Genomic DNA, 114,755 nt, shown 5'->3' with positions numbered 1-114,755 from the left:
AGTCCGTCAAGGGAGTAATCTGCGTTAACGCTGGTGGTGGTATTTATCTTAAGGAAGCATTCGAGCGATTTCGCGCCGTCGGTCAACAGTTAGTCAAATTTCGCCCTAGCTTTCTGCGTTATTTACCTGGAATTGATTTAGTCTTTGCTCGTGATAGTGTAGCGCGTCCAGTCGATCGTTCTTGGGGTCGTCAAAGGGTAATCGATTTTGTTATAGCGCACCCAGAAGCAGCTTTAGGAACTTTACTAGATTCAACCACGGAAGCAGAAGTTAATACTCTGCCAAAAATAGTTTCCCAACTTAAACAACCTGTTTATTTTATCGCTGGTGCCAATGACAAGGTAATGGAACCAAAATATGTGCGCCATTTAGCTAGTTTTCATCACTTATTTGAATGCTCTGGAAATAATGTAATTGAAATTCCTAATTGCGGACATTTGGCTATGTTAGAACAGCCGAATATGGTTGCTAGAGAAATTAGTAGTATTCTGATTCGATATGAAAGCCAATCAGGAAAGCAGAATGAGTGTCGTTGATTTAAAAACTCTTTACGAAACTGACGAATTTGAATGGTTACAGCTAACTATTCAATTACTAAAAAATCGTCAATTAGACTCCCTTGATTTAGAAAATTTAATTGAGGAATTAGAAGAATTGAGTAGAAGAGATAAGAGGGAAGTATCGAGCTTTTTAAAACAGATTATTATACATTTATTATTACTTGAATATTGGAAAAGTGAAAGAGAAGTTAATGTTAATCACTGGAGAAGCGAAATTTATGGCTTCCGGGATCAGTTAGACGAAATTCTCACAACAACCCTGCGAAACTATCTAGAAGAAAATCTAGATTTTATTTACAAACGTGCCCTTGGTCTTGTGCAACAAAAAACAGGAAATACTGTTAAATTTCCTCTTGAATGTCCCTATTCTTTTGAGAAGCTGCTCGACTTAAATTGGTTCCCCGATCGATCATGGGATAGTGATTAAGAAGGGTGATATTATACGAAATTTTATATGAAGTTGCATAGAAGTCGATCCCCCCTAGCCCCCCTTAATAAGGGGGGAACCCGAAAAACATCTATTAAAGTCCCCCTTATTAAGGGGGATTTAGGGGGATCGAGATATGTGCTACTTCGCATTAAGCTGGTATTAGCAAATTAACGAGGCAAAATATCATCAAGTCGAAGTTGTAAGTTCTTCAACAAATGTGAAACGATACGGCTAACGCTACGCTGCGCGAACGCTTCACTCAGACGAAATAGTTGTTGAGTGTAATCTTCTTCAATTAGTTGGCAAACGGTAACAGTTGGTTGTTTCGGTTTACCAATAAAAGCCACGCCTCCCAAACCTAAATAATCAACAATCCAATACTCAGGAATGCCAAAAATAGCATATTCTTCAACTTTTCGAGCGTAATCTGTTTCCCAGTTGGTGCTGACAACTTCTACTACAATTTTGATCGATCGCCCCAAAGTAATCACAGGTTCTCTTTGCCATAAAGGTTCATTGGCAAGCACAGTTTGATCTAATACAACAATATCAGAACGACGGGCAGTAGCAACATCTGTAAAAGGACGAATTAAACAAGTACGAGGAATAAACCAAGGGAGTTTTTCTGCGGTAATGGCAATTCCAATTTGAGTTGCTAGTTTACCACTAACGGTTTCGTGAAGTCCCGTTGGTTCCATATCAACTAACTCTCCGTCAGCAAGTTCGTAGCGAGGGTTATTACCATATTGAGTGAAAAATGTTTCAAAGGTTAAAAGCTTTTGCGTTTGTAAATCATTGTTGATTGTTGATGATGTTGTCTAGATCCCCGACTTCTTCAAGAAGTCGGGGATCTAGCTGTAAAGTTGCATGACTTGAGAGAGAGGGAGGCGCGATCGCACTCCCAAACTCAAACTGGAAACATGGCCCCGATTCAAATGATCCGCCGCCGCACAACCGATCATCGCCGCATTGTCAGTACAAAACTTCATTGGAGGAAACATCACCTGTAAATTATGCAAAGCTGCTGCTTCCTGTAAATGTTTCCGCAGTCCACTATTCGCCGCTACGCCTCCGCCTACAGCAATGGTGTTCAGTCCGTAGTCAAGGGCACAATTAACTGCTCTTTTCGTTAAAGCCTTAGCTACTGTATCCTGAAAACTAGCCGCCAGATCGTTTACTGGTAGTGGATATTGCCCTTCCTGCTCTAATCTTTGGGTTAACCGCAACACAGCAGTTTTTAAACCACTAAAACTAGAATCATAAGGATGAAAACCGCCATTTGGCAAAGAAATCTTCCCCTCCGGTAAAGGAAAAGCGTGAGGATTACCTGATTTTGCCAACTTGTCAATTACTGGCCCACCCGGATAACCTAGTTTCAACAATCGCGCCACTTTATCGAAGGCTTCCCCCGCTGCATCGTCGCGAGTTTCTCCTAAAGTTTCGTAAACTCCACAATCCTTAACATAAATTAAACTTGTGTGACCCCCGGAAACCAGCAAACAAAGAAAAGGGGGCTGTAAATCAGGAGAACTTAAGTAAGAGGCATAAATATGTCCTTCGAGGTGATGTACGCCTAAAAATGGCTTCTGATGCAGAATAGCGAGTGTTTTAGCCGCACTTATCCCTACTAACAAAGCGCCGACTAATCCAGGGGCACAGGTAGCAGCAATGCCGTCAATCTCTGACCAGTTTAAACCTGCTTGTTGAAATGCTTGGGCAATCCCGTGGTTAATTGTTTCGACGTGCTGGCGAGAGGCGACTTCGGGGACAACGCCGCCATATTGTTGGTGGATGGGGATTTGAGAGGCAATGATACTGCTGTAAACTTGTCGATTCTTGACGATCGCCACTGCTGTTTCATCACAACTTGTTTCAATTGCTAAAATTGTCGCCATTGCTCACTCTGGGGAAAATGTTGAGAACTAGTTTGAGAAACTTTAACTTTTGTTCACTTCAACTTTACTAAAAATACCAAGCAAGAGTATTATTGCTTCCTAGTTCAGCGGTTTCGCCTGTACAAATTATCTCAGCTTTTTGTACAACAAACTTATTGTTTTGTAACAAAAGGAAACAATCCGATGCGACGCTTGTTCGCTTTAATTCTCGTAATCAGCCTTTGGTTCAGCTTTGCTCCTGCTGCTTCTGCTGCGGACTCCTCTGTACTCGTACCCTGCAAGGATTCTCCAGCTTTCCAACAACGCTATAAAACTGTCCGTCCGACAACTGCCGATCCCGAATCAGGGAAGAAGCGTCTCGATCGCTATTCTGAAGCACTTTGCGGCCCAGAAGGATTACCCCACTTGATTGTAGATGGCAGTTTAGGCCATGCTGGTGACTTCTTAATCCCCAGCGTTCTGTTTCTCTACATTACAGGTTGGATTGGCTGGGTAGGTCGTGCCTATCTCCAAGCCATTAAGAAAGAAAAATCTCCCGAAGAAAAAGAAATCATCATCGACGTACCACTGGCTGTTTCCAAAATGCTCACCGGCCCATTATGGCCTTTGTTAGCATTGCAAGAATTCGTGAGTGGTCAATTAGTAGCTGACGACAGTAAAATCCCTGTTTCACCTCGCTAGTTTAGTTTTTGACTCTGAAAACCTTGGAGGATTTTTCCATGCAATACTTCCTAAAATATCTTTCCACTGCGCCTGTTATAGCAACAATTTGGATGTTCATCACAGCGGGAATTTTGATTGAGTTTAACCGCTTTTTCCCCGACTTACTATTCCATCCCATGCCATAGAATATATCTTTCGGCATAGTTTCTGGATGGTTTAGTTATACCTGTAGGAGTACGCTAGTTCCGGCTTTTGGCAGTAGCATAAACGCAGAACTGGCAACACGCTCCGACAATTTTATCTGATGTTAAAACTCGCGATTGTTTACGGATGTTGGTGTAGCATTGGTAAACATATCGCGAGTTTATTGTTTCTAACCTTGGGGTGATTTTTAAATATTTAAGTTTTGTAAATTAGTAAGTAATCAGAAGTTCCTCTAGTTAGTCTTCTCTAGTTCTAGTTATTGAGAACTGGAATATGAGGAGTTTGCTGATTAATTAAGTTAACAGGAATCTTAAATGCAGTTGCAGTATTTAGTCAAATACCTTTCTCTTGCGCCTGTTTTGATTATTTTGTGGTTATCAATCCAGGCAGTAATTTTGATTGTGTTTAATTACTTTTTCCCGGATTTACTGTTTCATCCAATGCCATAAAAGAGCTTGATTGATGAAGTTTTGACTGATTTTTGCTTAAAGCAGTTTTGTCAATTTAGGTAAAGTAAAAAGTTTTTGCTGTTGCAGAAAACATCATCTTTGTAGTTTATCGGCTGAGAATAGAAATATGCAAACGATAATTAGATCGATCGAACGTTCCAACGACAATCCCAGAGATCCGAGAAATCAAGAAGTTGTTTATCCAGCTTATGATAATCCCCAAATCGGCAATTTAGAAACCCCAATAAATTCCTCTGGTTTTACTAAAGCATTCATCAACAATTTGCCAGCATACCGTCAAGGATTATCACCAATTCGCCGCGGTTTAGAAGTAGGAATGGCACACGGTTACTGGTTAATTGGTCCCTTTGCCAAGTTAGGGCCATTACGTGATTCAGACATTGCAAATTTAGCGGGGTTAATTTCAACAGTTGGGTTGGTTGTAATTTCGACGATCGCCATTTCCCTATATGCTAGTACCAATCCCCCCAACCCCACCCAAACCGTCACCACACCCAGACCTCCACAAGAATTAAATACCGCAGAAGGTTGGAACGAATATGCTAGCGGTTTTCTCATTGGTGGAATTGGCGGCGCTTTATTTGCCTATTCCCTACTAGCTTTAGACATCCCGCATTTTATCAGCACTTACCTCTTCCAATAAATTAGCAAATAGCTAATTTATTCTGGTTCGTAGTAGCGACTTTAGTCGCTTACCCGACTAAAGTCGCTACTACAAAGTTAATTAAGCAGAAACTATATAATTTAAGCAATTAGAATTTTTACCAAAAATGATATTATGACTTTAGGAATTGACCAAACAGCAATAAATACTGTACTTCCTGACCATACTCAGTTACCAGAGTCAGATGGTACTTTTGTGAAAAATTTTCAGGAGCATCCCCAAAGCGTTCTGTTAACCGATTCGATAGAATCAGTATTGCAAAATCTACATCCTGATGGGCAATATTGTATTGGACAAGATTGTGGAATTTATTGGCGTTTAACTGAACCACCTGAAAGAGGCGCAGAAGCACCAGACTGGTTTTATGTACCCAATGTACCGCCAATGTTAAACGGTCAATTTCGCCGTTCTTATGTGTTGTGGCAAGAATTAATTCCGCCATTTATAGTTTTAGAATTTGTCTCAGGAGATGGGTTTGAAGAACGCGATCGAACTCCGTTATATCGCGTAGGAGAAGCAGAAAAACCTGGGAAATTTTGGATTTATGAACAAATCATCCGTCCAGCATTTTATGGAATTTATGAAGTGAGTCGCGCCAGTGTGGAAGTATATTGTTTGGTAGCAGGAAAGTATCAGTTATTGCCAGCAAATGAAAGAGGTCATTTTCCCATTTCATCTTTAGGCGTTGAGTTAGGAATTTGGCAAGGTAGATATCAAAATACGGAAGCACCTTGGTTACGTTGGTGGGATGAACAAGGGAATTTATTATTAACGGGATGGGAGAGGGCGGAACAAACTCAATTGGAATTACAACAAGAGCAACAAAAAGTTGAAAGGTTAATGGCGCAATTGAGGGCGCAGGGAATTGAGCCGGAAGTGTAGAGCGCACTTTTACCATATAAAAACCCTCTTTCAAGAAACAGAAATATTTCTTGAAAGAGAGAGACAAATCCGGTAACATCGGACTTGCTATTGATTTTTGACCACATCTCAAATCAGAGAGAGGTTGGGGGAAAAGTTTAGACGATCGCCAGACCGAAATAGCCGCTCTTGAATTGATCGAAGGTCATATCGATAAATCCATCATAAGGATCGCCAGAAGCTACTTGACCATTATCTAAACCATGAGGATTTCGCACAACGACGTGCTGAGTACCGCCTGCGCTTGAAGGATCTACATAGGTGTTGGTAACTGAATATCCATGTGGACCAACTAGCAGCGATCCAACTAGCAGATTCGTTTTAACGTTCTGTGGTGTACCCGCTAGGATCGCCTGACCTTCCTGCAATGCCCCAGTAATCAGATCAAAAGTTACATCATTGATGTCATAGTATTCAGGTTTGTTACCCGTAAGTCGCTCAAGTGGCTGGGTGACACCATCGCCGTTACCAATCAAATCATAGCCCCCTTTCCCTTTTCCGGCCTTGTCTGCCTCGCTAGCCGTTTCTTGCCTAAATAGGGCATAAGCTTTCTCTGCCAAAGGCACCCAAATTGAAGTGTCACTTTTCGCAAGAAGCGTTCTGCGATCTTGTGGTAATTCAACGGTCTGTTCAGTCCCACCATTCTCGAACTTGAATGGCAGCTTAATTTCCGTTGCAATACCGCCCCTCTGAGCAAAAGGCATTGCGTAGTAATTAAACTCCTTTCTATCAACTATTGTGTTATTTTGATCTGTCAAATTTATTGTGAAGTTTCTCTTCTCAACTGCCACAGTTTGATCAACCGTAACGTAATATGGCTTACCCGGAGCAGTAAAAAAGCGAAATGTATAAGTGCCATCACTGTTTTCTCGAATGAATTCCTTCATTCTTTCTTCAGATTTAGGGGTCGCAAAAACTGCTCCTAGCCCTGCCATAAACGCACAGTCACCTAAGCCAAGCTGGTTGATGCCACGAATTTTCGGTTCATTATCAGCATAAAGCTTGCCTTCAATAGGCATATGGGTGATAAGCTTTCCTCCCGATGAAGTTTTTTCTCTTGCTGTATCACCCTTTCCACCGTAGGCATCTATTGGATTTCTTATGCCTGTAATCGCACCCGCCGCACTTTGAATTACAGTAGCAGCGACAGAGGTATTTTGATCTGTTTGATCGATCGCATCATTCACCTGAACAAGTTGAGATTTAACTGAATCAGGCATTCTCAAAGCTACCGCTTCGCTAGCCAATTCCTTCAAATCCGCTTGTTCTTCAACCGAAACTGTTCCATCAGCGGTTGCTTGGTTAATAAACGCCAATACATCTTCACGCCCCACGCTTGTTTTATTAGCTAGGAGGCTTTGCATTCCTGGATCGCTGAGAGTAACTGTACTACCTTCACCTGTTAATGGTGTCGTCGTAATAGTGTAATGACCTTCACCAGCGGTATCTTGCTGAGAACGATCAACTTGAATCTGGTAAGTTGTATTAGCCTCAACAGTAAAAGTTAACTCCGAGTCACTCTCGTCATTGGCATCATCGTTGCTGCTAATAAGAACGCCATTGGCAAACAATTGTACGGAATTGTCAAATGTCTCAGATTCAACATTAACCCGAATTTGTTCACCTGGATTAACACCTTCCAAAGTGTAAATATCCCTCTGGTTAGAATCGCTACTAGGAGTAAACGTTCCTGCAACCGTTTCATCTCGACCAATTAGTGGAGTAGCTCCCGCTTCCACCATTGACGTTAAGGTAAAGTTCCCCGTTTCCTGCTCGTCAAAAGAGGTGACGCGAACTGCGTAATTAACTCCTGACTCGACCACAAAACGCAATTGTGAATCGGTAGTTTCGTCATCGATGTCATCATTGAAGTGAATGAACTCTTTTGTATCGGCATCGATCAGTTCTACATAAGTATCGAAGCTGTCAGAATTAAGAGCAATTTTCAATTCTTGCCCTGAATTGACTCCAGTTAAATCTAAACGGTAATCTCGTTTAAATGCGTTGGGTTCATCGGGGTCAGGCAAATCAGTATTAGTTATACTTTCAGAGACATTGCCACCGTTAGCAGCCAGAGTACCCACAATAGTTGAAGAAGCTTGACCAGAAAGGGTGAAAGCACCTACAGCATTCGCATTATCACCACTAACACGCACCAGATATTCTACACCTGGCTCGACGGTAAAATTGATCCGGGAGTTGGAATTTCCAGAGCCAATATTATCGTTTTCTGCAAGTACTTCTCCAGTGATCAAATCCACCAGTTGCAAGTAAGCATCATAATCTGCTGTCAAGTCAAGTTGAACTTGCTGACCAGGATCGAGTCCGTTCAAAAGATACTCTTCTGAATAGCTACCTTTGCGATTCAGATTCGCTCCATCCCCTGCGTTTAAGATGCCGCTAATTGAGTTATTTCCACTTATTAAATCAAATTCTGGCAACACCTCATTTGGTGGTTTAAAGAAGGGAACGGCATTATCACCTTGCTCGATACCGCTAGTAATGTAATAGTTGTAAAGTTGTGCCGGGGTGAGGTTTAAAATATCATCAGCTATGCTTGTCTGACTGTAGTGTTCAGCATCGTAAGAATCAGAAAAAGCTCGCAGTTCGTTGATGCCAAAGGCGCGGAAGTGGTCATACAATTGTTGATTGCTCAAACCTGCTAAATCTGAATTAGCCGTGCGATAGTAATTGACATCAAATTCATCGGAAGAGCGACGACCTTCATTAATTCCAAAGGTGGTGAAATGCCAGAGGAGAAACTGATTATAAGATGATAATTCTGCTGGATTATCTAGCACTGCTTCGGGTTCCAAATTTTTAGTGCCAGCGTAATAAGTTAGCAGATCGGGATTATTTAAATCGTAATAGTTGAGGTCTAAGGGATAAGAAAATTGTCGTCCTTCTCTCACACCAAATATTGCCAAGTGCTGCAATGCTTGGCTATTATCCAAGTTTGTCAGATCCGAGTTGAAATCTCGATACAAGTTGAGGTCAACTAAGGGTGAAAACAGCCGTCCTTCTTTGACTCCATTATTTTTTAGATGTTGGAAAGCTTGTTCTCGATTTCCTTGGAAAAATTGGTTAACATCATTATTGCTTTGTAAGTAATAATTGATGTCCCCAAATTGTGAGAATTTTCGCCCCTCAGCAACACCATTATTTTGTAAATGCGTGAAAAGTTGCTGATTAGTGGTTAATCCGGCTGCTTGCAGATCTGTATTTGCTGCACGGTAGAGGTTGAGATTGACCCAAGGGGAGAATTCTCGTCCTTCGTTTAGCCCAGTTGTTTCAAAGTGTGTACGTAATTGAGTTTCTGTCGTTAAACCAGCTTGAGCTAAATCGGGATTTGCTGCTTGGTAGTAACTGGCATCAAATAAATCAATACTCATCTGTTCACCCTGTCAGAATTTAGTTATGGTTAATCGTGGAAAAAGTGACCCAAATTTGGAGAAAGTCAGGTTTTTGGCAACCCAGGCTATGAGAAATTGGCGGTGCAGTCATGGCAAAGCTGAGCCATTGATTACTCAATGACAGTACGCTGGATGACTTTGACCGATAAGCTGCTGTTATGCAGCAAAGCAACTATCGAGTCAGTAATTGACCAGATTGAAAGCTATTGTTACTGTGGCTGAAGGCGATCGCTACATCCGAGTTTTGCAGCAAATAATATTTTTCATCAAATAAACTGTTGAGTTCTAACATATTTTTCCTACGGTTGGAGTAATTGTAGACGCACTGAAATATCAATAGGAATCAGCAACGTCGAACAGATAAAAACCTAAATTTGAGAAACAACTAGTTGATAGACACTAAATCTAATCAAACCCTTTTTTCAAATTATTTTCTACCGTGCAAAGTCACAATCAAGTCAGGAAAATTAAGTCAGAAAGTCAGGTAAAAAGTCATGATATACTCTGGGAAGAATGGAAAATATGCTTCCAATTCTCAGGGTTAACTAATTTAAGTTACGCATTTACACGGAATGGATATTGAGCAAGCTTTAGAAATTGTTGATGCAGCCTTAAAGCCAGATTCATTAAATAAACTTGATATAATTTTGTTTCGCCAAGCTTGGGATGGAAAAAGTTATGAAGAGATTGCTGCCAGTTCGGGTTATGATGTGGGTCATGTAAAGAATGTTGGCGCTCAGTTGTGGAAAAAGCTTAGTTGTGCATTAGGACAGAGAGTTACTAAAACTAATTTCTGCTGTGTTTTATATCGATATGCAGAAATCCCAAATTTGCAGCAGCAAGCTTCAGCAAAAAGAAATATCAAAAATCTTTTCCTCAAACCTAACTCTGTCCCACAGCAAGACTGGGGAGAATCAATTGATGTTTCTTATTTTTATGGTCGAACAACAGAACTTGCTAAATTAGAACAATGGATAAAAAAAGAAAATTGCCGACTGATTGCATTATTAGGTATGGGGGGAATTGGCAAAACTGTTTTGTCGGTGAAGTTAGCACAACAATTGCAAGGAGAATTTGAGTATGTAATTTGGCGCAGTCTCCGTCACGCACCGCCTGTGGAAGAAAAGTTAGGGAAAATTTTGCAATTTCTCTTTGATAATCAACCTATTGTTAGAAATATCAATGAGGGAATAAGTGAATTAGTTAACTTTTTACAAGAACATCGTTGTTTATTAATTCTGGATAATATAGAATCGATTTTCCAAAGAGGTGAATTAGCGGGAAAATATGGTCAGGCTTTTCAAGGTTATGGTGAGTTATTTAAACGGATGGGAGAAGGGTTATCGAAAAGCTGCTTGGTGTTAACTAGTCGGGAAAAACCGAAAGAAGTTGCTGTTCTTGAAGGGGAAGCTTTGCCTGTTCGCTGTTTGCAATTGTCGGGTTTGCAGTTAGCAGAGATTCCCCATTTATTTAACTTTAAAGGTAATTTTTCTGCCTCGGCATCTGATTGGGAAATAATAGAAAAATATTGTGCTGGTAATCCTTTAATTTTAAAAATGCTAGCTACTCAAATTCAAGAGTTGTTTGATGGTAATGTTTCTTATTTTATTTCTTTATGGCAACAAGGAGAAATCAGATTTGAGAATATTTATGAACTTTTAGAGGAACAGGTAAGTCGGTGTTCTGAGTTAGAGAAAGAGGTGCTGTACTGGTTAGCGGTTAATCGTCGTTCTGTTACTTTGCTGGAATTAAGAAATAAGATTTTAAGTTGGGAAACTCGGCAAAAATTGCCTGTGGTGTTGATGTCTTTGGAGAGGCGATCGCTAATTCTCAAAACTTCTTTCGGTTTTACCCTAATTCCCGTCCTAATGGATTATATTACTAATCTTATAATTCAAGCTATCACCCAAGAAATTAAACACAATAATAAACGACTAATCTATTTAATCCAACTTTTGCAACCTCAAGCAAGTAGGGAAATTCAAGCCGAACAGATTAACTTAATCTTAGAACCAATTGTGGAAAATTTACGTAAAGAATTTAGCTCTTATAAAGAATTAAAAGCTCTTTTAGAAAATATTCTCTCAGAAATGCGATCGCAAGTTTCTAAATTATTGGGATATGGGGAAATTAATATTAGTTACCTCAAAAAAGTGGCGGTAATTACTAATCCTAAAATTCAATTAGTTGCCCATAACCACTACCCAGAACCTATAGCAGATGAAATTGTTTGTTACCCAGTTTCATCTACTATAGGTAGCGGTATAAATTACTTTTAGCAGGGGACAAAAAGTGCTGCTTCCAGATTCTCCAAAGCTTTTTCCAAATCATCATTGACAATTTGAATATCAAACTCATTGGCGGCGTTAATCTCCTCTTGGGCACGTCGCAAACGTTTAGCAATAGCTTCTTCTGTTTCTGTTCCCCGACGACGAATTCTTTGCTCTAACTCCCAAAGGGAAGGAGGTAAAATAAACAGCCGTAAAGCTTTGGGAAAAGTCTGGCGAATTTGTCTTGCGCCTTCTAATTCAATTTCCAAGATTACCCACTTTCCTTGGGAAATCAGTTCTTCTACCTGAAAGCGAGGTGTACCATAATAATTACCAGCAAATTCTGCCCATTCCAACAGTTCTTGATTTGCTACCATTTGCTGGAACTTTTCCAGATTAACGAAATAATAATCTGTCCCGTGAATTTCTCCGGGACGAGGTAAACGAGTAGTTACAGAAGTGGAAAGTACCAATTCGGGATGCTGCGTTAGGAGTTTTCGCAGTAAGGTACCTTTACCCACTCCACTGGGTCCGGTGAAAACAATCAGTTTGCCTGTTTCCATAAGATTGAATTTAGATTTGAGATTTTAGATTTTAAATTGTCGTTCGTCATTTGTCATTTGTCATTTGTCATTCGTTAAGAATTTGGTTAAGAATTGTTTGGTAATTACCAATGATTCTTTACAGACAACTGTTGAGCAATAGGCTTTGACTGATGAGCAACAAAAACCCAAAATTCAAATCTAAAACTGACCAGCTTAGTGTTCTGTAGCCGTAACCTCTTTGCTGACGACAAAGCGATTAGCGACTGTTTCCGGTTGAATGGCGGAAAGAATTACATGGCTGGAATCAGTAATGATTACTGCTCTGGTACGTCGTCCGTAGGTTGCATCAATCAGTTGCCCTCTATCTCTAGCATCTGTGATGATGCGTTTAATAGGGGCGGATTCTGGACTGACAATGGCTACTACTCGAGTTGCAGAGACGATGTTACCAAAACCAATGTTGATCAGCTGAATATCCATGAGAGATTGACGGCCTAGCAGTATGAGGAGCTTTTACGATTCTACTCCCATGATAAATCCAAAAATTGCGAGTTACAAGGCTAAATGCCAAGAAAACAATTGTTTTTAGTTTTTCTTCCGGTTTTTTCACCTTTTTCAGAATTTGACTTCTCTCTAAAGGTATAGAACTGAACAATCAACATTAATTTCTGTGGCAAAAGGATTGCCGAACTGATGCTCAATAATAGAATAGTGAGACTGACAATCTGCGATTAAAGTTTAACAAAGTCGGGGATATATTAAAGATTTAGTAAAAATAGTCACTTTCTCTAGGCACGAAGAGAAGCGGTAGTCTAGTTTAGAGAAGAGGTAAAGGAATTACCGAAAAAGACTGAAAATACAGTATTAATTCTTTTTCCGCCATCCTAACAATTAATTGTAGAAAGTAGGAACTCTTAAAAATGATTAACTTACGTGACGTATTTTTTACTTTAGCAGTAGTTGGTTTAGGAGCCGTTTCTGTTCCTACTGCGGCTAATGCTTTTACGATCGTCGATCGCACAGGCTTTACTGATACCGAATTCAGAGGACTCCTTGATGATGGGCTGTTTGATGAACTATTTGTTGCCGAAGGTCGCATTGGTAACAACAGTGGTACAGGTGGCGAAAGGGAAATCGGGATTAACGACGATGTAAAATTAGGTGGTCTTCCAGTAGAGCAAGGTCAGTTGACTTGGGGAAATGGCAATCTAGTAGATTTTATTCTAGAGTACACTGGAAGCGTAGTTAATTATACTGTTGGCGGTCAACTACTGACTACAAATGCTTTTAGTGGCCCAGTAACAGATATTTTCTTCCGCACCCGTGCCACAGATAATAGCGAAATGACACTCAGCAATTTGTTTTTTGATGGAGTGGCAATTGACGATCCGCTTTCTTCCAAGTCAGGTATTAATAATGTGAACTATCTGCAAATTAGTGATATAACTGCTCCCTTTACTCTGACAGGTAAATCATTGATGAGTTGGACAGGTACTCAACCGATGCGTTCTAATTTGGCATATCAAATTAAGGTTGGTACTACTCCAGTGGAAAGTGTACCTGAACCTGGTACTGTGGGAGCGTTGTTGGCGGCTGGTGTTCTGTCTGTTGGGTTGAAGAAAAAACAAAAAGTTGCTCAATAACTTAGGTTTTAGTAATTTTTAATGGGTAAGGTGGGTTGAAGCTCACCTTAATTTTTTGTAATAATGTCTGGGATCTGAGAAGATGAAAGTAGACCTTTCAAGAAGAATCGGCTGTTTTGCAACCTGTTGACTTTACTACACTGACAGCTGCTTGTGAAGAATTAAAAGCTGGCTGGCTACCATCGCGCTTGGAACAAGTATATCAGCGCGATCGCTTCACCATATCTCTAGCTCTCCGCACTATGAAAGGTCGAGGTTGGCTAGATATTTCTTGGCATCCCCAAGCTGCCAGACTTTGTATTGCTGCACCTCCACCGAAAACACCCGACACATTTACTTTTAGTCAGCAGTTACGGCATCAACTTGGCGGTTTAGCTTTGATCGCAGTTCGGGAAATAGCACCTTGGGAAAGGGTTTTAGATTTCCAGTTTGGCAAACGTCCGGGAGATCCAGCACTTTGGCATCTTTATGTCGAGATCATGAGTAAGTACAGCAATGTCATTTTGACGGATGCTGACAACATGATTATTACTGCGGCGCACCAAGTCAACGAACAACAATCTAGCGTTCGCCCGATTTTAACTGGACAACGTTACGAAGTTCCACCAATACTTTCCGATCCGATTCCTAGTTTGAGCGAATCTCAACAGCGTTGGCAAGAAAGAGTTAGTTTAATTCCGGGAAAGTTGGGGCGATGTTTGCTGAAAAGTTATCGGGGTTTAAGTTCGGCGTTGGTGCAGTCGATGATTGAAGCGGCTGGACTCAATCCGAATCAATCTAGCGATACTTTAACAGAGTCGGATTGGCAGAGTTTGTTTCAAAAGTGGCAGGAATGGTTGCTAGTTTTGGAAAAGAGGAGCGATTCTTTTATTCCTGGGTGGACGGAACAGGGGTATACTGTACTTGGTTGGGGTGTGGTTGAGTCTGCTGAGGATGTTCATAGTTTGCTCGATCGCTACTACACCGATCAATTAAATCAGCAGGAATTTAAACAACTTCGCCATCAACTCAGTCAAAAACTAAATAGTATTCTGGGCAAACTACGGCAAAAGGCGCAAGGTTTTGAGCAAAGGTTACAGCAGTCTGACACAGCGGATCAACATCGTCAACAAGCTGATTTACTAATGGCTCATTTGCATGAGTGGCAACCAGGAATGAAGTCAATTATATTAGCAGATTTTGAGACTGGCGAACCTGTAAAAATTCCCTTAGATCCCGAAAAGAATGCCGTACAAAATGCCCAATCTCTTTACAAAGTTCACCAAAAACTGAAACGGGCTCGCAATGCAGTTGAACCTTTATTAGCTGAAGTAAACGCAGAGATTTATTACCTGGAACAGGTAGAAGCGGCTTTAGCACAAACTGAGTTTTATAGTAGTACAGAAGATCTGCAAACCTTGACAGAAATTCGGGAAGAATTAATTCAACAAAAGTATCTGGAAGATCCAGAATATCGTAGTGCTACTAGGGATGAATCGGAGTCGCATCCTTACCGATTCGAGACTCCTAGCGGTTTTGAACTGTTAGTTGGACGGAACAATCGCCAAAATGATTATCTCACATTTCGGTTAGCTGGAGATTACGATCTTTGGTTTCATACTCAAGAAATTGCGGGGAGTCATGTGCTGATGCGTTTAGCACCGGGAACTGTGGCGGAGGAGGCGGATTTACAGTATGCTGCGGATCTTGCTGCTTACTATAGTCGCTCTCGACAAAGCGATCGAGTTCCGGTAGTATATACCGAACCTAAACATATTTATAAGCCAAAAGGAGCAAAACCGGGCGTAGCGATCTATAAGCAAGAAAGGATTATTTGGGGTCGTCCCCAACTAAAGTAGTGGAAATACGACAAAAATCAGGATAACTACCGAGATCAAACATCTACCTTTTGTAATATTATAGATATTAAGAAAGTTTATCCTCTGCACGCATGGGAACGCGCAGTTGGGATTTCTTCTAATTAACAACAACACATTTTAAATATTAGACCAGCCCTTTATAGTGCTGGTCTTTTACCACTAGAATGTAAAGGTGGTACGGATTGTGCCAATAAATATGTCGCTGTTGCTGCTATTATGATCGGGAGCAGTTAGCCAAATTACTCCGGGGGTAATGGAGATATTATCGGTTAACTGAAATTGGTAAAAGGCTTCAACGTGAAAGGAAACATCGTCATCGTCGCCACCTAAACCAGCGCGAAATAAGTCTGTAGAAAGGCGAGGAGTTGCATCAGCAATTGGTTCTACACCAACTATAATTCCGCCCAAACTTCCTGGTTTTAACAAGTCAGGAAAAGCTAGGGTAACTGCGCCATAATAAATATCTAAACTGCCGCGGTTCAGTTGTCCGTCTAATGTGGAAAGGGTGCGAGTATTAATGTAGCCACCCCAGCCACCAATGACAAATCCGGGATTAATTTGCCAGGAAAATCCGGCACCGTAAGCATTACTAGAAATTGGTAGGTTGTTATCACCTGCAAAGGGTTGGAAGGCTTCTAAAGTCGATCGCAAATTTGCCAACCGACTACCAGTAAGGAGGCTAGTATTGTAGGAATGGGCATAAGTTAAACCAAATTTGAAACGTTCGCTTGGTTGAAATGTTAACTGTGCTAAAGCACCGTAAGGCCCATTAAATAAACCTTCTCCGGGAAATGGAGAAGAGGATGTACCTGAGTCGGCACGATAGCCTAAACTCACTTCTATGCTCTCAGTGAATTTGTGTCTAATTCCAATACCTGTCCCTTCTGTTAGGTAATAAATTGCTGGACGAGTACCAAAGCGAGATAAGGCACCAGTAGCGCCATCACCGTCAAAGTAAGGATTTAGTGTATCGGTAAATCCATCTGTACCGCTGGCATTGGCGGAAATGATTACTTCAGTTTTTTCGCCAATAGGAAAGGTGTAAGATAATTCATCTAAAACTAGATTATTATCTGCGGTTTCAAACGGGCCAGCACCAAAGAATAAATCACCTTCTGGTGTGTTAGTGATACTAGAAAAAGCTGGTAAATTACCTGCTTGAAGCCGAGTTAAAAGTGTATCTTTTCCCGTGAAACTAGTAACAAAATTCAGGCGAGCACGGTAGCCAAAAATGGGGTTTCTGTCTAGTCTGTTTCCAAAAGCATCGTCTCCGGCAAAAATAGAAGCGGGAGCAAAAATGACTTCTCCTTCTAGTTTTGTGGTGGTGGAAAATTGCTGGGATTCTACTTTAGTGACTCTGGCTTCTAAGTTATCTACTCTACCTCGTAAGTTAGCAAGTTCTACAGTAAATTCTTCTTGTAATCTTCGTAGTCGATCTAAATCTTCCTTGCTTATTCCTTGGGGTAATGCAGCAATTAATTCCTGAATTCTATCTAAACAACTGTTCAATCCTGCGGCAAATTCATAACGAGTCATGGCGCGATTGCCACGATAGGTTCTGTCTGGATATCCTTCAATACAACCGTATCTTTCGACTAAGGATTGTAATGCTTGAAATGCCCAATCTGTTGGTTGTACGTCGCGCAGTTGGGATACTGATGTTACTTGTTCTAAGCTGTTTTCTTCTGGTTGATTTTCGTTTGTGTATTGGTTGATTTGTTCTAGGGTTGTTTGGGTAAGATTGGTTTCTAAATTGCTGTTTTCTGGGGTAGTTGGGGGTGTGGTGGCGATCGCACCTGTGGATAAAGCTAGGCTGACACTAAGCACAGCCGATCCCATCACGGCTTTATTGCAAGATATATTCAACATGGATAATTCTTAACCTCACACCGAATTTAGTCAAGATTCAAGTATTATAAGGCTTTTCCGAAAAAAATCAAGTTTTTTTTGAGAATTATTGCAAATAGGTATCAATAATTTCTAAAGCTTGAAAAAGATAGAATGAGATTCATTCTCATGTTAACTATAGTATAATTGGATCGATTCTCAAAAAAACTCTAACTTGATTAAAGGAGAAAAGTTTTGGCTTACCCTAAATTGCACAGGTTGTTTTTAGGTTTGCTGCTGGTTTTGCTACCTGTTGCGGGTTGTAATCAGTCTAATTCGGGTTCTCCGTCTGCTTCTGAGGTAGCGCAAACTACGCCACAAACGCCAAAGCTGAAGGTGGTAACGACATTTTTGCCGATGTATTGGTTTACTAAGGCGGTGACTGGAGATTTAGCCCAGGTGGATATTTTAGTACCTCCGGGTAGTGAAATTCATGATTACCAAACTAAACCAAATGATGTGCAGGCGATCGCCCAAGCTGATGTTTTGGTAAAAAATGGTTTAGGTTTAGAGGAATTTCTCGAAAGTACAGTAAAAAATGCCCAAAATCCTAAGTTAAAACAGATTGAAGCTAGCCAAGGTATTCAACCTTTACAGGAACTTTCACCTGTGGTAAAACCAGTGGAAAAAAAAGGAGAAGGGCACGATCACGATCATGGTGAGGGTAATCCTCATGTGTGGTTAGATCCAGTTTTAGCAATTAAACAAGTGGAAAATATTCGCGATGGTTTAATTGCAGCAGATCCCAAAAATAAGGATATTTACCAAGCGAATGCTGCTGCTTATATTAAACAATTGCAAGCTTTAGATCAACAGTTTCAACAAAGGTTGAAGTTAGTGGGAAACCAATGTACTTTTATTACTTTCCATGATGCTTTTCCTTATTTAGCCCAGCGATATCAACTAAAACAAGTAGCAGTAGTACAAATTCCTGAAGATCAGCTTTCTCCCCAAGATATTCAGAAGACAATTGCGACAGTGAAGAAGTATAATGTTAAGGCTTTATTTGGTGAACCAGGAACGGACAATAAATTGTTAAGCAGTCTTTCTCAAGATTTGAATTTAACTTTGCGAACTTTAGATCCTTTGGAAACTGGAGATCAAGATCCGCAGTATTACATTACAGGTATGAAGTCGAATCTTCAAGGAATTGAAGCTGCTTGTCGCTAATCCCAGTGTTTTTTGTAGTAACCACTTCAGTCGGATACCCAAGATAAATTTAGAGAGTAGAATTGTCAGCAATGAGTTTAGCAGAAGTCCCGGTTTTAAAAGTGGATAATTTGACAGTTTACCGGGGTAATTATTTAGCGGTCAGGGATGTTTCTTTTGAGTTAAAATCAGGAACCGATACAGCAATAATTGGCCCTAATGGTTCCGGTAAAAGTACTTTGGTGCAAGCGATTTTAGAGTTGTTTCCTAAGAGTTCGGGAAATGTAGAAATTTTTGGTCGTCCGCCGAAAAGATTGGGAAGTTTGCGGCATTTGATTGGTTATATTCCGCAGCATTTTATTTTCGATCGCAGTTTCCCCATTTCAGTAAGTGAGTTGGTCGGATTGGGATGGTCAGGAGAGAAAAGATTTAATTTGTCTAGGTTTTGGCAACGAAACTGGGAGAGGGAAAAGGCGATCGCAAATGCTTTACAACGAGTTAATGCTTATCATTTGCGACAACAGGCGATCGGCACTTTAAGCGGGGGAGAATTAAAAAGAGTTTTACTTGCTTATTGTTTGGTTAATCCGCGGAAACTTTTGGTTTTAGATGAAGCTTTTGCGGGAGTAGATATTTCGGGAGAAGCTGATTTTTACTATTTGCTAAATGAACTAAAAAATGAGCAAGGTTGGACGGTTTTACAAGTTTCTCACGACTTAGATATGGTAAATAGTAACTGCGATCAAGTAATTTGTTTGAATCAAACAGTAGTTTGTTCGGGACAACCAGAGGCGATTCTTTCACCACAAAATTTGTTAGCTACTTATGGGCCAACTTTTAGCCGTTATAAACACCATCATTAGGATATGTTGTATTTGTAGAGGCGTTGTATACAACGTCTCTACAAATACAACATATCCAATAGATCTACAAGGATTAGGTTTCGTCTAAGTGTTCTGCAACTGCTTGATAAAGTTCTAAAACATGATGGTCTTGGAGGCGATAAAATACATTACGTCCCCGCTTTCGGTAGCTGACTAGTCTCATCGATCGCAAAACTCGCATTTGATGAGAAACCGCTGATTCAGACATTTCTAATGCTGCTGCTAAGTCGCAAACGCAAAGTTCTTTTACCGCCAACATAGATAGAATTCGCAAGCGGTTGGCATCTCCCAAAAGGCTGAAAAATTCTGCCATTCTTTGAGCTTTTTCTGTGGCGAGAATTTGCCCTTGGAGATAATGAACTTCATCTATATTAATGGGATGTGGGCGATCGCAAGTTATTTTTTCAGAATCAGGTGTCAAATTGCTTTCTATTTTATTAACGGCAGGTTCGACTGGCATTTTAAAATTGTAAGTGCTAATTGGTTTTTTGATGCTTTGTTTAAATTAAAGAGGTCTAAAAGTAGTGCTTTGGCTAAATTTATTTTCTCATTTCAATTTTAACTTATTAGCTGTGACTAATGTCAGCAATTTTTGGGAGTTGTTGCAATTTCCTTTTATGCAAAGGGCGATCGCAGGTGGTATCCTGATGGGATTATTAGGCGGACTACTCGGTAGCTTTGTGACTTTGCGACAGTTATCTTTTTACAGTCACGCTGTTGGACATTCGGCTTTAGTCGGAATTATTTTGGGTGTACTTTTACAATTAAATCCGACTTGGATGTTGTTGCCTTTTACGCTGATTTTTGGAGTAGTTGTCCTTTATTTGATCGATCGAACTGAACTGGCTAGCGATACTATTCTGAATGTGCTTTTATCAGGAACTTTGGCGATCGGCATTATTCTCAGTAGCTTAATTCGTGGCTACCGAGGCGGGTTGATGAATGTGTTATTCGGGGATATTCTGGCGGTTAGTCAAGTTGATTTGATCCTCACCTGTGTTTTGCTTTTTAGTAGTGCGATTTATCTGCTATCTACTTTAAAAGAACAGGTTTTATTAACTTTGAATTTGTCTGTGGCTAAAGTTCAAGGTATCCCAGTTCAGTTACATCGTTATTTGTTTGTGGTGTTGCTTTCTTTAACGGTGGCTTTGGCGACGAAGGCGATCGGGATTTTGCTAGTAAATGCTTTTTTGGTGATTCCAGCCGCTTCCGCCAAATTACTCAGCCAAAAGTTCCGCACTTTTCTTACTTTATCAATAATTTTGGGTGCTCTCAGCAGCATCATGGGCATATTTTTCTCTGGTCTTTTTAATTGGCCCTCTGGCCCCAGCATTGTTTTAGTCCAGTTTTCCCTATTTTTAGTGGTTGCTGGACTAACTCAGCTGCGAATGGCAGTCAAATAATACTGCTGAGATTCTAGATCCAAGCTTAACTAAATTAACAGCCACAGCCTTGATGACCACACCCTTTTCCTTCCGGGTGTCCGTTGGCACAGGCATCGCTGCAATAGTACTTGCCATCTTTTTGAATCGCATCACCAATGGAAACTACACAAAGGCAAGATTCACAGGCGCATTTCATAGTCGTGACAGTGGTCATGGTTGTTTCCTCATCGAATCTAAATTTAACTTTAATATATGAACAGGTATTCAGATATTTTTCTTCATAACTCTTTACAAAAGTGTCGGCAAATTTTTTGCCAAACACCCTTGCTAAAATTTAAATAGGTCTGCTATATTGATAAAGCGGCAAAAAAAAGCCAGCCGGGATAGCTCAGTCGGTAGAGCAGAGGACTGAAAATCCTCGTGTCACCGGTTCAAGTCCGGTTCCTGGCATTAAATTTCAACCCTTGAGATTACTTTTTCTCAAGGGTTTTCAGTTTTTTTATATATTTAGTGTTGGAGTAAATTTTGGATATTTTTGGGTGTAAATCAGGATGTAAAGGATCTAGACTAAAAACATAAAATTGTTTAACACTTTTACGATGAAAGCCACTTACCAAGAGCTAGATTTTCGGAATCTACCTCGGTATTCAATTACTGAGGCAAGTCGCTATTTGCTGATTCCAGTGGGTACACTGCGTTCTTGGATTCATGGGCGTTCTTATCCTACAGTGGGAGGTAAGCGCTACTTTCAACCATTAATTAACCTTCCGGATATGGAACTAAAACAGCTTTCCTTTATAAATTTGGTAGAAGCTCATGTACTACGAGCAATTCGTAAGGAGATTCGCTTAGATCAAGTTCGTACTGCTTTAAATTATATTGAACAGCGATTTAATGTCCCTCACCCCCTTGCGCGGATTGAGTTTCAAACAGATGGAGTTGATTTATTTGTTAATTTAGTGGGATATCTGGTAAATGGATCGCAGCCTGGTCAAGTGGAGATGCAAAAAGTTATCGAAAATCTACGGGATATTCCCCCATCACCTTGGTATCAGAGAAGTAATATTCAACTGAAGATGCAAACAGTTCTTGAAAATCTACTGAGGCGGATTGAATGGGATGAAAACGGTGTAGCAATTAAGCTTTTTCCCTTTATTCGTTCTACTGAAAGTTTGACGGAAGAATCTCCAAAAACTTTGGTTATCGATCCTAGAATTTCTTTTGGTCGCCCAGTTTTAGTAGGAACAGAAATTCCTACGGCTATGTTGGCACAGCGATATAAAGCAGGGGAATCGATCGATAATTTAGCAGAGGATTATGGCTTCGATCGTTTGCAAGTTGAAGAAGCCATTCGATGTGAATTATCCCTATATCAAGCAGCGTGAGTAAAGCGAAAAAGCCAATTTTTTATATTGATAGAGCTTTGGGAAAGAAATATGTTGCAGATGGACTCCGTAATGCAGGCGCAAATGTAGAAATTCACGACGATCACTTCCCACAGGATGCTCTTGATACAGAATGGTTGCCAGAAGTAAGCCGTAGAGGTTGGATAATACTAACTAAGGATGATGCAATTGGTCGTAATATTTTAGAGCAAATTGCTGTTGCTAGTTCAAATGCAAAAGTTTTTGTTTTAACTTTGGGAAATAGTACTGGCGAAGAAATGGCTAATGCCTTTACACAAGCATTAGAAAAAATGGAGAACTTCGCGCAAAGTAATCAACCGCCATTTATTGCCAAGGTAAATAAGCAGGGACAAGTGAGGATGTGGCAGAAGAGCAAAGATTTACTGAAATTACTACCCTAAGAAAGCTAGCAGTATTGCCAAATTTTACTTGCTAGAACCAAGATTTTTTTCTCCTAAAACGCTCCAAGGATGAGGAATATTTAAAATTTCGGGTTGGTTTTGTAATACAGTTAAACTGATGAGAAATGTTGCTCCGGCAAAGGCTAAGGCACCAGAAATAATTCTGATTAATGTAAGTGTTTTTTCGTGGCGTTGTTGGCGATCGCTTTCTACTGATAACATCTGAGTAGGAAGTTGCATTTGAACGCTCAAATCTTCCAAATTCTTTACTTCCAGAGTAACTTCGGTTTTGCTAACTTGAATAAATTGCAGTTCTTTTAACTTTTGAATAGCTTCAAGAATTTCTGTGTAATTATATGGTTTTTCCCGAAATTCGGCTGACCATGCTTGAAAGTCTTGCAAATCAACAGTTAATTTGGGATTAGCAGAAACTCTGGGTAACAGCCATTGGTAAAGTAAAATTGCACAGTTGGTTAATTTTGTGTCTAACATGACTATCTCCTTAAGTTGACTAGGGGCTAATGAAGGAGACTGGATAGGAATAGCTAATTGATTAATTGCTATTCGCAAAACTCTTAGTCCTTACTTTATTATTTTTCTCTATTTCTGCTAGTTTCAGTCACCCTGGTCAATGATTTTTTACACTTCTCATAATAATTGTTACACAAATAACAGTTTCCGATATGCTTTTGTGTATTAACTGCATAAATCTCTACAATTTGATAAAGTGATGACAAAACAACGGCTGGATGTATTGTTGGTAGAACTGAATTTAACTTCTTCTCGACAGTTGGCGCAGAGGTTAATTCAGGCGGGGGAAGTGCTGGTAAATCAACAGGTAGTTGACAAAGTGGGGACGCTGGTGGATACTGCTGCCCAAATTCAGGTGAAACAACGATCGCCTTTTGTCTCCAGAGGTGGCGAAAAACTGGCGAAAGCTTTAAAATGCTTTACAATTCCGATCTCAGGGCGCATTTGCTTAGATGGAGGGATTTCCACAGGCGGTTTTACTGACTGTTTGCTGCAAGCTGGCGCAAAGCTAGTTTACGGTGTAGATGTTGGGTACGGACAGGTTGACTGGAGGATTCGCAACGATTCCAGGGTAATCTTAAAAGAACGCACTAACCTGCGCTATCTGACTCCAGACGAGTTGTACAAAGATGGAGAAATTGCTGATTTAGCGGTGGTAGATGTTTCGTTCATTTCTTTAGCAAAAATTCTGCCTAGCTTATGGCAATTACTTCAATCACCCCGTGACGCAGTTTTACTTGTAAAACCGCAGTTTGAAGTAGGAAAGGAAAGGGTTGGCAAAAAGGGCGTGGTGCGGGATACTGACGACCAAGCAGATGCGATCGCGCAAGTAATTGCAGCTGCACAAGCGATCGGGTGGCAATATTGTGGCTTAACCTGGTCTCCAATCACAGGCCCCGCTGGTAATATAGAGTATCTTTTGTGGTTGAGCATGGAAAGCCAAAATTTGGCACCAGATCTGACAAGACTCAAACAGATCGCTAAAACCGCAAAAGAGGAACTTAATAATACAGCCGATAACTGATTTTTCTCATCACTTAATTAACCTGTAATTCAATGCGGCTTTTAAATTTATTATTTAGATTATTCCTCTACATTTTCGTTATTTGTAGCTTAGTCTTCTTCACAGTTAGCCTAAAGCTGATTGCTAACTTTATCGGTGAAGAACTAATTTACAATATTATGATTATTGGGGAATTTATCGCTATTTTACAGATAGTTGAATTTGCTAATGTTATTATTTTTGCAGTACTCGGTATGGGTTTTGGCTTAGCCAGCGTCATCTTGCCAAAAGTTTGTCAACTCAAAACAAGTGCCGTTTTGTTAATCATTCTAGTTCCGTTAATTTTTAGTATTACTCCTTTCTTGAAGTACAATACTTGGCTGACAGAGATTGCTGATAATGAGAATATTACCTACCAACAAGCACAAGCAATAAGTAACTCATTTTTAAAATCCCGAGTTAACTTAGAAGGTTTTTTTGGGTTTTATTCTTATAGTGCTCAATTTCCGATTTTACCCCGGACAAAAAAGGAAATGGTTTTGGCGGTAAACTTAGAGAAGAAAGTTCGATCGGAAATCACAAGTTTAACTAAAAAAGCTAATCTCAGCCAACAATCGATTTCTATTTTACTAGCCGCAGGTAATTGGACAATTCGCTTTTTCTACTTCTCATTATCAGTATTTACAACTATTGCTCATTTTCATATTGGTCGGCAAACAATTGAAAAACAACTATTAAAAGTTCGTGCGCCAATGTTTCCCCCTATCCCCCATCGTAATCAAATGCCCCAAAACAAAGCTGTTAGACAACCAGTACCCCAGAGAAGTAAACCAAAAGCACCTCCAATTCCGCATCGTACTCAATCTGTAAAATCAGAACTTCCTCGACGCAAATTGAATAAATGAAAGCCATTAAATTAAAACTTAAGTCTTTTCCTCTAAAAATTTTTCTGATTACCTTGTTGGTGATTACTAGTATTTGGTTGATTATCGATCTCACGATACCAAAAATACCTATTTTCGGTTTTCATAGTATTGTTGATACTCAGGGTTTAGCAGGTAAAAATAGTCAACAAAAATTCCGAAGAATTGATTATAGTAAGGAAGATTTCGCGGAAATTTTGATATATTTAGTGAATCATAATTTTTGGTTTCTTTCTAGCCAAGAACTTTATGATTATTTTATATCCAATTCCCGAACAATTCCGCCAGAACATCTAGGTCAAAAACCAATAATGCTGACATTTGATGATTCTTACAAAACCTTTTATACAAATTTATTACCTGTTTTAGAAACTATAGCAAATAAATATAATCAGAAAGTTAAAGTGGTATTGTTTATCAATCCCGGAATTATGGCAAAAAATGAGAGTAAAACTTCGTACAATATAAATTGTAACCAGTTGCGAGAAGGATTAGAAAAAGGATTTTTTGATATTCAATCTCATGGACAAAGGCACGAAAAACTTACTGAGTTAAATACTAAAGATTTAATTGATGAGTTAGAAACCGCACAATTACAACTGAGGAAATGTACCGCAGGTTTAGATCCTAATCAAACAGTTGCTTCTCATCTAGCTTATCCATTCGGTTCATCAAATTCCAAGGTAGAGAAATTTGCTGCTAAGTACTATAAATCAGGATATTTGTACAATAGTCGCTTTTTTTGGCGAGGGTGGTTGAAAAATAAGTACCAAATACCTCGTTTAACTGTTAATCGCCAAAAACCTCCCCAAGGTTTGATCCATATAGCGGAAAAAGCTCTTAAAATAAAAAATGAACGATCGCTTAAGTTAAGTCCATAAGATGAACTTGGCTGGTAAAGGTTTCAGTTAATCAAAATATACAAGTTAAAAGTTCGATCGCCAGAGGTTTAACTATGACTACAGAAAAACAAGCAAGGGAACAAATGGCGCAGCAGCGTCTAGAAATGGAACATCTGCAAGAGTCAATGTTGAATCGTGCAGAAGCAGAAGTTCAGCAGGGAGATAACGCTGCAACTGAAGAGTTAGCACGTCAACAAATGACACAACAACGTTTAGAAGCGGAACAAACTAAGGAGTCAATGTTAACTCGTTCGGAAGCAGAAATTACTGAGTAGATTTGTCAAAGTGTTGCTGCAATTCTGTGCGTAAACGATAGAGAATTGTGTGAGATTCTACCTGATTTAGTATTTCTTGAATGACTGTATTTGGCCCTAATTGTCCCCAAGTACAGCCTTTTTCTAAGTATACTTGAGCGGCGCGACCGATCGCATAAGCCCCATAACCCGCAATCCCCGCTTGGGCGATCGCAGCACCCGCAAAAGCTGTAATATTAGAAGGGTTTTCTCCCGCAGAAATTGCCGCAGCACTTTTCCCTAATCCCCATAAGAAACTAGTACCGATTTCTCCTAATAATAAACCACCTGAACTTAAGAGAATTGTTTTTAATAACTTGCCAGCTTCGTAACTAGTCATTGGTAAATTATAGAGTTTTGCTAAAGCGCGAATTAATGCTAAATCGGTTAAAGTTCCGCCAATAACATCTAAAAAAGCGATCGGATTTACGGCAATTGCGATCGCCTTATATTTAGTAAATCGCCAAATTAAATCTTCCGCTTCTTTTTCCCGCATTTCTACAGTTTTTCTGGCAATTCTTTCTTCTATATCTCTAGCTTGAACTAAGGCGTTTAGGGCAAGTAGCGATCGACCTTCCCGATTTAAAATCTTGAGAATTTTCTGCTTTAACTCATTAATTTGTGCTGGCGGACTTTCCCACTCATAACTTACCTTTCCATCAGGCATTTCTACCCTCACTTGTAACGGTGCAGGTTCAGCTGCTATCATCACAATTTCATCAGGTGAAAGTAACTCTTGTAAAATTGAATCATCACCAGTAGCAGCACCTAATCTTTGCAAATTTGCGTAAATTGTTTGTCGATCTTGTTCGGGATAAAGGTCGATTTTATTAAATACTAAAATTATTGGTTTTTGCGCCTTTCTTAATTGACAAAGTGCCTCATACTCAGTGCGAGTAATATCTCCAGAAACCACAAATAAAATTAAATCAGCTTGACGCGCCACATCTTGCGCCATTTTCGCCCTAGCTTGTCCTTCAATTTCATCTAATCCCGGAGTATCAATTAACTCCACTTGTATTTGACTACTCCCCCCCTGATGAGAACTCCCCCCCTTATTAAGGGGGGGTAGGGGGGGGATCGCCCAACGTACAGAACGAGGGTATTGAGTAACGCCATGAAGAGGGCCAGTTTGTAATATTTTCTGCCCAATTAAAGCATTTAAAACTGCTGATTTTCCCCGACTAACTAAACCAAAAGCAGCAATACAAATTACGCCTTGATCTAACTTTTCTAAAGTGCTATTTAAAACTTCAATTTCCGGGCGCAACATCGATCGCACTTTTGCCGAATGTCCAGAGATGGCGCGACGAATACTCGATCGAGCACGGTTAAAGTGGGTGTCTTGGCGACTCCGTGCAGGGGAAGGTTCAGTTTCGGGGAATGGTGTGTTACTCAAGGTTAAATCGGGGAAATGGCTTACAGTTCTATTTTGGCTAATATTTAATTAATTGGGTATTTTATACTATATCTCTGGTAAAAATAGAAAATCTCTATCTTTTATCTGTGTTTATCTGTGTTCATCTGTGGATATCTGTGGTAAAAAATCCTAGTTTTATTACTTTTGCAATAAGTTTATTTGATATTGTCACACAAATGGCGATCGCTCTCTTCCACCTGTAAATTCGTTCGCAAATAATCCCTTACCCAATTACAAGCATACTCCAACTCATTGAGATTCTCAATCTTTTTTAAATCCCAAATAATCACAGTGCTATCATCTCCACCAGAAACTAAAAATTTACCATCAGGAGTAAAAGCTAAACTAATTACCATTCCTTGATGTCCCGGCAAACTTCTTAACAATTCTCCCTGAAGATTCCATAATTTTACTGTGTTATCAACTCCCGCAGTAGCAATAGTTTGACCATCAGGACTAAAAGCAACTCTAGTTAACCCTTGACTTCGCCCTGGAATAGTTTTTAAAAGCTTGCCATCCCCTGTCCAAAGTTTCAGAATGTCATCCCGACTGGTGGAGGCGATGATATTTTTTTGCGGACTCCAAGCAACTCCCCAAACAGCACCTTCATGAGAAAGCGTTGCTACTAAATCACCATTTATTCGCCAAATTTTTACCTTACTATCTGCACTGGCAGAGACGAGAAATTGACCATCAAAACTAAAGGCTAACTTCCAGATTCTTTCAGAATGAGCGATAAAACTGTGCAGTAATTTGCCATCAAAATTCCATAATTTAATTGTTCGATCGTCTCCCGCAGAAGCAATAATTTTGTGATTTGGACTTAAGGCAACTGCATAAACACTGGCTTGATGTCCTCTAAAAGTTTTTAACAGCTTTAGCGGCAAATTTTTTCCCTGACTTAAATCCCAAATTTGAATATTACCATTATTGTTACCTGTCACTATCATCTGATTGTTTGGGCTAAAAACTACACCCTGAAAAGTATATTCTTTTGGTTTTAGTGTTTGCCAAAGTATACCATCATTTCCCCATAATTTCAGGGTGTCATCACCACTTACTGAAGCAATTAACTTACCATCTGAACTAGTCGCAATATCCCAAATTGTATCTTGATGTCCGTAGAGAGGTCTTAAAAGAAATTGATTGCGTTGCCAGAGTTTTACTGTACCATCATCACTCGCAGAAGCAGCTAATAAATCATCGGAACTTAAAGCTACATCTCGAATTACAGCCCGATGTCCTTGTAAGTTTCTCCTCAAAGTGCCGTCAGTTTTCCAAATTGTAACAGTGTTATTTTTGTCGCCAGTGACAATAAATTCTCCCTGACAATCAACCCCGATCGTGCTATGGTCGCTTTTCAATGTTCTTACTAAAGTACCGTCTAGTTTCCAGAGTTTAGCAGTGCGATCGGAACTAACAGAAACTAATAAGTTATTTTGCTGACAAAATGCCAAATCCCAAATAGAATTCTGATGTCCTTTGAGGGTTTTTAGTAATTTACCATCAATTGTCCATAGATTAATTATGTTATCGACTCCTGCCGAAGCAACAATCTGATTATTTGGACTAAAGGCAACATTCCAAACACTTTTTTCATGACCTTTTAAGGTTTTCCACAATCTACCATCAATTGTCCATAATTTTATAGTTTTATCGCTACTACCAGAAGCAATCAATTTACCATTAGGACTAAATGCCACTCCCCAAATAGGAACTTGATGACCTTGAATAGTGTAAATTAATCTACCATCAATGCCCCACAGTTTAATCTTCCCATCTAAACTACCAGAAACAATCAGGCGACTGTCAGGACTGAAAGCCACCCGATGAACAGTTGCGCTATGTTTTAAAGTATGTAAAAGTGTGCCATCTCGCCGCCAAACTTTAACAGTTTTATCATTACTTGCTGTAGCAATGAACTGATTGTTAGGACTAATATCAACACTCAAAACACTACCCTGATGTCCGATTAAACGGTTAGATTCATTATTTCCATAAACTGTTTTTCTTAAGGCTATTTCTACATTTTTAGCCGTTTCAGGAGCAACATTTCCTAACTGTTTGAGGCGGCGTTTGGCTTTAATCGCTTCGATCATTGCATCTAATTGATTATTGGAGGCAAATAAACCTTGCGAGGATGAAGCTAAGGCTTTGATTTCGCTAATTCTAGCTTGGCGAAACTGCCAAAATGCGATTAATACTAAACTGGAAGCGAGAAAAAATGCTCCGCTTACTAATATTAAAACTAATCTTTGTAATTTGGCATTTTTTTGTTCTTCAATTAATTGAATTTTAATTGCTTTGGTGCGTTCTGCTTCTATTTTTTGCTGGGTTTCTTGGCGATCGATTTCCAGAGATGCAGCAAGAAACTGATAATCTAAATCGCTTAAACTTTTTCCCTGCGTCCAAAGTTGAGCATCTTTTAAAGCTTGTCCTCTTAATAACCGCGAAGTATCAGTTTTTTGGGAATTTACCCAAGCATCGAATGTTTGGGAATAAGGACGCATTTTGCTTAATTCTTTTTTCACCCAATCTTGACTAAAAACTCCCTGATAAATCGGGTTTTTAACTTGCAAGAATCCATTTTTTTTGACGATTAAGCCTGATAGTACAAGTTCCGCTTGTTCCCGGCTGTCATCAGTAGGAATTTGAATACCTTGGAGGATTTGTTGGTAAATTCCTAGTAATCTTCCGGCGCGTTGTTCGTTGCGAAGTAGGCGATCGCGTACCGTTTTTAAATGTTCTGGTTCATCTTGACTCTGCCAATTTTGAATAATTCGGGATTTTACCAAACTCTCTAGCCAAAATCCCTCAGTTCCCGGCAAAATTTCCAGAGACTCGCTTACTGAATCTCTGCTTAAATTCCAGACTAAATTACACAATTTATGAGTTAAAAATGGCTGTCCATTTGTCCAAGTTAAAATTTCTTTGAGGATACTTCCTGAGTTGCTAAATTTTTCGGTTAATCCCTTAGCTAAAGGTTGAGCTTCTTCTAATGTAAATCCACTAAGTTCTATAGCTTTACCAATATTAAAAGGAGTCCGATTGCGATCGCTAATCAAATCGCTGGGAGTCGCTACACCAAATATCGCCCAAGTCAGGTTTTTGTAAGCAGGATTAATTGCCCTTTGGTTATAACAAAAACGAATGAAAGCAAAAAAATCATCGATCGGAAAATCTAAGCTAATCACACTGTCTATTTCATCAATAAAAATTACTAGCTGAGAGTGCGAAAATTGCTCTAAGAGAATATCTTCGATAAAATTACCTAACTGCTGAACTAACGATAAATTTTCTTGTTCTTTCCACCAAGTTTTTAAATTAACTTTTCCCAGCAAATTGAAACCGCGCCACAAATCAGTAATTATTCCTTTATACCACTGACTTTGGGTAATTGTTTCGCTACCAATCCGAGTGATATCTACAGTAGTACATAAAACTCCTTCTTGTTGTAGTTTATGTCTAGTCCGAACTAACAGCGAAGATTTACCCATTTGTCGGGAGTTGAGAACATAACAAAATTCCCCACTTTTTAAGGCTTCATATAATTCTGAGTCTGCTTTTCTAACTACATAACAAGGTGCTTCTGTTGCTAGACTACCGCCGACTTGATAGTGACTCTTGTCCATTGGAATAATTTTTTAGTGATAACAATATTTTTTCTAAAACTTCATTCTGCAAGTCAATAATTGCTAACGCTATCTCCTTCCCTTCTCTTAGATGCAAGCAAAGCTTGATTAGCTTGATTAATTATTTGACTTACATCACTTTTTTGGTTAGGACTTTTACTAGCAATACCTAAACTAACTGTGACAACAGAATTTTTAAAACCATCCATGCCTTGAAGTTTAAAAGGAATTGCCAGTAACTTTACTCGCTGTCTAATTTTTTCAGCAATTTGCTGACTAATAGTTAGATTTTTTCCTGGTAAGAGAATGGCAAATTCTTTACTTTCATAACGAGCTATCAAAGCGTTAGGAAAAATCACCACATTGCGGATAATATCAGCGACTTGCTGTAAGCATAAATTGGCTGCTTGATAACCATAAGCTTTTTCATAATACTCGAAATAATCCACAGCACAAAAAATTAATGAAATACTTTCTTTGTCGGCTGATTCTTGCCATGTTTTTTCCAGTTCTCGATCGAAGTAGCTTCGATTAAACAAATAAGTTATTTCATCTAAATTAGAAGTATTTAACTCTGGTTGTTGAGTGAATCTGGGAAAGGAATTGTTCAATAAACTAACTTGTAAAAGTTGTTCTTGAAAATATTGTCGATATAGTTCACAGCTAATTTCTGCTGACGAACCTTTCAGTTTAATGATTCCCATACTTTCTAATTTATAGGCAGCGATCGCTTCTAAAGGTTCCCTAGAACCAGTAATTATCTGCTTTAAAACTTCTCCTAATTCTGGATTGTCTCGAACTATATTTAACTGACTGAGTAAATGTTGGTGATAAATTCCTTCTAGTGTAGCTGCTTGTGCTAAAAATTCCTCGATATTTTCCCATTTTTTTCTTTGATTAACCAAATGATAAAGAGCTAAATTAATCAAGTAAGGATGTCCACCTACGATCGCCATTAGTTGTTTAGCATCTTTACCATTTGTCCAATCTAATCCATAACGTGCTGCTAATTCTTGCACTTGTTCTAAGGTAAATTCTGGCAACTGAAGTGATAATCCAATATTAAAAGGTGATTGATTTATATTTAAAGATACATAAACTTCGGTGGAATGAATCACTACTAATCGCAGCTTTTGCCAAATTTCTACCTGCTTCGCTTCTTCATGCCACGATCGCAACAAAGACAAAAAATCTCTAGCAATTTCAGGAAACTCAAAAACTCGATTTACCTCATTTAAAACTAATACTAAAGGAGCATTTATTTGCCTTAACAAGTAACCTTGAAAATACAAAGTGCTGCTGACTTTGCTACCAATATCCTCATCCCAATATTCATCTAACATCGGTTCTAGCTTTAAATGGCGACTCACATTGGCACAGAACCATCGTAAAAATTTATATAAAGAAGAGAAAACTGTTTCATCTGCTTGCTGAAAATCTAATGTTACGGTTTTATACCCTAAGTTAGTTGCGCGATCGATCAACCGAATCATCAGCGAGCTTTTCCCCATTTTTTTCGGTGCTTTAATGCGAATGAAACTTCCAGGTTTGCTGATTTCCCTGTAAGCTAACTCTTCAATAGGAGGTCTTTCAATATAAAACGTTGAATTCAGTGATAATGGATCGTTGGGAAATGTTAAATACATGAAAATAGCTCAATCGTTTTTTCCTTACCTTACCATCTAATTGAAAATAGTTAACCTCACCTTAGTAATATGAGTTTTCTTGTAATAAATGATCCACTAGAAGGATTCCGGGAGATAAATTTTTATTTAAAAATATAAATTTATTAGCGGAATGCCTTGCCCCTACTACAAAATTGGGATGCTCCCAGAATACTTAACTTTTCTGTATCGACAGTGATTTTTTCATGAGATATAAGTAAGCATAGCTAATCTATCTTGCCTCAAAGATAAATACTAATATCCACTTAGCTCGATTAAGAAAATGAAGAAATTAGATACCCGAAAACAACTCGTAGCAATGACACTAGGGGCAACTTTATTCGCCTTGGGAACTCATACAAATGTTTCTGCTGCTACCTTCAGTTCTAACCCCTTATTTGAAGTAAATAATTACACCACTACCTTAAGCGTCAGTGGAGATGCAGCAGATATTTACTTTCCAGTTAACTCAAATTCAGCAACTCCTCGCAAATTTCCGATCGCCTTAATGCTGCAAGGAGCACTAGTAGATAAAGCTGATTACTCAAACTATGCCTCTCAAGTAGCAGGTTATGGATTTGTTGTAGTAGTACCAAATAATTTTAGAACCGCCCCCGATCCCACAGGGCAAGAAATTACAGGGTTAATTCCCGAACAACAACAAGTTCAAAATATTCTCACCGAAATGGTTGCAGAAAACTCAAATGCAAATTCGCCTGTTAATAATTTAGTTGATACCAAAACATTAGGATTACTCGGACATTCTTTAGGTGCATTTGTCTCACTCAGCGCCGCCCAAGAAGAGTTTTGTTTTCCGGCAATTTGCACCCCAGGTTATCAGAAACCACCCGAACTTAAAGCCGTTATCAATTATGCAGGAGCTTTTGGAAATACTCAAACTCAGACATTTCTTCCTCTGAATAATGGAGATACAGCGATCGGTTTAATTGCAGGTAGTCGCGATGGAGTAGGCATTCCTTTGATTACGAGAGAAACCTACAATCAAGTGCAAAATCCCCCCAAAGTTTTGATTACAGTTGAAGGAGCAAATCACTATAGTATTACCAATGAAGATAATTTAACTCGCGAACCCAATCGCCCCACCTTAGAACAATCTATTGCTACAGAAACTATTGCCCGTTGGAGTGGACTATTTTTACGTGCTCATTTGTTGAACGATCGCGATGCCTTTGATTACGTCTATAACACAGGCGATGCTTTAGATAACAACGTCAGCGTCATCAGTGAAAAGCAAACAATTCCCGAACCAAGTGCAGCGGTTGCACTACTCGCAGCAGGGGTAATAAGCTTAAAACTACGAGGGAAAAGTAAGCACAATTAATAATCAGATCCCCCAACCCCCTTACCAAGGGGGCTAATCAAAGTTCCCCCCTTACCAAGGGGGACTAATCGAACTTTCCCCTTGATAAGGGGGGCTAATCGAAATTAAGGGGTGCTAATCGAAGTTCCCCCCTTATTAAGGGGGGCTAGGGGGGATCGACAGTTTCAGTGTTATACCAACAAACCAACTAATAAATCTCTCTAATCAACCAACTTTCTCCCCAGCAGCAAGTTGTAATTGAGGTGAATTAGGCATTAATTTACCCACAACTTGCTGCACAAAAGATTGCAGAAAAACCACTCTTTGATTCTGTTGAAAAACGCTTTGCAATTTCTCTTTCAACCTTTCCACACTGAAAGCATTTTCCCCAGCATCAGCACTAATTTCTTGCTCTTGAAAATACTCAATTAAACTCAATCCAGCAATTCTGGTTAAATAAGCAGCACTAATTCCCTGAACAACTCCCCCAGCAACAAAGGTAATTACATGACTTTTCAAAAATGAGGTAATTGTTTGGGTAGAAAGTTCCACTAATCCCAATTTTAACATCGCGCTTCCCATAGTTCCGGCTACAGTTTGCGCTTGTTCTAAGGAGAATTTTTGCTGATAACCATTCGCCAAATCTAACACCATTTGAGCGTTAATTGCGCCTGTAGCAACTAAATCTAATGTTGGTACAGGATTAGCAAAAGCAGCAGCAGCGGAAATCCATTGATATTGTTCAATTATTGGCAGAGATCGATCGCGCCTCACCCCATTCAAAACTTGCTTCGCCTCACCTTTCAAAGCCACAGCTTCCCGCCAAGTAGTCGCCCAAACTAACTGTTGACTTTGTTGCGTTAAAACTACATTCAAACGTTCCGTTAAAGCTGAAATTGCCGGAACAGATTCTTCTAACCATTCCTGCATCGATCCATCAGTTTGATATTGCCGAACTTTAATCGCTTTTGGATTAGCTGCGATCGCAATTACATCATCTTTTTCTAATATTCCCTTTGTTCTTTCCCGGATTTGTTGTAAAACAATTTCCCGATCTTCCGGCAAATACTGATCTTCCTTATTAAAAACCAAAATAAACCGCTGATTAGCAGCTTTTAACTGTTGCAAAATTTGCCATTCCGAATCTGTTAGATCGCCATTGACAACAAACAATAAAACATCAGCATTATTGGCAATTTTTAAAGCTTCTATTTCATCTATTTTTCCAGCTTCATCAGTGACAAATAAAGCAGCTGTTTCCTGCAAACTTAAAGTTTTTCCGATTTGAGTCAGCCAACTTTCTGCTAAAAGTTCCCTTAAAGTAGTTTTACCAACAGCTTTTCCACCAGCGATCGCTAAACTTAACTCTTGTCTGTCTAATTTAGTCGTTACTTCGGCAACTTTTTCTCGCAGTTTAGCGATGACATCACCATTAACTGCTTCTACTTCTAACTTATCAATTACTCTTTCTGCTTGCGCGATCGCCCTTTCCACCGTCGCCCTTTCCACCAGCGACAAATCAAAATCTACCTGAGTCTCTTTCGTCTTCTTTTGTCTGAGTAAAAATACGCCACCTAGAGCGATCGCACTCCATAAAGTATACTCTCCCAACTGCCCGATCGTATCATCCACACCTTGCCACAACCAAAGCAAAACCGAAAGCCCAACTCCGCCAACTAAAATCGGTTTCCGTAAATTCATGCTCATAATTTTTTTTCTATAAATACCTAAATTCCAGCATAAACCAAAACCCCTAAAACATTTTTGTTTCAGGGGTTTTGGTTTTTAACTTGGTGGCGGGAAGTGGATTTGAACCACTGACCTTCGGGTTATGAGCCCGACGAGCTACCAGACTGCTCTATCCCGCGTCGCTTCGTTGCTTTTGATTCACTCTCACTAGTATAACCATAAACCAAATCAAATTGCAACTATAAAAGCGATAATTCTCCAAGAACTTCCAGACGCTTGTAAGTACCCAAGTTCAGATAAGTCTCTGCCAAGGACTCAGCCACCGTCGGAGTAATCCAGCCCATTTGCCGCAACAGGTGAATAGCCACAGCACGTTTAGCACGTTTAGCGCCATCCATGACCTTAATTGCCAAACCCATGCCTTCACCCACACGACCAATACAGAGAATTCCCTCAGCACCAGACTTACTGACTATTTCGCCTTGAGTATGCTGCATTAATTCCGTATCAAATTCACCAGGGCCAGCTACCATATTCGGGTGACTAGTCATCGCCCGGACAATGCGTTCCATATCCAAATTATTCCCAGAGGACAATTGAGCATACAAAGAAGCCATTTGTCCCAACTGCATCAAATAAGTAGGAGCGCCACAATCATCATGAGCTTGAATAAACTCTTCTCCCGGCATTCGCAGCAATTCCGCGATTTTGCTCAAAATTAGCTGTTGTACCGGATGATTGCGCTGTAAGTAACCATTGAGCGACCAACTGCGTTGCTGACAAACAGCCAGCATTCCCGCGTGTTTCCCAGAGCAATTATATTCCAGTGGACTTTGCTTGCCTTCTGGAATTGGACACTGGAGCGCGGAGGGATCGATATCACAGCGCCAAAGAACGTTAAAAACCTGTCGTACCTGCTCAATATTCCCTTGGTGGGAACTACAGATAATTGCCAAGTCGCGGTCTGTTAAACCGTAACGTTCCAAAGTGCCTGTTGTGGTGACTGCTAGTGCTTGGAAAGGCTTAAGGGCTGAACGAGCAAAGGTAGCAGTTTCCGAATTACCTGCTACAGAAAGCACGCGCCCTTTGTCGTCACAAACAGTGGCTTGGACGCGATGTGCTGATTCAATGATGCCTTCCCGCAGCAGTCTAACTTCTAGTTCTGCGGTTTGAGTTCTTTTTCCCCTTGTCATGGGTAAGACTGTATCACTGGAGGGGGACGATTCGGGAATTTTCGACTTTTGATTTTCGATTTTTGATTGATTCCCAATATTTAATGTACAACTAATAGCAGCTTAGGAGTTAAAGAAAAACCCAAATTAGGCTACCTAAGCCAAAAATCAAGGCCAGCAATGCAAAAGTTTTGTTAAGTCGCTGAAGAATTGGTTGGACTTGATAGGTGACAATCAAGCGATCGCGAGTCAGAATTTCTGGTGGTTTATCCCAGCATTGCCCATCGTACCATCCCGATTCCTCGTAAAAAACGGTAGGATTGCTCAATCGATCGCGCACGTAACACCAGCCCAAATACAACCGCAACAGCGCCAAAATCATAAACAAACTCGCGATTGCCCCACCACAAAGCATAAACTGACCCACAGCTTTTTGGGGCGGAAAACTCGCCGCTGCCACTGGCCCTGCGAGAAGCCAACTCCAACCCCAAATCCAAGCCATCTTTCGCCAATAACTGCCCTCATCAAGAGTGGCCCAGCGAAAGAACCAGGAATTTTTTAGTTCCTGGTACTCATTGATGGGTTGCTGTTCAGATGGTACCGGACATACAGAAACAGAAGACTCCATCATCATTGCTCACCCACTCTTAGTTATTAAAGCTTGCTGGAAAACCAGTCAACCAGTATGCTACGTCATTGGAAAATTAATTAAACAGAAATAGAGTAGTTTATTCTTGAGCCAAATTAACTCGTTCTGCGTGACCCCAAAATGCTTCCAGATTATAAAATTCTCGTTCTTTCGGCATTAAGATATGGACGATCGCCTCACCATAATCTAGTAATATCCAGTTAGCTTCTGCTTGTCCCTCAATTCTTAGAGGCCGACGTTGCCATTTTTGTTCTACCTGGTCTTGAATAGCTTGGGAAATTGCCCGTACTTGGACTCTAGAAAAACCTGTGACTAAAACAAAATAATCAGCTAAATAGGATATATCTGACACCCGCAATGCTAGCAAATCCGTTCCTTTCCGGTCTAATGCTGCTTCGACAATAGTGCTGAGCATTTCTTGATTTGCATCTTCGCCTCCTGCCGCCTTCTGAGCATCATTAGTATTTGCCACTGCGGTGGTCGAGGTGGACTTGACAGTTGGAAATTTCTCGGACATTCAACTCCTTAATGCTATGCAATCTTGAATGAATTGATTGTTATCTGAACCAAAATTGGTTTTCTGTAGTTTAGCGTTCCCAGAAAAATCAATTTTGCTATTTTGCCTCTCATGATAACTTGCCTGACGACAGTCATGCTATCAATCCGGGCAGCTGTCTAATCTCGTTAGTTTCTTAGGATTTTGGCGGTTTCCATGCCCCAGTTACAGGTTAATAAAATTTGCTGGGGAATTTAACTAGCCGTTAAAAACACGCTACAACTCCATAATTCATACTTAGTCTGCCAAAAGTATGATTCGCGATCGCTTGTAATATTTCTTCATTAACCACCATAAAACCATCTCTAGACAGAATCTAATAGAGATGGCTTGTTTGTTTTATTGATTTATCTATCGTACTTCCGACCGGAATTCAATTAGGTAAAGGCTTAACTTTAGGAATTGGTTCTGTTTGTGGCATTAAAGAGGTAAAAAGTTCCTCATAGCGATCCAAAGCTTTTTCAAAGGAGTAATAATCGATCGCGTGTTGTCTACCTTGTTTAGCCAACTTTTCCGCTTGTTCGGGATTGTGGTATAGTTCAGCGATCGCAGAAGCCAAAGCTGCTGGATCTTCTGGAGACACTACTAAACCACCACCACTTTGTTGTACTGCCTTAGCCGCCGTTCCCGTAGCAGGTACCGAAGCCACTATTGGGCGACCACTAGCCAGAATTACAGGAATTTTAGAAGGTAAATTAAAAGCAATTACGTTGTGTTTTTGTGTCACTAAACTCACATCGGCTGCTGCTAACATTTCGGGCAACTTTTCTCTCGGTTGAAATGGTAAGAGCTTAACGTTATATGCTCCATACATTTGACAATAATCACTCACCCTTGCCAGAGCTTTTTCCTCGCCCACAATCACAAACACAATATCCGGGTTATCTCTCAGACAAGCTGCTGCTTTAATTACCGTTGGTAAATCTTGAGTTAGAGCAATATTTCCCGAATAAAGCACCACAAACTTACCTTCCAGCTGATGAGCCACACGGAAAGCATTGTTTTCTTTCGGTAACGGGCGAATAAAATTCACATCTACCCAATTAGGAATTAAATCTATTTTTTCTTTAGGAACACCTTTACCAGTCAGGTTTTCCATAAACCCATCAGCAATTACGCTAATCTTAGCGGCAGCACGGTTGGCAAATTTTTCTAATGCCTCAAAAGCCCGAATCACAAATTTATTTTTTAGCAATCCTACGTGAACCGCAGCTTCATGTTGAATATCTTGAATGTTTAAAACTACCGGGCAATCATGCAGCCATCCCGCTAAAGTCGCCGATAAGCAAACAGGTAACGGTGGTACTGTGGTTAAAATTACATCTGGTCTTGGTCCAACTAAAGCCGGGAGAAAACTGGTTAATACAAAGCTGCCATCTAACAGCAATCGATCTAGCAAAGTTGGTTTTGGACGAATCCAAACATAACTGCGCTCAATCTTCACACCATTTCTTTGTTCGCATTTGTAAAATTTCCCCCGATACCCTGGATAAATCCGCCGTTGCGGATAGTTAGGCATTCCCGTGATTACGCGAACTTCATGACCACGTTTAACTAAGCCTTCTGCCAGTTCGGTCATCAGTGGGGCAATGCCGATCGGCTCAGGGTAATAGTTGTAGGAATAGATTAGGATACGCATATTAAAAGTCTATGGAATTTGCTAGAGGAAAGGGAAGGAATAGTTTGTAATTTTTTAGATAAGTTTTGTCGCCTGCCCAGTTAGCCTGAGTTAATCCCAGTGCTTCTTTTATCGATCGGTATTTTGCCTTGTTTCCTTTTCATCACACGCTTACCGTCAATCTCTCTTACTCGGCACGCTAGATAGTGATACATCCCTGGTGGGTTTTGGTGAGCCATGATCTTCGGTTGTTCAGATAGTATTAAACAATTGCCCTATTCATCAGACCCTAGTTTAAGATACCCATCAATCCTGAAATATTTATCGCCCACCCCAAAAAAGTTTTCTTCACTACATTGGCTTAACAAATTCACTTTGTTACTCCTAGATCTGATCTGTGAAACAAAGAATTAACGTTTGACCTATGTTGCTCCGAAAAAAAATCTCCTTTTATTTGGAAGACATTGAAACTCCGACTGGTAGATCCATTAATTTAATTATTACAGGTTTAGTCTTATTATCTTCAGTAATTTTTGTAAGTGAAACATTTAGTATATCTAATGAATTACGTAACATCCTCACTTATGTGGACTCCGTAATTTTACTTATATTCGCTTTGGAATATTTATTGCGTTTCTGGTGTGCGGAGAACAAATATCAATTTTTATTCAGTCTTTATTCTGTAATTGACTTAATTGCTATCCTACCTTTTTTTATTGGATGGATAGATATTAGTTTCATTCGCCTATTTCGTTGGTTAAGAATTTTGCGATTATTAAGATTCTTAGATCCCAAGAATTTACCAGGTCATCTGACTACGGAAGATAGTTTAATCCTCACTCGAATTATTTTTACTTTATTTGCGATCGTCTTTGTTTACGCAGGCTTGATTTATCAAGTAGAAAACCCAGTCAATCCTGAAAGTTTTCGCACTTTTTTAGATGCGGCTTATTTTGCGGTGGTAACTATGACAACGGTGGGCTTTGGTGATGTAATTCCGATCTCGGAAACTGGCCGATTTTTGACGATTATGATGATTTTCACCGGAATTGCACTGATTCCCTGGCAGATTGGAGACTTGATTAAGCAAGTAGTTAAGTCAGCTAATGAAGTAGAAATCCCTTGTCAAAATTGCGGTTTGTTATTACACGATCCAGATGCCAACTTTTGCAAAATTTGTGGAAGTAAGTTAGATAAAGAAGAAATAATTTAAAGAAATTACTTGAGCAAAATTGTTTATCTTGAAAATTAATTATTCAAATTAACTGACAATAAGTATATCCAATTGTAGGCTTTTACAAAAAAAAATGTTTTGATTAGCAGAAAAAAAATTACAGATATATCCTTCAAATTATCTCTTTTAACCAGGATGAGATTAAAAATTTTGCTCGACTCTAAAATTAAACAATTTCAATTCTGTACAATTATACATATTGCCAGAACGACATTTACTATATAGGTTGGTTTGAGATCAGTAATAGTACTAGCTTCCTTGATAAATAATTATTAAATGGCTTTACTAAATATTTAAATATCTTTCTATCTCACTCCGTAATTAGGTGGAGAGCGATCGCAATACTGTTCAGTTAAGTTAATACTTCATTTCAGTTTGGGAAACTAGCCTCTCAATATTCCGTCATCATAGCTTAGATATTCCTCAAATATTAATTTGAGAGGTGTTTTAGCAATTACAAAAAAGGTAGGCAATTTTGCCTACCCTAAAAGAGAAAATAGTATTCTCGGTATTAACCCAACAATGCTTTCGCCTTAGCTAACACATTGTCAACGCTAAAGCCAAATTTCTCCATACAAACGCCACCAGGGGCGGAAGCACCGAAACGATCGATACTCACAGTATCGCCTTCAGTTCCCACATACTTCTGCCAGCCGAAACTAACACCAGCTTCTACAGACAACCGCTTGGTAACAGCTTTTGGCAGCACAGATTCTCTGTAAGCAGCATCTTGGGCTTCAAATAACTCCCAAGAAGGTAGGGAAACAACCCGTACTTTCTTACCTTCAGCAGTGAGTTTTTCCCCAGCGGTAACACAAAGGCTAAGTTCTGAACCAGTACCAATTAGGATGATGTCAGGTGTACCCTCACAATCAACTAATACATAGCCGCCCTTGGTTACGCCTTCGATCGAAGTACCTGCTAAGTTGGGAACGTTTTGCCGAGTGAATGCCAATAGGGTAGGTTCGTTTTTCTTGGCTTTTTCGATCGCCACTTTATAAGCCCCAGAAGTTTCGTTACCATCAGCAGGACGAATCACTGTCAAGCCAGGAATTGCCCGCAGAGAAGCCACAGTTTCCACTGGTTGGTGAGTTGGGCCATCTTCCCCTTGTCCCACAGAATCGTGAGTCATCACCCAAATCACGCCAGCTTCCGACAAAGCAGATAAGCGGATTGCCGCCCGCATATAATCTGTAAAAATCAAGAAGGTAGCGCCATAAGGAATCAATCCCGAATGATGCAGCGCCATCCCATTACAAATTGCGCCCATGCCATGTTCCCGCACCCCAAAGTGGATATTGCGGTTTTCGTAATGCCCTTTCTGAAACTCACCAATACCTTTCAGTTCCGTCAGGTTAGAGTGAGTCAAGTCAGCAGAACCACCAATTAACTCAGGCAAAATCGGTGCGAGTTTGTTCAGGCAGGTTTCGGAATGCTTCCGAGTAGCTACACCTTTATCTTCCGGGGTGTAAGTTGGTAATACTTTATCCCAACCATCGGGCAATTTACCACTGAGGAAACGCTCAAATTCAGATGCTTCTTGGGCATACTTAGCTTTGTAGTTGGCAAAAGCCTTGTTCCACTCTTCTTCGTAAGCAGCACCACGTTGTACTGCTTTGCGGGTATGGTTGAGTACATCTTCTGGGATAACGAAAGGTTCGTATTGCCAGCCCAAATTGTCACGGGTCAATTTTACTTCGTCTGAACCCAAAGCCGCACCGTGAACGCCTGCGGTATTTTGCTTGTTAGGAGAACCATAACCAATAGTAGTTGTCACCTTAATCATAGTTGGTTTGTCGGTGACAGCTTTGGCTTCTTCAATTGCTTTGGCAATTCCTTCTAAATCGGTGTTACCGTTTGGAACGTGGAGGACGTGCCAACCGTAAGCTTCAAACCGCTTAGAAACATCTTCGGTGAATGCTACATCTGTAGAACCATCGATCGAGATGTGGTTATCGTCGTACAGAGCGATCAGTTTACCTAATCCCAGGTGTCCGGCTAAAGAACAAGCTTCGCCAGAAACCCCTTCCATGTTGCAACCATCACCAAGAATTACATAAGTATAGTGGTCAACAATTTTGGCATCGGGTTTGTTGAATTTTGCAGCCAGGTGGGCTTCAGCCATTGCTAACCCAACCCCATTGGCAATTCCTTGTCCGAGGGGGCCTGTAGTGACTTCTACCCCAGGCGTAACGAAGTTTTCTGGGTGTCCTGGGGTTTTGGAGTGCCACTGGCGAAATTGCTTGATATCCTCGATGGAAACGCTATCGTAACCCATCAGGTAAAGCAGGGCGTACTGCAACATCGAGCCGTGACCTGCGGAGAGGATAAAGCGATCGCGGTTGAACCAATTCGGATTTTTTGGGTTATACCGCATAAAGCGATCCCAGAGCACAAATGCCATTGGCGCAGCGCCCATTGGCAATCCTGGATGTCCAGAATTTGCTTTTTGTACCGCATCTATTGCGAGAAAGCGGATAGAGTTAATACAAAGTTCCTCAAGGGATTGAGTTGCAACAGCCATAATCTTTTCTTCTTAACGACAGTCGGAAACTTGGTAGGTGAGCTAAAATTTTGGCGCTCTGGATCGCTCCAAAACATTATCACCCATCATCCCATTTACCGGAGCGATGGGCAAGTATTTTTGCCTATTGACATTCTCTCACCGCTAATCGCAAGTGATGTAGCAGGAGATTTTTCCCAGGTCGCCCAGAGGAATTACTGGTTCATTCAGTCCGCTTAACTACCTGGAGCTCTCGCAACAGTTAGCCAGAGGCGGTTCTGTCCCCAGTCATTCAGGATTTTGTCCTCAGTTCCCGGATGTCCTCCGGTACTGTTCTTTGCAATTACCTTTGATTTGGTAATTGGAGTTGGTTTATCTCCCTTTACCTTACCAATTACCACTGAGAAAGTTAAAAGTTAAAAGGCAAAAGGTAAAAGAATAGCTGTTACTTTTCACTTTTCACTTTTCACTTTTTACTTTGTAGGGGCGGGTTGCGGAGCGAAATTTTCGATCGCCACCAAAAATCAATAACCAAACCCACCACTAGGAAGCAACGTACTTTTTAAAGGCTAATGTGACGTTATGACCCCCAAACCCAAAGGAATTGGAGAGGGCAACTTCCACTGTTTGAGCGCGACTTTGATTTGGAACATAATCTAAATCGCATTCTGGATCGGGGTTTTCTAAATTGATTGTGGGTGGAACTCGATCGTTAGCTACTGCCATTACCGCTGCTACTGCTTCAATACCACCAGAACCGCCCAACAAATGACCTGTCATCGATTTAGTGGAACTAACCGCCACTTTGTAAGCACTTTCACCCAAAGCGGTTTTAATTGCTTTGGTTTCAGTGGAGTCATTAGCGGGTGTACTAGTGCCGTGAGCGTTAATGTAGCTAATTTGCGCCGGAGTCAAACCAGCATCTTTTAAACATAACTGGATGGCTCTGGCGGCTCCTTCTCCTCCAGGTACTGGAGAAGTTATATGATAGGCATCACAAGTCATGCCATAGCCCACAATTTCGGCATAAATTTTTGCTCCCCGGCTGAGGGCGTGTTCTAGTTCTTCTAGGATCAGGATGCCTGTACCTTCGCCCATTACAAAGCCGTCCCGATCGCGATCGAACGGACGGGAAGCATGAGCCGGATCGTCATTTCTGGTCGATAACGCTCTGGCTGAGGCGAATCCAGCAAATGACAACGGCGTTACAGCTGCTTCTGTCCCACCACAAATCATTGCTTGAGCATAACCACTTTGAATTAAGCGGAACGCATCGCCGATCGAATTAGAACCAGCCGCACAAGCAGTTACAGAGCAAGAGTTTGGCCCTTTTGCCCCTGTATGAATTGCCGTTAACCCCGCAGCCATGTTAGCAATCATCATCGGAATCATAAACGGGCTACAGCGATCTGGACCCCGATTTAAAAGGATGGTTTGCTGATCCTCCAATACTTTCAGACCACCAATACCTGTCCCGATGATTGCCCCCACCTGTTCTGCGTTCAGTTCGTTGATGACAAACTGCGCGTCCGCTAAAGCCTGTTTGCTAGCTGCAACGGCAAACTGAGCAAACCGATCCATACGTTTAGCATCTTTGCGATCTAGATATTCGTGGGGGTCAAATCCTTTTACCTCGCCAGCGATCCGGCAATCATGCTTCGACGCATCGAACAAAGTGATTAATTCTATGCCGTTGCGTCCGCTTAACAACCCTTCCCAATACTCTTTTAAGGTATTGCCGATCGGTGTAATCGCTCCCAGGCCAGTAACAACAACGCGCTTTCGCTCAAAATCTGTCATGATTCATCTATTAACTTGGGTTTCCTACCCAGAACGCAGAACAAAATAAACAACGGAGATATGTGAGATTCTCAGAGTATTGAGAAAGCTTAGTTTGCTTTTCTCCCTCAAAAAGCCTCTACAAAAGGTTTTTATGCCGATGCTGCAACTTTTTCGTTGATGTAGTCCACCGCTTCTTGCACTGTCAGAATCTTTTCTGCGGCTTCGTCGGGAATTTCAATATCAAACTCTTCTTCTAAAGCCATAACTAATTCCACTGTATCCAGGGAATCTGCTCCTAGATCGTTGGCAAAGTTGGCTTCTGGCTTGACATCGTTAGGATCAACGCTTAATTGATCTGCCACAATTTCTTTTACTTTGTTGAAAATTTCCGTTTCGCTCATAGCTCTTCCTTATCGCGGTTGCTAGAACTGCCTCTCCAAAACAAGATTGTCCTAAGCATTTTTTAATCTTATCTGATATGGTGATCCCTCTATCATGTCAATTAGCCAATTTTCTGAATGACACCCAAAATTTAATTCCGGGCTTGGTCAATCCGATCTTGGTTGAGGCTGATATGGGTAAGGCCCAGACATCGAAAATTTGAGATCGTTCCGAGAGTTTTCCTGTTTAGTAAACTCCTGTAACTTTCTACAACCGTTAAACACGCCATCATTAAGAATAGGAACCACGATCCGGTTCTTAATTACTTCACCAATAACACTTGACAAATGACTCTTAGATATGCTTACTTCCCCGGTTGTGTTGCCCAAGGTGCTTGCCGGGAATTATACCAATCAACCGCGGCTCTTGCTCAAGCTTTAGGGATTGAATTAGTTGAGCTAAAAAAAGCCTCTTGCTGTGGTTCCGGTACTTTTAAAGAAGAATCTCGCTTGTTGGAAGATACTGTCAATGCCCGAAACATTACTTTAGCAGAGGAGTTAAACTTACCTTTACTCACCCATTGCAGCACTTGCCAAGGTGTAATTGGTCATGTGGATGAGCGATTAAAGGAAGCTCAGCAAACTAACCCAGCTTATCTAGAAGAAATTAACGGCCTTTTGCAAAAAGAAGGTTGTTCACCTTATCAAGGTAATACTACCGTTAAACATCTCCTTTGGGCATTAGTGGGAGATTTTGGTTTGGAGGAACTGCAAAGGCGGGTTGTTCTCAAACTCAGCAATCTTAAGTGTGCGGCTTTTTATGGATGCTACCTGCTCCGGGCGCAAAAGTCTATTCCTTTTGACGATCCTCACCAACCAGAATCAATGGAAAATGTATTTCGGGCTTTAGGAGCAACTCCGGTTTATTACCGGGGTAGGACTCAGTGTTGTGGTTGGCCTCTTTCTAGTTATGCTACTACTCAATCTTTTGAAATGGCAGGAAGACAAGTTAAAGATGCCATTGCAGCTGGTGCTGATTGTTTAGTAACTCCTTGTCCTTTGTGTCACTTAAATTTAGATTCTCGTCAACCAGAAGTGGAAAAGGTAATTGGAGAAAAGTTAGGTTTGCCAGTGCTACATTTGCCGCAGTTGGTTGCTTTAGCTGTGGGTGTGGAACCGAAACAATTAGGTTTAGATAGGCATATTGTTTCTACTCGTCCTATATTGGAAAAGTTAGGTTGGTAAAAAATTAAGTTCGTAGTAGCGACTTCAGTCGTACATTCCGAGAGAGAAGGAGTAAAGTCTTGACAACGGAAAAACTATAAAGTAACCCTGAGTAATTGCGACTATTTCTGTCACATACTCAGGGTTTATTTGTCAAGTTATGAAGTCAGTTTTAGTGTTTCATTACCTGAAACTATGAACCGGGAATTTGTGGTGTTTCATCGGTAAGATTCACTTTAAAAACCTTGCGACGTAGTTCTTCAGCTTTGGGCAGAACTAGAGTCAAAATACCATTCTTAAACTCAGCTTTGACTTGTTCATTTTCTACGGGAACTGGCAGTTGTACTGAGCGTTGAAACTTACCATAACGGAGTTCAGAATGATAAATACCCTTGTCCTCTGTCCGTTTTTCAAAATGATGTTCACCAGCAATAGATACTGTTTCTCTGGTAACTTCAATGTTTAAATCTTTGGCTTCTACACCAGGAATTTCGGCTCGTAAGATTAGCTGATTTTCATCATCTTTGAGTTCTATTGCTGGTGCCCAATTGGTATTTCCAGGTTGGGGATTAATTTCTAGAAGTTCGTCAAACATCCGATCCATTTGACGACGCAGGGATTCCATTTCGGAAAATGGTTGCCAACGTACTAGTCTCATAGTTAACACTCCTTTTGCCAACTTTAGCGAAAATTGAGTTAAATCTTGTTTAAAGTCAGGTTAAAGAGCTAGGCTCAATTTTTGATAGCTATTTTTGGCATTTTTAGCCTACAAGTATATAGTGGCTCAAGTTTGAGAAATTGTTAGGTCGGGAAACCCTACAAAGTTAGTACCTATTTCCGATAATGGGAGTTATTTGTTAGTACTATGACGTTGGATTTGTTTAAAGAGTTGATACATTTCTGGTAGGCGGTTGTAGATAGCAGAAGCTTTGAGAAAAAGTTTGTGAGAAACAGCAGGAACGCCGGAAACAATTGCCCCGGGTTCTATATTGTTATGAATGCCTGATTTGGCTGTGGCGATCGCCCCATCGCCAATTTCTGCTTGATTGGCAATTCCTACTTGTCCAGCTAATAAGACATTGTTGCCGACTTTTACTCCTCCAGCTAATCCAACTTGTGATGCTAAAGCGCAATTTGAACCGACTTGGCAACCATGACCAATTTGTACTAAGTTGTCAATTTTGGTGTTTTGGGCAATGCGAGTTTCTCCGACAGCGGGACGATCGATCGTACTATTACAACCAACTTCTACGCCATCTTCTAATACCGTACAACCAGATTGTTCCATTTTGAACCAACCAGAACTGGTGGGGACAAAACCGAACCCTTCGGCACCAATTACTGCGCCACTATGAATTACACAATTTGCGCCAATTCTACTACGTTCATGAATGGTACAGTTGGCGTGGAGAGTGGTACGATCGCCTATTTCCACCTTGGGATAAATCACTACATTAGGATGAATACAAACTTCATTACCAATTTTTACCCCGGCTTGTATGACCACATTTGGGCCAACATAAATATCTCTACCAATCTGTACTGAGGGATGAATTACCGCTGAAGGATGAATCCCGACATCGGGGCGAAAAGGTTTATAAAATAAGGCGATCGCTTTGGCAAATAATAATCTCGGTTCAGTATCAGCTATCCAAGCAATTCCTCTTTCTACTGCTTGTTCTTGTAATTTTTCATCTGGGGGCAAAATCAAGGCGCTAGCGGTAGTTTTGTGTAACATCGCCGCAAACTTTCCCCCCTCTATATAACTCAAAGTACCTGTAGGTGCATTATCAATAGGGGCAAGTCCAGTAATTTCTGGATCGAGGTCAGTATTTAAGATCGAGCTATGGGAAGGGACATCTAATTTTTGGACAATTTCGCTGAATTTCATAATTTTTAAATGTCAATTGAACCGCTGATGGTGCAGAGAACCCAGAGAAAGAGGAGAGGCGAGAAGCAATAATTCCTAGTTTCCCATTGCCTGACCAGCTAACCAAGCGGTTGTCCATGCACTCTGAAAATTAAATCCACCAGTTACACCATCAATATCTAGAATTTCCCCGGCAAAGTAAAGCCCCGGAGAGTACTTACTTGCCATCGTCTTAAAATTGACTTCTTTCAAGTTCACGCCACCACAGGTAACAAATTCTTCTTTAAAAACTCCTTTGCCCTTAATCTGGTATTCACCTTGAGTAATTTCCTGTATTAATTGATTCAGCATTTTGTTAGAAAGTCCTGCCCAGCGGTCTTCACCGGAAATGTCCACACGGGCAATTAAATATTCCCACAAGCGTCTGGGAAGGAGAAGTGGACAAGTGGAAGAAATTTGCCGTTGTGGTAATTGAGATCTAACTGCTAACAATTGTTTCCGCAAAAATTCGGGGTTAGAATCAGGAACCCAATTAATGATTAAAGTTGCTTGGTAGTGGTTTTCCTGTAAAATTCTCGCCCCCCAAGCGGAAAGTTTTAAAATTGCTGGGCCACTTAAACCCCAATGAGTAATTAAGATTGCCCCTGTTTGTTCAAAGTGAGTTTTTCCGGCTATTTGTAAGCGCAATTTAACTTTTTCGACACTAACTCCGGCTAATTCTCTTAATCGGGAGTCGGGAATATTAAAGGTAAATAAAGATGGTACTGGTGTGACGATTTGATGACCTAATGTTTGGGCGATTTGATATCCTGTGGGGTTGCTACCGGAAGCTAGGAGAAGGCGATCGCAAATCACCACTTCCCCATTTTTTAATCGCACTTCAAATTTGCTTGGTTCTTGTGAAATTTGCTGCACTGAAGATACTAAAACTTTTGTTCGCAGTTCTATTCCTAAGTTTTTCGCCGTTTTGAGTAGGCAGTTGACGATCGTCTCTGAATCATCTGTTACCGGGAACATCCTCCCATCGGACTCTGTTTTCAATTCCACGCCCTGCGCCGCCAACCAAGCTACCATATCCCTTGGCTGAAAGCGACTAAAAGCCCCCCGCAAAGCTTTCCCACCTCTAGGATAATGCTGCACTAACTCCGCAGGTTCAAAGCAAGCATGAGTCACGTTACATCTTCCCCCACCGGAAATCCGCACTTTGGTTAAGGGTTCATGACTCGCTTCTAAAATGGTAATTTCTGAATCTGGGTGGCTTTGGGCGCAGGTAATAGCACCGAAAAATCCTGCCGCTCCACCACCGATAACTACAATTTTTATTCGTTTGATACTCAAGTTAATTAACTACTCGTCGTAGGGTTCAAAATCTTCTTTTGTTGCCCCACAAACAGGGCAAATCCAATCTTCAGGAATATCTTCAAAGGCTGTACCTGGTGAAATATCACTATCTGGATCGCCTAGTTCTGGATCGTAGATATAACCGCAGACTGTACAAATATATTTTTCCATTTTGCTATCTCCTCACGAGGTTTTACCAAACAGTTTCTTGCAAATAGCTGAGGATGCCTGCAATTAGACAAAGCAGTATTAATACCCAAATTATGCCGCCTGGAAGAAAACTTAGGATAGCCAGACCTCGAAGTACCCAAACAACTAAGGTAATGCCGAGAATTAAGCTAAAAATCGAGATAAATCTCCAATTCCCAGAATTAGGTGTTCTAGCCACAATCTTTTTTCCCAAATTCGTCTTTAATTATGGCACGGCAATTTCACACCTGGGCTTATGCTTTGGTTTGCTTGCTAGCCTTAAAAGTCACGGAAAATACATAGAAAAGATTCTTTATTTTACCCAAATTTTTCCAGAGAGATATTTGGGTTTAAATGACCGAATTTGGCGATAAATTGCGTAATTTGCCCATCGGTTTCCCTGAAAAGCAAAAAATTTGGCAAAACTTTATGGGAACTTTGCAGTTTCTTCAACTGATATGGGTACTTTAATAAATAGGCAGGGAAGAACACCGAAATTTTTGGGGAACTTCTCACCCTGGACTGTATTCCCTATTAGTAAGTTGATTAAGCGATAATGACTACACTTTGTATATCTGAATCTATTGTGAGAGCAAAAAACGTGGTGTGGAATCAACAGCAACAGAAGGCATTACTCTCTGGGGAAGTTTTGTTAGAAACAAGAAATCACTCAGCTTGGGGTGGTGCTTGTACAGCTTCGATGTATTTGCCTTGTCAGCGATCGCACGCTTGGCAACAATTAACTGATTATCCCCGCTGGGTACACTACTTCCCAGATTTAATCCGTAGCGAAGTGATCAATAGAGGAGATAGTCTCTCTGGTAAAAGCAAGCGTCTCTATCAAATTGCCAGAAAAGCTTTCTTAATGTTTTCTGCTGAGGTGGAAATCTACCTAAAGGTTATTGAAGTTGTACAGCAGCAAATTCAATTCCGTATGGAAAAAGGCAGTTTTAATGACTTTACTGCTGATTTAAAACTTCAAGATTGGAGTAATGGGACTTTGCTTACTTATGCCGTACAAGCAACCCCTACTATTCCTGTACCTTCACTTTTTATTCAACAAGCAATGCTCTTAGATTTACCAGCTAATATGCGAAAAATGCGTCAAGTTATTTGTTCTCCCACATAATACTTTTTTTGCTCGTATCCTCACACAATTCAGTTCATGCGTACTTAGTAGGTTAAATGGTTAGGGAAATAGCTTTAATATGAGGAAAAACAAATTATAGATTAACTAAGAGAATGGTTTATATTCCTTCTGAATTACCCGAAGGCTTTAGGATTCGGCGATTACGGTTTACCGATCGCGATCGCTTATCTCTCTACCTAATACCCCGTAATCCTGAATATATATTGTCCATTTTGCCAATTAAGCTAATGCTCACCCTTTGCAAGATTAGGCATGGTATTGTTCTCGCTATCATCCCTAGTATTGGGTTGTATGTTGTGACAATTATAATGGTTAGTAGTTTATCAGTTAATTGGTTATGGATAGGGCTTATTTGGTTAATTATTCTGGGAATTTGTATTAGGTTTGCTCTGACTCGTCGCGAAGATTGGCTTCGGTTTTGCTGGGTTGTTGAACAGCAAGGAAGGTTTATTGCTTATGGAGCACTACATCCATACAATAATTACTCAGTAATAGAGGTGCTTCAAGTTTACCCAAAATGGGCAAGAAAAGGGATTGGAGCGAGATTAGTCAAAACCATGATCGAGCAAGCTCCCAAGCCAGTTTATGTTAATAGTGCTGTTCGTGTTGTAGGATTTTACGCTCGTCTTGGTTTTCGGAAAATTCGACTCAAAGAGTTACCGTCCGAAGTTCAAAACCATTTCAATTTCAAGGGTGTTGCAACTTTACTTGTTTATGAGTGATTTTATTAAGCATAGAAAATCTCAAATAAAAATTTTACTAATGCGAATGCGGAAGAGTTAATCAAAAACCCTTCCGCATTCATTTTTATTTTAATTTCCTTATGAACTCGCAGCAGTTAATTCTGCTAAACGTTGCTGCTGATCTTGAGAAATGCAAGCTTGAATTGTGTCTTCGATATCACCTTCAAGAAAACTGTTTAGAGAAAAGTTTTGGTTCAGGCGATGATCTGTGACTCGATTATCTTTGTAATTGTAGGTGCGAATTTTTTCGGAACGAGAACCAGTACCGACTTGTTTTAGACGCATCGATCGCTCTTCTTGCTGTTGTTCCTGCAACTTCATTTCATAAAGTCGCGCCCGCAAAATTTGCATCGCCCGTTCTTTATTTTGCAGCTGGCTGCGTTCTTGAGTACAAAAAATCCGAATTCCTGTAGGTTTGTGGAACAAATCAACAGCAGTTTCCACCTTGTTTACGTTTTGTCCACCAGCGCCACCAGATCTAGCTGTCGAAAGTTCAATATCCTTGGGATCGATTTCCACTTCCACATCATCCACTTCCGGCATTACTGCCACCGTAGCCGTAGAAGTATGAACTCTCCCACCCGCTTCCGTCACAGGTACTCTTTGGACTCGGTGAACTCCCGCTTCAAATTTCAGCTTACTGTAAACTTGTTCGCCTTGAATTTCCAAAATGGCTTCTTTAAAACCACCCATTTCCGCCAAAGACTCGCTGAGCATTTTGACTCGCCAGCCTTGGCTTTCAGCGTAGCGCGAATACATCCGCAATAAATCACCAGCCCAAATACTAGCTTCATCGCCACCAGTTCCCGCCCGAATTTCCAACATGATGTTTTTGTCATCATTAGGATCGCGGGGAAGAAGTAGGATTGTTAGCCTAGTTTCTAATTCTTCAATTTTCTCTTCTAATTCTGCTACTTCCAAAGCGGCGATTTCTTGTAATTCTGCATCGCCGTTAGCTTCTTTAAGAACTTGTTTGGCACCGACTAACTCTTCTTGAGCAGTTTTCCAAATCTGATATGTGTTAACCACTTCTTCCAAAGAAGAACGGGCTTTAGCGACTTTTTGATATTCTCTGGGATCGCTGGCGACATCGGGATCTGCCAGTCGTCGGTTTAGTTCGTTGAAGGTTTGTTCAACCGAGTTAAGTTTATCGAGCAGGTATGTTTCAGCCATAGTCAGTTGCCAGTTGTTGTCAGTTGTTAGTTAATTAAAAGATTAAAGGTAGGTTGTTAGTAGAGAAGGCTACAAACAACGGACTACCGACAATATGACTATCCTGCTACTTTTTCTTTGTACCACCTCTTTGTGGTTGCGCTTGTCCTTGCTCGCCTTCCAACATTCCATATTTCCGCAGGAAGCGTTCAACTCTTCCTTCAGTGTCGATAATCTTTTGTGTACCAGTGTAGTATGGATGGTTTCCTGACCAAACATCAACATGAAGTTCTGGTTTGGTGGAACCTACGGTCATAACTACTTGACCGTTACAGTAAACTTTAGCTTCAGGATACCAAGTGGGGTGAATATCAGGTTTAGCCATTTTGCTTTTTCCTCAAGGTCTTGTGTTCACAGGGTTTTTTCACAGGGTTTTTGTTATTTGTCATTTGCCATTGGTCATTAGTTGTTTACAAACGACAAATGACGAATAACTCTACTATTCTAACGTTTGGAGTACTGAGGTGCTTTGCGAGCTTTGTGTAAGCCGTATTTCTTCCGTTCTTTCGCTCTGGGATCGCGGGTGAGATAGCCTTCAGTTTTTAAGGGTTTCCGGTTTTCTGGGTCTAGTTGACACAGGGCTCTAGCTACGCCTAAACGGATGGCATCAGCTTGTCCTGCGACTCCGCCGCCTTCTGCTTTGACGATGATATCGTAGTCGTTTTCCAGTCCCAAGGTTTCTAGGGGTGCTTTGGCGACTATGAGGAAAGCTGGGTTGAATTGAAGATACAAGTCTCCTGGTTTACCGTTGATGGTCATTTGACCGCTTCCGGGTACGAGACGGACTCTAGCGATCGCAGATTTCCGCCGACCTGTTCCCCAGTACATAACGCGATCGTTGTTAACGATGCGATCGCTTTGTTCTACTGCCTGCATTAGCGTTCTCCTCCGGGAATAGTATTAATTTTTACTTCTTGGGGTTTTTGAGCTTGGTGGGGATGATCGGGGCCTGGGTAAACTTTTAACTTGGTAAATAAGCTTCTACCTAAAGAGTTTTTCGGCAACATTCCCTTCACAGCTTGTTCAATGATTCTTTCGGGGATACGTTGTTGTAATTGAGTAAAAGTTTCAGTCTTTAAACCACCGGGTCTACCAGAGTGGCGATGGTAAGTTTTCTGAAACCGTTTTTTGCCTGTAACTTGGACTTTTTCGGCGTTCACCACAACTACAAAGCCACCTGTATCCAAGTGTGGTGTATATTGTGGAAGATTTTTGCCTCTAAGAATTACGGCTATTTCCGAGGCTAGCCGTCCCAAACGTTGGTCTGCGGCATCGATTACATACCACGGACGATCGGCATTTTGTGGAGGTAAGTAGGTTTTGTTCATCTGTTTATTTATGACCAAGATTGACCTTTTAGATTACGGAGATGTTGGTTGCCAGAATGTAAATTTAGGTTGGTTATCAAACCAGACTTCTGGAGGAAAGGGAAATTCGGGATAGCCAACGCGCAGCAAACACAGTCCATGAGGTGGCGCTGCGTATTTTACTTTGTCACGACGTTGGTTGACCCAAAGTTGAGTAAATTCTTCTGGCGAAGTCTCGCCTTTACCCACCTGCACCAACAATCCCACCAGTAGCCGCACCATGCCATACAAAAAGCCATTAGCCTGAATTTCTATATGGATGAATGGGCCTTCGCGATCCCTGAGATCGCGCCAGCCTGTGCGATCGCATTTTGCTGATTGAACTTCTACCCAAGAGTGAGCGCGACCGGAGTTAGAACGATGGAAAGCTGTAAAATCATGCTTACCAAGCATCGGATCGAGGGCGGCTTGCATTTGGGCGATGTCTAGTGGCGCATAATAATAATGCCAAGCAAAGGGTCGCACAAACAAGTTTGGTTGGCGGTCTGTATATATGGTGTACCGATAACGTCGCCAACTAGCTGAAAAGCGGGCGTGCCATCTAGAATCTACCTGGGCTGAAGCCAGTACTAAAATATCTTTAGGCAGTTGAGTATTGAGAACCGTTGCCCATTTTTCAGGAGGAATCGAGCCTGTAGTTTCAAAGTGAGCTACTTGAGCGGCTGCGTGGACACCTGCATCGGTTCTTCCGGCACCGTAAAGGGTAACTGGTCGATTTTCGATCGCAGCTAATACTTTTTCGATTTCTTCTTGTACCGTGCGTTGTCCGACTTGCCTTTGCCAACCGTGAAAATGAGTGCCCAGGTATTGAATCACCAAGGCAACTCGCCGTGATGATTTTAGATTTTCGCTTGCCGATTCGGGATTGGTCATAGTAAATCTAAAATCTCAAATCGGCTTTACACTAGCTCAATAATTGCCATTTCTGCGTTATCGCCACGACGGTTTACAGTTCGCAGAATGCGAGTATAACCGCCTTGACGATTGCTGTAACGTTCGCCCACTTGTTCAAACAAGGCGTGAACTAGTTGTTTATCGTAAAGATAGCCCATTGCTTGACGACGGGCAGACAAGGAGCCATCTTTAGCTAAGGTGATAATTCGATCGGCTTCCGAACGAACTGCTTTAGCTCTAGTAACGGTAGTTTCAATCCGACCATAACGTAACAGTTGGGTTGTCAAAGCTCTTAACAGAGCCTTTCGCTGGTCAGCTGGCTTACTTAGTTGAGGGATACGACGACCGTGACGCATAACATTTCCTTATGTATCTTGAACTCAGCATCACCAAAACAGTGTTGGGTTTTGAATTTTGAGTTAAGTTAGTAACTTAAAACTCATCACTCATCCCTGAAAACTATTTGGTTAAGCGTTGGGTTTGGCAGACTTTTCTTTAGGTAAAGTGATTCCTAAGCGTTTTTGTAAAGCTTCGATCACTTCTTCGGCTGATTTTTGACCAAAGTTTTTGATTTCCAGTAAATCTTCCTGGGTATAATCCAGTAAGTCGGCGACGGAATTAATTTGTGCCCGTTTCAAACAGTTATAGGCCCGAACTGAGAGATGTAATTCTTCGATCGGGATTTGGCTAGTCGGATCTTGCTCATCTGATGGTTCAGGTCCGATCGCATGAGTACTAATATCAGTTAGAGGTTGGAACAAATCCACTAACAGATTTGCCGCTTGCGAAAGTGCCTCTTGCGGACTAATGCTCCCATTAGTCCAAATTTCCATCAGCAGACGGTCTTTTTCTTGAGAACCGTCAGCACGCACTTCTTCAACGCTGTAGTTTACCTTGCGAACTGGCATAAATACTGCGTCGATTTGGAGAAAATCCAAAGCAGCGGACTCATCATGGCCCCGTTCTACCGAACGATAACCTTTTCCGGTTTCCATCCGAAATTCGATTTCTAATTTTGCCCCAGGTGCCAGTGTTGCGACATATTGACTGGGGTCTACTACTTCCACTTCGGAAGGTAAGTCAAATTGTGAGGCAATCACTGTTCCCGGACCTGTTGCCACTAGACGACCAATTTGTGGGCCTGGGATATGACTTTTGAAGACTATTTCTTTCATATTTAAAAGAATCTCCAGCACGTCTTCCCGGACTCCTGGAATTGTGGCAAACTCGTGATTAACTCCGGCGATCCGGACGGCGGTGACTGCTGTTCCAGGTAAATTGGACAGTAACACTCGCCTTAATGCGTTGCCTACAGTGGTTCCTTGACCTCTTTCCAGTGGCTCTAGGACAAATTTGCTGTATTGACCCCGATTTTTCTCAATGTTAGACTCGACACATTCAATGTGAAACTGCGCCACTTCGTCTCCCCCGTTCTTCCTAGATCCTTTGGAAGGCTGCTATTGCTGCCTCCCCTAATTACTTTTTCTGCTGAATGTCCAGATGCTTACCCCCAGATACTCACGCTTGTATTTTTGGTGAGAACACCCCATTCCTCTGCTCACAGGCGAGAAGGTAATGTTGTCAAACAGTCGTTTTTGTTTACACGCGACGACGTTTGGGTGGGCGACAGCCGTTGTGAGGAATGGGAGTAATATCGCGAATCAGGGTAATTTCTAATCCAGCGCCTTGAATTGCTCTGATTGCGGTTTCCCGACCTGCACCGGGGCCGCTGACCATAACTTCAATTTGTCGCATTCCTTGATCGATCGCTCTTCTAGCCGCACCTTCGGCAGCTGTCTGCGCCGCAAAGGGAGTTCCTTTTTTCGCTCCCTTAAATCCGCTGGAGCCTGCTGAGGCCCAGGAGATCACATCACCATTTTGATCGCTAATGGTGACGATCGTATTGTTAAAAGTTGACTGAATGTAAGCCACACCATTGGGTACGTTGCGCTTTTGCTTTTTCGCACCTGGTTTTCTGGTTGTTTGTCGCGCCATATTGCTCTATCGCTGGGTTTTAACTTAACTTGTTGGTTGTAATATTCTGGGATTCTGTATCGGGTTACTACCCAAAGTCTTACTTCTTAGCTGGTGCTTTCTTCTTACCAGCCACAGTTAAACGTCTACCGCGACGAGTCCGAGCGTTGGTACGAGTTCTTTGTCCCCGTACAGGTAAGCCGCTGCGATGACGACGACCGCGATAACTAGCAATATCAATCAGGCGCTTGATATTCATTGCTTCCCAGCGCCTGAGATCTCCTTCTACTTGGTAGTTACTTTCTACTGTGGCTCGCAGTGCTGCGACATCAGCATCTGTAAGGTCTTTTACACGAGTGTCGGGATTAATTTTGGTCTCAGCGAGAATTTCTTTAGACCGGGTTAATCCGATTCCATAGATGTAGGTCAGACCGATTTCTACGCGCTTGTCCCGCGGAAGGTCTACCCCGGCAATCCTTGCCACGCTTGCTTCCCCCTATCTTTGATGGTTGCTACAAATGGTTTCCAGAACTAAAATGTTCTTAAGTAAATCGAGTCTGCGTTGATTAACCTTGGCGTTGTTTGTGCTTCGGGTTGGAGCAGATCACCATAACTCTACCGCGTCTACGGATAACGCGGCATTTTTCACAGATTTTGCGAACTGATGCTCGAACTTTCATGCCTTTTTTGGGCTGGACTACAAACTAAATATTATATCATTTCCTATTTTATTTGTCAGTCAATTAACGTCTAATTAGAGTTAACTAATTGCTAATCAAAAGCTAAATCAATCTATTCTTACTTTTTCCGTAAGCGATATGTAATCCGACCTTTGGTTAAGTCGTAGGGAGTTAGCTCTACTTTGACGCGATCGCCTGGTAATATTTTGATGTAATTCCGGCGAATCTTCCCGGAGATATGAGCCAAAACATTAAACCCATTATCCAGGTCTACTCTGAACATAGCATTAGGCAATGATTCGGTTACGGTTCCTTCCATTTCAATTAAGTCTTGTTTAGACAATTGTTTTTTTCCTCAACTCGACAATTTATAATGATTGAATCTGTTGCCAGATGATTTTTCCCAGCGATAGAGCCAGAAGCCTAGCACATTTTAACATAACTTATCAATTTTCCTGGTCAAGCCACTCCTGGGCATTCGGGAGTATTTTGAATGGGTTGGTTGAGAACCCATTCAATTTATCAGGAAAAAATCATGGCTGTTAGCAGTTCAAATTGACAGATTTTTCCAAATCTGAGGTAACTTCTGCCATCGACTGATTGCCTTGAACGGAAACGAGTAGCTGACGCTGACTATAGTAATCAATCAAAGGTGCTGTTTGTTCGCGATAAACTTCCAAACGACGACGAATTACTTCTTCAATGTCATCTGGCCTACCGCGTTTTAACAGCCGATCGACGATAATTTCATCTGGGACTTCTAGGTTAATCACCCGATCGCACTTTTGGGCTAATTTCTCCAACAGTTCATCAAGAAACTTAGCTTGAGTCACATTTCGCGGAAAACCATCTAAAATCCAACCTGGCTGAGCATCCGACTCAGACAGCCTGTGGCTAACCATATCCAAAATCAGTCCATCTGGAACCAGTTCGCCCTTTTCCTGATACGACTTAGCTTGGATGCCCAAAGGAGTACTTTGAGCCACTTCATTGCGTAAAATTTCCCCAGTGGAAATATGAGGAATGCCACATATCTCAGCTACCTTTTGAGCTTGAGTTCCCTTTCCTGCGCCTGGGGGTCCCAGAAAAATCAATCGCGTCACTGTCACTACTCTTTCACCATTCCTTCATATCGCTGAGAAATTACATAAGTCTGGATTTGTTTTGACGTATCGATCGCCACCCCAACCAGAATCAACAAAGAGGTTGCCCCCAATCCCCGGAAAGTTCCCACAGTAGCACTTTCCACTGCTGTAGGTACGATCGCCACAACACCCAAGAAAACCGCCCCCAAGAAAGTCAAGCGATTAAGAACTCTTTCTACATACTCGCTAGTAGCTTTACCAGGGCGAATACCGGGAATACTAGAACCCATTTTCTTCAGGTTTTGTGCCAAATCTACGGGGTTGACAATCAACGAAGCGTAGAAATAGCTAAAGAAAAGAATCAAAACCAAATAAGTAATCACATAAACCGGACTACCAGGATTCAGATAAGTGGCTGCTATTCTATTTAAAGTTTCATTTTGGACAAAATTCGCCAAAGAAGCAGGTAAAAACAGGACAGCAGAGGCAAAGATAATCGGCATTACCCCGCCTTGATTCAAACGCAAAGGCAAGTAACTGCTTTTCTCTAAATACAACTTGCGACCTACTTGGCGACGAGCAGAAATAATTGGAATCCGGCGACTACCTTCTTGGACAAAAACGATGCCGACGATCATCACCAAGAATACAACCAAGAGAATGATCACCTTACCAACAATTTCTCTTCCGCCCGTTTGAGCCAAATCAATAGTAGCGGCGAAAGATTTCGGTACAACTGCGACAATATTTAGAAAAATCAGCAGAGAAGCTCCATTTCCCAGACCTCGCTCTGTAATCAGTTCCGAAACCCACATGACAAACATCGAGCCAGCGGTGAGAGCGACCACAGTTTTGGCATAAAACCAAAATCCGGGATTAGCCACTTCTGCAAACGGGCTAACCCAAATAGAAATACCGATACTTTGAATTACAGCCCATACCAGAGCTACATAGCGTGTCCACTGGGAAATCTTCCGGCGACCTGCTTCCCCTTCATTTTTCTGGAGATTTTCTAAAGAAGGAAGGGCAGCTGTCAGTAGCTGCATAATAATCGAAGCATTAATAAAAGGCAGAATCCCCAAGGCAAAAATGCCCAAAGCAACAATTCCGCCTCCAGAGAACAAATCCAACAAGCCAACTAAAGGACTGTTTTGCACTTGCGCTCTGAATGCTTGGCGATCGATTCCTGGTACAGGTAAGAAAACGCCCAATCTGACCAAAATTAACAGCCCCACGGTGACAAGCAGCCTACCGCGCAGTCCAGCTGCTTGGGCCATCTGAGCGAATGTCTCCTGAGCCGTGGGAGCTTTTTCTCGACTGATCATAATTTCAGGTTTACCTCTTGGCGTTCGCGTAGGACGTATTTTCGATTTTAGATTTTTGATGTTAGATTTTTGGATTGTTTAATTGATTCCTAAATCGCCAATCGCCAATCGCCAATCGAAAATCGGTTAACCTCTGGTTTTCTCTTCTACCTCGCAAGTGCCACCTGCGGCTTCAATTTTGCTGCGGGCTCCGGCTGTAAAAGCTGCGGCTTTGACTCGCAAAGGTGTGCTTAACTCTCCATCTCCCAAGAGTTTCAGGGGCCCATTGTTAGCTGTAATAATGCCAGCTGACATGAGTGAGTCCAGGGTTACTTCGGTATTGGCTGGGAGGGATGCCAGTTTACTTACATTAATGGTAGTGTACTGGCGAGGATTGATGACCGTAAAGTGTTTTAACTTGGGTATCCGACGGTACAGAGGTTGTTGTCCGCCTTCAAATCCGGGTCGAGTGCTGCCACCAGAACGAGCCTTTTGACCACGCATCCCTTTACCTGCGCTAGCACCTTGTCCGGCGGAAATACCTCGACCTAGACGGCGGGGACGTTTTTTTGAGCCTTCTTTAGGCAGAGCGTCATTGAGTCTCATAGTCTTTTTTCCTTAGTTCTTTAGTCTGATGTTATTGCTTAATTGTCTTATGTCATTTGGAGAACTGAAATAGTTACCAATGACTAATGACCGACGACATCAGACTATCCGAAGATATTTTCTAGTGGAATTCCCCGGTCTTCAGCAACTTCGTTGAAGGTTCTCAGGGTTTCCAGGGCGTTAACAGTAGCTCTGGCGTTATTAAGTGGGTTATTGGAGCCAAGTTGTTTGGCTAGAATATTGCGGACTCCGGCTAATTCCAATACTGTACGGACTGCGCCGCCTGCGATTACCCCTGTACCTGGGGCTGCTGGACGCATAATCACTTTAGCTCCGCCGCCTTTGCCGTTGATCGGGTGAGGAATTGAGTTAGCTTTGGTTAGAGGAACTTCGACGAGGTGTTTTTTGCCATCGGCTACGCCTTTTCTGACTGCGCCGATTACGTCGCTGGCTTTACCAACTCCGACTCCGACTTGACCGCGTTCGTTACCTACGACTACGATCGCACGGAAGCTAAGTTTTTTCCCGCCTTTAACTACTTTGCTGACTCTACGGATTTGAATTACCCGTTCTTGCCAGTTAGTTTCTTTTTCCTTAGTGCGGCTACTTTTTTTACCGCGACCTTTCTCCGCCATAATTGTTTTCCTTGATTATTTGTCATTTGTCATTTGTCATTTGTCATTTGTCATTTGTCATTATCTTGAGAAATTTAATTTAAATAATGGAATTTCTCTTGCTTAATTCCAATGACCAATGACTGATGACTAATGACAATTAAAAATCTAATCCGGCTTCCCGGGCTGCTTCAGCCAGTGCTTTAATCCGACCGTGATAGAGATTACCACCGCGGTCAAAGACTACTTTTTGAATGCCTTTTTCTAGAGAACGTTGGGCGATTAATTTACCTACTTCGGTGGAAGCTGCACAGGTAGATTTAGAATCCAAACTTTGTCTCAAGGATGGTTCTACTGTAGAAGCAGCAACCAAGGTGTGATGTTGAGTATCGTCGATCACTTGAGCATAGATATGCTCGTGGGAACGAAATACTGCCAAACGGGGACGTTCGGATGTGCCAAAAACCTTGCGACGAATCCGGCGATGGCGATTTTCTTTTGATTGTCTGCGAGTAAGCTTCATTTCTTCCCTGCCTTACCAGCTTTACCAGCTTTGCGTCTGACTACTTCTCCGGCATAGCGAATGCCTTTGCCTTTATAAACTTCTGGTGGGCGGACGGCACGAATTCTCGCGGCTAAATTGCCCACTTCTTCTTTACTGATGCCACTAACTGTGACGTTAACGTTGCCTTCCACTGCCATTTGAATTCCTGGTGGTGGTTCGATCTTGACTTCGTGGCTGTAGCCGACAACTAAAATTAGATTGCGACCATCCACTCTTGCCCGATAACCAACTCCTTGAATTTCTAGGCGGCGTTGGAATCCTTGGGAAACACCTTCGACCATGTTGGCGACTAAGGTGCGAGATAACCCGTGTAACTGACGGAGAACGCGGGAGTCGTTTTCCCGAATAACGTTTAAGGTGCCTCCGTCTTGCTGAACTTTAATTCCTTCGGGGAGAACTCTAGATAATTCTCCTTTTGGGCCTTTAACAGCAACTTTCTGGTTGTCAATTGTTACTGTAACTTTATCCGGTACGCTAATAGGACGCTTACCAATCCGAGACATGGCAATTCTTTCCTCTGTGGTTTATCACTTGTGGTTTGTCAACCGATTTTGGATTTTAGATTTTTAGATGATTTGGTTCTTTAATCAAAAATCAAAAATCGAATGAGTACTACCAGACATAGCAAAGCACTTCTCCACCTACATTTTGGCGGCGGGCTTCTCGATCGGTCATAATCCCACTAGAAGTAGAAATGATCGCAATCCCAATTCCACCCAAAACTCTCGGCAAGTCTTTACGATTGGAGTAAACCCGCAATCCTGGTTTACTAACTCTTTTGAGTGCTGTAATGATTGGTTGGCGATTTTTTCCTTTATATTTCAAGGAAATTACTAAATGTTTTTTTACGCCTTCGCCAGCTTCGCTAAACTCACTAATAAATCCTTCTTCTTGTAAAACTCTGGCTATTGAGCGAGTCATTCTGGTTGCGGGTACCATCGTTGTTTGATGCCGCGCTAAGTTTGCATTGCGGATGCGCGTCAGCATATCTGCAATAGTGTCATTTACCGCCATCTTTTCCTCCTTATTGATCGCGGAAGGGCATCCCAAAAGCCTTGAGTAAGGCGCGGCCTTCTTCGTCGGTTTTGGCTGTGGTAATAATGGAGATGTCCATGCCACGAATTTGGTCGATTTTGTCGTATTCGATTTCGGGGAATATCAGTTGTTCTCTTACGCCTAAACTGTAGTTACCGCGACCATCGAAGCTTTTTGGGCTGATTCCCCGAAAGTCTCTAATCCGGGGTAGGGCTAGGTTGATGAGTCGATCGAGAAAAGCATACATTCTGTCGCCCCGTAAAGTTACCATGATTCCCACTGGCATTCCTTCACGGATTTTAAAGCCTGCGATCGCCTTTTTCGCTCTAGTCACCACTGGTTTTTGACCAGCAATTAAACCAATTTCAGTCAGGGAAGATTCCAAAGCTTTAGCATTAGTAGCTGCTTCACCTAAACCTCGGTTCAAGGTCACTTTAACAATCTTCGGTACCTGATGAATATTCGTGTAATTGAATTGTTCCTTTAGTTGGGGAACAATTTTTTCCTGATAGGTGGTTTTTAGTCTTTGTGTCATTGGTTTTACCTGTCTTTCCTGGGCTTGGTCAGGAAATGTTAGATTTTAGGTTTTAGTTTTTAGATTTAGGGATTTTGGACAAATCAAATCATCAATCCAGTTCATCAAGTAAATCCTTAAATCCCGATCGGGTTTATTTGTCAAGAATTTCCCCAGTTTTCTTTAGCATCCGCACTTTTTTACCAGCTTCATTAAATGTATAACAAATGCGACTAGCGACATTTTGTTTGCTGGAATAGTGCATCACATTAGAACTATGAATTGGTGCTTCAAAAGTAATAATGCGACCTGATTCACCTTCTTGTTGGGGTTTTACGTGCTTAGTTCTGACGTTTACACCTTGAACTACTACCTGACTTGTTTCAGGGATTGCTTGCGTAATTTCTCCGACTTTACCTTTATCTTTGCCAGAGATTACTTGCACGGTATCGCCTTTTTTGACGTGCATTTTAGTTCGCACTTTTTCTGCTTTTTTACTTTTAGCCATTACAGCACCTCCGGGGCGAGGGAAACTATTTTGGTGTAGTTTTTGTCACGCAGTTCCCGTGCCACAGGACCGAATACACGAGTGCCTTTGGGGTTGCCATCGGCGTTGATGATCACGGCGGCGTTATCATCGAAACGAATGCTCATACCGCTTTCGCGACGCTGGGCTTTTTTGGTACGCACGATAACTGCGCGAACTACATCTGATTTTTTCACTGCCATGTTGGGGATTGCGTCTTTAACGACGGCGATAATCACATCACCCACATGACCATAGCGGCTGTTTCCGGCACCTAAAACCCGGATACACATTAATCTTTTGGCACCGCTATTATCAGCAACGTTGAGGTAAGTTTGGGGTTGAATCACGGTTTTACTCGCTTGAATTTGGTAATTGGTGATTAGATTAGATGGATAATTTTGTCACCGATTACTTACTATTTGGTGGTGAGGATTTCGGCAACTTCCCAGCGTTTGGTACGGCTTAGAGGACGAGTTTCCCGGATGCGAACCCGATCGCCTTCGTTACACTTATTTTCTTGATCGTGGGCTTTATATTTTTTGGTTTGCACCACGATTTTGCCGTACTTGGGGTGAGGCGATCGGTTTTCGATCGCCACCACCACCGTTTTATCCATCTTGTTACTAACAACTAATCCGACTCTTTCTTTAACAGCCATTGCTCTCTACTCCTGTTCTGCTTCTGGTGCAACTTGAGCAGCTGCTTTTTGACGTTCGCCTTCCACCATTAATAATTGCGCCAAACGATGTTTTGCGTGTTTAAATTGGTGTGGCTTTTCCAATCTTTGAGTTGCTTTTTGTAAGCGCAACTTAAACAGTTCTTGTTTAAGTTCGAGAATTTGCTTAGCTAATTCAGCGTCGGTCAAGTCTCTGGCTTCCGAAATCTTTGGTAGAGGCATCTTTACACCTGCTCCTCAGAACGCACGACAAATTTGGTTTTAATTGGCAACTTATTAGCAGCCAAACGCATAGCTTCACGGGCAGTTTCTTCGGGTACACCAGTAATTTCAAACATGATTCTTCCCGGTTTCACCACAGCTACCCAAAACTCAGGAGCACCTTTACCGGAGCCCATCCGAGTTTCTGCGGCACGCATCGTTACAGGTTTATCTGGGAAAATCCGAATCCAGATTTTGCCACCCCGACGAATGTAGCGAGTCATCGCACGACGGCTAGCTTCGATTTGCCGAGAGGTAATCCAAGATGGTTCTAAGGCTTGGAGGCCGAATTCACCAAAGTTCAGGTTACTGCCTCTGTGTGCCAAGCCTGTCATGCGCCCGCGTTGTTGTTTACGGAATTTTGTTCTTTTAGGACTTAACATACTCTTTATCCTTCGTTAGAACGGTCTTCAAACTGCTGGCGACGTTTGTTAGGTTGGCGACGGCGGTTATTTCCTCCGGGAGGGGGAGCGGCTTCCACTCGTTCTTGTCCGGGGATAATTTCACCTTTGAAAACCCAGACCTTCACGCCCAAAATGCCATAAATCGTTTTAGCGGTGCGATAAGAGAAATCGATATCTGCCCGTAGGGTATGTAGGGGGACTCTACCTTCTCTTGTCCATTCAGTGCGAGCGATTTCTGCACCGTTGAGGCGACCGCTGACTTGGACTTTAATGCCTTCAATTCCGGCTCTTTGAGCGCGTTGAATGGCTTGGCGAACTACTCTGCGGAAGGAAACCCGTTTTTCGAGTTGTTGGGCGATGTACTCGGCGATTAAGTTAGCTTCGGCATCAACTCTGGTAACTTCAACAACGTTGACGCGAATTTGACGATTGTTGCCGAGTGCTTCTTGAAGTCCGGTTCTCAGGTTTTCAATACCTGTACCGCCACGTCCTACTACTACACCAGGTCTAGCAGTCCGAATTTCTAAATCGATTTGGTCGGCTTTCCGTTCAATTCTGACATCGGAAATACCAGCCTTTTGTTCTTGATTGAGTTTTTTCTCGACATACTCGCGGATTTTGTGATCTTCTTCTAAGATCTCCGGGTAACGAGAGGGGCTAGCGAACCACCGAGATTGATGTTCTTGGGTGATACCTAGACGAAAACCAACTGGATGAATTTTTTGTCCCACTGATACGTCCTCAAAGTGATTTTAGATTTTAGATTTTAGATTTTAGATTTTGGAACTTTGCCATCTGCAATCTAAATCTAAAAATCTTTCCTCCTAGTGATTATTCTGCTTCCGCAACGGCAACTGTAATGTGACAAGTTGGTTTGCGAATTTGGTAAGCACGTCCTTGCGCTCTAGGGCGAAACCGTTTCAGGCTAGGGCCACCGTCAGCAAAGGCGGTGCTGACAATTAGTTTTGTGGGGTCTAAACCTGCGTTATGTTCGGCGTTGGCGACGGCGGAACGCAATACCTTGAGGACTGGTTCACAAGCTTTGTAGGGCATGAACTCCAGAATGATTAAAGCCTCCCGATAGGAACGCCCACGAATTTGGTCGAGAACGCGACGTACTTTATACGGTGACATTCGTATGTAACGTGCGGTCGCGGTAGCGCGTGCGTTAGCACGTATCGCTTTCATTTCATTGTTGTCAGCCATATTTTTCTCCACTTTGCCATTTGTCATTCGTTATTTGTCATTTGTCATTTGTCATTCGTTAATCTCGTGACCAATGACTGATGACTAATGACTAATGACAAAACAAATTATCGACGACCTTTTACATCTTTTTTGGAATGCCCTTTAAAGGTGCGAGTTGGCGCAAATTCGCCTAATTTATGTCCCACCATCTGGTCAGAAATGTAAACTGGTACGTGCTGACGACCGTTGTGTACGGCGATGGTATGGCCTACCATTTGGGGCAGGATGGTAGAAGCCCTAGACCAAGTTTTAATGACTTGTTTTTCTTTTTTTTCGTTTAAGGCTTCGATTTTTTTCAACAAGTGATCGGCTACGAAAGGCCCTTTTTTTAACGATCGACTCATAGTTCGATTTGGGATGAAAGGATTTTGCAGTTGAGGACTTTAGATTTTGGATTTGGGATTTTTTGAATCTAAAATTTAAAATCTAAAATCGAAAATTCTAAGCATTCCGACCGCCACGACCGCGTTTAGACGATTTCCGGCGACGACGCACGATTAATTTGCTACTGGGTTTTTTCGGTTTGCGGGTTTTTGCACCCAAGGTTGGTTTACCCCAAGGGGTAACTGGCCCACTTCTTCCGATCGGTGCACGTCCTTCTCCACCGCCATGAGGGTGGTCTACGGGGTTCATTACGCTACCCCGAACTTTGGGACGGCGACCTTTCCAACGGTTACGACCTGCTTTTCCGGTGCTGAGGTTTCTCGCGTCGAGGTTTCCTACTTGACCGATAGTGGCATAGCATTCACGGCGAATCATGCGGACTTCGCCTGATGGTAATTTCAGGGTAACGTAGTTCCCTTCTTTTGCTACGACTTGGGCGGTAGCGCCAGCAGCACGAACGATTTGAGCGCCTTTACCTGCTACTAGTTCGACGTTGTGAACGTTTGTACCCAAGGGGATGTTACCTAAAGGTAGTGCGTTACCAATTTCAAAGGGAGCATCTGGGCCGGAGATTACTTCCGTTCCTACTGCTAAACCGTTGGGATGAATGATGTAACGCTTTTCACCGTCTTTGTAGAACAGTAGAGCTAGCCTTGCGTTACGGTTGGGGTCGTATTCTATTGCTGCTACTTTGGCGGGAATATTATGTTTGTCCCGGCGAAAGTCAACGATGCGGTAGAGGCGTTTGTGTCCCCCACCACGACGACGGCTGGTAATTACGCCGCGATTGTTGCGGCCTTTTTTGCGATGATTGGATACTGTTAGGGATTTCTCTGGTTCACTTTTGGTGATTTCGGAGAAGTCGGAGATGGTACATTGTCGAGTACCGGGTGTGTATGGCCTAAAGGAACGGGTGCCCATTTTTTTGCGTCCTCAGTTCTGTGTAAGAAGTAGGGGCGGGTTTTGCCCAAAAATTGTTTATGAGTGGCAAAGGTTGTTTACTAAACCCGCCCTTACAACTCGTGTAAGGGGGATTAAACTTCTGGGAACAGGGTTTGTCTAATTTTTTCTACGTCGTCGGGATCTATAGTGACGATCGCTTTTTTATATCGAGCTTTAAACCCAGTAAATTTGCCAACTCGACGTTGTTTTCTCGGTGGCAAAAGGGTGTTTACACTCGTCACTTTCACATCAAACAAATTTTCGATCGCTGCCTTAATTTCTGGTTTTGTCGCTTTGGGAACAACTTCAAAAGTGTACTTATTCTGCTCCATGAGAATAGTTGCTTTTTCAGTTACGATCGGGCGATAAACAATATCGGCAAGGTAACGAGGATCAAACTCACTCACTGTAGACCTCCTGTATTTTTGCCAAAGCTTGGGGTGTGGTCACTAATTTATCGGCCCACAGTAAATCGTAGACATTCAAGCAATCAGCTGAAATTAATTTCAACTTGGCAATATTCCGGGCTGACAAGTAAAGGTTTTCGTCTTTTTCGGAAACGATCAACAAAACTTTTGCTTCTGGTTCTACACCCCAACGGGTAAGTGCCGTTACTAACTCTTTGGTTTTGGGTCGAGGTAATTTTTCGGCAAAACTTTCGATGACTATCAGATCCGCATCCCGGCTCATTAAAGCTGTTCTCAGAGCTAAGCGCCGTTCTTTGCGGTTCATGTTGACGTTGAAATCTCTGGGTTTTGGCCCGAAGATTACACCACCACCACGCCACAATGGAGAACGAATCGAACCTGCTCTAGCGCGTCCGGTGCCTTTTTGTCGCCAAGGTTTGCGACCGCCACCTCTAACTTCCGATCGAGTTTTGGTGCTAGAAGTTCCTTGCCGTGCATTGGTCATTTGCCGTACCAGTGCGCGGTGGACAATGTGAGCCGCATTTTCTTCTTTAGCAACTCTCAATTCTAAAGTTGCTTGCCCAACTTCTTGCCCTTCCCAGTTTTTTACTACACAGTTAACCATATTTTTTGTCCTTTGTTATTCGTCATTTGTCATTCGGCTATTAATGACTGATGACAACTGTACGGGCGGGTTTTGTTCAGGGATTGTCTGTAGGTTACGCCAGATTGTCTGCTAAACCCGCCCCTACGACTATTTGCCGACCTTTTTCTCTGGGGTAATACTGAGCAAAGCACCTGGTTTACCGGGCAATGCTCCCTTGATTAAGATCAAGTTGCGTTCGGCATCGATGCTAACTACTGTTAGTTTGCGAATGGTGACTCGCTCTCCGCCTAAACGTCCTGCCATCCGCTTACCGGGATAGACTCTTCCTGGTGTCGTCCCAGCACCCGTAGAACCGGGCAATCTATGGTTTTTGGAACCGTGAGCCATTGGGCCCCGTTTAAAGTTGTGGCGTTTTTGATATCCGGCAAAGCCTTTACCAATGCTTGTGCCTACAACGTCCACTATTTGATCTGGGGCAAATATATCTACTTTAATTTCTTGACCCAGTTGATATTCACTGGGATTATCTAAGCGATACTCGCGCAGATGACGCAAGGGCGCACTGTTAGATTTAGCTAAGTGTCCTTTTTCTGGCTTGTTGATTGCCTTGGAACTAGCTTCGCCAAATCCAATTTGGATTGCAGTATAACCGTCTGTTTCTTTGGTCTTTATCTGCGTTACGGGGCATGGGCCTGCTTGAACTACGGTGACAGGAATGGCTTTTCCTACTGAGTCAAACACTTGGGTCATGCCTAATTTGGTGCCGAGGATTCCGATCGCCACAGTACGTGGTCTCTCCTTAATTTACGCACTACAATTCGCCAGATTCCCTTTTGGAGAACCCGTTTTTCTGACTACACTCTTCTGGTTTCAGTTGAATGTAATTGAACTGTTTCCAGATGTTCGGTCTTTGAGATTAGATGGTTGTAACCTAAGCAAAACAGCAGTCAGACCATTATTGGACTTCCCAAAGCTTTTACTTCCCGGAAGTCCGATTATTAAGCGTCAACTTGCTATTTAAAGCTGTTTGGTAGGCCAAGCAATAGCCTGGTCATTTTTTGCTGGCACTTGGACTTAAGTAGCAAACTACTCAGTATCCTTTTTTTGAGCCAGATAAAATAATGTGGCTTGTTGGTTTACTTGACAGTACCGCCCATCTTTGGGTTACTCTTTGGCTCAAGCTGTTGGTGTTCCGGCTGCCAAAGTTGACCGAGCGCATCTATCCGTTTGGCTCTATTCAGACATTTTTGCCACTCTTGAGCGAGGGCAAAGTTACTGAAATTTTGACCACAATTGTTTACTATAGACCATATTTTAAGAATTGTCTAGATGATGGCAAAGATATTTTTTGGGGTTGGGGACTGGGGACTGGGGACTGGGTGGCTTTTGCTATGGGAATGAAAAGTAAGTTCTATTTCTTGATTGGGTAATCAAAGATTAAAATTACTATATTTGAAGCTTCATGAAGCGATCGAGCAGTTAGCCACAGACGATAAAGGCGAATTTATGGCATTAATTACAACTGGTAATAAATTGATTCGAGATTTGGAAAGTTCTGGGGCGCTAGCACTCTATGTGCCACTGGAAGGGGGTTTTGAGGGTCGTTACCAAAGAAGGATCAGGGCGGCTGGTTATACAAGCTTGAACATTTCGGCTAAGGGTTTAGGCGATCTCAGTATGTATCTAACTGGAGTGCATGGGGTACGTCCGCCACATTTAGGTAAGAAAAGTTTAGGTTCTGGGGCGGCTGTGGGTTATGTTTACTATGTGCCACCGATTTTAACTACTCAATTGGAACAGTTACCGCCTAAGTCTAAGGGTCTTTTGGTATGGATTATTGAGGGACAGGTGCTTTCTCGTCAGGAAATTGAGTATTTAACAATGTTACCGAAGATAGAGCCACGATTGAAGTTGGCGGTGGAGATGGGTGGCGATCGTACTTTCCGCTGGGAACCTTTAGCAAATACTTTAGCTGCTGCTTAAGAGTGTGTTGTGGCGCTTTTGCGCTGAAGCGCCACAAGATACCAGAAGAAAGCAGGGGAGAGTTCAACTTTCCTCTGCTTTTTGGCTTTTGGGTGAATGTAGATAAGCCAGAGGTTTGATACCTTGGAATTAGGATTATTGAACGGAGATCGGAATTTATGCTAGAGAATCGCGATTATACACTAATTATTGACAAAAGCGGTAGTATGGCGACTAAAGATCAGCCTGGTGGGAAGAGTCGCTGGAAGGCGATGGAAGAGTCTACTTTAGCTATTGCCAGTAAATGTGAAGAGTTAGATCCTGATGGGTTGACGGTTTATGTATTTTCGGGAAAATTTAAGCGTTACGATAATGTAACTTCTAGCAAAGTTAGTGATATTTTCCGGGAAAATGAACCTTCGGGAAGGACAGATTTAGCGGGTGTTTTACTGGATGCAACTAATGATTATTTTGCGCGGAAAGCTGGTAGACAAACTAAGCTGAATGGGGAAACAATTGTGGTAGTTACGGATGGGGAACCGGACGATCGCAAAGCGGTAATGCGAGTAATTATTGAAGCTTCGCGTAAGATGGATAAAGATGAAGAGTTAGCGATTACTTTTATTCAAGTGGGCACCGATCAACAAGCCAGAACTTTCTTGAAAGTTTTAGATGATGAGTTGCAAGGTGCGGGGGCAAAATTTGACATTGTAGATACAGTTACTATTGATGATATGGAAGATATGACTCTGACGGAAGTGCTGTTAAATGCAATTGTTGATTAGGAGTTTTATGAGGGAAGATTCTGCAATTTACTGATTAGCAGTTATGAGGGCTAAGCAATTATGGAATCGATCGATGATTTATTAGCTCAGATTAAATCTGAGTATCAAGAGAAGGATAATCCAGGGCAACAGAAAAAGCAACCTCCGGCGAAAAGGGAAAATGCGATCGAGCCGAAATTACCCAATTTACCACCGCCAACAAAATCAAGGCAAAAATCCTTTTCTCCTACTTCTCACGAAGATGCTTTACTGTCGCAAATAAAAGCGGAATTTGCTGAACAGGATCAAGCGGAAGAACTGAAAAGGCAACAACAAATCAAAGAGGAGAAGATTAGACAAGAAAGAATTAAACAACAACAAAGAGAAGCTTTAAAGAAAGAAGCAGAAGCTTGGTTGAAGAAGTTGAATCCGCGATCGTCTGAAGGTCTTTGGTTTGAAGAATTTGCTTATAGTTATTCTTCAAAATTGGAAGCCGCAATTGATTACTTGCAAGCTTTAAAAGAAACTCAATCTTAACTACCAGTTTTGCATAGTTCTGGTAAATTTATATACTCCATGATTGAGTTATAGCAATTTTTTCTAGCTTTTTCAAAATTCTTTTGGGAAATTAGGATAGGCTAGATGAAGAACGAGAAAAGTTTTTTCGAGTTGTTTTGTATGGGCTGGAGGTTCTATGCTTGAAGAACGCGACTATACATTAATTATTGACAAAAGCGGTAGTATGTCTACCCCCGATCAACCGGGGAACAGAACTCGTTGGCAAGCTGCACAGGAGTCAACTTTAGCATTAGCGAGAAAATGCGAACAGTTCGATCCAGATGGGATTACGGTTTACTTATTTTCCGGTCGATTCAAACGTTACGACAATGTAACATCGGATAAAGTTGCTCAAATTTTCCAAGAAAATGACCCTTCTGGAACTACTGATTTGGCTAGTGTTTTAAAAAATGCTACTGATAGTTATTTACAAAGGAAAGTAGCAGGTGAAACTAAGCAAAATGGTGAGACAATTTTGGTAATTACGGATGGGGAACCGGACGATCGCAAAGCGGTAATGCGAGTAATTATTGAAGCTTCTCGCCAGCTAGATAGAGATGAAGAATTAGCAATTTCATTGATTCAAGTTGGTAAAGATCAAACTGCTACTCGTTTCCTCAAAGCATTAGATGATGATTTGCAAAATGCGGGAGCAAAGTTTGACATTGTTGATACAGTCACCTTAGATGATATGGAAGGTTTCACCCTCAGTGAAGTGTTGTTAAATGCAATTATTGATTAGGTAAAATTAGTAATGGATAATTGATAAGATTTTCTCTAATTGATTATCCATTACTTTTGGTTTGGAACTGGAAAATAAAAGTGATTAGTTACATCTTAGTAAGTTAAGAATTTTCCCCAGTCCCTAATCCCTAGTCCCTAGTCCCTAGTCCCAGAGAGGTTATTATGCAAGACCGAGATTATACATTAATAATTGACAAAAGTGGCAGTATGTCTACTCCCGATCAAGTAGGTGGAAGAAGTCGTTGGGAAGCTGCACAAGAGTCTACTTTAGCATTGGCGAGAAAGTGCGAACAATTTGACCCGGATGGGATTACGGTTTACTTATTTTCTAGTCGGTTTAAGCGTTATGATAATGTGACTTCTAGCAAGGTTGAGCAGATTTTTCAAGAAAACGATCCGGCTGGTACAACTAATTTAGCTGGGGTTTTGGAAGATGCAATTAAGCAATATTTTCAGCGCAAAGCTTCTGGAGAAACTAAAGCGGGTGGTGAAACAATTTTAGTTGTTACTGATGGAGAACCGGACGATCGCAAAGGTGTAATGCGTGCAATTATTGAAGCATCTCGCCAATTGGATCGAGATGAAGAGTTAGCAATTTCGATGATTCAAGTAGGTTCTGATGCTACTGCAAGTCGGTTTTTAAAAGCGTTGGATGATGACTTGCAAGGTGCTGGTGCTAAGTTCGATATTTGCGATACTGTGACGATGGATGATATGGCAGATATGACTTTAGCTGAAGTGTTGCTGAATGCAATTAATGATTAGGTAAAAGGAGACTGGGGATTAGGAAAGTTTTAATTTAGGGAGAAAGTTTAAGTGTTCGCTTCTTCCCTTGATCTCCTTGTCTCTCCGTTCCCGATTTGGTGAGGAAGGTATTACTATATAAGTGTGACTAATAACTTCTCTCCTTTACATTCTCTTCGGGAAGGTCGCTGGTTTAAGTTGATTTGCGGAGCCAGTTTCCAACACCTTCCAGCAGTAAGAAACCTAAGTTTGGTTTACACCTTAGCGGGTGCGGATTGTATTGATGTGGCTGCCGATCCAGCGGTGATTGTGGCGGCGAAAGAGGCGCTGGAGACTGCGCTGAGTTTTGGCGAAGAAGCTCAACGGCGAGGGTTTGGCTTTAAAGGTTTGCCTTTGTTAATGACCAGTTTGAATGATGGGGAAGATCCTCATTTTCGGAAGGCGCAGTTTGATGTTACTGAGTGTCCAACCGAATGTCCCCGTCCTTGTGAAAGTGTTTGTCCGGCGGATGCGATCGTGTTCGATCGCACAAATAATAATTTTTCTGGAGTTTTGGATCAATTATGTTACGGATGTGGTAGATGTATACCAATTTGCCCTAGCAATTTGATTTTCACTCGTGCATACATTTCGACACCGGAGGCTGTAGCACCTTTGGTATTACAAACATCTGTGGACGCTGTGGAAATTCATACCCAGGTTGGTAGGTTGGCAGATTTCCAAAGGTTGTGGAGTGCGATCGCACCCGGGGTAAATAAACTAAAGGTAGTCGCCATTAGTTGTCCCGATGGAGAAGGTCTAATTAACTACCTTTGGGCACTGTACGATTTAATGAAACCTTTGCCTTGTGAGTTAATTTGGCAAACCGATGGTCGTCCCATGAGTGGTGATATTGGTGCGGGAACGACTCATGCTGCCATTAAACTAGGAAAAAAGGTTTTAGCCGCAGGGCTACCCGGATATGTTCAATTAGCAGGAGGTACGAATAACCACACAGTTAGTAAACTAAAAGCAGTCAATCTGCTTAATTCTCAGTTAGGCGATTACTCAGCAAAGATATCCGAAAAACCTAATCCGCAATATTTCCCTAAATCCCAAAACCAAAACTATATTGCTGGGATTGCTTATGGTAGCTTTGCTCGTGTAATGTTATCGCCAATTCTCGATCGGCTAGAAGCCGCAGCCGCTAAAACCGACTCTTTAAGTGCATCGCTTATCTTACCACAACAAAGAGTCAATTTAGAAGATCATCCTGAACTTCTCTGGCAAGCAGTTTCTTTAGCTGATTCCTTAGTTTCCCAAATTAAATCACCTAACCGCGAAAAAGTAGGCTGACAACCGATGAAATTGAAGTATGATTGTAGTATGAAAGTTCATACGCCAAATTCAATAAAGAGGTTCTAAGGTCGAGCTAAGAGCATAATCTGGCATTGTCGGCAAGATTTTTGTACTACAAGCTTGACTAGAGAGATTTGCATTAACAAACAATTCCCTTTATCGCCATTTGCTCATGCCAATCAAGACGATCAATTCCAACGGTACAAGCCAACTGAATCACCAGGCAAATTCAGAATTAACAATGAGTGTTAAAGATGTTACCGTGGGAAAAAAACTGATTACTGACGATCTTCATAAGTTAGTAGAGATTTTGCCAGCAAATATTAGACAGGCTGTGGAGCAGCACCCATTAAAAGATACTTTGGTAGAAGTGGTATTAGATTTGGGGCGGCGACCTGAAGCACGTTTTCCTGGCAAAGCAGATTATCTTTCCGAACAGCCTGTTTCACGGGAAGATTTGAGTTATTGCATTAGTCGGGTAGGGCATTTTAGCGGCGATAACCGAGCAGGCATTGAGCAAACCCTACACCGAATTAGTGGGATTCGCAACCGCACGGATGAGATTATTGGTTTAACTTGCCGTGTGGGTCGGGCGATTTTTGGTACGATCGGCATGATCCGAGACTTGGTAGAAACTGGTCAATCAATTTTGATGCTAGGTCGTCCGGGTGTGGGTAAAACCACTGCTTTGAGAGAAATTGCCCGTGTTTTAGCGGATGAATTAAATAAGCGGGTGGTAATTATTGACACCTCTAACGAAATTGCTGGGGATGGCGATATTCCTCACCCTGCGATTGGAAGGGCGCGACGGATGCAGGTTGCACGTCCAGAATTACAACATCAAGTGATGATTGAGGCGGTAGAAAATCATACGCCAGAAGTGATTGTCATTGATGAAATTGGCACAGAGTTAGAGGCGTTAGCGGCGCGTACCATTGCCGAGAGAGGTGTACAGTTAGTTGGTACGGCTCACGGTAATCGGATTGAAAACTTGATTAAAAACCCTACTTTGTCAGATTTGGTGGGGGGAATTCAAGCTGTTACCTTGGGTGATGAAGAGGCGCGGCGACGGGGTTCGCAAAAGACGGTTTTGGAACGGAAAGCACCGCCAACATTTGAAATTGCGATCGAAATGTTGGAACGGGAACGCTGGGTAGTTCACGAAAGTACTGCGGATACAGTGGATACCTTGCTGCGGGGAAGACAACCGAGTTTGCAAGTGCGAACTGTAAACGAAGCTGGGGAAGTGAAAATTACCAGAGAGTTACCCGTTAATCCGATTTCTTCCCATCAACCTCAGTCTACGCCGACTTGGAAACCTAATGGTTGGCGTGCTTCGGGGCAAATGACTCCGGTTTCTTCAGCTAAAACAGAAGTTTTGCCGGAAAAGCAAAGTTTTGAGCAACTTTTGGATGCTTCTTTCCCGCGCAAGGGTGCTTTTAAGCAAGATTTTGGTTTTGCGGAAGATGAGTTTATGGCGGGTCCGAATGGGGAAGATTTGCCGCTGCATATCTATCCTTATGGGATTAGTCGCCATCAACTCGATCAGGTGATTCAGGTGTTGAAGTTGCCTGTAGTTTTGACTAAAGATTTAGATGGGGCGGATGCGGTTTTGGCGCTGAGATCTCATGTAAAAAATCACTCGAAACTGCGGCAAATCTCGAAGGCGCGTCATATTCCGATTCATACGATTAAGGCGAGCACTGTAGCGGAAATTACTCACGGTTTGCAGCGGATGTTGCATATTGATGTAGGTGAAGTGCTTGATTTACCGGATTTGCGGCTTTTCACTAAGAAAGGCAGCGATGACGAGATTGAGGCGCTGGAAGAGGCGAGATTGGCGGTGGAACAGATTGTAATTCCGAAAGGACAACCTGTGGAGTTGCTACCTCGTTCGGCGACGGTGCGGAAAATGCAGCATGAGTTGGTTGAACATTACCGCTTGCGTTCTTCTAGCTTTGGTGATGAACCTAATCGACGGTTGCGGATTTACCCGGCTTAAGGTTCGTTGAGAACGCTTCAGCGTTAGAACACTGAAGCGTTCTCAACGGACTGAGAAGAAAGTTTAAAAAATTCTTACTTAATTTCTTGACAAAACTAGGTAACTGAGTGTTAAGATAAACAAGGTTAAGTCAATGGGGTGTCGCCAAGTGGTAAGGCACCTGGTTTTGGTCCAGGCATTCCGAGGTTCGAATCCTTGCACCCCAGTTCATCGCCCTCACTTCTAAGTTAGTTAATTTTGAAGGAGGGTATTTTTATGTCTGAATTTAATCCCACTATTTTAGCCCTAGATTTTGATGGGGTTGTTTGTGATGGGCTAATTGAGTATTTTCAGACTTCTTGGCGAAGTTATTGTAAAATCTGGCATCCTGCTGATGAAACGCCTCCAGAGGGTTTGGCGGAAAAGTTTTATCAGTTGCGCCCGGTGATTGAGGTGGGTTGGGAAATGCCGATTTTGTTACGGGCGTTGATTTTGGGTGTTTCGGAAGACAAGATTTGGCGGGATTGGGTAGGTGTGGCGCAGCAGATTACTGGCGAGGAAGGGTTGAAAGCTGCTGAGGTGGGGGCGATTTTGGATGGAGTTAGGGATGAGTGGATTGGTGAGGATTTGGGGGGTTGGTTGGGGTTACATCGGTTTTATCCGGGTGTGATTGAGAGGTTGCGAGGGGCGATCGCTAATTCAGTTAAAATCTACATTATTACTACGAAAGAGGGGCGTTTTGTTCGTCAGTTGTTGGCAGAACAAAGTGTGGAAATCCCGGAAGAACGGATTATTGGAAAGGAGTATAAACGCCCGAAGTATGAGATTTTGCGGGAGTTAATCGCTGCGGGTGGAAGTGCGGTTAATATCTGGTTTGTGGAAGATAGATTGAAGGCGTTGCAGTTGGTAGAACAGGAGTCGGATTTAGTTTCGGTTAGGTTATTTTTGGCTGATTGGGGTTACAATACTCAGCAAATACGCGATTCGATCGCAAATAATAACCGAATTAAGTTGTTGTCGCTTTCTCAATTTACGCAAGATTTTGCGGTTTGGGTTTAATTGTTAGTTGTAAAAATAATGACAGATAGTAATGATGTTTTGGAGGCTAACCAAGCTTTCTATCGCGCTTTTGAAAAGAAGGATATTGAGGCGATGGGTAATGTTTGGTCTAAGGGTGTGGCGACTGTTTGCGTCCATCCTGGTTGGAATGTTTTGCGAGGTTGGAAGGAAATCGGTTACTCTTGGGAGCAAATATTTAAGAATACTAGTTACGTGGAAATTGATGTGGAAATTGTTACTTCGGAAATTCGGGGTGATTTGGCTTATTTGGTGTTGGTGGAAAATGTGTTTCAGGTTTTGGGTGGGAGGAGAACTCAGGCGAAGTCTTTAGCAACTAATATTTTTGAACGGATGGGGCAAAAGTGGTATTTAATTAATCATCATGGTAGTCCGATTATGCGGTAGTTTGAAGTTAAGCTTTTTTTTGAACCACGTTCGCGTAGCGGTGCGTAGCACTTAGACACGAAGGACACGAAGGAAAGAAGAAGAGAAGGGTTATTGCACATTTTTGAGTAGTTGTGAAGTGGAGGTTTAATATGATGGTACAAACTCCTGATTCTCAATTAAAGGTGGATAATACAGCAAAGGCGGCGGCGGGTTTTTATACGGAAGAGGTTACGCCTAGTAAGGTCGCGGATTTTGAGTTTTTGTTTACTCGGGCGATCGAATTTCGTCAGGAAACTATTTATTTTATTATTGTCGATCGCTTTTCCGATGGCGACCCTAATAATAATGTTGGCCCAAATCCTGAACTTTATGATGCTAATCGGAAGCAATGGGGGAAATATTGGGGCGGCGATTTACAAGGGGTTATTGATAAGTTAGATTATTTAAAAAATATGGGTGTAACGGCAATTTGGTTGTCTCCTTTGTTTGAACAAGTGGAGGAGTTACAGGTTGAATTTGCTGCAATGCACGGTTATTGGACTAAGGATTTTAAAAGAATTAATCCCCGTTTGGTTAATAGTAATGAGTCTACTTCTCTGTTTCAATCTAATGTTTTTGATAGGTTGATTGAGGAAATGCACAAGCGGGGAATGAAGCTAATTTTAGATATTGTTTGTAATCATAGTAGTCCAGATGTGAATGGACATAAGGGAGAACTTTATGATGATGGGGTGTTAATTGCTGATTTTTATAATGATGTGAATAATTGGTATTATCACAATGGGGAGATTACTGATTGGAATGATGATTGGCAACTTTTAAATTGCGAACTTTCGGGGTTGGCTACTTTTAATGAAAAGAATATTGAGTATCGTAATTATATAAAATCTGCTATTAAGCAATGGTTGGATCGTGGGGTTGATGCTTTGCGGGTGGATACTGTGAAGCATTTACCTGTTTGGTTTTGGCAAGAGTTTGTTAGCGATATTCAAACTCATAAACCTTCGGTTTTTCTCTTTGGGGAATGGGGTTTTTGTAAACCTTGGGATGGTAAATCTGTTAATTTTACCAATAAGTCGGGAATGTCGATTTTAGACTTTGGTTTTTGTGATGCAATTAGGGCGGCGTTGGCGCACAATAGCGAAGGGGGATTTCATTTAATTGAGGATATGTTGAAGTTTGATGCTTTGTACGATCGCGCTACCGAACTAATAACTTTTATCGATAATCATGATATGCCACGATTTCAAAGTTTGAATCCTGACCCGGAAATTTTGAGATTGGCAGTTAATTTAATTATGACTTCTCGTGGTATTCCTTGTATTTATTATGGTACGGAACAGTATCTTTATAATAATATAAATGGTGGCAACGATCCATACAATCGCCCAATGATGGAAAAGTGGGATATGGATACGCAAATTTATCAAGATTTGCAGATGTTATCGAAATTAAGAAGAATAAATCCGGCGGTTTCTCTGGGAAGTCAGGTACAAAAATATATTACTCCTGATGTGTATTGTTATGTGCGTCGTTACAGAGATTCGCGCTGTTTTGTAGCGATGAATAAGGGCGATTATGTAAAGATTGATATTCCTTCTACTGATTTGGAAGATGGGGAATATATTTGTATTTTAACAGGTCGGCAATTTGAGGTTAAACATGGTCAATTGTTGGGTTTGGAATTGAAAAGAAAAGAGATGATTATCCTGAGTTATTTGGGCGATCGCGTTAAAGGAAAAACTATTGTCAGAGCCCAATTAAATGGTGTACAAACTAGACTTGGGGAAACTATTGTGGTGACAGGAGATTGTCCTGAGTTGGGGAATTGGGATATTAGTAAAGCTTACCCATTGGAGTATATTAATCCTAATACTTGGTTTGCAGAAATTCCGTTTAATGAGAGTGCGGGAAAGGCGATCGCATACAAGTATGCAATGTGGCGAGATAACCAAGAACCTGTGCGGGAAAATTTGGTTAACCGTCGCTGGATTTTAGTTCCTGAAGGTACGGTAAAATGGCAAGATAATTGGGTTCATTAAGGATTTAGAGTTATGCTAGATCTGATGAAGATTGCGCGACAAATGCAAGGTTTAAGCGAACACTTAGCGGCGGAAAGTGTTGCTAGTCGCCAACGGTTAGAGATAGCGCAAAAGTTGATGGTGGAGGCGACTGCTAGACAGCAAGAGTTGGTGGAAATTCAGGAAAGATGGCGCGATCGCTTTATTTTTTCTGTACCAACTCCAGTGGAACCTTTAAGTAGTTGTATTGATATTCCTGTTCCGCCAAAAGTTCACACGGTTATTGCTACAGATGGTTCGCAAATTTCACCAAGTCACCACGAAATTGCCTATTGTTATTTAATAAATATTGGGCGTGTGGTGTTTCATTATGGACAAGGAAGATACCCTTTATTAGATAGTTTACCGGAAGTTTTTTACCGACCTGAAGATTTGTATGTTTCCCGTCAATGGGGAATTCGAGTTGAAGAATGGATGGGGTATCGGCGGACTGTTTCGGAAGCGATCGCTTTAGCAGAATTAGTTACAAGTTGGGTACAATCTCAAAAAGAGGGAAATTTTCAAGTTCCGACTTTGGCGATGGTGGATGGTTCGTTAATTTATTGGTTTTTGGAAAGTTTACCTGGGGATGCTTGCGATCGTATTTTACCGCCAATTTTAGAAGCTTGGGAACAAATTCGGTTAGCGGAAGTTCCGCTTATAGGTTATATTAGTGCGTCTCGAAGTACGGAAAGTTTGAATTTACTTCGCTTACAAGCTTGTCCTCATTCTACTCCAAATTGTGTGGTTAATTGCGGTGATGCGGATGAGAAAAAACCGCCTTGTCAAGTTTTTGATAATTTGCGAGATCCCCCATTTTGGTTGTCTATTTTAAAACCTGGACAACGTACTCCTTTATGGAAAAGTACGATGCGAATTTTAAATTTATATGGGGAAAGTCAGACAATTTATTTTTGTTATGTTCACGTGGGAAGTGAAATTGCTAGAGTAGAATTTCCCGCTTGGGTAGCAGAAAATTCTACTTTATTGGATCGAGCTTTAAGTTTAATGTTGGGACAAATTCAAAAAGGTTATGGTTATCCGATATCGTTGTCGGAAGCGCATAATCATGCGGTAGTTAAGGGGGACGATCGCGCCCGTTTCTTTGCTTTTTTGGAACAACAAATGATTAAAGCTGGATTGAAAAATGTGGGAATTTCTTATAAGGAAACTCGCAAGCGGGGTAGTATTGCTTAGGTTTTTTTACCACAGATTTCCACAGATTTCCACAGATGAACACAGATGGTTTATTGAGATTTTGGGTTGAGATGCGAGTTCTTTTTTTTAACGCAGATTAACCGCAGATGAACGCAGATGAACGCAGATGTTACTGTTAGCTTTTTTGTTGGGTAATGAGATATGGGAAAGTTCTTTTGGGTTTAGAAACTCTCTGCTTCCTCTTCCAATGTTTCGATTAGTAAATTAACTTTTTGCTTCTTTTGTGCCAAAAAATTCTGACATTTAAGTAATGCTTCAACAGCGATCGCAAACTCATCAAACACTTCCCCCAACTCCAACTCCCCCGACTCTATTTCCGCAACTATTTCCTCAACTCTCGCTACAGTTTCCTCATAATTAAAACCCTGTTGCAGCAAAACCTCTTCCGACTCTTTCCGAATAGACTTACTCATCAAAAAACCTCTTTCTTCTCTTCTCTTCGTGTCCTTCGTGTCTTCGTGGTTCAATAAAAAAATACCTTGCAAAAGTCCCAAAATTTTCTTTTTTAAACGCAGATGAAAGCAGATAAACGCAGATGAAAGCAGATGAAATAATTATATACTTAGACCTTTGCCAGAGACTTTCATTATTAGAAAAACTACTCTTCCCCAGTCCCCAGTCCCTAGTCCCCAGTCCCCAAATTACCCTCTGCGTCCTCTGCGTCTCTGCGGTTTCAAATCTTCTAAAACCTCTCGCACCTCAACCTTAACCTTTCCCTTCCCCAACTGAATCAATAACTCCTCCCCAACCTGCAAATTCTCATCAGATTTTACAATACCTCCCGCTTGATTTCTCACCACAGCATAACCTCTTTGTAAAACCGACTTTGGATCTAAACTTGCCAACTTTTGCTGTAATAATTGACAACGCTGATTAGCTGCTTCAAATTGTTGATTTGTTGATTGAATTAACCTTTGCTGCAACCAAGAAAGCGATCGCCCTTTCTCCTCAACAAATCGATCGATCCGCAAACGCCGCAACCGATTTTTTAATAATAAAACTCGACTCTCTTCCCTTTCAACTTGCCGATTAATCACCTTTCGTAAATGCAAAACTCTTTCTTGATGCTCAATAATTAAATCATCTAATCTGGGAACCACCTTTTCCGCTGCTGCTGTGGGAGTGTGGGCGGCAAAATCAGCTGCTAAATCTGCCAAAGATTCATCTCTTTCATGCCCAATTCCTGTGACAATGGGGATGGAAGAAAAGGCGATCGCTCTCACCACTCTTTCATCATTAAAACAAGCTAAATCTTCAACTGAACCACCACCACGCCCCAAAATTATCACTTCGGCTCGATCGTCTTTTTCAACTCTGGCGATCGCCGCTACAATCGAATCTGGTGCTTGTTCCCCTTGGACGATCGCCGGAGACAACAATACCTGCAAACCAGGATAACGCTGTTTCAAAGTCTTTTGAATATCACCCCAAGCAGCAGCTTGCGGCGAAGTGACAACGGCTATAGTTTGGGGATGGGGAGGAAGCGATCGTTTTCTTGTCGCATCAAACAACCCTTCCGCTTGCAAACGGTTTCGCAACTGCTGCAAGCGTAACGCCTGTAAACCTTCCCCTGCTGGTAAAGTTTGGAAAACTCGCAGTTGATACTCTCCTCGCTGACGAAATAAAGTTAAACTACCCAAAACTAGGACTTGTTCGCCTTTTTTGGGCATTTGCACCAACTCTCTCACCAAATTACCCCAAACTACGCAGCGAATCGAGGCGTTACCTTCCGAATCTTGCAGGGTGAAAAATAACCCTTTAGAATGTGGGCTAGCACTGGAAACTTCGCCATATACCCAAACCTGTGTCAGATTTGCGTCTTCTTCCAACAACTCTTTAATGTAGTCGGTGATTCCACCTACAGATAAGGCTGTGTCTAATATGAGATGATGGGAAAGGTAAGAACTCATCAGCAGTTTACTCAAGAGGGTAACTTAAAAAAGCTTAAAGCACTAAATTCGGCTGGGATGCTAGACTCCCATTAACTATTTAGATTAATCAAACTTGGACGTTCTGAACGGGAAAATCTAAACTAGAATAGTATATCTGTTCTAGTCGAAAGTTCCAGACCAACAGTTTTTAAACCTCCTAACCCTAGAGGCGCGGTAATGGCTATTGCATCAAATGATATGGCTGGTAAGGAAAAAGCCCTAAACCTAGTACTGAAACAAATAGAGAGTCAGTTTGGTAAAGGGGCGATCGTCCGTTTGGGAGATGCTACTCGGATGAGAGTGGAAACCATCCCCAGCGGTTCGTTAACGTTAGACTTGGCTTTGGGTGGCGGTTTACCCAAAGGGCGGGTAATTGAAATATATGGACCCGAAAGTTCTGGGAAAACTACGGTGGCGCTACACGCGATCGCAGAAATTCAAAAAATGGGTGGCGTAGCAGCATTTGTAGACGCTGAACACGCTCTCGATCCCACCTACGCGGCGGCGCTAGGCGTGGATATTGAAAATTTACTCGTTTCGCAACCCGACACTGGTGAAGCGGGCTTAGAAATCGTCGATCAGTTAGTGCGATCGGCAGCAGTTGATATTGTAGTAGTAGACTCAGTAGCGGCTTTAGTACCCCGCGCCGAAATTGAAGGCGACATGGGCGATGCTCACGTAGGTTTACAAGCTCGCTTAATGAGCCAAGCTTTACGGAAAATTACTGGTAACATCGGTAAATCTGGCTGTACCGTAATTTTCCTCAACCAGTTACGGCAAAAGATCGGCGTTACTTATGGTAATCCCGAAACTACTACTGGTGGTAATGCGCTGAAGTTTTACGCTTCTGTCAGACTTGACATTCGGCGGATTCAAACTCTGAAGAAAGGTACTGACGAGTTTGGAATTCGGGTTAAGGTTAAAGTTGCCAAAAACAAGGTTGCGCCTCCTTTCCGTATTGCCGAGTTTGACATCATCTTTGGCAAAGGTATTTCTACAATGGGCTGTATTGTAGATATTGCGGAGGAAACTGGTGTAGTTAACCGCAAAGGTGCTTGGTACAGCTACAAGGGCGACAATATCGGTCAAGGTCGAGATAATACTATTAAGTATTTGGATGAAAATTCGGAACTGGCGCAAAAAATCCAGCAAGAAATTCGGGAAAAACTCGAATTAGGTGCGGTTGTCTCTGCTAACTCAGTGGCGCACCCAAACGATATTGAGGAAGACGATGAGGTTGTTGATGTTGATGTAGACGAGGAATAACCCTCTTCAATGCCTAACAGGAGAGACAGGAATTGCTATTTCACTCTCCTGTTTTTTGTTCAATTTTGGATGGAGGATGAAGTTTGACGACTGGTGAGAAAGCGATCGAGAATTTCCGAACGTTGAGTTGGGGTTAAATTAAGCAATGTAGATTCGCAAGTTTGCTTTTCCACAAAGGGTTTTTTCCTTTCATGACTCGATGTATCTTGATTCTGCTCATGTGAATTCCCTTCCTCTATCTTCGCTGGTGGATAGTTCGGTGTGGGCGGCGCAGAATAAGTTGGTGGCACGTTCATTTGTGCTACTATTTCTGAGGATATTGGCTCCAACTTTTGCGCTGTTTCCGCTAGGAAAAAGGAAATAGCTAAGCTTCCTAAACGAATTTGATCGCCATCTCTGAGTAGTTGACGATGGAAAACTGGTTCCCCATTGATAAATGACCCATTGGTGCTATTAAGATCTATTAAGTAGAACCCTTCGTTTTCTACATATTGAATTGCTGCATGATGCCGGGAAATCCATTGATCTCTTAATGTTAAGGCTAAACGGCGATCGCGTCCAATCATCCAAATTTTTTGTGGCTGGAACAGTTTTTGCGTTTTTCCATTCACCAAGTTAGTGAGTAGATAAACTTCTCGTTCCTGTACAACGCCCTGCACATAACTGGGGATTCTACTGCTTAAATAGGGAAATGACACATTCTCTAATTGGAGAATCTCATCCAGTAGACCACGATTATGTTCGTAAATCTTGAGAAACACTTGGTATAGGCCAAGGCGTTTTTCTAGTTCCATAATTTTAAAGGACTCAGATTATAGTAACTGCATCCCTGTTGACGCACCCAGATTAACCGTCATGTTTCAGATATTCAATCTGAGATTACACTCAGGGAACTCTTTGTTTAATGCTGTGTTTGGCTGTATATTAAATTGGCTTCTGCTAAAAGGCTGGTGCAGATTAAGGCTCACTGGCAAACTAAGTATTAGACTACCTATTGCTGTTCTTTTACTTTTAATATATACCAAGCAACTTCCTTTCTCCTAGAGTAGTAATTTAACTCTGTACTTTTAATTGTTACAAATTTAAGGTACAGTACGGAGGCTTATTTTTTCGGTAGAAGCATAACCTTAATATTTCGCCTATATCTAAAGTAATATTTTTTCGATTTTTTTGATACCCGCAAATTTACGGAAAAGAGAATTTTTAATTTGCAATCATATTATTTATTTACAATGTTTGACTATCAGTAATTTTATAAAATATTTATTAAGATTAATAGGATTTACTTATGCTCGATCGAAATCAAAGATAATAGTAGTTAACAACCGTTTAATTAAGCTAAATGATGCAGATAAGAGCCAAAGCCAATTTTCAATGAAAAGCCTCAAAACTCTGCATTTTTTCAGATTTTATGCCTAAAAAAACTGAGCTTTTGCTCAGTTTTTCTCAAATCTAATTTGAAAAAAGTTTATCTTTTCTTGACCAAAACTTTTTCTGATGAACGCAAAAAGTTTAACAATTCTCTGTTTACTGTCTGGGGCGCTTCTTGCTGAATCCAATGTCCGCAATTAGGAACCAATTTGAGTTGAAAGGGGGCGGCAATTAATTGGTCTAAACCTTGGGTAAGTTTCTTACTCAAGAAAGAGTCTTCTTCACCCCAAAGTACTAAGGTGGGAACTGTGACTAATTTAGTTTGTCCTTCCCAACTTTGTAACCAAGCTTGGGGTGAGAGCATTTGACGATAATAATTAATTGCAGCTGTTAAAACACGGGGTTTTGCTAAAGCATTTTGGTAAATATTCATGACTTCCGTCGTGAAGGCTGCTTTGCGAATGGCGTGTTCTCGAAACAGATTTTGAACGAAACCTTTCAAGTTATGTTGAATTAACCACTCTGGGAGAGCAGGGATTTGAAATAATAGGAGAAACCAGCTGCGCCGCAATTGGTCGATGTTACCGATTAAATCTTTGACGAATTGTTGTGGGTGAGGTGCATTAAGAATCGCTAATCGATCGATATATTCAGGAAACTTCTGCGCTAAGTGCCAAGCAATCACTCCACCCCAATCATGTCCTACTATGTGAGCGCGAGTTTTCCCAAAACGCTCAATTAAACCACAAATATCTGCGCTTAGTGTATCTAAATCGTAGCCACTCGCTGGCTTATCCGAGTAGTTGTAACCTCGTAGGTCTGGAACCACAACTTTAAAGTAACGCCCTAAAGCAGGAATTTGGTGTCGCCACGAGTACCAAAACTCTGGAAACCCATGCAAAAGAATTACTAATTCTCCTTCACCTTGGGTTACGCAGTGCAAGCGAATGTCATTAGTCTCTACAAAATGGTGTTGCCATCCCGAATCAAGCGCGATCATATTAAACAGCAAGCTAAAGGTGACTATGGAACTAACATCTCAATTTTTAGCTTAACAGTTCTGCGAGTCTGAGGTAGTAGTTTCAGCATCCAGCCTGCAAAAGCTAAACTTTGACGGTGTAAAGTTCTGGTTCACCTAAGCCTTCTTCCTGCTTTATTGTTTATCTGCTTAGATTGCTTGTGCTACCGCAGCAGTGTAGGAAGAAGTGGATTCGGGTTGATATTTGAGTAAGTTGGCGAGTTCCTGTAGCTGAGCGATCGCTTCTGCGCCCTCTAGCTTCATTAATTCGCGATCGTCCCGCATCTCTGTCCAAGTGATGCCATAGTCTGACACTAAAAATCTAATCAGGTGATTATCTCCCAAGCTGACCATAAAAGATGCGCTAGTCATCTGATCGCCACAAGTGTAACAAGAAGCTAAATAGCCTTTCCGTTCCAGTACGATCGCCAGTGCTTGAAGATTCATCACCAGATCTTGAACAAACTGCGAGTGTTGTTTTGCAAGTCTGATAAACACTGTTATCCTCCAGCCACCACACCTAATTTTAGATCTATTTTAGATTTTCTTAACATTTTCTCCAATGTACTCCAGATTACGAATTTCAACTAACTTTCCTCCTCAATCACGAATAGCTCTGTTTGTAAGTTAACTGACGGATTTTTTTTCGGTCGTATCAAGAGCGACATTCCCAGATGAGTCACAGTAATGCTAGACGTTTTCACTTCAGATAAAGTTCATTCTTGAGGGATAGTTCGATCTCCGATGTCAAGAAAACTTAACTTGGTTTGTTGTCTAAAATACGAACTACAGATCTAAGAAGCGGAACCCCTGACAAAACTTAGTTAACTTGCCACAAACCCAAAGCGGGGCCAATGAACCGGATACCAAGCCAACAAACAATCAAAATGCCAATTCCGATCCATGAGCCTCTGGTCGTCCAGTTGACAAATTGTTGTGCTTGCGATTTAGTAATGGGAAACCAGGGAACAATGTACGATTCCTTGCCGTATTTTTCCCCTAGTGCTTCCTTACGTCTTTTTGCTTCACCCATAATTGCTCGCTCCACGAGAGCTATTCTTTGGCTTAATGATAACCTTTATTGACTTTGACAAGCTTTGTGCTTGACAAAACTATTATTATACAGATTTTACAGTGTCCATACCTAACTTTAAACTCAAGAGAACAAGTTGGGATCGAGGTAATTAATCCGAGCGAAAGGACTTAAAGCGGTGAGTACTTGTTGACCGTAGCTGCGGTGAATGGTGCGGCTGTCGAGTAAAGCGACTACTCCTTGGGTGGTGCGAACAGGTGCGATCGCTCGTTGTAAAACATTCAAAGCTTCCGGCAATAAATATAAGCGGAACCAATCTTGACGCTGTTGCTTATAATACGCAACACGACCAGCCACCAAGGGATTTTCTAAAGAGGAAATGGGTAAAGTGGCAATCAGCAACAGATGAGGCGCGGGTAAAACATCCTGGTGTTCCAGCCAAAATTCCCAGCCAGTAACTAAAATCCCATTGTCATCCAAACAAGTTTTTTCCACCTGTACCCGCGAACCAAACTCAGCGGCAATTTCCGCGCCAACTTGAGCTTTTAGCGGCACATCACTAACTAAAAGTACCGTTAGTCCTTCCACAACCGTACTAACAACTAAGAACCTGCGAATTTCTTGTAGTAACGCAGCTTGAAACTGAGGAGTATTCGGCATGGGAAAACTATCTGGCACATAAAGCTGAATTAACTCGTTATGTCGATCCAAAGCAAACTTCAAGCAAGTTAAATCTCCCAATCCTAACTGCTGACGATAGATTGGTGCTTCAGCTTCCAACTCCAAAGCGCCACCAATCAAAACCACAGGTTGTTCTAACCAGATTGGTTTGAGAGTGGAAGAAACTGCTAAAGGACTACCGTAGATGGTAAACAAACCTTGAGTGCGGGCAATTTGCGCCCAATACATTTGTCCAGGGGTGTGAAATCGCTGACAAAATAGCTGCCAGTTAGCTGGCAAACTGGAAAATGTTGCTGCCTCTTCCTGGTCTAAACTTAAAACAGCAAACAGATGACTAAAAATCTGTGTTTCCGTGGCTTCCAACAAATAGCATTCGTAGGGATTAGGCGGATGCTGGAAAATTTCCTTAGTTAGTGACACCTTAGCATCTCGGATCGCCTCAATGCGGCGGGGAAAAGCTTGGATCAACTCTTCCCAATCGCCAGGAGTAATGGTTACAGTTAACTGTTGGCGCGTCCAAGATTCCAGATCGTCGATCCCATCGAGGATTGTGGGGATTCCATGACCAAATTTAGTTTTTGTGGTGAGGCGATCGTTCAACCAAGCACTTGGCGAAGTCAGCAACAACCCAGCAAAATTAGGATCGGGGAGAGCATCACCAACAAAAATTTCCTTTTCAGTACTTACCCAGCCTTTTAATTGGGGAATTTCCACCTTGAGAAGTCGCTGTTGTACTGCTTCTGTTGCTACGACAATTACTGGCCCAGACCACATTAAAGCTGGTGCTAGGTAACTTAGACGATAGCGAACATTTACCGAAGTGGGTGCTCCCACTTGAATCAAAGCACTTCTTTCCAATCGTAAGGCGCGTGCCACCAGTCTAGCCATCGTTAAATGGTGGGGCCAGTATGTCTCTTTGCACTCTCTAAGAAATGCTCTCAGTGAATTATGGACTTCTACCTCAATCATGTCGATTTTAGAATTTAAATTTTTAGATTTGCGATTTTCTCCTTTGCCCATCTCACAGGGGTTGGTTGTTAGGGGTTAGGGGGTAGGGGCGGAATTTGCCCCTGTCCTCTAAATCCTATCCCCTATCATTTGTACCCCTAGCCCCTAGTTCTTTTTGCCCCCTCTCCTCCCTTGTCGTTTCCTAACAGTGGGTTTTTTCGCTAGATTTTTATAAAATAATGTTTAAAATTCTTGCCTATGAAAAACCGTTGTTTGCGAATTGTTCTTTTACTGATTCTGTCACTTATTTTGGGACTGGGTTGGTGGGTTCCGTCTGCTACGGCTGATACTGAAAACCAAAAGCTAGTAGCAGAAGTATGGCGCATTGTCAATCAATCATACGTGGATGAGACATTTAATCATCAAAATTGGTGGTTAGTACGGCAAAAAGCCCTAAAACAATACATCAAGAACCGAGAAGAAACTTACTCTGTGATTGGCAAGATGTTAGCTAGTTTAGACGATCCGTTCACGCGGCATCTTCAGCCTAGTCAATACCGTAATTTACAGGTTTCTACTTCTGGGGAACTTACAGGAGTTGGACTCCAGATTGCCTTGGATGAAGAAACAGGGGTTTTGCAGGTAGTAACGCCGATCGCGGGATCGCCAGCCCAAAAAGCTGGTATTAAACCTGGGGATCGAATTTTAAAAATCGATGGCGTTTCTACTACTGAGTTTACTTTAGATGAGGCTGCGGCTCAGATGCGTGGCCCGATGGGTAGTCAAGTAGTGTTGACTGTGGCAGGGCGAGAGTCAGAGACTCAAGAAGTTACACTAGTGCGCGATCGGATTGCTTTAAATCCAGTAATTGCCCAATTGCGTTCTTCACCGGGAAGCGTCCCTGTGGGCTATATTCGCCTAAACCAATTCAATGGTAACGCGGTAGCAGAAGTAGCTCATGCGATCTCTGGCTTAGAGAAACAAGGTGCAGATGCCTATATTCTAGATTTGCGAAATAATCCCGGTGGATTATTGCAAGCCGGAATTGAAATTGCCCGTTTTTGGCTGGATCGAGGTACGATCGTTTACACCGTGAATCGTCAAGGCATAATTGGCAGCTTTGAAGCCACAAATGCCGCATTGACGAACGATCCTTTAGTTGTTTTGGTAAATCGGGGTACTGCCAGTGCTAGTGAAATTCTCGCTGGTGCTTTACAAGACAATCAACGTGCCCAAATCGTCGGGGAAAAAACTTTTGGTAAAGGTTTAATTCAATCATTGTTTGATTTGTCTGATGGTTCCGGTTTAGCGGTGACAGTCGCTAAATACGAAACTCCTAATCATCATGACATTAACAAGCTAGGAATTACTCCCGATCGCCTAATCAGTTGGGAACCTACAGCTTTTGACCAAGTTGCCACAGAAGTAGATCAACAATATAAAACCGCTTTAGAAATCTTGACTAATACTTCAGTTGTGGCAAATGCACCTTTAGGGGATAGGGGTTAGAGGGTAGGGGTTAGGGAAAATGCCATTCTCCAACCCCCAACCCCCGATCAAAGCAGGGGAGGAGGTAAAAGTTTTAACTTTTGAATTTTGAATTTTGAATTTTCCTTGCCTCTGCCCCCTACCCGGAAGTCCCGAACTAAGCTTCCGTAAAGTTAAACAAAGCGGCATTTACTTGAACCAGGCTTTGATTGAGGACGACACCGAGAAAAGAGCCATTGGCGCTAAGGCGAATTGCTGTACCTTGAATGACACCGCTAGTGGCAAACTCATTGATGTTGATTAGACCGGATTCCTGGGCGGCTTGTAGTTCAGGGGATAATTGATTGATAAAATCAGCAACAGAAATAGAGGCGAATTGTTGTAAGGCTAGCGAGCCAATCCCTCCTGTAAAGTTGGTAATGCCTATTTTATCGCCGGGGGAAAAGTCTAAGATTAAATCTGCTTCGGATAATTCGTTGGCTTGGCTATCTCCTCGAAGGACGAATACATCTGTTGTGCCTACTTCTGCAATACCACCACTGAGGACATCTTGACCAAGATCTCCAATCAGGGTATCGGAACCTTCTTCACCAAGTAGGAGATCTACATCTTTTCCGCCCCGGATGATGTCGTTTCCTTTGCCGCCTACAAGATAATCGTTGTCTTGATTACCGTTGATGAAGTCGTCTCCTTCTTGTCCAAAGATGGTGTCGTTTCCGGTGCCACCGTAAATGCTGTCGGCTAAATCTGAGAATTGGTTGTTAAAATCGCCGCCGTAGAGGATGTCATCTCCGATATCACCGGAAAAGAAGTCGTTGCCTTGTTCTCCGGCGATGGTATCGTTTCCTTTGCCGCCAAAGATGGTGTCGTTGCCTTTTCCTAAGATTAAGCGATCGTCTCCTTGGTTGCCGTTAACGATGTCTGCTTGGTCCGATCCTATGACTGTATCGTTTCCGGCTAAGGCTAGTAAACCACCAGGTAAGGTATCTAGTAATCCGGTCTCGATCGTAAACTCATCTGCCAGGTCTGTTAAGACAAAAAATGGTGGGCTGGCTGGCATTTTTTACTCCCCTTTATATCAAAAAAAGTGTGAGCTAATCCTTAATAGTTATATTCGGCTTTTTATAAATAATAGTAGGGAAGAAGGAAAGGCAAAAAGCAACATTTAATATTGGAAGTTTGCCTTTCTAGTTTAATGATTAATTTATCACGAGAAGATTCCCCTTACAGCATAGCTTGACTGAAAAAGTCAAGTTTAACGATTTTCTGTAGCTAGTTCGCGACAGGCTGGGATGCCTAAATTGGGATTGCTGCGATACTCATCACTGGGAATCAAAACGTTAATCTGGCGATTCATCTGAATGAAGTAGATGTATTCCACGTCTGGGGCGTAGTTGATTCCGACTCGCAGGTTGGAAAAATCGTCTTCACAAATTTCATAGCCAAATCTGACCACTATTTGAGCGGCTAAACATTCTGGGGTATCGCCGTACTCGCCACAGGTTTCTCTTTCTTCCCAAAACTTTTTTAAGAATGGTTCGAGGATCGGTAGGACTTTGTTAGGTGCGCCGTTTCTGCTGGCGTAGACGATTACCGGATTGCTTTCTACAACAATATGACAAGATGTAGCCATTTTCTTTAAATCAGGAGTTTCCCAATTTAGGGTAGCGTCCTTTGATATTCGTGCGGTAGAGGAATTTTACATAAAACTAGGGAATCAGGTCTTTTTGATTCCTAGATCCCAAAGCGATCCCAAAGATTAAGGTAAATTTTTGTAAAAATAAGGCATTTTGTAGCTTTAGTTACAGAATTTTCTGATATCTTAAATAGTGAAGGTATAACGAACAAGTTCAACGAGGAGAAAAAGTCATGTCTGCACAAGAACAAGCTCGGTCTTTGATGTTGCGCCATCACCATTTGATTAAAAATCGCCAGCAATCGATGCTAGGTCGGGCGGCAGCGGAAATGGGGATGTCTGTAGATGTAGATAATTGGGTTCATACTCAAGGAAAACTGGAACCTTCTTTCCGGGCGACTTACGATCGCAGTAATGCTTCTTTAAGCTAGGAATTTTCAGTCTGACAATTTTGCCATTCGTTTAAGATATTCACTTACTGATTCAGTCATTTTGTTAACAATTGCCATATTACTTTCGGCGTTCTTGGGAAAAAAGAACGCCTTTGAATTTTTGGGAACAATGAACAATAAATTAAATTCTCTATTTTCCGGGACAAGATTAGACTAATTTGCTGGAAATGTGGCAGCATATCTAGAGGTACTGGGGTGTTAGCTCTGTTAGTTTGTGTGAGGCAACATAGTTGGGAAACTACCATTGAATTGAGTGTATGCCTGCAAAGGAGGGATGAGCATTTTGGTAATGGTACAACTCAAAGCAGATTCAGCAGAATTTACCCCAATAGCTGATGGGTTAAAATCTAGTTTGGCTGAAAAACAGCAGAAGATCGGCTATATTTTTTTGGCACATTTCCCAAAAATATGTATTAAATACCTACGGCATAAAAAGAAGTTAAAAAGGTTGTATAAGTTGTGGAAGGCAGATAATTATGCGTTCTGGAACTGTAGAACCTGATTTTTCTATCTACTACTGACAACAAAAGCAAAATTTTTAGTCACACTGTTAAAGTAATGTTGAAAAATTCGCTCGATCCAACGAACAGCTTACCAACAAAACACAATAGAACTGTTAAACTGTCGTTGGTTAACCAGAAGACTTTGGTAGTTGCTTTATCTTTGTTAGCGTTGACTGTTCCCCAAGTGGGGTGGGCGCAAGCACCCGGAAGAACGTTGAATACTTGTCCGCCAGGAGGGAGTGGTCGTTTTCAGCCGGAACCTGCTTATACTTTAGGGGCGGGCGATCGCATTGGCTTAGATATCTTTAACGTTCCTGAATATAGTCGAGAATATCAGGTTTTGGTGAATGGGACAGTTAATTTGGCGCTGATTGGAAGCGTTTCACTTCAAGGTTTAACTTTAGAACAAGCTTCTAATTTAATTTCTTCGCGGTATGCCCGATTTTTGCGAAGACCGATCGTAACTGTTAATTTAGTAGCACCGCGACCTGTACAAGTAGCGATCGCGGGAGAAGTAAATCGTTCTGGTTCTTACGTAATTCCCCTGACTGGTGCAGGTGCAGGTGGTGCTGGGGGTGCAGGTTTTCAACTACCAACATTATCTCAAGCCTTGGCGTTAGCCGGGGGAATTACCCAGTCAGCGAATTTGCGCCAAGTAAGATTATTAAGACCGGGTTTTGGGACAATTAACCTCAACGTTTTAGGGCTAGTAACTAGAGGTGAACTTTGCGAAAATATTACCTTGCGGGATGGAGATAGTATATTTATTCCCACGGCAACCGATATTAATTTAACCACAGCCCAAGATATTGCGACATCGAATGTCGCACCAACACAAAACGTACCGTTAAATGTTTTAGTTGCCGGAGAAGTGATTCGTCCGGGGCCAGTAATCGTGCAACCAGACCAAACAGGAGCTTTGCCTACTATATCACGGGCGATTCAAGTGGCTGGAGGTGTAACTCAAGCGGCGGATCTCAGTGAAGTGCGGTTGCGTCGTTTTACCAGGGGGGGCAGAGAGCAGATTGTTGAGGTAAATTTGAATCAAGTTTTGCAGGGTGGCGATCGCCGTCAGGATTTGATTTTACAACAGGGTGATACGATCGTGATTCCCACTGCACCCCAGATTAATGCCGATCGCAGTTTTAATATTACTAATAGTACTTTGGCTCCTGCCCAAAACCAGCCAATTAATATAGTTGTGGTGGGGGAAGTGACTCGTCCTGGCCCTTATACTGTACAACCAACCCAAACTGGATCGCCGCCTACTTTGTCACGGGCACTACAAGCAGCTGGGGGAATTAACCAAACTGCGGATATTACGCAAGTGCAGTTGCGCCGGATTACTCGCAATGGCAATATCCAGACAACTACCATAAATTTACAAGAATTGTTGCAAGGAGGCGATCGCCGTCAGGATATCTTTTTGCAAGAAGGAGATTCGATCGTCGTACCTACAGCTACAGCACCATTACCTGCTGCGACTTCTTTAGAAATTATCTCTTCTAGTATTGCTGCCGATCCTTCCCAACCTTTGAACGTTGCTGTAGTGGGCGAAGTACAACGTCCCGGTACTTATCTAATTCAACCATTTAGACCAGCGCAGGGTGTACAGGGGGCGCTACCTTCTTTTGCGGGATTACCTACTTTGTCGCAAGCGATTCAACAAGCGGGGGGAATTACCCAAATGGCGGATATTCGCCGGATTGAAATTCGCCGTAATACTAGGTTAGGAACTCAACAAATTTTAGTTTCTAATTTCTGGCAATTGTTGCAATCGGGCGATCGATCGCAAGACCTAATCTTACAACAAGGAGATACAATCTTCGTCCCTACGGCCCAAGACGTTAACCCCTCAGAAGCCCCGCAAATTGCCTCAAGTAGCCTTTCACCAGCTACCATTCGGGTGAATGTAGTCGGAGAAGTTATCAGACCTGGTATTTTACAAGTACCACCGAATACTTCTTTAAACCAAGCAGTACTGGCAGCAGGAGGTTTTAGCCCAACTCGCGCCCGGACATCCTTTGTTCAATTACTCCGTTTAAATCCCAATGGAACAGTCACCAAACGGAATGTCAGTATTAATTTTTCTAGAGGAATCAATGAAGACGGCAACCCGATTCTTCGGGATAATGACGTGATTGTAGTGAATCGATCTTTTGCAGCAGAAGTTACGGATGGATTGAGGATTTGGTTAGATCCGATTAGTAATTTCTTCTCAATCTTTAACTTAATCCGTATTTTTGAATCTCTCTAGGAGGATATTGATAACTTTGAGTTAAAGAGGCGAAGCGAAAACCTAAAAGTAACAAGTCCAAAGTAAAAAAAGAATTAGCAAGTATTTTTCTACTTTGGACTTTGACCTTTAATGCTTGACTTGTTATTGACGGGACAATTGACATAATAGTACTGACAAAGGGAACAGCTTGAAGATGAAAATTAAACCATACAGTCAACCCATATTTCCCAATAATAGTAATCAAGGGAAAAATCCTCATTCTTTACCATACATTTATCCAGAACAGGGATATGAAGAAGATGTTAATAAGCTAGAATTAAGGCAATTTTTGGGAATTTTGCGTCGTCGCGCTTTAGTTGTGGTTAGTGTAGCGATCGCTGTAACAACAGTAGTGGGAACTAGAACTTGGAATACACCACCTTTGTATGAAGGACAGTTTCGGGTTTTAGTAGAACCAATTACCGCAGAAACTAAAGTAGCACAAAATTTCGGTGCAATTGTTTATTCTGTTTTAGATTACGACACTCAAACTGAAGTGTTACGCAGTCCCAGTGTCATGGATTCAATAGTTAAAAAAATTCAAGCTGAATATCCAGAAATCAACTATGGTTCCTTGATGCAAAATTTGGTAATTAGCCGTTTGGGACAAACAAAAATTATTGAAGTGCGCTATCAAGATACCGAACCTAAAAGGGCAGAGAAAATTTTAAAATACGTTGCTGATGGTTACTTGGATTATAGTCGGCTACAGCGGCAAACGGATGTCCGCCAAGGAATTGATTTTGTGAAACAACAGTTACCCAATTTGCAAGAACGGGTAAATGCGTTACAGGCAAGATTACAAAAGTTTCGCCAAGAATATAATTTTATTGACCCGGAACAAAAGGCGCAAGAATTAGGAACGCGGATTTCGGGAATTGAAACCCAACAAATCGAAGCAAATACTAAGTTAAATGAGTTGCGATCGCTCTACACTTTATTACAAACACAGTTAGGCTTACAGCCAAATGAGGCAATTGTAGCCTCGGCTTTGAGTGAAGCTCCCAGGTATCAAAAACTACTCACAGAATTGCAAGATGTAGAAACTAAGCTGGCAACAGAATCGGTGAGATTCACAGAAGCTAGCCCTAATATTCAAGCACTTAAGGAAAAAAGACAAAGGCTGTTACCTTTGATTGCTCAAGAAACCCAAAGAGTAATAGGAACTAGCATTTCTCCGAATACAGTCAATACCCAAAGACTAAGTAATCAAAACTCGGTTCGCTTAAACTTAACTCAGCAATTTGTGGAAGCAACAAATCAAATCAAAGTTTTAGAAGTGCGGAATCAAGCATTAAAACGTGCCGAGCAATTATTAGTTCAAGAATTTAAACAAATGCCAATCCGCGCTCGTCAATACACAGATTTACAGCGAGAATTAAAGGTAACAACCGAAAGCTTATTGAGGTTTTTATCTACTAGGGAAAACTTGGAAATTGAAGCGGCGCAAAAGGCAACACCTTGGCAATTAATTGCGGCTCCTAGTCAGATTTATCCTCTTTCTCCTGACAAATATCGTAATTTAATCTTAGGCGTAGTTGCGGGCTTACTGTTAGGTACTGGGGCAGCTTGGTTAGCCGAAATGCTTGATAATGTATTCCATTCTGCGGAAGACTTAAAAAACCAAACTGGAATGCCTTTATTAGGAGTAGTTCCCTTTAGTAAAGCGTTGAAAAAACTTGCTGCTGGAGAAACTTCTGAGGCAAATGCTTTATTATTACCAGAGGGAGAAAGCGCAGCTATTGCTCAAGATAATAAATTATATTCTCGGTATAATGCTTCTCAATTTGTGGAATCTTTCCGTTCGCTTTATACTAATATCCGTCTTTTAACTACGGATATGCCAATCCAAAGTTTAGTAATTAGTTCATCGACTCCCGCAGAAGGAAAAACAGTTATATCGATACATTTGGCTCAAGCGGCAGCGGCAATGGGACAAAGAGTGTTATTAGTAGATGCTGATTTACGCCGTCCCCAAATTCACAAAAGATTGGATGTACCTAATATGCGGGGATTAACTAATTTAATCTCTTCGGAAGACCTGGATTTTCATGAGGTAATTCAAAATTGCCCGGAGGAAGAAAATTTATATATTATGACGGCAGGACAAATTCCTCCAGATCCTACTCGTTTGTTATCTTCGGAAAAAATGCAGGCTCTAATGGCTGAGTTTCAGTCAGCTTTCGACTTAGTTATTTATGACACTCCGCCTTTAGTTGGGTTTGCAGATGCTAGTATTTTGGCTACTCCTACTGATGGAGTAATTTTAGTTGTGGGACTAGGAAAAGCCGATCGTTATCCGTTAATGCAAGCGTTAGATACTTTACGAATTTCTGGAACTCCAGTTTTGGGTTTAGTTGCTAATGGAGTGAAGAGTTATACTACTCGTTGGCGTGATACTTACGATCGCTACTATAAAGTAGATCGAACAACTCCTCAGCAACTTACAACTGATGGGTAGTTATTAGTCATTAGTTATTGGTCATTTGTCAAGAATTACGATCTCTAAAAAATCGTAATTGACAACTAAAAAACCATGCTATAACAAATAACAAATGACCAATGACAAATGACAAATTACCAATGACCACTGACTCAGACAAAATTCCCCCTTACACTTGGCAACGTGCGATTGGTTTAGGTTGGGAAAACTACTACAAAGTTCGCTATGTTAGTAATTTAGATGATGGCCCTTGGCATGGTGCGCCGTTAGGTGGTTTTGGTGCAGGTTGTATTGGTCGTTCTTCGCGAGGAGATTTTAATCTTTGGCATTTGGATGCAGGAGAACATACTTTTCAAAATATTCCGGCTTGTCAATTTAGCGTGTTTGAACAGGTAGGAAATCAACCGGGAATAGCATACTCTTTGTGTACGCAGCCGCCGACTGATGGAAGTTTGTCAGCTTGGAATTGGTATCCTGAAAATAATTCGGGAACTTATCATGCGCTTTATCCGCGCAGTTGGTTTGTCTATGAAAATGTGTTTAAAGCACAGTTGATTTGCGAACAATTTTCGCCTATTTGGGCAGGTAATTATCAAGAAAGTTCTTACCCGATCGCAATTTTTAATTGGAGTATTCATAATCCTACCGACCAGCCAATTACCATTAGTATTATGCTAACTTGGCAAAATATTGTTGGTTGGTTTACTAATTATTTGAAAACTCAAGAAGTGTGGGTGCGAGATGATGGTAGTCCGGTTTATGATTATCAACCAAGGATTGGTGATAGTACGGGGAATTTTAATCAATGGATTGAGGAACAATATCGGGTTGGTTGTTTGTTGGATCGGGTAAGATTGGGTGAAGATGTGCGAGAGTCAGAGGGACAATGGGCGATCGCAACTTTGGCTAATCCCAGTTTAGAAATTTTTCACCACACCCGTTGGAATCCAGCTGGCGATGGTAATGAAATTTGGCAAACTTTTGCCCAAGATGGTTCTTTACTAGATATAGAAAATGAAATCCCCGCAGATCCAGGCGAACAAATTGGCGTAGCAATGGCAATTAGGTTAACAATTAGACCGGGAAAAACGCGCCAAATTCCGTTTATTTTAGCTTGGGATTTTCCGATTACAGAATTTGCTGATGGCATAACTTATTATCGACGTTACACAGATTTCTTTGGACGAAATGGGAAAAATTCTTGGTCGATGATTCGTACAGCTTTGAAACATTATGATACTTGGAAAGAGAGAATTTCTGATTGGCAAGAACCAATTTTGTCACAGGAAAATTTGCCGAATTGGTTTAAAATGGCGTTGTTTAATGAGTTGTATAATTTAACCAGTGGGGGGACTCTTTGGACAGCTGCTTCGGAAACCGATCCGGTTGGTCAATTTGGAATTTTAGAATGTATTGATTATCGTTGGTATGAAAGTTTAGATGTCCGGCTTTATGGTTCTTTTCCTGTAGTCATGCTCTGGCCTAAATTAGATAAAGCTGTGTTAGAGGCTTATGCTAGAGCAATTCCGTCTTTTGATAAGAAAGAGCGAATTATTGGTTACAATCAAGCGTCAGCGGTGCGGAAAATTGCTGATGCAACTCCTCATGATTTAGGCGCACCTAATGAGCATCCTTGGGAAAAAACTAATTACACTAGTTATCAAGATTGTAATTTGTGGAAGGATTTACCTTGCGATTTTGTCTTGCAAGTTTATCGCTATTTTGTATTTAGTGGAAAGAAGGATATTGAGTTTTTACAAGATAGTTTTCCCAGTATTGTTAATACCTTAGCTTATTTGAAAACTTTTGATTTGGATGGAGATGGAATTCCCGAAAATTCGGGTGCGCCGGATCAAACTTTTGATGATTGGAGGTTGCAAGGTGTGAGTGCTTATTGTGGTGGGTTGTGGTTGGCGGCTTTGCAGTGTGCGATCGCTATTTGTGATATCTTAATCCAAAACTCCCCAGCGCAGAATTGGCAAGAACAAAAGCTTATTTATCAGGGTTGGTATCAACAAGCTGAAAAGGTTTATCAAGAAAAGTTATGGAATGGGGAATATTATCGCTTAGATAGTGATAGTAATTCTGATGTGGTGATGACCGATCAATTGTGCGGTCAATTTTATAGTCGCTTATTAGGATTACCAGATATTGTCCCTCCAGAATGTACCATTAGTGCTTTAAAGAAAATTTATGATTCCTGTTTCTTAAAGTTCAATAATTTACAAGCAAGCCAGCAATTTCCTAATTTACCCCTTGGCGCTGCTAACGGTGTTAAACCCGATGGTTCTCCAGAAAACCCCAATGCTACTCATCCGTTAGAGGTATGGACAGGAATTAATTTTGGTGTATCTGCATTAATGTGGCAAATGGGAATGCAACAGGAAGCCAGTAAAATTACTGAAGCAGTAGTGCAGCAAATTTATCAAAATGGTTTACAGTTCCGCACACCGGAAGCAATTACTGCTGCTGGAACTTTTCGCGCTAGTTATTATTTAAGAGGAATGGCTATTTGGGCGATTTATGCAGTTATTTGACATCCTCCCCGGCGTGAACGCACGGGGATTCCCAGAATCACTTCTGAGATTTCCTCTTTCGCCGAGTTGATTTACTTGGCTGAGTTTCCCCATCCAAGCAGAGATCGTTCTCTCCAGAGGCGGTAACTCATTTTTTTAGAAAGAATTTACGATAAAATTGACGCGATCGCTCTCAACCTGGTATAAATGATGCGATCGCTGTTTAGTTTAATTTCTTAAGCTGGTCTTTACCCACAACCGGATTTTTTAACTTCTCCAAATAGTTTCTTACTTAAGATGGATGGCAATTTAGGCAATCTCTGCAATTGCTGATAAATTTGATTGTTAAATGAGAGTTTCCGTACTTTCTGTAATCTAGAACAGCTTTTTGTGAAATCTTTATAAAGATAATTTAAAGTTTTGATGAAGCAAACTTAGTCTTTGTAAAAAGTTTATTAAAGTTGTGCTTTGCTCTTGACAAAACCTCATCTGATTTACTTAAGTAAGTATTATTGAACGTTTATGAGCTAGGAGCCATAATTCCACCTACTCGATCGGTAAAACCTATTTCCCTAGATGCTTTACTTAATTTAAGGATTCCTCTATTGATTCCATGATGGTTTTCTCCAGCCTTTTAAGTGCTTCAGCAAGGGAAAATTGGTTAACTAGATTATCAAATTTAAATTTTGCTATGTAGAGTTGAGCAAATTTGTCATAGCGAATCCGCTTTAGATAAATCTTTTTCCTGCTCTTTAGTTATTCTTCAAACAAAAATTTTCAAATCCTAGAGACCTTGTGTTTAAATCTGTAACCCAAATTTAACTAAGGCAACTGAGTGAACGTGAGAGTTTTTCATCATGAATCAGTTTTCCCAAACTCCTTCAAAGAGTCAAAATCTCCAGAGTGCAGAACCAAAGCTTTCCGCAGTCAACAAGCTGTTAAATGAAGCTCAACTAGATCTCGATCTAGCTCTGGACTTCAGTGAATCCTTAAATTTGGCTCATTTTCAGCTAGGAGAGTTGATCTATGTCAATAAAAACACAAAGTCAGAAAATTGTGATGTTCATACTGAACATAATAAGCACAATTTTTATTTAGTGTGCCAGGGTAAAGTAAGGTTACTAAGTTGGGATAAACAAAGGCAAAGAGAGTTATCAGTTCAAGTGTTAGAAGCGGGAGAAACCTTTGGTGCAGAGGAGTTATTTTGCCCTAGTGAAGATGAGCAAGGTAACTTTCAATGTTTACCTTATAAGGCGATCGCAGCCAGTGACAGTCAAGTAGCAAATTTATCAATTGAACAACTGTCTTCTTGGTTGGAAAGATTAGCTGACTTGCGCGAATATTTGCGACAACAAACCCAGCGGAGACACTGCCAAATCTTTCTGAAAACTGCTACAGACTTGCGCTGTTTACCCAGTCATGTACTAAGGGAACTTTTACCGTACTTAACACCATTACGGGTTAGTGCTGGTGAGTCCTTAGTCAAAGCAACTCCACCTGATGCTGGTAGGTACTGGCTTTATCGGGGTCAGTTGAGTGGCACAGCAGAAGACTCAATAGGATTATCTTGGGGATATCCAGATTCAAAATTACCAGATGCCACGCTAGAGACAGATTCATTAATTTACTATTTAGCTAAAGAGAATTGGCAAATTGCACAAAGCATTGCGCCAAAGTACTTTCAAACATCGGCAGATCCGATTTCTAGCAGCGGACACCAGGTAAATCAAGGAACAAACAAAAAGCAGCGTAAAGCAGAGATCCGAACAATTGTTTCCTCTGCTATTCCCAGTCCAGAAACAGCAGTTGCCAATACCCCGAATGAATCAGTTGATTTTCCCAAACCAATTAAACGGTTTCACTGGCCTTGGCAACGCTATCCTTTAGTTTTGCAGCAAAGCTCCTCGGATTGCGGCGCTGCTTGCCTTGCCATGATTAGCCAATATTGGGGGAAACGGTTTAGCTTAAACTACCTGCGAAACTTGGCTGGGGTGGGGCGGGATGGTGCTTCCTTGACCAAAGGTTTAGCTAAAGCAGCGGAAAACTTGGGATTTATGGCTCGTCCGGTGCGGGCATCTTTCGGCAAGTTAGCTGAGCAACAAAATCCCTGGATTGCACATTGGCAGGGGATTCACTACGTTGTAGTTTATCGCTGTAAAGGCAACCGGGTTTTAATTGCCGATCCTGCCAAGGGTAAATTTACCATTTCCCGTCAAGAGTTTGTCCAGAATTGGAGTGGCTATGCACTGCTGCTCGATCCTACGCCGCGCTTGAAAAATGCGGAATCTCAGAAAATTTCTCTGGGTAAATTCGTAGGTGCTTTGCTTCCTTACCGTTACCTGATTGGGCAAGTTATCTTTGCTTCTTTGCTGCTCCAGATTTTCGGCGTGATTACCCCACTATTTACCCAAATTATTCTCGATCAGGTGGTGGTAAACAAAAGTCTGGCTACTTTGAATGTGTTTATTTTAGGGCTACTGCTGTTTAATCTTTGGAGTCTTTGTCTTGGTGTCACTCGACAATATCTGTTGGATTATTTTTCTAATCGATTTGACTTGACTTTAATTGGTGGTTTTGTCAGCCATACGCTGTCGTTACCGCTGAGGTTTTTTGAGTCGCGCCGAGTCGGGGATATCATTACGCGGGTGCAAGAGAACAGTAAGATTCAGAAGTTTCTCACCCGTCAGGTGATTTTGACTTGGCTGGATATGGTGATGGGGTTTGTTTATGTTGGGCTGATGCTGTATTACAATTTCCGCCTGACTTTGTTGGTGTTAGCTTTAATTCCACCGATCGCGATTTTGACATTAGTAGCTACACCGCTGCTGCAAAAAATGTCTCGCGAAATTTTTAACGAATCCGCCGAGCAGAACAGCTTGTTGGTAGAAATGCTGACGGGTGTGGCGACGGTGAAAGCAATGGCAGCGGAACGTGAGATTCGCTGGCGTTGGGAAGACCGCTTTACCAGTACTTTGAATGTGGTTTTTAAAACTCAAAAACTGGGCTATGTTTTGCAATCGACGAGTAGCTTGATTAATTCTTTTGGGAGTACGGCTTTGTTGTGGTTCGGCGCTACTTTGGTGATTCAAGACGAGCTAACGATCGGTCAGTTTGTCGCTTTCAATATGATGATTGGTAAGGTAATCGGCCCAGTGTTAGCGGTGGTGGGAATCTGGAATCAAATGCAAGAAGTGTTGATTTCCGTCGAACGGCTCAATGATGTGTTTGAGGCTGAGCCCGAAGAAACTCCCGGTAAACCGATGCTGACTTTGCCGAGACTGCGGGGAGAGGTGCAATTTGATAATGTGACTTTCCGCTATGGTTCTCAAGGGGAAAAGAATACGCTGCAAAATATTTCTTTTGTGGCAATGCCGGGACAAACGATCGCGATCGTCGGTCGTAGCGGTTCGGGTAAAAGTACCTTGGTGTCTATGTTACAGGGTTTTTATCATCCTGATAGCGGTCGAATTTTGGTTGATGGATATGATATTCGCCATGTTTCGCCCCAGTCTTTGCGATCGCAACTGGGAGTAGTTCCCCAAGAAACTTTCTTGTTTTCGGGGACGATTCTGGAAAACATTGCTTTATATCGTCCTGAGTTTACTTTGGAGGAAGTGACGGAGGCGGCGAAATTGGCAGAGGCGCACGCTTTTATTCAAGATTTGCCTTTGGGATATAACACTAAGGTGGGCGAACGGGGTTCGAGTCTTTCTGGGGGACAGCGACAACGGATTGCGATCGCTCGTGCTCTATTAGGTAATCCGCGAATTCTCGTACTTGACGAGGCGACGAGTTCTTTAGATACGGAATCGGAACGGCGATTTCAGCAAAATCTGGAACGTTTGAGTCGCGATCGAACTACTTTTATTATTGCCCACCGCCTTTCCACAGTGCGGAATGCTGACTGCATCCTAGTGCTAGACCGCGGCATTCTCACCGAAACGGGTAATCACGAGCAACTCATGACTCAGGGAGGTCTGTACTACCATCTCGCCCAGCAACAGCTGGTTTTGTAAGTGGATTTACGCATAAACCATTTTTAATCTTGATTTTTTCACAAAAGTACGTGATTTAAGCTATTCATGTACTAGAATGTTAGCTAGTTAAGAGCTTGGTTGTTCACAAAAGTACGTAATTGAACGTATCTAAATGAATTAGAATACTAGTCGGAGCGATAATATAGCGAACACATTCGATGCTGCTGAAAGCTCGTAGCCAAACTCTCCCAAAAAAAGTGTGAACTATAAACTGCTCTCTTTAGTTGATTAGTGTACCCAGGCAGAAATGATTAAGTAGTGGAAAACAGGTAAAAAGCTGAATATAAAAGCCTTATTTTCTTGTAACCCTCTGTCTTCTGTCTTTTGGCACTAGCGATCGTAGAACAGAATTAAAACCTTTACTTATAGCGAAGACCCTTAGTACTTACAGCGGTTCTAGTTCTGCGATGGGAGATAATTTTCTCTATTCTCTACAAACCTGGATTTAACTAGCTCGATCGCCGCTGTAAGCACAAAAATTGCGTTTGTAACAGTAAGGTCATAGTATGCAAAGAATAATCAAGCAAATTTCTGCATTGATGAAGAAAAGGCAGATTGCTTCACAGATAAATTTTTCTGACAATTTGGAGGACTCCGAAGGAGCGGCAATCTACGGAGGGATAGCTACAGCAGAGTACTCAGCAACATCGAATCGCCAGACAACAATAGAAGAAAAGAATAGCCTTGAGTCAGCAGAAAATTCTGCTGTCAACATCCCAGCGTTGAATAACTGGTCTACCTCGTTGCAAAATGTGTTGGATCAACCTCCATCATCCCTACCTTTTCGGATGATGTTGGCAGGGATGACTTTTTGTCTTGCTTTTGGTACTTGGGCAACATTAGGGCAGATTGAAGAAGTGGGACACGCTCAAGGATTGTTAGTACCCGAAGGAGAAGCTTTAAAAGTTAACCCAGTGGTATTGGGTAAAGTTGCTCGCATAGCGGTTAAGGAAGGTGAGACGGTAAAAGCAGGTCAAGTGTTGCTGGAACTGGATAACCAAATTGCCCGGAGTGAAGTCGAGCGTTTGGAAAAAGAGCGAGCATCTTATCAAACTCAGTTACTTCAGACAGAAGCTTTGATGGAAAAAACCCGTTTGGAAGCGCAAAGTCATCAAGACATTGCTGCTGCTAGGGAAAAGGGGCAGTTGGCGACGATCGCCCAAGCCGAAGAAAAAATTCGCACGACTACTGAATTGCTAGCCCAATTGCAAAGGGAAGCGGAAGCATACAAAGGGAGAAGGGATAAATTGGCTCCGCTAGCAGCGATGTCCGAAAAACTACTGAAACAATTAGAGGTGGATGCCCTATCCTCGAAAGCTCGATGGCAGCAGGTAAAACCGCTGACAGCTACCACTGAAGACTTGCTGAAAAAACTACAGGTGGATGCGGATGCGGCGAAGGAACGAGTGGAACGACTGAGACCGCTAGTGGAACAAGGTGCTTTGCCTAAAGAACGTTTGGCTGATTTGGAGCAAGCTTGGCGCGATCGCCAAAGGGCGGTGATGGAAGCTAAGTTGGCACAAGATAATAATCTGAAGGCACAAGTTTTTCAAGCTGAGCAAAGTTGGCAGGATCGGCAACGGGCAATTATCCAAACGCAGTTACAACAAGACACTAGCGTTAAAGAACAGCTGTTTCAAGCCCAGCAGGCTTGGCGCGATCGGCAGAGGTCTATTATTCAACGCCAAAGTGACTTGCAACAAGCCAAATCGGAATTAAACCGCCTCCTAGCCGAGCAAAAGCAGAATCAAGCAGAAGCTCAGACAACTAAATTGCAGGATCAGCAGAAATTTGACCAGCTAGAACTGCAAAAAACCCAAATTCAAGCCAAAATCACTCAAACTGAACAACTGCTCAATCAAGCTAAAACTCAGTTAAAACAGTTGACTTTCACTGCTCCCGTTGATGGAGTTGTATCTTCGCTGAATGTTCGCAATCCCGGCGAGGTAGTTCAACCGGGACAAACTGCGATCGAGTTGGCTCCCGAAGATGCACCTTTAGTTTTGTTAGCTAAGTTGCCTAACCATGAAGCAGGGTTCGTAAAAACTGGGATGCCAGTAAAAGTCAAGTTAGATGCTTATCCCTATCAGGATTACGGAATTATCTCCGGGAAAGTACGGACTATTTCCCCAGATGCTAAACCAGATGAGCGATTCGGTGCAGTTTATCGCGTGGAAGTGGAGTTAGAGCGCAATTTTGTGAAGACAAACCAGCGGAAGATTCCTTTTAAAGCTGGTCAAACTGCTACTGCGGATATTGTGATCCGTGAACGTCGGATTATCGATGTGTTATTAGATCCAATCAAGCAGATGCAACAAGGTGGTTTAGATTTATAAAGCCTTTTTTTGAAGTAGACAAAAACAAATTCCGGTTGAAATCACAAATTAGGAGCACAATTGCTATGACTCATCAAATTTCTTTTTCCAATTCAAAAGTGGATAAAGCTATGAGTGTTGAACAGTTTGAGCAAATTGTTGATGCTATCCTTAATGGTAAATATTCTTGGGCCTGTCTTTTAATTTTGCGTTTTGCTGGTTACAATCCGCTACACTATATTCCTTACCGAACTTACAATCGCTTAATGAAAGAAAACTGCCAAATTGGCAAATCCAGTCAGCCAGAAACCGATAAGATAACAACTAAACGTAAGTCATCTCCAAGCTTTGCTAAGGGGGCATCTGCTCCAGGTTGTTTAAAGGAATTTCAGGATTTAGCTTATGTTGATGCGATCGACCAGCAAAAAAGTCATCATCGGGGGGGAAGTTTTTATGACTGGGTAGAGTGGAGAAATTACGAAGTTCCGGCACTCATAGATGAGAGAGCGCCGACTAAGAATCATGATTTTTCCAGATTTATAATGTGTGAGTTTTTAGCTCATTAAACCAGGTTTTTGCTCAAATTAGAGAAACCGTGTTATACAATTAAAAATTGTGGCGTTATAGGGAGAGATAATGCTGAAAAACTCGGTTTCTCCTTCAGTTTTGAAATTTATGTAATCTGGGATTAACTATCAGCAATTAGCTTGAATTAGCTTTTAGGCGATCGAATCTACACTGATGTTGATTTGGTAAAGTTTAATCATGTCTATAAACAATGGCGAATTTAGCACAAGTAATTCCTGAACCAAACGAAATTATCCAGTTTCTCAAACAAGAGATGCTCTTAAAAGATATCTCTGAGAAAATTCTGCATCAAAAAATTATCAGTAAAACGGCTCAAGAAAGAGGAATAGTTATCACTCCAGAGGAAATCCAGGAAGAGGCAGATCTGCTACGTCGAGAAAAACGTTTAGAGAAAGCTTCAGATACACTAGCTTGGCTAGCCGATCAATTGATTTCTGCCGAGGATTTAGAAGCAAGAATTCACCAAAAACTACTAACCAAAAAATTATCCACATATTTATTTGACAAGGAAGTAGAAAAGTATTTTGCCGAACATAAACTAGATTTCGAGCAATTTACCATCTACCAAATAGTTGTTAGTTATGAGCAATTAGCTCAAGAGATTTTCTACGAAATTGAAGAAGAAGAAATCAGTTTCTATGAAGCGGCTCACTTTTATGATATCGATCAAAGAAGGCGATATTATTGTGGTTATGAAGGAAAGATGTATCGTTGGAGTTTAAACCCTGATATCGCATCAGTTGTATTTAGTGCGCCAATTGGTGAAATTATTGGCCCACTAAAAACAGAGCAAGGGTATCATTTGTTTATGGTTCAAGAATTTATTCAAGCTGAGTTAACACCTGAAACTCATCAAAGCATTATTAATAAGCTGTTTAGACAGTGGTTAGAAGGTGAGTTTAATTACTGGCTGCATAACTCTTGTGCTGTTGAAGCCAGCTAAAGGTAAGTAGTTGCGCTGTCTTCGCCTTTGTTTAGCGATAAAGTGAAACTACGTACTTATGAATTGAGTAGTAAATTGACTAGTTTTTCAGTAATGGGAAAACCAGTCTTACGTTCAAAGTGGATAAACATCGGACTGGGATTTGCTTCTAAAAATACAAACTCGCCTGTTGGTTTAATTCGCCAATCAATAGCTGTCCATTCTAACAGCAGGGCTTTGGTAATTGCTAAAGATTGTTTCCCGATGGATTCTGGTAATTCAATGGGGATTAATTCGGCGGTAAAATCTTCGCGAAAGTCTAAACTGCGACTGCGAATTTCGGCAGAATAAACGCAGTCAGCGATGACATAAGTACGAATATTTGTGCCGGGAATATATTCTTGAATTGTTACCGGAGACAGGCTAAGGACTTGACTTAATCTTTGCGGATTTAAGTGTTTTTTGGTGACAAATTGAGTATGAGCGCCGCCATAGACGGGTTTAAAAATTACTTTTTCGTGAGCTTCGGTAAATTCTGTAATACGATCGGGATTGTTACTGATTAAAGTAGCAGGAATGGTGACTCCGATTTGTTTTACTTGACTAAGTTGTAAGGGTTTTTCTTTGTGAAATTGGTAGGCTTGCCAAGAGTTAATCCAACGGGCGGGACAGGCTTGAATGAGCGATCGCAGCGTGCTCATTGCATCATTAAAAGCAACTTGTTGTTGATGGGAATCTTTTAAAGATGGAATGTAAACCCCGGAAAAATTGCGCCAAAATACACTGTGAATATCTTGAAGATTTAATTGGCGACCTCCCGGTAAGGTTAAATATCCTACCTGGGTGTCAGGTCGCCAAGTCAAACGGAGTTGTGTAGGAAATTGGTAAGTATTCAAATAATCTACTGCTGCACCAGCTTTGGTTAAAGCATTTTTAAGATGAGCAGCATGAGCATCTGAACCATCACCTAAAATTAAAATGTTCATGCTTTAGCAATCAAATTACCAACAAATAGGGAAACCACCTGCTTCAAATAAAGCTTTAGTGTAAGGACTACCACCTTCTTCATTTAGGGCTTTAGTAGTAGTAGGAAAAGGAGGATCGATGGGAATAGGTTTGTCAGGATGATCTCCGCTTTCACTTCCGGGACAAGGCGCAGAAATACAAACTATTGTATCACCACCTTCTTCACCGAAAGCTTCAGTTGTACCACCTTCTTCACCGATCGCCATAGTTGTCATTTCAGCACCACCGATGGGGGCATTTTGTTCATCTGTTAGCGGTTCGGAAAAATCCAAATCTATGAGTTCTAGTTCGGCTGGATCTAGATCAAAGGGATGTTTCATAAATCCTCCTAGTTTTAAGCCCAAATTTAATTTTTCATCGCTTTTGATCTTAAGTTTAAATATTTTTTTTAGGTAATGTTGCCAGTTTGGCAGTTGATGAATGCTAAATAAGAAAAATCCAGTTTCTTGAGGTAATTAGCCAATGTGAAAGCGGAAAATTTCCTGAGAAACCGGGTTTTTAACAGCTAGGTTTAAATTTAGTGTGGTAAGTCGATCGCTATTACCTTAACAGTCTCATAAGCATAGTCTTCTCCTGTTTTAGACTTAACTTTTGTCTTAACTAGATCGAAGCCTTGGGAATAAACATCAACAGGTCCCGATCGCTAAAGCTGTTCCTGTACCATTGGCTTTGGTAACTTGACTGTTGCTTTTCAAGTCAAGATTTGTAGTAGTCAAACTTGTTCCGTTGTCAGTTGATGCAGTAGCAGTTAACCTATAAACAAACTGGATAATTATTATCCAGTTTGTTGCTCTATCTGAAAAATCTTTATTCTTGATGTTTTATACTACTAGGTATGAATGAGAACTTTTTGCTGGCTAGTGTTTGGAGTTTGAGGTTTATTTTGTTTTTGCAGCAGCAAATCCAAATTATGTCTTGCTTCGGCTAAATCTGGGTTCATGGAGATAGATTGCTGATAGTAAGCGATCGCAGTTTTTAAATCCCCTACTTGTTTAGACTTAGAGCCTAATTTTTTGTTCATTTCTGCATAATGAAGTTGTTTTTCTGGGTCAAGTTTTCCTTGAGCATAAAGTGCGTTGGCTAAGTTAACATCAGCTTCCAGACAATCAGGTTGTAATTCCAAAGCTTTTTGATAGGAGGCGATCGCATCTGACAATTTACCTTGTTGTTGGAAAGCGTAGCCAAGGTTATTGTAAACGGCGATCATGTCCGGTTGTAAAGCTAAGATTTGTTGATAGATGGCGATCGCTTCTGATAACTGATTTTGCATTTGATGTAAGTTCGCCAAACTAAATAAAGCCTTAATCGAGTTTGGCTGAATTTGAAGCAAATCTTTAAGTAAACTTTCCGCTTCTTGATACTCACCTTTTTGCCGCATTAACACCGCCAATCCATAAAGTGCATCTGGGTGATTTCTTTGAGCTTCTAAAATATGACGATATCCTTGTTCAGCTTTAGTGAGTCTATTGGAGCGATGATCTCGAACTGCAAGCTGAAATGCCAAAGCAAGAATTTCCTGAAGATCCTGTTGTTTAGGCTGACAATTTTTGCGTTTAGCTAAGAAATGCAGAAGGTGACGATCTTGCGAGCCAAAAGAATACTTATATTCCTCGTTTCCCATTAAAAAGTCGTACACTTTAAATCCATTTTGAATCGCGTATCGAATCGCATCAGCATGGAGAATAAGTCCAGGTGGAGGATTTTTACAGGTTTGATCGCGACCTGTAATCACAAACAACATGGATTTTTGCTCAAAATCAATAAAGTTAGCGATCGCCCCTAAAGGTTTATCTCCTTGCCACAAAACTGAAAGATAGAGACAGTTATTTACAAAACAATGACGTAAAATTAGCCGATAGTAATTCATGATTACGTCAAAGTTATCCCCTTTTTTATCTCTCCATCTGGATTCCCAGAACTTGAGGAGAATCTCACTATGAGAAGCGAAATTATCAGCATTCACGTAAGTAATTTTCAACTCGTTGGAACTTTCAACTTTCCTTAAAAACCGTCTAATTTTTTGTCGAGTATTTGTGCCGACATTATTTTGCAAATATTTCTCCCAGTCATCTGGTAATAATAGATAAGGAGCAACATTACTATCTGGATCTTCTGCATTTAAACTTTGAACCTGAAGCTGACTAAGTTTAAAACTGTCTCTGGAAAAACTATTCAAGAAGAGAGACATTCTTGTATCTGTTTGGAGAAAACTTTTTACATTGAAATTAGACCAGACTAACTGTTCCTGAATATAAGCAGCAAAAGCAGGAATTACCTCTTCTTCATAACCGGGCAAACAAATCAGTCCTGTGTAATCTGCCAGACTATTACCTACCATGTAAATTTCAGTTTCAAAGTTACCTCCATCCTGGTATTTTAATAACATTTTCAAAGGGAAAAACGCAATATATGATGAATCTTCGGTATCAGGTTTTGCAGCTAATATAAACCAACGCTCATGCACCATTTCCAACCATCCAGATAACCAAATCCAAGATAAAAAGAAGTGAGCCTGAGAATCAGCCGCGTATATAGAATCCCAATTCTCTCTAAGTTCCTTAAATATTGCAAAATCATCAATTAGGTCAATTTTCATGTCAAAAACCTATTTAATAAGACGATAAATAAGCTAAAAACCCAGGTTAATTAAAACCCAAGGAAGTTGATTTATTAATCATTGGAGATGAAAAGTGAAATTGAACTATCGTTGCTGAAAGATGAAGCAGTTTGGTAGTCAGAACTGGCATAAGCTTTGGCTGTTGCATCAGCTGTGCTAGAGGAAAGATAACCAACTTTTTTAACCTGTGCCTTGGTTTTAGTATTAGTATAAGTCGAGTCACCAATGGCAACTGCACCAGCACCACCTAGAGCATATTCATAACTGGTGTCTGCTAAAGTATCTGTATTAGCATAAACCTTGCCACTACCTACAACAACGCTGTGTTCGTTAATGGGTTGCAAATAACTTAAATCAGAAATGATTAATGAACTTTTCATGCCTATTTCACCAACTCTTAAGGTAATTAAATTAACCAGGGTGCGCCATAAGTTTAAAATTATGTTCCTTGCTCAAAATTATCCTGCGTGACACACCCTAACAACCAACAAGAAAATCACCTAAAATTTAATTTTCTTCCCTTATTCAAGAATTTTTCCTAAGTAGAACTCTGAGCAAAGGAGAGAGCATAGTCAACATTATTAACTTGCCCAGATGCTCCAGCAATTATTTGTTTGCCATCTAAACTGGAGATTTGATATCCGGTATTTTCCCCAGTGTCATCGCTGTATTGTTCAACCAGATATTGCCCTGTTTGTTCTGAAAATTGTTTGCCAAATGTCGGGATATAAGTCCCTAAAAAGTCAAATACAAGTAAGGAATTTGCTAATAATCCGCCTTGAACTTGACTACCATTGGCTGTTTCACAAAAGCTGAGGTCACAAATTTGTAATCTGCTCATAACGTTCTCCAAGGCAATTCAAAAAATATAGCCAGAAACTATCTCACTATTTCAGTTTCCGGCTGTTTTGAAGTAGATTAAACTGCTAATAATTATTAGTCAGCAGCAGCGATAGATACGCTGTTGGAATATTTACCTTCAATTACAGTAGCGAAGGTTTGAGTCATAGTATCGCTACCATAAGCATCAGCTTCAGCAGTAGCTAAGTTACCATCGAGGTCTACGTCTGTTGTTACGTCTTTTTTGATTTTTAGAATTTCATTGAAATAGACTTTGCTGAAGTC

The 114,755-nt window shown here is 41.5% G+C and carries 116 protein-coding genes, 3 tRNA genes and 1 pseudogene (1 of these 120 running past the window's edge); 48 read left to right on the top strand and 72 right to left on the bottom strand.

All coding sequences use genetic code 11. From position 1 onward, the window contains the following. Both ACE1B6_RS02190 and ACE1B6_RS02185 read left to right on the top strand, forming a co-directional pair. Positions 1-536, top strand: partial view of an alpha/beta fold hydrolase gene (locus ACE1B6_RS02190; protein ID WP_413255589.1) — the 3' portion only. Its footprint begins 394 nt before the window's first position; 536 of the gene's 930 nt are visible here — the last part of the coding sequence; its start codon lies beyond the left edge, outside the window; its stop codon occupies positions 534-536. Then, a complete protein-coding gene (locus ACE1B6_RS02185; RefSeq protein ID WP_413255588.1) occupies positions 499-987 on the top strand; it encodes a DUF29 domain-containing protein in 489 nt (162 codons plus the stop codon). Before ACE1B6_RS02190 ends, ACE1B6_RS02185 begins: the two co-directional genes overlap by 38 nt. Before the next feature lie 170 nt (positions 988-1,157). Here ACE1B6_RS02185 and ACE1B6_RS02180 read toward each other — a convergent pair whose 3' ends face one another. Next, complete coding sequence (locus tag ACE1B6_RS02180; RefSeq protein WP_413255616.1) at positions 1,158-1,793, bottom strand: Uma2 family endonuclease; 636 nt, start codon at positions 1,791-1,793, stop codon at positions 1,158-1,160. A 48-nt stretch (positions 1,794-1,841) separates the two neighbouring features. After that, a complete protein-coding gene (gene tsaD / locus ACE1B6_RS02175) occupies positions 1,842-2,885 on the bottom strand; it encodes a tRNA (adenosine(37)-N6)-threonylcarbamoyltransferase complex transferase subunit TsaD (protein ID WP_413255587.1) in 1,044 nt (347 codons plus the stop codon). Positions 2,886-3,068: 183 nt separating this feature from the next. Between tsaD and ACE1B6_RS02170 the strand changes: the two genes are divergently transcribed. From ACE1B6_RS02170 to ACE1B6_RS02150, 5 genes are all read left to right on the top strand, one after another. Further along, positions 3,069-3,566, top strand: coding sequence for a Photosystem I reaction center subunit III (locus ACE1B6_RS02170; RefSeq protein ID WP_413255586.1), 498 nt, complete (start codon positions 3,069-3,071; stop codon positions 3,564-3,566). A 38-nt stretch (positions 3,567-3,604) separates the two neighbouring features. Further along, entirely contained in the window at positions 3,605-3,733 is a 129-nt protein-coding gene (gene psaJ, locus ACE1B6_RS02165) for a photosystem I reaction center subunit IX (RefSeq protein WP_413255585.1), read from the top strand. Between the two features lie 333 nt (positions 3,734-4,066). Next, positions 4,067-4,201, top strand: a complete 135-nt coding sequence (locus ACE1B6_RS02160; protein WP_413255584.1) for a photosystem I reaction center subunit IX — start codon at positions 4,067-4,069, stop codon at positions 4,199-4,201. 127 nt (positions 4,202-4,328) lie between these two features. Continuing rightward, positions 4,329-4,865, top strand: a complete 537-nt coding sequence (locus tag ACE1B6_RS02155; RefSeq protein WP_413255583.1) for a photosystem I reaction center subunit XI — start codon at positions 4,329-4,331, stop codon at positions 4,863-4,865. A 135-nt stretch (positions 4,866-5,000) separates the two neighbouring features. Beyond that, on the top strand, positions 5,001-5,768 hold the full coding sequence (locus ACE1B6_RS02150; RefSeq protein WP_413255582.1) for a Uma2 family endonuclease: 768 nt from the start codon (positions 5,001-5,003) through the stop codon (positions 5,766-5,768). Positions 5,769-5,905: 137 nt separating this feature from the next. On the opposite strand, the gene ACE1B6_RS02145 is transcribed toward ACE1B6_RS02150, so the two are convergent. Then, positions 5,906-9,199, bottom strand: a complete 3,294-nt coding sequence (locus ACE1B6_RS02145) for a calpain family cysteine peptidase (protein WP_413255581.1) — start codon at positions 9,197-9,199, stop codon at positions 5,906-5,908. A gap of 593 nt (positions 9,200-9,792) precedes the next feature. On the opposite strand from ACE1B6_RS02145, the gene ACE1B6_RS02140 reads away from it, so the two are divergent. After that, positions 9,793-11,499, top strand: a complete 1,707-nt coding sequence (locus ACE1B6_RS02140; protein WP_413255580.1) for an NB-ARC domain-containing protein — start codon at positions 9,793-9,795, stop codon at positions 11,497-11,499. Here the strand turns inward: ACE1B6_RS02140 and gmk are convergent. Together gmk and remA are read right to left on the bottom strand one after the other, a co-directional pair. After that, positions 11,496-12,053 (bottom strand): guanylate kinase, encoded by a 558-nt coding sequence (gene gmk / locus ACE1B6_RS02135; RefSeq protein WP_413255579.1) that lies wholly within the window; start codon positions 12,051-12,053, stop codon positions 11,496-11,498. The two genes, ACE1B6_RS02140 and gmk, sit on opposite strands and share 4 nt — an antisense overlap. 195 nt (positions 12,054-12,248) lie before the next feature. Then, positions 12,249-12,515 (bottom strand): extracellular matrix/biofilm regulator RemA, encoded by a 267-nt coding sequence (remA, locus tag ACE1B6_RS02130; protein ID WP_413255578.1) that lies wholly within the window; start codon positions 12,513-12,515, stop codon positions 12,249-12,251. A 440-nt stretch (positions 12,516-12,955) separates the two neighbouring features. Here remA and ACE1B6_RS02125 point away from each other — a divergent pair, with 440 nt between their 5' ends. Together ACE1B6_RS02125 and ACE1B6_RS02120 are read left to right on the top strand one after the other, a co-directional pair. Then, positions 12,956-13,678 carry a choice-of-anchor W domain-containing protein gene (locus ACE1B6_RS02125; protein ID WP_413255577.1) on the top strand — a complete coding sequence of 241 codons (723 nt, stop codon included), beginning with the start codon at positions 12,956-12,958 and terminating at the stop codon, positions 13,676-13,678. 116 nt (positions 13,679-13,794) lie between these two features. After that, complete coding sequence (locus ACE1B6_RS02120) at positions 13,795-15,516, top strand: Rqc2 family fibronectin-binding protein (RefSeq protein ID WP_413255576.1); 1,722 nt, start codon at positions 13,795-13,797, stop codon at positions 15,514-15,516. A 180-nt stretch (positions 15,517-15,696) separates the two neighbouring features. Here the strand turns inward: ACE1B6_RS02120 and ACE1B6_RS02115 are convergent, their stop codons facing one another. Continuing rightward, the gene (locus tag ACE1B6_RS02115) at positions 15,697-17,406 is read right to left on the bottom strand and encodes an iron uptake porin (protein WP_413255575.1); all 1,710 of its coding nucleotides are present in this window, start codon (positions 17,404-17,406) and stop codon (positions 15,697-15,699) included. Positions 17,407-17,619: 213 nt separating this feature from the next. On the opposite strand from ACE1B6_RS02115, the gene ACE1B6_RS02110 reads away from it, so the two are divergent. Continuing rightward, positions 17,620-18,594, top strand: coding sequence for a metal ABC transporter substrate-binding protein (locus ACE1B6_RS02110; protein ID WP_413255574.1), 975 nt, complete (start codon positions 17,620-17,622; stop codon positions 18,592-18,594). 71 nt (positions 18,595-18,665) lie between these two features. Then, positions 18,666-19,436, top strand: coding sequence for a metal ABC transporter ATP-binding protein (locus ACE1B6_RS02105; RefSeq protein ID WP_413255573.1), 771 nt, complete (start codon positions 18,666-18,668; stop codon positions 19,434-19,436). A 73-nt stretch (positions 19,437-19,509) separates the two neighbouring features. Here the strand turns inward: ACE1B6_RS02105 and ACE1B6_RS02100 are convergent, their stop codons facing one another. Then, on the bottom strand, positions 19,510-19,917 hold the full coding sequence (locus ACE1B6_RS02100) for an ArsR/SmtB family transcription factor (protein WP_413255572.1): 408 nt from the start codon (positions 19,915-19,917) through the stop codon (positions 19,510-19,512). Between the two features lie 157 nt (positions 19,918-20,074). Between ACE1B6_RS02100 and ACE1B6_RS02095 the strand changes: the two genes are divergently transcribed. Continuing rightward, complete coding sequence (locus ACE1B6_RS02095) at positions 20,075-20,860, top strand: metal ABC transporter permease (RefSeq protein WP_459562959.1); 786 nt, start codon at positions 20,075-20,077, stop codon at positions 20,858-20,860. Between the two features lie 34 nt (positions 20,861-20,894). Here ACE1B6_RS02095 and ACE1B6_RS02090 read toward each other — a convergent pair whose 3' ends face one another. Then, positions 20,895-21,056 carry a metallothionein gene (locus tag ACE1B6_RS02090; protein WP_413255570.1) on the bottom strand — a complete coding sequence of 54 codons (162 nt, stop codon included), beginning with the start codon at positions 21,054-21,056 and terminating at the stop codon, positions 20,895-20,897. A 163-nt stretch (positions 21,057-21,219) separates the two neighbouring features. Here ACE1B6_RS02090 and ACE1B6_RS02085 point away from each other — a divergent pair. The 3 genes from ACE1B6_RS02085 to ACE1B6_RS02075 all read left to right on the top strand — a co-directional run bounded on the left by ACE1B6_RS02085 (position 21,220) and on the right by ACE1B6_RS02075 (position 22,649). After that, positions 21,220-21,292 (top strand) — tRNA-Phe (locus tag ACE1B6_RS02085). A gap of 149 nt (positions 21,293-21,441) precedes the next feature. Next, positions 21,442-22,227 carry a DUF433 domain-containing protein gene (locus ACE1B6_RS02080; RefSeq protein ID WP_413255569.1) on the top strand — a complete coding sequence of 262 codons (786 nt, stop codon included), beginning with the start codon at positions 21,442-21,444 and terminating at the stop codon, positions 22,225-22,227. Next, entirely contained in the window at positions 22,224-22,649 is a 426-nt protein-coding gene (locus tag ACE1B6_RS02075) for a PIN-like domain-containing protein (protein ID WP_413255568.1), read from the top strand. The genes ACE1B6_RS02080 and ACE1B6_RS02075 overlap by 4 nt, the downstream gene beginning before the upstream one ends. Positions 22,650-22,673: 24 nt before the next feature. Here ACE1B6_RS02075 and ACE1B6_RS02070 read toward each other — a convergent pair whose 3' ends face one another. Beyond that, positions 22,674-23,141 (bottom strand): hypothetical protein, encoded by a 468-nt coding sequence (locus ACE1B6_RS02070; protein WP_413255567.1) that lies wholly within the window; start codon positions 23,139-23,141, stop codon positions 22,674-22,676. A 238-nt stretch (positions 23,142-23,379) separates the two neighbouring features. On the opposite strand from ACE1B6_RS02070, the gene ACE1B6_RS02065 reads away from it, so the two are divergent. From ACE1B6_RS02065 to ACE1B6_RS02050, 4 genes are all read left to right on the top strand, one after another. Next, positions 23,380-24,204, top strand: coding sequence for a TlyA family RNA methyltransferase (locus tag ACE1B6_RS02065; RefSeq protein ID WP_413255566.1), 825 nt, complete (start codon positions 23,380-23,382; stop codon positions 24,202-24,204). A gap of 32 nt (positions 24,205-24,236) precedes the next feature. Further along, a complete protein-coding gene (locus ACE1B6_RS02060; protein WP_413255565.1) occupies positions 24,237-25,088 on the top strand; it encodes a hypothetical protein in 852 nt (283 codons plus the stop codon). Next, a complete protein-coding gene (locus ACE1B6_RS02055) occupies positions 25,085-25,987 on the top strand; it encodes a polysaccharide deacetylase family protein (protein WP_413255564.1) in 903 nt (300 codons plus the stop codon). The genes ACE1B6_RS02060 and ACE1B6_RS02055 overlap by 4 nt, the downstream gene beginning before the upstream one ends. A gap of 74 nt (positions 25,988-26,061) precedes the next feature. Next, positions 26,062-26,283: a hypothetical protein gene (locus ACE1B6_RS02050; RefSeq protein WP_193982774.1), complete on the top strand. Its 222-nt coding sequence runs from the start codon at positions 26,062-26,064 to the stop codon at positions 26,281-26,283. Here the strand turns inward: ACE1B6_RS02050 and ACE1B6_RS02045 are convergent. From ACE1B6_RS02045 to ACE1B6_RS02035, 3 genes are all read right to left on the bottom strand, one after another. Continuing rightward, complete coding sequence (locus ACE1B6_RS02045; RefSeq protein WP_413255563.1) at positions 26,273-27,700, bottom strand: DUF697 domain-containing protein; 1,428 nt, start codon at positions 27,698-27,700, stop codon at positions 26,273-26,275. The genes ACE1B6_RS02050 and ACE1B6_RS02045 overlap by 11 nt on opposite strands. 176 nt (positions 27,701-27,876) lie before the next feature. Continuing rightward, positions 27,877-31,353 carry a WD40 domain-containing protein gene (locus tag ACE1B6_RS02040; protein WP_413255562.1) on the bottom strand — a complete coding sequence of 1,159 codons (3,477 nt, stop codon included), beginning with the start codon at positions 31,351-31,353 and terminating at the stop codon, positions 27,877-27,879. Between the two features lie 53 nt (positions 31,354-31,406). Next, positions 31,407-32,999, bottom strand: a complete 1,593-nt coding sequence (locus ACE1B6_RS02035) for an AAA-like domain-containing protein (RefSeq protein ID WP_413255561.1) — start codon at positions 32,997-32,999, stop codon at positions 31,407-31,409. A gap of 301 nt (positions 33,000-33,300) precedes the next feature. Between ACE1B6_RS02035 and ACE1B6_RS02030 the strand changes: the two genes are divergently transcribed. After that, positions 33,301-34,359: an alpha/beta hydrolase family protein gene (locus tag ACE1B6_RS02030; protein ID WP_413255560.1), complete on the top strand. Its 1,059-nt coding sequence runs from the start codon at positions 33,301-33,303 to the stop codon at positions 34,357-34,359. Between the two features lie 204 nt (positions 34,360-34,563). Here the strand turns inward: ACE1B6_RS02030 and ACE1B6_RS02025 are convergent, their stop codons facing one another. The 6 genes from ACE1B6_RS02025 to ACE1B6_RS02000 all read right to left on the bottom strand — a co-directional run bounded on the left by ACE1B6_RS02025 (position 34,564) and on the right by ACE1B6_RS02000 (position 40,043). Further along, on the bottom strand, positions 34,564-36,045 hold the full coding sequence (locus tag ACE1B6_RS02025) for a slr1306 family protein (RefSeq protein ID WP_413255559.1): 1,482 nt from the start codon (positions 36,043-36,045) through the stop codon (positions 34,564-34,566). 84 nt (positions 36,046-36,129) lie between these two features. Further along, positions 36,130-36,206 (bottom strand) — tRNA-Met (locus tag ACE1B6_RS02020). Between the two features lie 60 nt (positions 36,207-36,266). Further along, positions 36,267-37,220, bottom strand: a complete 954-nt coding sequence (locus ACE1B6_RS02015; protein ID WP_413255558.1) for an asparaginase — start codon at positions 37,218-37,220, stop codon at positions 36,267-36,269. Positions 37,221-37,329: 109 nt separating this feature from the next. Beyond that, positions 37,330-37,830: a CGLD27 family protein gene (locus tag ACE1B6_RS02010; protein ID WP_413255615.1), complete on the bottom strand. Its 501-nt coding sequence runs from the start codon at positions 37,828-37,830 to the stop codon at positions 37,330-37,332. Positions 37,831-37,927: 97 nt separating this feature from the next. Beyond that, the gene (gene rsfS / locus ACE1B6_RS02005; RefSeq protein ID WP_413255557.1) at positions 37,928-38,365 is read right to left on the bottom strand and encodes a ribosome silencing factor; all 438 of its coding nucleotides are present in this window, start codon (positions 38,363-38,365) and stop codon (positions 37,928-37,930) included. A 412-nt stretch (positions 38,366-38,777) separates the two neighbouring features. Beyond that, complete coding sequence (locus tag ACE1B6_RS02000; protein WP_413255556.1) at positions 38,778-40,043, bottom strand: glycosyltransferase family 4 protein; 1,266 nt, start codon at positions 40,041-40,043, stop codon at positions 38,778-38,780. A gap of 403 nt (positions 40,044-40,446) precedes the next feature. On the opposite strand from ACE1B6_RS02000, the gene ACE1B6_RS01995 reads away from it, so the two are divergent. Further along, the gene (locus tag ACE1B6_RS01995) at positions 40,447-41,235 is read left to right on the top strand and encodes an ion transporter (RefSeq protein WP_413255555.1); all 789 of its coding nucleotides are present in this window, start codon (positions 40,447-40,449) and stop codon (positions 41,233-41,235) included. A 532-nt stretch (positions 41,236-41,767) separates the two neighbouring features. On the opposite strand, the gene tkt is transcribed toward ACE1B6_RS01995, so the two are convergent. From tkt to acpP, 3 genes are all read right to left on the bottom strand, one after another. Then, positions 41,768-43,780, bottom strand: coding sequence for a transketolase (tkt, locus tag ACE1B6_RS01990; protein WP_413255554.1), 2,013 nt, complete (start codon positions 43,778-43,780; stop codon positions 41,768-41,770). A gap of 522 nt (positions 43,781-44,302) precedes the next feature. Continuing rightward, positions 44,303-45,559, bottom strand: a complete 1,257-nt coding sequence (gene fabF / locus ACE1B6_RS01985) for a beta-ketoacyl-ACP synthase II (protein WP_413255553.1) — start codon at positions 45,557-45,559, stop codon at positions 44,303-44,305. Between the two features lie 131 nt (positions 45,560-45,690). Continuing rightward, positions 45,691-45,942 (bottom strand): acyl carrier protein, encoded by a 252-nt coding sequence (gene acpP, locus ACE1B6_RS01980; protein WP_413255552.1) that lies wholly within the window; start codon positions 45,940-45,942, stop codon positions 45,691-45,693. Between the two features lie 327 nt (positions 45,943-46,269). Between acpP and ACE1B6_RS01975 the strand changes: the two genes are divergently transcribed. Then, the gene (locus tag ACE1B6_RS01975) at positions 46,270-47,166 is read left to right on the top strand and encodes a CoB--CoM heterodisulfide reductase iron-sulfur subunit B family protein (protein ID WP_413255551.1); all 897 of its coding nucleotides are present in this window, start codon (positions 46,270-46,272) and stop codon (positions 47,164-47,166) included. 172 nt (positions 47,167-47,338) lie between these two features. Here ACE1B6_RS01975 and ACE1B6_RS01970 read toward each other — a convergent pair whose 3' ends face one another. The 5 genes from ACE1B6_RS01970 to ACE1B6_RS01950 all read right to left on the bottom strand — a co-directional run bounded on the left by ACE1B6_RS01970 (position 47,339) and on the right by ACE1B6_RS01950 (position 50,744). Further along, entirely contained in the window at positions 47,339-47,803 is a 465-nt protein-coding gene (locus ACE1B6_RS01970; RefSeq protein WP_413255550.1) for an Hsp20/alpha crystallin family protein, read from the bottom strand. A 192-nt stretch (positions 47,804-47,995) separates the two neighbouring features. Continuing rightward, on the bottom strand, positions 47,996-49,036 hold the full coding sequence (gene lpxD, locus ACE1B6_RS01965; RefSeq protein ID WP_413255549.1) for a UDP-3-O-(3-hydroxymyristoyl)glucosamine N-acyltransferase: 1,041 nt from the start codon (positions 49,034-49,036) through the stop codon (positions 47,996-47,998). Between the two features lie 75 nt (positions 49,037-49,111). Further along, positions 49,112-50,347: a BaiN/RdsA family NAD(P)/FAD-dependent oxidoreductase gene (locus ACE1B6_RS01960; protein WP_459562958.1), complete on the bottom strand. Its 1,236-nt coding sequence runs from the start codon at positions 50,345-50,347 to the stop codon at positions 49,112-49,114. Between the two features lie 15 nt (positions 50,348-50,362). Then, positions 50,363-50,527 (bottom strand): rubredoxin, encoded by a 165-nt coding sequence (rd, locus tag ACE1B6_RS01955; RefSeq protein ID WP_413255547.1) that lies wholly within the window; start codon positions 50,525-50,527, stop codon positions 50,363-50,365. 22 nt (positions 50,528-50,549) lie between these two features. After that, complete coding sequence (locus ACE1B6_RS01950) at positions 50,550-50,744, bottom strand: hypothetical protein (protein WP_413255546.1); 195 nt, start codon at positions 50,742-50,744, stop codon at positions 50,550-50,552. 357 nt (positions 50,745-51,101) lie between these two features. Here ACE1B6_RS01950 and ACE1B6_RS01945 point away from each other — a divergent pair, with 357 nt between their 5' ends. Together ACE1B6_RS01945 and ACE1B6_RS01940 are read left to right on the top strand one after the other, a co-directional pair. Continuing rightward, a complete protein-coding gene (locus tag ACE1B6_RS01945) occupies positions 51,102-51,674 on the top strand; it encodes an SRPBCC family protein (RefSeq protein ID WP_413255545.1) in 573 nt (190 codons plus the stop codon). 113 nt (positions 51,675-51,787) lie between these two features. Continuing rightward, entirely contained in the window at positions 51,788-52,417 is a 630-nt protein-coding gene (locus tag ACE1B6_RS01940) for a GNAT family N-acetyltransferase (protein WP_413255544.1), read from the top strand. A gap of 99 nt (positions 52,418-52,516) precedes the next feature. Here the strand turns inward: ACE1B6_RS01940 and prfA are convergent, their stop codons facing one another. The 31 genes from prfA to rplC form a co-directional block, all read right to left on the bottom strand. Further along, complete coding sequence (gene prfA, locus ACE1B6_RS01935) at positions 52,517-53,611, bottom strand: peptide chain release factor 1 (RefSeq protein WP_413255543.1); 1,095 nt, start codon at positions 53,609-53,611, stop codon at positions 52,517-52,519. A 106-nt stretch (positions 53,612-53,717) separates the two neighbouring features. Next, positions 53,718-53,975: a 50S ribosomal protein L31 gene (gene rpmE, locus ACE1B6_RS01930; protein WP_413255542.1), complete on the bottom strand. Its 258-nt coding sequence runs from the start codon at positions 53,973-53,975 to the stop codon at positions 53,718-53,720. Positions 53,976-54,094: 119 nt separating this feature from the next. Then, a complete protein-coding gene (gene rpsI, locus ACE1B6_RS01925) occupies positions 54,095-54,526 on the bottom strand; it encodes a 30S ribosomal protein S9 (RefSeq protein WP_413255541.1) in 432 nt (143 codons plus the stop codon). Further along, a complete protein-coding gene (rplM, locus tag ACE1B6_RS01920) occupies positions 54,526-54,978 on the bottom strand; it encodes a 50S ribosomal protein L13 (protein ID WP_413255540.1) in 453 nt (150 codons plus the stop codon). The genes rpsI and rplM overlap by 1 nt, the downstream gene beginning before the upstream one ends. Before the next feature lie 33 nt (positions 54,979-55,011). Next, the gene (gene truA, locus ACE1B6_RS01915) at positions 55,012-55,890 is read right to left on the bottom strand and encodes a tRNA pseudouridine(38-40) synthase TruA (protein ID WP_413255539.1); all 879 of its coding nucleotides are present in this window, start codon (positions 55,888-55,890) and stop codon (positions 55,012-55,014) included. A gap of 26 nt (positions 55,891-55,916) precedes the next feature. After that, positions 55,917-56,267 carry a 50S ribosomal protein L17 gene (rplQ, locus tag ACE1B6_RS01910; RefSeq protein ID WP_413255538.1) on the bottom strand — a complete coding sequence of 117 codons (351 nt, stop codon included), beginning with the start codon at positions 56,265-56,267 and terminating at the stop codon, positions 55,917-55,919. Between the two features lie 111 nt (positions 56,268-56,378). After that, a complete protein-coding gene (locus tag ACE1B6_RS01905; RefSeq protein ID WP_413255537.1) occupies positions 56,379-57,329 on the bottom strand; it encodes a DNA-directed RNA polymerase subunit alpha in 951 nt (316 codons plus the stop codon). Positions 57,330-57,510: 181 nt separating this feature from the next. Next, positions 57,511-57,906, bottom strand: coding sequence for a 30S ribosomal protein S11 (gene rpsK, locus ACE1B6_RS01900; RefSeq protein WP_413255536.1), 396 nt, complete (start codon positions 57,904-57,906; stop codon positions 57,511-57,513). Between the two features lie 79 nt (positions 57,907-57,985). Continuing rightward, on the bottom strand, positions 57,986-58,369 hold the full coding sequence (gene rpsM, locus ACE1B6_RS01895; RefSeq protein WP_413255535.1) for a 30S ribosomal protein S13: 384 nt from the start codon (positions 58,367-58,369) through the stop codon (positions 57,986-57,988). 82 nt (positions 58,370-58,451) lie between these two features. Continuing rightward, positions 58,452-58,565: a 50S ribosomal protein L36 gene (gene rpmJ / locus ACE1B6_RS01890; protein WP_071782548.1), complete on the bottom strand. Its 114-nt coding sequence runs from the start codon at positions 58,563-58,565 to the stop codon at positions 58,452-58,454. A 118-nt stretch (positions 58,566-58,683) separates the two neighbouring features. After that, positions 58,684-58,908 (bottom strand): translation initiation factor IF-1, encoded by a 225-nt coding sequence (gene infA / locus ACE1B6_RS01885; protein WP_006276978.1) that lies wholly within the window; start codon positions 58,906-58,908, stop codon positions 58,684-58,686. 199 nt (positions 58,909-59,107) lie between these two features. Continuing rightward, positions 59,108-59,668 carry an adenylate kinase gene (locus tag ACE1B6_RS01880; protein ID WP_413255534.1) on the bottom strand — a complete coding sequence of 187 codons (561 nt, stop codon included), beginning with the start codon at positions 59,666-59,668 and terminating at the stop codon, positions 59,108-59,110. A gap of 5 nt (positions 59,669-59,673) precedes the next feature. Next, positions 59,674-60,978 carry a preprotein translocase subunit SecY gene (gene secY / locus ACE1B6_RS01875; RefSeq protein WP_413255614.1) on the bottom strand — a complete coding sequence of 435 codons (1,305 nt, stop codon included), beginning with the start codon at positions 60,976-60,978 and terminating at the stop codon, positions 59,674-59,676. A 123-nt stretch (positions 60,979-61,101) separates the two neighbouring features. Continuing rightward, complete coding sequence (gene rplO / locus ACE1B6_RS01870) at positions 61,102-61,560, bottom strand: 50S ribosomal protein L15 (RefSeq protein WP_413255533.1); 459 nt, start codon at positions 61,558-61,560, stop codon at positions 61,102-61,104. Between the two features lie 104 nt (positions 61,561-61,664). Next, complete coding sequence (gene rpsE, locus ACE1B6_RS01865; protein WP_413255532.1) at positions 61,665-62,195, bottom strand: 30S ribosomal protein S5; 531 nt, start codon at positions 62,193-62,195, stop codon at positions 61,665-61,667. A gap of 139 nt (positions 62,196-62,334) precedes the next feature. After that, on the bottom strand, positions 62,335-62,697 hold the full coding sequence (gene rplR / locus ACE1B6_RS01860; protein ID WP_413255531.1) for a 50S ribosomal protein L18: 363 nt from the start codon (positions 62,695-62,697) through the stop codon (positions 62,335-62,337). Next, positions 62,694-63,242 (bottom strand): 50S ribosomal protein L6, encoded by a 549-nt coding sequence (rplF, locus tag ACE1B6_RS01855; RefSeq protein ID WP_413255530.1) that lies wholly within the window; start codon positions 63,240-63,242, stop codon positions 62,694-62,696. The genes rplR and rplF overlap by 4 nt, the downstream gene beginning before the upstream one ends. Positions 63,243-63,351: 109 nt before the next feature. Continuing rightward, complete coding sequence (gene rpsH, locus ACE1B6_RS01850) at positions 63,352-63,753, bottom strand: 30S ribosomal protein S8 (RefSeq protein WP_413255529.1); 402 nt, start codon at positions 63,751-63,753, stop codon at positions 63,352-63,354. A 10-nt stretch (positions 63,754-63,763) separates the two neighbouring features. After that, on the bottom strand, positions 63,764-64,309 hold the full coding sequence (gene rplE / locus ACE1B6_RS01845) for a 50S ribosomal protein L5 (protein ID WP_413255528.1): 546 nt from the start codon (positions 64,307-64,309) through the stop codon (positions 63,764-63,766). A gap of 133 nt (positions 64,310-64,442) precedes the next feature. Next, positions 64,443-64,796, bottom strand: coding sequence for a 50S ribosomal protein L24 (rplX, locus tag ACE1B6_RS01840; protein ID WP_413255527.1), 354 nt, complete (start codon positions 64,794-64,796; stop codon positions 64,443-64,445). Next, positions 64,796-65,164 carry a 50S ribosomal protein L14 gene (rplN, locus tag ACE1B6_RS01835; protein ID WP_413255526.1) on the bottom strand — a complete coding sequence of 123 codons (369 nt, stop codon included), beginning with the start codon at positions 65,162-65,164 and terminating at the stop codon, positions 64,796-64,798. Before rplN ends, rplX begins: the two co-directional genes overlap by 1 nt. A gap of 68 nt (positions 65,165-65,232) precedes the next feature. Continuing rightward, positions 65,233-65,475 carry a 30S ribosomal protein S17 gene (gene rpsQ, locus ACE1B6_RS01830; protein ID WP_413255525.1) on the bottom strand — a complete coding sequence of 81 codons (243 nt, stop codon included), beginning with the start codon at positions 65,473-65,475 and terminating at the stop codon, positions 65,233-65,235. A gap of 6 nt (positions 65,476-65,481) precedes the next feature. Continuing rightward, entirely contained in the window at positions 65,482-65,715 is a 234-nt protein-coding gene (gene rpmC, locus ACE1B6_RS01825) for a 50S ribosomal protein L29 (RefSeq protein ID WP_413255524.1), read from the bottom strand. A gap of 2 nt (positions 65,716-65,717) precedes the next feature. Then, positions 65,718-66,137 carry a 50S ribosomal protein L16 gene (gene rplP, locus ACE1B6_RS01820; protein WP_413255523.1) on the bottom strand — a complete coding sequence of 140 codons (420 nt, stop codon included), beginning with the start codon at positions 66,135-66,137 and terminating at the stop codon, positions 65,718-65,720. 5 nt (positions 66,138-66,142) lie between these two features. Then, positions 66,143-66,889 carry a 30S ribosomal protein S3 gene (gene rpsC, locus ACE1B6_RS01815; protein ID WP_413255522.1) on the bottom strand — a complete coding sequence of 249 codons (747 nt, stop codon included), beginning with the start codon at positions 66,887-66,889 and terminating at the stop codon, positions 66,143-66,145. Positions 66,890-66,989: 100 nt separating this feature from the next. Then, the gene (rplV, locus tag ACE1B6_RS01810) at positions 66,990-67,364 is read right to left on the bottom strand and encodes a 50S ribosomal protein L22 (RefSeq protein WP_413255521.1); all 375 of its coding nucleotides are present in this window, start codon (positions 67,362-67,364) and stop codon (positions 66,990-66,992) included. Positions 67,365-67,471: 107 nt separating this feature from the next. Then, positions 67,472-67,750, bottom strand: coding sequence for a 30S ribosomal protein S19 (gene rpsS / locus ACE1B6_RS01805; RefSeq protein WP_413255520.1), 279 nt, complete (start codon positions 67,748-67,750; stop codon positions 67,472-67,474). A 97-nt stretch (positions 67,751-67,847) separates the two neighbouring features. Then, positions 67,848-68,711 (bottom strand): 50S ribosomal protein L2, encoded by an 864-nt coding sequence (gene rplB, locus ACE1B6_RS01800; protein WP_413255519.1) that lies wholly within the window; start codon positions 68,709-68,711, stop codon positions 67,848-67,850. A 113-nt stretch (positions 68,712-68,824) separates the two neighbouring features. Then, positions 68,825-69,139 carry a 50S ribosomal protein L23 gene (locus ACE1B6_RS01795; RefSeq protein ID WP_413255518.1) on the bottom strand — a complete coding sequence of 105 codons (315 nt, stop codon included), beginning with the start codon at positions 69,137-69,139 and terminating at the stop codon, positions 68,825-68,827. Further along, on the bottom strand, positions 69,132-69,764 hold the full coding sequence (rplD, locus tag ACE1B6_RS01790) for a 50S ribosomal protein L4 (protein ID WP_413255517.1): 633 nt from the start codon (positions 69,762-69,764) through the stop codon (positions 69,132-69,134). Before rplD ends, ACE1B6_RS01795 begins: the two co-directional genes overlap by 8 nt. 129 nt (positions 69,765-69,893) lie before the next feature. Further along, the gene (gene rplC / locus ACE1B6_RS01785) at positions 69,894-70,529 is read right to left on the bottom strand and encodes a 50S ribosomal protein L3 (protein ID WP_413255516.1); all 636 of its coding nucleotides are present in this window, start codon (positions 70,527-70,529) and stop codon (positions 69,894-69,896) included. Between the two features lie 338 nt (positions 70,530-70,867). Here rplC and ACE1B6_RS01780 point away from each other — a divergent pair, with 338 nt between their 5' ends. The 13 genes from ACE1B6_RS01780 to ACE1B6_RS01720 all read left to right on the top strand — a co-directional run bounded on the left by ACE1B6_RS01780 (position 70,868) and on the right by ACE1B6_RS01720 (position 82,540). After that, a complete protein-coding gene (locus ACE1B6_RS01780; protein ID WP_413255515.1) occupies positions 70,868-71,176 on the top strand; it encodes a hypothetical protein in 309 nt (102 codons plus the stop codon). Between the two features lie 76 nt (positions 71,177-71,252). Then, on the top strand, positions 71,253-71,729 hold the full coding sequence (gene ndhN / locus ACE1B6_RS01775; RefSeq protein WP_413255613.1) for an NAD(P)H-quinone oxidoreductase subunit N: 477 nt from the start codon (positions 71,253-71,255) through the stop codon (positions 71,727-71,729). A 158-nt stretch (positions 71,730-71,887) separates the two neighbouring features. Next, positions 71,888-72,493, top strand: a complete 606-nt coding sequence (locus ACE1B6_RS01770) for a vWA domain-containing protein (RefSeq protein ID WP_413255514.1) — start codon at positions 71,888-71,890, stop codon at positions 72,491-72,493. Between the two features lie 60 nt (positions 72,494-72,553). Then, on the top strand, positions 72,554-73,009 hold the full coding sequence (locus tag ACE1B6_RS01765) for a salt stress protein, Slr1339 family (protein ID WP_413255513.1): 456 nt from the start codon (positions 72,554-72,556) through the stop codon (positions 73,007-73,009). 157 nt (positions 73,010-73,166) lie between these two features. After that, a complete protein-coding gene (locus tag ACE1B6_RS01760; RefSeq protein ID WP_413255512.1) occupies positions 73,167-73,772 on the top strand; it encodes a vWA domain-containing protein in 606 nt (201 codons plus the stop codon). 161 nt (positions 73,773-73,933) lie between these two features. Further along, positions 73,934-74,539, top strand: coding sequence for a vWA domain-containing protein (locus ACE1B6_RS01755; protein ID WP_413255612.1), 606 nt, complete (start codon positions 73,934-73,936; stop codon positions 74,537-74,539). Between the two features lie 123 nt (positions 74,540-74,662). Continuing rightward, the gene (gene ldpA / locus ACE1B6_RS01750; RefSeq protein ID WP_413255511.1) at positions 74,663-75,853 is read left to right on the top strand and encodes a circadian clock protein LdpA; all 1,191 of its coding nucleotides are present in this window, start codon (positions 74,663-74,665) and stop codon (positions 75,851-75,853) included. A 244-nt stretch (positions 75,854-76,097) separates the two neighbouring features. After that, positions 76,098-77,858, top strand: a complete 1,761-nt coding sequence (locus ACE1B6_RS01745) for a R3H domain-containing nucleic acid-binding protein (RefSeq protein WP_413255510.1) — start codon at positions 76,098-76,100, stop codon at positions 77,856-77,858. A 134-nt stretch (positions 77,859-77,992) separates the two neighbouring features. Continuing rightward, positions 77,993-78,064, top strand: a tRNA-Gln gene (locus ACE1B6_RS01740). A 49-nt stretch (positions 78,065-78,113) separates the two neighbouring features. Beyond that, positions 78,114-78,896 (top strand): HAD family hydrolase, encoded by a 783-nt coding sequence (locus ACE1B6_RS01735; protein ID WP_413255509.1) that lies wholly within the window; start codon positions 78,114-78,116, stop codon positions 78,894-78,896. Between the two features lie 18 nt (positions 78,897-78,914). Next, a complete protein-coding gene (locus ACE1B6_RS01730) occupies positions 78,915-79,301 on the top strand; it encodes a nuclear transport factor 2 family protein (protein ID WP_413255508.1) in 387 nt (128 codons plus the stop codon). 134 nt (positions 79,302-79,435) lie between these two features. Beyond that, entirely contained in the window at positions 79,436-81,325 is a 1,890-nt protein-coding gene (locus ACE1B6_RS01725; RefSeq protein WP_459562957.1) for an alpha-amylase family glycosyl hydrolase, read from the top strand. Between the two features lie 12 nt (positions 81,326-81,337). Continuing rightward, complete coding sequence (locus tag ACE1B6_RS01720) at positions 81,338-82,540, top strand: DNA double-strand break repair nuclease NurA (protein ID WP_413255506.1); 1,203 nt, start codon at positions 81,338-81,340, stop codon at positions 82,538-82,540. A 182-nt stretch (positions 82,541-82,722) separates the two neighbouring features. Here ACE1B6_RS01720 and xseB read toward each other — a convergent pair whose 3' ends face one another. Further along, positions 82,723-82,974, bottom strand: coding sequence for an exodeoxyribonuclease VII small subunit (xseB, locus tag ACE1B6_RS01715; protein ID WP_413255505.1), 252 nt, complete (start codon positions 82,972-82,974; stop codon positions 82,723-82,725). Positions 82,975-83,202: 228 nt separating this feature from the next. Continuing rightward, complete coding sequence (gene xseA / locus ACE1B6_RS01710) at positions 83,203-84,471, bottom strand: exodeoxyribonuclease VII large subunit (protein WP_413255504.1); 1,269 nt, start codon at positions 84,469-84,471, stop codon at positions 83,203-83,205. Positions 84,472-84,669: 198 nt separating this feature from the next. Here xseA and recA point away from each other — a divergent pair, with 198 nt between their 5' ends. Then, entirely contained in the window at positions 84,670-85,758 is a 1,089-nt protein-coding gene (recA, locus tag ACE1B6_RS01705) for a recombinase RecA (protein WP_413255503.1), read from the top strand. A 59-nt stretch (positions 85,759-85,817) separates the two neighbouring features. Here recA and ACE1B6_RS01700 read toward each other — a convergent pair whose 3' ends face one another. From ACE1B6_RS01700 to ACE1B6_RS01680, 5 genes are all read right to left on the bottom strand, one after another. Next, positions 85,818-86,552: an FHA domain-containing protein gene (locus ACE1B6_RS01700; protein ID WP_413255502.1), complete on the bottom strand. Its 735-nt coding sequence runs from the start codon at positions 86,550-86,552 to the stop codon at positions 85,818-85,820. Between the two features lie 674 nt (positions 86,553-87,226). Further along, the gene (locus ACE1B6_RS01695; RefSeq protein ID WP_413255501.1) at positions 87,227-88,129 is read right to left on the bottom strand and encodes an alpha/beta fold hydrolase; all 903 of its coding nucleotides are present in this window, start codon (positions 88,127-88,129) and stop codon (positions 87,227-87,229) included. Positions 88,130-88,297: 168 nt separating this feature from the next. Beyond that, positions 88,298-88,645: a DUF1815 family protein gene (locus ACE1B6_RS01690; RefSeq protein WP_413255500.1), complete on the bottom strand. Its 348-nt coding sequence runs from the start codon at positions 88,643-88,645 to the stop codon at positions 88,298-88,300. 322 nt (positions 88,646-88,967) lie between these two features. Further along, on the bottom strand, positions 88,968-89,180 hold the full coding sequence (locus tag ACE1B6_RS01685) for a DUF2839 domain-containing protein (protein WP_413255499.1): 213 nt from the start codon (positions 89,178-89,180) through the stop codon (positions 88,968-88,970). Between the two features lie 123 nt (positions 89,181-89,303). Next, positions 89,304-90,830 carry an ATP-dependent DNA helicase gene (locus ACE1B6_RS01680; protein ID WP_413255498.1) on the bottom strand — a complete coding sequence of 509 codons (1,527 nt, stop codon included), beginning with the start codon at positions 90,828-90,830 and terminating at the stop codon, positions 89,304-89,306. 237 nt (positions 90,831-91,067) lie between these two features. Here ACE1B6_RS01680 and ctpA point away from each other — a divergent pair, with 237 nt between their 5' ends. After that, entirely contained in the window at positions 91,068-92,318 is a 1,251-nt protein-coding gene (gene ctpA / locus ACE1B6_RS01675; protein ID WP_413255497.1) for a carboxyl-terminal processing protease CtpA, read from the top strand. Positions 92,319-92,454: 136 nt separating this feature from the next. Here the strand turns inward: ctpA and ACE1B6_RS01670 are convergent, their stop codons facing one another. Together ACE1B6_RS01670 and ACE1B6_RS01665 are read right to left on the bottom strand one after the other, a co-directional pair. Beyond that, complete coding sequence (locus ACE1B6_RS01670; RefSeq protein WP_413255496.1) at positions 92,455-93,357, bottom strand: calcium-binding protein; 903 nt, start codon at positions 93,355-93,357, stop codon at positions 92,455-92,457. 195 nt (positions 93,358-93,552) lie between these two features. Further along, positions 93,553-93,930, bottom strand: a complete 378-nt coding sequence (locus ACE1B6_RS01665; protein WP_413255495.1) for a histidine kinase — start codon at positions 93,928-93,930, stop codon at positions 93,553-93,555. A gap of 236 nt (positions 93,931-94,166) precedes the next feature. Here ACE1B6_RS01665 and gifA point away from each other — a divergent pair, with 236 nt between their 5' ends. The 8 genes from gifA (at position 94,167) to ACE1B6_RS01625 (ending at position 110,008) form a co-directional block, all read left to right on the top strand. Next, positions 94,167-94,364, top strand: coding sequence for a glutamine synthetase inactivation factor IF7A (gifA, locus tag ACE1B6_RS01660; protein ID WP_413255494.1), 198 nt, complete (start codon positions 94,167-94,169; stop codon positions 94,362-94,364). Positions 94,365-94,943: 579 nt separating this feature from the next. Further along, positions 94,944-97,145 (top strand): polysaccharide biosynthesis/export family protein, encoded by a 2,202-nt coding sequence (locus ACE1B6_RS01655; protein ID WP_413255493.1) that lies wholly within the window; start codon positions 94,944-94,946, stop codon positions 97,143-97,145. A gap of 175 nt (positions 97,146-97,320) precedes the next feature. Next, on the top strand, positions 97,321-99,627 hold the full coding sequence (locus tag ACE1B6_RS01650; protein WP_413255492.1) for a GumC family protein: 2,307 nt from the start codon (positions 97,321-97,323) through the stop codon (positions 99,625-99,627). 101 nt (positions 99,628-99,728) lie between these two features. Beyond that, positions 99,729-102,146: a GH116 family glycosyl hydrolase gene (locus ACE1B6_RS01645; RefSeq protein ID WP_413255491.1), complete on the top strand. Its 2,418-nt coding sequence runs from the start codon at positions 99,729-99,731 to the stop codon at positions 102,144-102,146. 836 nt (positions 102,147-102,982) lie between these two features. After that, positions 102,983-106,141, top strand: coding sequence for an ABC transporter transmembrane domain-containing protein (locus ACE1B6_RS01640; RefSeq protein ID WP_413255490.1), 3,159 nt, complete (start codon positions 102,983-102,985; stop codon positions 106,139-106,141). 527 nt (positions 106,142-106,668) lie between these two features. Continuing rightward, positions 106,669-108,498: an HlyD family efflux transporter periplasmic adaptor subunit gene (locus tag ACE1B6_RS01635; protein ID WP_413255489.1), complete on the top strand. Its 1,830-nt coding sequence runs from the start codon at positions 106,669-106,671 to the stop codon at positions 108,496-108,498. A 65-nt stretch (positions 108,499-108,563) separates the two neighbouring features. Next, positions 108,564-109,043 carry a HetP family heterocyst commitment protein gene (locus ACE1B6_RS01630; RefSeq protein WP_413255488.1) on the top strand — a complete coding sequence of 160 codons (480 nt, stop codon included), beginning with the start codon at positions 108,564-108,566 and terminating at the stop codon, positions 109,041-109,043. Positions 109,044-109,255: 212 nt separating this feature from the next. Beyond that, positions 109,256-110,008: a peptidylprolyl isomerase gene (locus tag ACE1B6_RS01625; protein ID WP_413255487.1), complete on the top strand. Its 753-nt coding sequence runs from the start codon at positions 109,256-109,258 to the stop codon at positions 110,006-110,008. Positions 110,009-110,064: 56 nt separating this feature from the next. On the opposite strand, the gene ACE1B6_RS01620 is transcribed toward ACE1B6_RS01625, so the two are convergent. The 6 genes and pseudogenes from ACE1B6_RS01620 to ACE1B6_RS01595 form a co-directional block, all read right to left on the bottom strand. Further along, positions 110,065-110,973 carry an ATP-grasp domain-containing protein gene (locus ACE1B6_RS01620; protein WP_413255486.1) on the bottom strand — a complete coding sequence of 303 codons (909 nt, stop codon included), beginning with the start codon at positions 110,971-110,973 and terminating at the stop codon, positions 110,065-110,067. A gap of 15 nt (positions 110,974-110,988) precedes the next feature. Continuing rightward, on the bottom strand, positions 110,989-111,333 hold the full coding sequence (locus ACE1B6_RS01615) for a hypothetical protein (RefSeq protein ID WP_413255485.1): 345 nt from the start codon (positions 111,331-111,333) through the stop codon (positions 110,989-110,991). A 509-nt stretch (positions 111,334-111,842) separates the two neighbouring features. After that, entirely contained in the window at positions 111,843-113,609 is a 1,767-nt protein-coding gene (locus ACE1B6_RS01610; protein ID WP_413255484.1) for a GNAT family N-acetyltransferase, read from the bottom strand. A gap of 74 nt (positions 113,610-113,683) precedes the next feature. Further along, entirely contained in the window at positions 113,684-114,010 is a 327-nt protein-coding gene (locus tag ACE1B6_RS01605) for a TonB-dependent receptor (protein ID WP_413255483.1), read from the bottom strand. Positions 114,011-114,168: 158 nt separating this feature from the next. Beyond that, a complete protein-coding gene (locus ACE1B6_RS01600; RefSeq protein WP_413255482.1) occupies positions 114,169-114,471 on the bottom strand; it encodes a hypothetical protein in 303 nt (100 codons plus the stop codon). A gap of 95 nt (positions 114,472-114,566) precedes the next feature. Continuing rightward, a pseudogene (locus tag ACE1B6_RS01595) lies at positions 114,567-114,755 on the bottom strand (hypothetical protein); the annotation flags it as partial.

The organism is Floridaenema fluviatile BLCC-F154 (assembly GCF_041929135.1).
Classification (GTDB): Bacteria; Cyanobacteriota; Cyanobacteriia; order Cyanobacteriales; family Aerosakkonemataceae; genus Floridanema; species Floridanema fluviatile.
Note: the sequence above shows the minus strand (reverse complement) of the source record. Positions and strands in the feature narration are given on the sequence as shown.

What these genes read in the sequence shown, in the direction of transcription:
- ACE1B6_RS02125 (WP_413255577.1), top strand. Translation starts at nt 12,956, where the DNA reads ATGATTAACTTACGTGACGTATTTTTTACTTTAGCAGTAGTTGGTTTA.
- ACE1B6_RS01735 (WP_413255509.1), top strand. Translation starts at nt 78,114, where the DNA reads ATGTCTGAATTTAATCCCACTATTTTAGCCCTAGATTTTGATGGGGTT.
- ACE1B6_RS01635 (WP_413255489.1), top strand. Translation starts at nt 106,669, where the DNA reads ATGCAAAGAATAATCAAGCAAATTTCTGCATTGATGAAGAAAAGGCAG.
- ACE1B6_RS01650 (WP_413255492.1), top strand. Translation starts at nt 97,321, where the DNA reads ATGAAAATTAAACCATACAGTCAACCCATATTTCCCAATAATAGTAAT.
- ACE1B6_RS01945 (WP_413255545.1), top strand. Translation starts at nt 51,102, where the DNA reads ATGACTACACTTTGTATATCTGAATCTATTGTGAGAGCAAAAAACGTG.
- ACE1B6_RS01760 (WP_413255512.1), top strand. Translation starts at nt 73,167, where the DNA reads ATGCTTGAAGAACGCGACTATACATTAATTATTGACAAAAGCGGTAGT.
- ACE1B6_RS02140 (WP_413255580.1), top strand. Translation starts at nt 9,793, where the DNA reads ATGGATATTGAGCAAGCTTTAGAAATTGTTGATGCAGCCTTAAAGCCA.
- ACE1B6_RS01645 (WP_413255491.1), top strand. Translation starts at nt 99,729, where the DNA reads ATGACAAATGACAAATTACCAATGACCACTGACTCAGACAAAATTCCC.
- xseA (WP_413255504.1), bottom strand. Translation starts at nt 84,471, where the DNA reads ATGAGTTCTTACCTTTCCCATCATCTCATATTAGACACAGCCTTATCT.
- ACE1B6_RS01700 (WP_413255502.1), bottom strand. Translation starts at nt 86,552, where the DNA reads ATGGAACTAGAAAAACGCCTTGGCCTATACCAAGTGTTTCTCAAGATT.
- lpxD (WP_413255549.1), bottom strand. Translation starts at nt 49,036, where the DNA reads ATGAAATTCAGCGAAATTGTCCAAAAATTAGATGTCCCTTCCCATAGC.
- ACE1B6_RS02030 (WP_413255560.1), top strand. Translation starts at nt 33,301, where the DNA reads ATGAAGAAATTAGATACCCGAAAACAACTCGTAGCAATGACACTAGGG.
- ACE1B6_RS01605 (WP_413255483.1), bottom strand. Translation starts at nt 114,010, where the DNA reads ATGAAAAGTTCATTAATCATTTCTGATTTAAGTTATTTGCAACCCATT.
- ACE1B6_RS02115 (WP_413255575.1), bottom strand. Translation starts at nt 17,406, where the DNA reads ATGTTGAATATATCTTGCAATAAAGCCGTGATGGGATCGGCTGTGCTT.
- ACE1B6_RS01780 (WP_413255515.1), top strand. Translation starts at nt 70,868, where the DNA reads ATGTGGCTTGTTGGTTTACTTGACAGTACCGCCCATCTTTGGGTTACT.
- ACE1B6_RS01680 (WP_413255498.1), bottom strand. Translation starts at nt 90,830, where the DNA reads ATGATTGAGGTAGAAGTCCATAATTCACTGAGAGCATTTCTTAGAGAG.
- ACE1B6_RS01970 (WP_413255550.1), bottom strand. Translation starts at nt 47,803, where the DNA reads ATGAGACTAGTACGTTGGCAACCATTTTCCGAAATGGAATCCCTGCGT.
- ACE1B6_RS02050 (WP_193982774.1), top strand. Translation starts at nt 26,062, where the DNA reads ATGACTACAGAAAAACAAGCAAGGGAACAAATGGCGCAGCAGCGTCTA.
- ACE1B6_RS01940 (WP_413255544.1), top strand. Translation starts at nt 51,788, where the DNA reads ATGGTTTATATTCCTTCTGAATTACCCGAAGGCTTTAGGATTCGGCGA.
- rplD (WP_413255517.1), bottom strand. Translation starts at nt 69,764, where the DNA reads ATGGTTAACTGTGTAGTAAAAAACTGGGAAGGGCAAGAAGTTGGGCAA.
- ACE1B6_RS01745 (WP_413255510.1), top strand. Translation starts at nt 76,098, where the DNA reads ATGAGTGTTAAAGATGTTACCGTGGGAAAAAAACTGATTACTGACGAT.
- ACE1B6_RS01725 (WP_459562957.1), top strand. Translation starts at nt 79,436, where the DNA reads ATGGTACAAACTCCTGATTCTCAATTAAAGGTGGATAATACAGCAAAG.
- ACE1B6_RS02025 (WP_413255559.1), bottom strand. Translation starts at nt 36,045, where the DNA reads ATGAGCATGAATTTACGGAAACCGATTTTAGTTGGCGGAGTTGGGCTT.
- xseB (WP_413255505.1), bottom strand. Translation starts at nt 82,974, where the DNA reads ATGAGTAAGTCTATTCGGAAAGAGTCGGAAGAGGTTTTGCTGCAACAG.
- ACE1B6_RS02155 (WP_413255583.1), top strand. Translation starts at nt 4,329, where the DNA reads ATGCAAACGATAATTAGATCGATCGAACGTTCCAACGACAATCCCAGA.
- ACE1B6_RS01600 (WP_413255482.1), bottom strand. Translation starts at nt 114,471, where the DNA reads ATGAGCAGATTACAAATTTGTGACCTCAGCTTTTGTGAAACAGCCAAT.
- ACE1B6_RS01770 (WP_413255514.1), top strand. Translation starts at nt 71,888, where the DNA reads ATGCTAGAGAATCGCGATTATACACTAATTATTGACAAAAGCGGTAGT.
- acpP (WP_413255552.1), bottom strand. Translation starts at nt 45,942, where the DNA reads ATGAGCGAAACGGAAATTTTCAACAAAGTAAAAGAAATTGTGGCAGAT.
- ACE1B6_RS02105 (WP_413255573.1), top strand. Translation starts at nt 18,666, where the DNA reads ATGAGTTTAGCAGAAGTCCCGGTTTTAAAAGTGGATAATTTGACAGTT.
- rpmC (WP_413255524.1), bottom strand. Translation starts at nt 65,715, where the DNA reads ATGCCTCTACCAAAGATTTCGGAAGCCAGAGACTTGACCGACGCTGAA.
- rplO (WP_413255533.1), bottom strand. Translation starts at nt 61,560, where the DNA reads ATGAGACTCAATGACGCTCTGCCTAAAGAAGGCTCAAAAAAACGTCCC.
- ACE1B6_RS01665 (WP_413255495.1), bottom strand. Translation starts at nt 93,930, where the DNA reads ATGGCTACATCTTGTCATATTGTTGTAGAAAGCAATCCGGTAATCGTC.
- ACE1B6_RS01655 (WP_413255493.1), top strand. Translation starts at nt 94,944, where the DNA reads ATGTTGAAAAATTCGCTCGATCCAACGAACAGCTTACCAACAAAACAC.
- ACE1B6_RS01615 (WP_413255485.1), bottom strand. Translation starts at nt 111,333, where the DNA reads ATGAAACATCCCTTTGATCTAGATCCAGCCGAACTAGAACTCATAGAT.
- rplE (WP_413255528.1), bottom strand. Translation starts at nt 64,309, where the DNA reads ATGACACAAAGACTAAAAACCACCTATCAGGAAAAAATTGTTCCCCAA.
- fabF (WP_413255553.1), bottom strand. Translation starts at nt 45,559, where the DNA reads ATGACAGATTTTGAGCGAAAGCGCGTTGTTGTTACTGGCCTGGGAGCG.
- rplP (WP_413255523.1), bottom strand. Translation starts at nt 66,137, where the DNA reads ATGTTAAGTCCTAAAAGAACAAAATTCCGTAAACAACAACGCGGGCGC.
- ACE1B6_RS01625 (WP_413255487.1), top strand. Translation starts at nt 109,256, where the DNA reads ATGGCGAATTTAGCACAAGTAATTCCTGAACCAAACGAAATTATCCAG.
- tsaD (WP_413255587.1), bottom strand. Translation starts at nt 2,885, where the DNA reads ATGGCGACAATTTTAGCAATTGAAACAAGTTGTGATGAAACAGCAGTG.
- ACE1B6_RS02150 (WP_413255582.1), top strand. Translation starts at nt 5,001, where the DNA reads ATGACTTTAGGAATTGACCAAACAGCAATAAATACTGTACTTCCTGAC.
- gifA (WP_413255494.1), top strand. Translation starts at nt 94,167, where the DNA reads ATGTCTGCACAAGAACAAGCTCGGTCTTTGATGTTGCGCCATCACCAT.
- rpsS (WP_413255520.1), bottom strand. Translation starts at nt 67,750, where the DNA reads ATGAGTCGATCGTTAAAAAAAGGGCCTTTCGTAGCCGATCACTTGTTG.
- recA (WP_413255503.1), top strand. Translation starts at nt 84,670, where the DNA reads ATGGCTATTGCATCAAATGATATGGCTGGTAAGGAAAAAGCCCTAAAC.
- ACE1B6_RS02185 (WP_413255588.1), top strand. Translation starts at nt 499, where the DNA reads ATGAAAGCCAATCAGGAAAGCAGAATGAGTGTCGTTGATTTAAAAACT.
- ACE1B6_RS02070 (WP_413255567.1), bottom strand. Translation starts at nt 23,141, where the DNA reads ATGTTAGACACAAAATTAACCAACTGTGCAATTTTACTTTACCAATGG.
- ACE1B6_RS02170 (WP_413255586.1), top strand. Translation starts at nt 3,069, where the DNA reads ATGCGACGCTTGTTCGCTTTAATTCTCGTAATCAGCCTTTGGTTCAGC.
- psaJ (WP_413255585.1), top strand. Translation starts at nt 3,605, where the DNA reads ATGCAATACTTCCTAAAATATCTTTCCACTGCGCCTGTTATAGCAACA.
- rpmJ (WP_071782548.1), bottom strand. Translation starts at nt 58,565, where the DNA reads ATGAAAGTTCGAGCATCAGTTCGCAAAATCTGTGAAAAATGCCGCGTT.
- ACE1B6_RS01640 (WP_413255490.1), top strand. Translation starts at nt 102,983, where the DNA reads ATGAATCAGTTTTCCCAAACTCCTTCAAAGAGTCAAAATCTCCAGAGT.
- rplR (WP_413255531.1), bottom strand. Translation starts at nt 62,697, where the DNA reads ATGAAGCTTACTCGCAGACAATCAAAAGAAAATCGCCATCGCCGGATT.
- ACE1B6_RS01610 (WP_413255484.1), bottom strand. Translation starts at nt 113,609, where the DNA reads ATGAAAATTGACCTAATTGATGATTTTGCAATATTTAAGGAACTTAGA.
- truA (WP_413255539.1), bottom strand. Translation starts at nt 55,890, where the DNA reads ATGACCAATCCCGAATCGGCAAGCGAAAATCTAAAATCATCACGGCGA.
- ACE1B6_RS02040 (WP_413255562.1), bottom strand. Translation starts at nt 31,353, where the DNA reads ATGGACAAGAGTCACTATCAAGTCGGCGGTAGTCTAGCAACAGAAGCA.
- gmk (WP_413255579.1), bottom strand. Translation starts at nt 12,053, where the DNA reads ATGGAAACAGGCAAACTGATTGTTTTCACCGGACCCAGTGGAGTGGGT.
- rplM (WP_413255540.1), bottom strand. Translation starts at nt 54,978, where the DNA reads ATGAACAAAACCTACTTACCTCCACAAAATGCCGATCGTCCGTGGTAT.
- rplF (WP_413255530.1), bottom strand. Translation starts at nt 63,242, where the DNA reads ATGTCTCGGATTGGTAAGCGTCCTATTAGCGTACCGGATAAAGTTACA.
- ACE1B6_RS02015 (WP_413255558.1), bottom strand. Translation starts at nt 37,220, where the DNA reads ATGACAAGGGGAAAAAGAACTCAAACCGCAGAACTAGAAGTTAGACTG.
- prfA (WP_413255543.1), bottom strand. Translation starts at nt 53,611, where the DNA reads ATGGCTGAAACATACCTGCTCGATAAACTTAACTCGGTTGAACAAACC.
- tkt (WP_413255554.1), bottom strand. Translation starts at nt 43,780, where the DNA reads ATGGCTGTTGCAACTCAATCCCTTGAGGAACTTTGTATTAACTCTATC.
- ctpA (WP_413255497.1), top strand. Translation starts at nt 91,068, where the DNA reads ATGAAAAACCGTTGTTTGCGAATTGTTCTTTTACTGATTCTGTCACTT.
- ACE1B6_RS01765 (WP_413255513.1), top strand. Translation starts at nt 72,554, where the DNA reads ATGGAATCGATCGATGATTTATTAGCTCAGATTAAATCTGAGTATCAA.
- ACE1B6_RS01620 (WP_413255486.1), bottom strand. Translation starts at nt 110,973, where the DNA reads ATGAACATTTTAATTTTAGGTGATGGTTCAGATGCTCATGCTGCTCAT.
- rpsK (WP_413255536.1), bottom strand. Translation starts at nt 57,906, where the DNA reads ATGGCGCGACAAACAACCAGAAAACCAGGTGCGAAAAAGCAAAAGCGC.
- ACE1B6_RS02000 (WP_413255556.1), bottom strand. Translation starts at nt 40,043, where the DNA reads ATGCGTATCCTAATCTATTCCTACAACTATTACCCTGAGCCGATCGGC.
- rplX (WP_413255527.1), bottom strand. Translation starts at nt 64,796, where the DNA reads ATGGCTAAAAGTAAAAAAGCAGAAAAAGTGCGAACTAAAATGCACGTC.
- rplB (WP_413255519.1), bottom strand. Translation starts at nt 68,711, where the DNA reads ATGGGCACCCGTTCCTTTAGGCCATACACACCCGGTACTCGACAATGT.
- ACE1B6_RS02145 (WP_413255581.1), bottom strand. Translation starts at nt 9,199, where the DNA reads ATGAGTATTGATTTATTTGATGCCAGTTACTACCAAGCAGCAAATCCC.
- rpmE (WP_413255542.1), bottom strand. Translation starts at nt 53,975, where the DNA reads ATGGCTAAACCTGATATTCACCCCACTTGGTATCCTGAAGCTAAAGTT.
- ACE1B6_RS01975 (WP_413255551.1), top strand. Translation starts at nt 46,270, where the DNA reads ATGACTCTTAGATATGCTTACTTCCCCGGTTGTGTTGCCCAAGGTGCT.
- rplQ (WP_413255538.1), bottom strand. Translation starts at nt 56,267, where the DNA reads ATGCGTCACGGTCGTCGTATCCCTCAACTAAGTAAGCCAGCTGACCAG.
- ACE1B6_RS02080 (WP_413255569.1), top strand. Translation starts at nt 21,442, where the DNA reads ATGAAAGCCACTTACCAAGAGCTAGATTTTCGGAATCTACCTCGGTAT.
- ACE1B6_RS02065 (WP_413255566.1), top strand. Translation starts at nt 23,380, where the DNA reads ATGACAAAACAACGGCTGGATGTATTGTTGGTAGAACTGAATTTAACT.
- ACE1B6_RS02095 (WP_459562959.1), top strand. Translation starts at nt 20,075, where the DNA reads ATGCAAAGGGCGATCGCAGGTGGTATCCTGATGGGATTATTAGGCGGA.
- rsfS (WP_413255557.1), bottom strand. Translation starts at nt 38,365, where the DNA reads ATGTCCGAGAAATTTCCAACTGTCAAGTCCACCTCGACCACCGCAGTG.
- rd (WP_413255547.1), bottom strand. Translation starts at nt 50,527, where the DNA reads ATGGAAAAATATATTTGTACAGTCTGCGGTTATATCTACGATCCAGAA.
- remA (WP_413255578.1), bottom strand. Translation starts at nt 12,515, where the DNA reads ATGGATATTCAGCTGATCAACATTGGTTTTGGTAACATCGTCTCTGCA.
- ACE1B6_RS02090 (WP_413255570.1), bottom strand. Translation starts at nt 21,056, where the DNA reads ATGACCACTGTCACGACTATGAAATGCGCCTGTGAATCTTGCCTTTGT.
- ACE1B6_RS02160 (WP_413255584.1), top strand. Translation starts at nt 4,067, where the DNA reads ATGCAGTTGCAGTATTTAGTCAAATACCTTTCTCTTGCGCCTGTTTTG.
- ACE1B6_RS01730 (WP_413255508.1), top strand. Translation starts at nt 78,915, where the DNA reads ATGACAGATAGTAATGATGTTTTGGAGGCTAACCAAGCTTTCTATCGC.
- ACE1B6_RS01720 (WP_413255506.1), top strand. Translation starts at nt 81,338, where the DNA reads ATGCTAGATCTGATGAAGATTGCGCGACAAATGCAAGGTTTAAGCGAA.
- ndhN (WP_413255613.1), top strand. Translation starts at nt 71,253, where the DNA reads ATGGCATTAATTACAACTGGTAATAAATTGATTCGAGATTTGGAAAGT.
- rpsE (WP_413255532.1), bottom strand. Translation starts at nt 62,195, where the DNA reads ATGGCGGAGAAAGGTCGCGGTAAAAAAAGTAGCCGCACTAAGGAAAAA.
- ACE1B6_RS02060 (WP_413255565.1), top strand. Translation starts at nt 24,237, where the DNA reads ATGCGGCTTTTAAATTTATTATTTAGATTATTCCTCTACATTTTCGTT.
- ACE1B6_RS01670 (WP_413255496.1), bottom strand. Translation starts at nt 93,357, where the DNA reads ATGCCAGCCAGCCCACCATTTTTTGTCTTAACAGACCTGGCAGATGAG.
- ACE1B6_RS02035 (WP_413255561.1), bottom strand. Translation starts at nt 32,999, where the DNA reads ATGTATTTAACATTTCCCAACGATCCATTATCACTGAATTCAACGTTT.
- ACE1B6_RS01695 (WP_413255501.1), bottom strand. Translation starts at nt 88,129, where the DNA reads ATGATCGCGCTTGATTCGGGATGGCAACACCATTTTGTAGAGACTAAT.
- rpsI (WP_413255541.1), bottom strand. Translation starts at nt 54,526, where the DNA reads ATGCAGGCAGTAGAACAAAGCGATCGCATCGTTAACAACGATCGCGTT.
- rpsQ (WP_413255525.1), bottom strand. Translation starts at nt 65,475, where the DNA reads ATGGCTGTTAAAGAAAGAGTCGGATTAGTTGTTAGTAACAAGATGGAT.
- ACE1B6_RS01630 (WP_413255488.1), top strand. Translation starts at nt 108,564, where the DNA reads ATGACTCATCAAATTTCTTTTTCCAATTCAAAAGTGGATAAAGCTATG.
- ACE1B6_RS02010 (WP_413255615.1), bottom strand. Translation starts at nt 37,830, where the DNA reads ATGATGGAGTCTTCTGTTTCTGTATGTCCGGTACCATCTGAACAGCAA.
- ACE1B6_RS01685 (WP_413255499.1), bottom strand. Translation starts at nt 89,180, where the DNA reads ATGGGTGAAGCAAAAAGACGTAAGGAAGCACTAGGGGAAAAATACGGC.
- ACE1B6_RS02100 (WP_413255572.1), bottom strand. Translation starts at nt 19,917, where the DNA reads ATGCCAGTCGAACCTGCCGTTAATAAAATAGAAAGCAATTTGACACCT.
- rplV (WP_413255521.1), bottom strand. Translation starts at nt 67,364, where the DNA reads ATGGCTGACAACAATGAAATGAAAGCGATACGTGCTAACGCACGCGCT.
- ACE1B6_RS01995 (WP_413255555.1), top strand. Translation starts at nt 40,447, where the DNA reads ATGTTGCTCCGAAAAAAAATCTCCTTTTATTTGGAAGACATTGAAACT.
- ACE1B6_RS02055 (WP_413255564.1), top strand. Translation starts at nt 25,085, where the DNA reads ATGAAAGCCATTAAATTAAAACTTAAGTCTTTTCCTCTAAAAATTTTT.
- rpsH (WP_413255529.1), bottom strand. Translation starts at nt 63,753, where the DNA reads ATGGCGGTAAATGACACTATTGCAGATATGCTGACGCGCATCCGCAAT.